The sequence below is a fragment of the Pseudomonas sp. TUM25319 genome, from assembly GCF_056388475.1.
The window spans coordinates 1,348,179-1,462,212 of sequence record NZ_CM150751.1 but is presented as its reverse complement, the minus strand read 5'-3'; the positions used below and the strand labels follow the sequence as shown (position 1 = coordinate 1,462,212).

The 114,034-nt window shown below is 63.4% G+C and carries 111 protein-coding genes (2 of these 111 only partly in view); 45 read left to right on the top strand and 66 right to left on the bottom strand.

The genetic code is table 11. The annotated features are described in order from the left end of the window. From AC05QJ_RS06750 to rlmF, 4 genes are all read left to right on the top strand, one after another. Nucleotides 1–127: the end of a DNA polymerase III subunit chi gene (locus AC05QJ_RS06750; protein WP_476746181.1), read on the top strand. Its footprint begins 302 nt before the window's first position; only the last 127 of its 429 coding nucleotides appear in the window; its start codon lies beyond the left edge, outside the window; the stop codon is at nt 125–127. 5 nt (nt 128–132) lie between these two features. Continuing rightward, nucleotides 133–504, top strand: a complete 372-nt coding sequence (locus AC05QJ_RS06745; protein WP_476746180.1) for a DNA polymerase III subunit chi — start codon at nt 133–135, stop codon at nt 502–504. 136 nt (nt 505–640) lie between these two features. Then, nucleotides 641–3,487, top strand: coding sequence for a valine--tRNA ligase (locus tag AC05QJ_RS06740; protein WP_476746179.1), 2,847 nt, complete (start codon nt 641–643; stop codon nt 3,485–3,487). A gap of 86 nt (nt 3,488–3,573) precedes the next feature. Then, a complete protein-coding gene (gene rlmF, locus AC05QJ_RS06735) occupies nt 3,574–4,539 on the top strand; it encodes a 23S rRNA (adenine(1618)-N(6))-methyltransferase RlmF (protein ID WP_476746178.1) in 966 nt (321 codons plus the stop codon). Nucleotides 4,540–4,691: 152 nt separating this feature from the next. Here the strand turns inward: rlmF and AC05QJ_RS06730 are convergent, their stop codons facing one another. Further along, nucleotides 4,692–4,973, bottom strand: coding sequence for an HU family DNA-binding protein (locus AC05QJ_RS06730; protein ID WP_009398256.1), 282 nt, complete (start codon nt 4,971–4,973; stop codon nt 4,692–4,694). A 410-nt stretch (nt 4,974–5,383) separates the two neighbouring features. Between AC05QJ_RS06730 and yejK the strand changes: the two genes are divergently transcribed. After that, a complete protein-coding gene (gene yejK / locus AC05QJ_RS06725; RefSeq protein WP_476746177.1) occupies nt 5,384–6,391 on the top strand; it encodes a nucleoid-associated protein YejK in 1,008 nt (335 codons plus the stop codon). Between the two features lie 137 nt (nt 6,392–6,528). Then, nucleotides 6,529–7,752, top strand: coding sequence for a DUF2599 domain-containing protein (locus tag AC05QJ_RS06720; RefSeq protein WP_476746176.1), 1,224 nt, complete (start codon nt 6,529–6,531; stop codon nt 7,750–7,752). Here AC05QJ_RS06720 and AC05QJ_RS06715 read toward each other — a convergent pair. Continuing rightward, nucleotides 7,745–8,035, bottom strand: coding sequence for a GIY-YIG nuclease family protein (locus tag AC05QJ_RS06715; protein ID WP_476746175.1), 291 nt, complete (start codon nt 8,033–8,035; stop codon nt 7,745–7,747). The genes AC05QJ_RS06720 and AC05QJ_RS06715 overlap by 8 nt on opposite strands. A gap of 188 nt (nt 8,036–8,223) precedes the next feature. On the opposite strand from AC05QJ_RS06715, the gene AC05QJ_RS06710 reads away from it, so the two are divergent. Beyond that, nucleotides 8,224–9,423: a DUF2599 domain-containing protein gene (locus AC05QJ_RS06710; protein WP_476746174.1), complete on the top strand. Its 1,200-nt coding sequence runs from the start codon at nt 8,224–8,226 to the stop codon at nt 9,421–9,423. Here AC05QJ_RS06710 and AC05QJ_RS06705 read toward each other — a convergent pair. The 13 genes from AC05QJ_RS06705 to AC05QJ_RS06645 form a co-directional block, all read right to left on the bottom strand. Then, nucleotides 9,420–9,887, bottom strand: a complete 468-nt coding sequence (locus tag AC05QJ_RS06705; RefSeq protein ID WP_476746173.1) for a nuclear transport factor 2 family protein — start codon at nt 9,885–9,887, stop codon at nt 9,420–9,422. The two genes, AC05QJ_RS06710 and AC05QJ_RS06705, sit on opposite strands and share 4 nt — an antisense overlap. A gap of 94 nt (nt 9,888–9,981) precedes the next feature. Further along, nucleotides 9,982–11,259 carry a CynX/NimT family MFS transporter gene (locus tag AC05QJ_RS06700; RefSeq protein WP_476746172.1) on the bottom strand — a complete coding sequence of 426 codons (1,278 nt, stop codon included), beginning with the start codon at nt 11,257–11,259 and terminating at the stop codon, nt 9,982–9,984. A gap of 15 nt (nt 11,260–11,274) precedes the next feature. Then, entirely contained in the window at nt 11,275–11,925 is a 651-nt protein-coding gene (locus AC05QJ_RS06695; protein ID WP_476746171.1) for a FadR/GntR family transcriptional regulator, read from the bottom strand. A 181-nt stretch (nt 11,926–12,106) separates the two neighbouring features. Next, a complete protein-coding gene (gene hisC, locus AC05QJ_RS06690; protein WP_476746170.1) occupies nt 12,107–13,153 on the bottom strand; it encodes a histidinol-phosphate transaminase in 1,047 nt (348 codons plus the stop codon). A 2-nt stretch (nt 13,154–13,155) separates the two neighbouring features. Further along, entirely contained in the window at nt 13,156–14,481 is a 1,326-nt protein-coding gene (gene hisD, locus AC05QJ_RS06685) for a histidinol dehydrogenase (RefSeq protein WP_476746169.1), read from the bottom strand. Between the two features lie 126 nt (nt 14,482–14,607). Continuing rightward, nucleotides 14,608–15,243: an ATP phosphoribosyltransferase gene (gene hisG / locus AC05QJ_RS06680; protein WP_009398242.1), complete on the bottom strand. Its 636-nt coding sequence runs from the start codon at nt 15,241–15,243 to the stop codon at nt 14,608–14,610. Between the two features lie 115 nt (nt 15,244–15,358). Further along, nucleotides 15,359–16,624, bottom strand: coding sequence for a UDP-N-acetylglucosamine 1-carboxyvinyltransferase (gene murA / locus AC05QJ_RS06675; RefSeq protein WP_274117753.1), 1,266 nt, complete (start codon nt 16,622–16,624; stop codon nt 15,359–15,361). A gap of 23 nt (nt 16,625–16,647) precedes the next feature. Continuing rightward, the gene (locus tag AC05QJ_RS06670; protein WP_010223373.1) at nt 16,648–16,887 is read right to left on the bottom strand and encodes a BolA family protein; all 240 of its coding nucleotides are present in this window, start codon (nt 16,885–16,887) and stop codon (nt 16,648–16,650) included. Between the two features lie 116 nt (nt 16,888–17,003). Continuing rightward, nucleotides 17,004–17,309 carry an STAS domain-containing protein gene (locus AC05QJ_RS06665; protein WP_476746168.1) on the bottom strand — a complete coding sequence of 102 codons (306 nt, stop codon included), beginning with the start codon at nt 17,307–17,309 and terminating at the stop codon, nt 17,004–17,006. Next, nucleotides 17,306–17,971, bottom strand: coding sequence for an MlaC/ttg2D family ABC transporter substrate-binding protein (locus AC05QJ_RS06660; protein WP_476746167.1), 666 nt, complete (start codon nt 17,969–17,971; stop codon nt 17,306–17,308). Before AC05QJ_RS06660 ends, AC05QJ_RS06665 begins: the two co-directional genes overlap by 4 nt. 9 nt (nt 17,972–17,980) lie before the next feature. After that, on the bottom strand, nt 17,981–18,448 hold the full coding sequence (gene mlaD, locus AC05QJ_RS06655) for an outer membrane lipid asymmetry maintenance protein MlaD (protein ID WP_476746166.1): 468 nt from the start codon (nt 18,446–18,448) through the stop codon (nt 17,981–17,983). Then, a complete protein-coding gene (gene mlaE / locus AC05QJ_RS06650; RefSeq protein WP_476746165.1) occupies nt 18,448–19,245 on the bottom strand; it encodes a lipid asymmetry maintenance ABC transporter permease subunit MlaE in 798 nt (265 codons plus the stop codon). Before mlaE ends, mlaD begins: the two co-directional genes overlap by 1 nt. Beyond that, entirely contained in the window at nt 19,246–20,055 is an 810-nt protein-coding gene (locus AC05QJ_RS06645; protein WP_476746164.1) for an ATP-binding cassette domain-containing protein, read from the bottom strand. Between the two features lie 291 nt (nt 20,056–20,346). On the opposite strand from AC05QJ_RS06645, the gene AC05QJ_RS06640 reads away from it, so the two are divergent. The 10 genes from AC05QJ_RS06640 to AC05QJ_RS06595 all read left to right on the top strand — a co-directional run bounded on the left by AC05QJ_RS06640 (nt 20,347) and on the right by AC05QJ_RS06595 (nt 27,350). Further along, entirely contained in the window at nt 20,347–21,321 is a 975-nt protein-coding gene (locus AC05QJ_RS06640) for a KpsF/GutQ family sugar-phosphate isomerase (protein ID WP_476746163.1), read from the top strand. After that, the gene (locus AC05QJ_RS06635) at nt 21,321–21,842 is read left to right on the top strand and encodes a KdsC family phosphatase (RefSeq protein ID WP_476746162.1); all 522 of its coding nucleotides are present in this window, start codon (nt 21,321–21,323) and stop codon (nt 21,840–21,842) included. Before AC05QJ_RS06640 ends, AC05QJ_RS06635 begins: the two co-directional genes overlap by 1 nt. An 8-nt stretch (nt 21,843–21,850) precedes the next feature. Beyond that, the gene (gene lptC, locus AC05QJ_RS06630) at nt 21,851–22,423 is read left to right on the top strand and encodes an LPS export ABC transporter periplasmic protein LptC (protein ID WP_476746161.1); all 573 of its coding nucleotides are present in this window, start codon (nt 21,851–21,853) and stop codon (nt 22,421–22,423) included. Then, nucleotides 22,410–22,934 carry a lipopolysaccharide transport periplasmic protein LptA gene (lptA, locus tag AC05QJ_RS06625; protein WP_476746160.1) on the top strand — a complete coding sequence of 175 codons (525 nt, stop codon included), beginning with the start codon at nt 22,410–22,412 and terminating at the stop codon, nt 22,932–22,934. The genes lptC and lptA overlap by 14 nt, the downstream gene beginning before the upstream one ends. Further along, entirely contained in the window at nt 22,935–23,660 is a 726-nt protein-coding gene (gene lptB / locus AC05QJ_RS06620) for an LPS export ABC transporter ATP-binding protein (protein WP_095159609.1), read from the top strand. A 177-nt stretch (nt 23,661–23,837) separates the two neighbouring features. After that, the gene (locus AC05QJ_RS06615) at nt 23,838–25,334 is read left to right on the top strand and encodes an RNA polymerase factor sigma-54 (RefSeq protein WP_476746159.1); all 1,497 of its coding nucleotides are present in this window, start codon (nt 23,838–23,840) and stop codon (nt 25,332–25,334) included. An 81-nt stretch (nt 25,335–25,415) separates the two neighbouring features. Continuing rightward, nucleotides 25,416–25,724 carry a ribosome hibernation-promoting factor, HPF/YfiA family gene (gene hpf / locus AC05QJ_RS06610; protein ID WP_476746158.1) on the top strand — a complete coding sequence of 103 codons (309 nt, stop codon included), beginning with the start codon at nt 25,416–25,418 and terminating at the stop codon, nt 25,722–25,724. Between the two features lie 12 nt (nt 25,725–25,736). Continuing rightward, the gene (gene ptsN / locus AC05QJ_RS06605) at nt 25,737–26,201 is read left to right on the top strand and encodes a PTS IIA-like nitrogen regulatory protein PtsN (protein ID WP_476746157.1); all 465 of its coding nucleotides are present in this window, start codon (nt 25,737–25,739) and stop codon (nt 26,199–26,201) included. Nucleotides 26,202–26,203: 2 nt separating this feature from the next. After that, a complete protein-coding gene (gene rapZ / locus AC05QJ_RS06600) occupies nt 26,204–27,058 on the top strand; it encodes an RNase adapter RapZ (RefSeq protein ID WP_476746156.1) in 855 nt (284 codons plus the stop codon). A gap of 19 nt (nt 27,059–27,077) precedes the next feature. Continuing rightward, nucleotides 27,078–27,350: an HPr family phosphocarrier protein gene (locus AC05QJ_RS06595; protein ID WP_476746155.1), complete on the top strand. Its 273-nt coding sequence runs from the start codon at nt 27,078–27,080 to the stop codon at nt 27,348–27,350. A 44-nt stretch (nt 27,351–27,394) separates the two neighbouring features. Here AC05QJ_RS06595 and AC05QJ_RS06590 read toward each other — a convergent pair whose 3' ends face one another. The 6 genes from AC05QJ_RS06590 to pmbA form a co-directional block, all read right to left on the bottom strand. After that, nucleotides 27,395–28,288 (bottom strand): ZIP family metal transporter, encoded by an 894-nt coding sequence (locus tag AC05QJ_RS06590; RefSeq protein WP_476746154.1) that lies wholly within the window; start codon nt 28,286–28,288, stop codon nt 27,395–27,397. Between the two features lie 11 nt (nt 28,289–28,299). Beyond that, nucleotides 28,300–28,911, bottom strand: coding sequence for a superoxide dismutase (locus tag AC05QJ_RS06585; RefSeq protein ID WP_476746153.1), 612 nt, complete (start codon nt 28,909–28,911; stop codon nt 28,300–28,302). Continuing rightward, nucleotides 28,912–29,373, bottom strand: coding sequence for a hypothetical protein (locus AC05QJ_RS06580; protein ID WP_476746152.1), 462 nt, complete (start codon nt 29,371–29,373; stop codon nt 28,912–28,914). A 27-nt stretch (nt 29,374–29,400) separates the two neighbouring features. Continuing rightward, nucleotides 29,401–30,777 (bottom strand): class II fumarate hydratase, encoded by a 1,377-nt coding sequence (locus AC05QJ_RS06575; protein ID WP_476746151.1) that lies wholly within the window; start codon nt 30,775–30,777, stop codon nt 29,401–29,403. Then, on the bottom strand, nt 30,770–31,171 hold the full coding sequence (locus AC05QJ_RS06570; RefSeq protein ID WP_476746150.1) for a FagA protein: 402 nt from the start codon (nt 31,169–31,171) through the stop codon (nt 30,770–30,772). The genes AC05QJ_RS06575 and AC05QJ_RS06570 overlap by 8 nt, the downstream gene beginning before the upstream one ends. A 122-nt stretch (nt 31,172–31,293) precedes the next feature. Then, complete coding sequence (pmbA, locus tag AC05QJ_RS06565) at nt 31,294–32,640, bottom strand: metalloprotease PmbA (protein ID WP_476746149.1); 1,347 nt, start codon at nt 32,638–32,640, stop codon at nt 31,294–31,296. A 111-nt stretch (nt 32,641–32,751) separates the two neighbouring features. Between pmbA and yjgA the strand changes: the two genes are divergently transcribed. Then, nucleotides 32,752–33,273 (top strand): ribosome biogenesis factor YjgA, encoded by a 522-nt coding sequence (yjgA, locus tag AC05QJ_RS06560; RefSeq protein WP_476746148.1) that lies wholly within the window; start codon nt 32,752–32,754, stop codon nt 33,271–33,273. Between the two features lie 42 nt (nt 33,274–33,315). On the opposite strand, the gene tldD is transcribed toward yjgA, so the two are convergent. From tldD to mreB, 8 genes are all read right to left on the bottom strand, one after another. After that, on the bottom strand, nt 33,316–34,755 hold the full coding sequence (gene tldD / locus AC05QJ_RS06555) for a metalloprotease TldD (protein ID WP_476746147.1): 1,440 nt from the start codon (nt 34,753–34,755) through the stop codon (nt 33,316–33,318). Between the two features lie 2 nt (nt 34,756–34,757). Next, a complete protein-coding gene (locus tag AC05QJ_RS06550; protein WP_476746146.1) occupies nt 34,758–35,609 on the bottom strand; it encodes a carbon-nitrogen hydrolase family protein in 852 nt (283 codons plus the stop codon). A 9-nt stretch (nt 35,610–35,618) separates the two neighbouring features. Continuing rightward, complete coding sequence (locus tag AC05QJ_RS06545; RefSeq protein ID WP_476746145.1) at nt 35,619–39,431, bottom strand: YhdP family protein; 3,813 nt, start codon at nt 39,429–39,431, stop codon at nt 35,619–35,621. Nucleotides 39,432–39,519: 88 nt separating this feature from the next. Then, nucleotides 39,520–40,977 (bottom strand): ribonuclease G, encoded by a 1,458-nt coding sequence (gene rng, locus AC05QJ_RS06540; RefSeq protein WP_476746144.1) that lies wholly within the window; start codon nt 40,975–40,977, stop codon nt 39,520–39,522. Nucleotides 40,978–41,060: 83 nt separating this feature from the next. After that, nucleotides 41,061–41,669 carry a Maf family protein gene (locus tag AC05QJ_RS06535; protein ID WP_476746143.1) on the bottom strand — a complete coding sequence of 203 codons (609 nt, stop codon included), beginning with the start codon at nt 41,667–41,669 and terminating at the stop codon, nt 41,061–41,063. A gap of 37 nt (nt 41,670–41,706) precedes the next feature. Then, entirely contained in the window at nt 41,707–42,195 is a 489-nt protein-coding gene (mreD, locus tag AC05QJ_RS06530) for a rod shape-determining protein MreD (protein ID WP_476746142.1), read from the bottom strand. After that, a complete protein-coding gene (mreC, locus tag AC05QJ_RS06525; protein ID WP_476746141.1) occupies nt 42,195–43,208 on the bottom strand; it encodes a rod shape-determining protein MreC in 1,014 nt (337 codons plus the stop codon). Before mreC ends, mreD begins: the two co-directional genes overlap by 1 nt. Nucleotides 43,209–43,391: 183 nt before the next feature. Next, a complete protein-coding gene (mreB, locus tag AC05QJ_RS06520) occupies nt 43,392–44,429 on the bottom strand; it encodes a rod shape-determining protein MreB (protein ID WP_008371426.1) in 1,038 nt (345 codons plus the stop codon). Between the two features lie 196 nt (nt 44,430–44,625). Here mreB and gatC point away from each other — a divergent pair, with 196 nt between their 5' ends. The 6 genes from gatC to AC05QJ_RS06490 all read left to right on the top strand — a co-directional run bounded on the left by gatC (nt 44,626) and on the right by AC05QJ_RS06490 (nt 49,807). After that, nucleotides 44,626–44,913, top strand: coding sequence for an Asp-tRNA(Asn)/Glu-tRNA(Gln) amidotransferase subunit GatC (gatC, locus tag AC05QJ_RS06515; protein WP_476746140.1), 288 nt, complete (start codon nt 44,626–44,628; stop codon nt 44,911–44,913). 16 nt (nt 44,914–44,929) lie between these two features. Continuing rightward, complete coding sequence (gatA, locus tag AC05QJ_RS06510; RefSeq protein WP_476746139.1) at nt 44,930–46,381, top strand: Asp-tRNA(Asn)/Glu-tRNA(Gln) amidotransferase subunit GatA; 1,452 nt, start codon at nt 44,930–44,932, stop codon at nt 46,379–46,381. A gap of 11 nt (nt 46,382–46,392) precedes the next feature. Then, a complete protein-coding gene (gene gatB / locus AC05QJ_RS06505; RefSeq protein ID WP_476746138.1) occupies nt 46,393–47,838 on the top strand; it encodes an Asp-tRNA(Asn)/Glu-tRNA(Gln) amidotransferase subunit GatB in 1,446 nt (481 codons plus the stop codon). A 98-nt stretch (nt 47,839–47,936) separates the two neighbouring features. After that, entirely contained in the window at nt 47,937–48,308 is a 372-nt protein-coding gene (locus tag AC05QJ_RS06500) for a septal ring lytic transglycosylase RlpA family protein (protein WP_476746137.1), read from the top strand. Nucleotides 48,309–48,372: 64 nt separating this feature from the next. After that, nucleotides 48,373–49,416: a calcium/sodium antiporter gene (locus AC05QJ_RS06495; RefSeq protein ID WP_476747881.1), complete on the top strand. Its 1,044-nt coding sequence runs from the start codon at nt 48,373–48,375 to the stop codon at nt 49,414–49,416. A gap of 10 nt (nt 49,417–49,426) precedes the next feature. Further along, nucleotides 49,427–49,807, top strand: a complete 381-nt coding sequence (locus AC05QJ_RS06490; RefSeq protein ID WP_428581022.1) for a carboxymuconolactone decarboxylase family protein — start codon at nt 49,427–49,429, stop codon at nt 49,805–49,807. A 24-nt stretch (nt 49,808–49,831) separates the two neighbouring features. On the opposite strand, the gene AC05QJ_RS06485 is transcribed toward AC05QJ_RS06490, so the two are convergent. The 4 genes from AC05QJ_RS06485 to AC05QJ_RS06470 all read right to left on the bottom strand — a co-directional run bounded on the left by AC05QJ_RS06485 (nt 49,832) and on the right by AC05QJ_RS06470 (nt 54,212). Beyond that, the gene (locus AC05QJ_RS06485) at nt 49,832–51,193 is read right to left on the bottom strand and encodes an amino acid permease (RefSeq protein ID WP_476746136.1); all 1,362 of its coding nucleotides are present in this window, start codon (nt 51,191–51,193) and stop codon (nt 49,832–49,834) included. Between the two features lie 50 nt (nt 51,194–51,243). Then, nucleotides 51,244–52,185: an AEC family transporter gene (locus tag AC05QJ_RS06480; RefSeq protein WP_476746135.1), complete on the bottom strand. Its 942-nt coding sequence runs from the start codon at nt 52,183–52,185 to the stop codon at nt 51,244–51,246. Nucleotides 52,186–52,395: 210 nt separating this feature from the next. After that, on the bottom strand, nt 52,396–52,956 hold the full coding sequence (locus AC05QJ_RS06475; protein ID WP_476746134.1) for a response regulator transcription factor: 561 nt from the start codon (nt 52,954–52,956) through the stop codon (nt 52,396–52,398). Continuing rightward, nucleotides 52,956–54,212, bottom strand: coding sequence for an ATP-binding protein (locus AC05QJ_RS06470; protein WP_476746133.1), 1,257 nt, complete (start codon nt 54,210–54,212; stop codon nt 52,956–52,958). The genes AC05QJ_RS06475 and AC05QJ_RS06470 overlap by 1 nt, the downstream gene beginning before the upstream one ends. 199 nt (nt 54,213–54,411) lie before the next feature. On the opposite strand from AC05QJ_RS06470, the gene AC05QJ_RS06465 reads away from it, so the two are divergent. From AC05QJ_RS06465 to AC05QJ_RS06425, 9 genes are all read left to right on the top strand, one after another. Beyond that, nucleotides 54,412–55,122, top strand: a complete 711-nt coding sequence (locus AC05QJ_RS06465; RefSeq protein WP_476746132.1) for an SIMPL domain-containing protein — start codon at nt 54,412–54,414, stop codon at nt 55,120–55,122. Nucleotides 55,123–55,424: 302 nt separating this feature from the next. Beyond that, the gene (locus AC05QJ_RS06460) at nt 55,425–57,050 is read left to right on the top strand and encodes an ABC transporter substrate-binding protein (RefSeq protein ID WP_476746131.1); all 1,626 of its coding nucleotides are present in this window, start codon (nt 55,425–55,427) and stop codon (nt 57,048–57,050) included. A gap of 240 nt (nt 57,051–57,290) precedes the next feature. Next, nucleotides 57,291–58,889, top strand: coding sequence for an ABC transporter substrate-binding protein (locus tag AC05QJ_RS06455; RefSeq protein ID WP_476746130.1), 1,599 nt, complete (start codon nt 57,291–57,293; stop codon nt 58,887–58,889). Between the two features lie 101 nt (nt 58,890–58,990). Beyond that, nucleotides 58,991–60,367 carry an OprD family porin gene (locus AC05QJ_RS06450; protein WP_476746129.1) on the top strand — a complete coding sequence of 459 codons (1,377 nt, stop codon included), beginning with the start codon at nt 58,991–58,993 and terminating at the stop codon, nt 60,365–60,367. A gap of 67 nt (nt 60,368–60,434) precedes the next feature. Continuing rightward, a complete protein-coding gene (locus tag AC05QJ_RS06445) occupies nt 60,435–62,030 on the top strand; it encodes an ABC transporter substrate-binding protein (protein ID WP_476746128.1) in 1,596 nt (531 codons plus the stop codon). A 78-nt stretch (nt 62,031–62,108) separates the two neighbouring features. Beyond that, a complete protein-coding gene (locus AC05QJ_RS06440) occupies nt 62,109–63,119 on the top strand; it encodes an ABC transporter permease subunit (RefSeq protein ID WP_476746127.1) in 1,011 nt (336 codons plus the stop codon). 10 nt (nt 63,120–63,129) lie between these two features. Next, nucleotides 63,130–64,047, top strand: coding sequence for an ABC transporter permease subunit (locus tag AC05QJ_RS06435; RefSeq protein WP_476746126.1), 918 nt, complete (start codon nt 63,130–63,132; stop codon nt 64,045–64,047). 10 nt (nt 64,048–64,057) lie between these two features. Then, nucleotides 64,058–65,026 (top strand): ABC transporter ATP-binding protein, encoded by a 969-nt coding sequence (locus AC05QJ_RS06430; protein ID WP_476746125.1) that lies wholly within the window; start codon nt 64,058–64,060, stop codon nt 65,024–65,026. Continuing rightward, entirely contained in the window at nt 65,026–65,997 is a 972-nt protein-coding gene (locus tag AC05QJ_RS06425; RefSeq protein WP_476746124.1) for a peptide ABC transporter ATP-binding protein, read from the top strand. Before AC05QJ_RS06430 ends, AC05QJ_RS06425 begins: the two co-directional genes overlap by 1 nt. 885 nt (nt 65,998–66,882) lie before the next feature. On the opposite strand, the gene AC05QJ_RS06420 is transcribed toward AC05QJ_RS06425, so the two are convergent. Next, on the bottom strand, nt 66,883–67,767 hold the full coding sequence (locus tag AC05QJ_RS06420) for a hypothetical protein (protein ID WP_476746123.1): 885 nt from the start codon (nt 67,765–67,767) through the stop codon (nt 66,883–66,885). A 224-nt stretch (nt 67,768–67,991) separates the two neighbouring features. On the opposite strand from AC05QJ_RS06420, the gene AC05QJ_RS06415 reads away from it, so the two are divergent. The 4 genes from AC05QJ_RS06415 (at nt 67,992) to AC05QJ_RS06400 (ending at nt 71,793) form a co-directional block, all read left to right on the top strand. Beyond that, complete coding sequence (locus AC05QJ_RS06415; RefSeq protein ID WP_476746122.1) at nt 67,992–68,801, top strand: helix-turn-helix domain-containing protein; 810 nt, start codon at nt 67,992–67,994, stop codon at nt 68,799–68,801. Nucleotides 68,802–68,864: 63 nt separating this feature from the next. Continuing rightward, complete coding sequence (locus AC05QJ_RS06410) at nt 68,865–70,271, top strand: NAD(P)/FAD-dependent oxidoreductase (RefSeq protein ID WP_476746121.1); 1,407 nt, start codon at nt 68,865–68,867, stop codon at nt 70,269–70,271. 41 nt (nt 70,272–70,312) lie between these two features. Continuing rightward, a complete protein-coding gene (locus AC05QJ_RS06405; RefSeq protein ID WP_476746120.1) occupies nt 70,313–70,654 on the top strand; it encodes a cupin domain-containing protein in 342 nt (113 codons plus the stop codon). Nucleotides 70,655–70,713: 59 nt separating this feature from the next. Then, on the top strand, nt 70,714–71,793 hold the full coding sequence (locus AC05QJ_RS06400) for a polyamine ABC transporter substrate-binding protein (protein WP_476746119.1): 1,080 nt from the start codon (nt 70,714–70,716) through the stop codon (nt 71,791–71,793). 85 nt (nt 71,794–71,878) lie between these two features. Here AC05QJ_RS06400 and AC05QJ_RS06395 read toward each other — a convergent pair whose 3' ends face one another. Next, nucleotides 71,879–73,462 (bottom strand): peptide chain release factor 3, encoded by a 1,584-nt coding sequence (locus AC05QJ_RS06395; RefSeq protein ID WP_476746118.1) that lies wholly within the window; start codon nt 73,460–73,462, stop codon nt 71,879–71,881. A gap of 543 nt (nt 73,463–74,005) precedes the next feature. Here AC05QJ_RS06395 and AC05QJ_RS06390 point away from each other — a divergent pair. From AC05QJ_RS06390 to AC05QJ_RS06375, 4 genes are read left to right on the top strand one after another with little or no spacing between them, the layout of a single operon-like run. After that, nucleotides 74,006–74,719 carry an ABC transporter permease gene (locus AC05QJ_RS06390; protein WP_476746117.1) on the top strand — a complete coding sequence of 238 codons (714 nt, stop codon included), beginning with the start codon at nt 74,006–74,008 and terminating at the stop codon, nt 74,717–74,719. A 13-nt stretch (nt 74,720–74,732) separates the two neighbouring features. Then, nucleotides 74,733–75,641, top strand: coding sequence for a glycine betaine ABC transporter substrate-binding protein (locus tag AC05QJ_RS06385; protein WP_476746116.1), 909 nt, complete (start codon nt 74,733–74,735; stop codon nt 75,639–75,641). Next, nucleotides 75,638–76,291, top strand: coding sequence for an ABC transporter permease (locus AC05QJ_RS06380; RefSeq protein WP_476746115.1), 654 nt, complete (start codon nt 75,638–75,640; stop codon nt 76,289–76,291). The genes AC05QJ_RS06385 and AC05QJ_RS06380 overlap by 4 nt, the downstream gene beginning before the upstream one ends. Continuing rightward, nucleotides 76,288–77,442: an osmoprotectant ABC transporter ATP-binding protein OsmV gene (locus AC05QJ_RS06375; RefSeq protein ID WP_476746114.1), complete on the top strand. Its 1,155-nt coding sequence runs from the start codon at nt 76,288–76,290 to the stop codon at nt 77,440–77,442. Before AC05QJ_RS06380 ends, AC05QJ_RS06375 begins: the two co-directional genes overlap by 4 nt. Before the next feature lie 87 nt (nt 77,443–77,529). Here AC05QJ_RS06375 and AC05QJ_RS06370 read toward each other — a convergent pair whose 3' ends face one another. The 3 genes from AC05QJ_RS06370 to AC05QJ_RS06360 form a co-directional block, all read right to left on the bottom strand. Further along, complete coding sequence (locus AC05QJ_RS06370) at nt 77,530–79,971, bottom strand: TonB-dependent siderophore receptor (RefSeq protein WP_476746113.1); 2,442 nt, start codon at nt 79,969–79,971, stop codon at nt 77,530–77,532. Nucleotides 79,972–80,081: 110 nt separating this feature from the next. Next, nucleotides 80,082–81,053: a FecR family protein gene (locus AC05QJ_RS06365; protein ID WP_476746112.1), complete on the bottom strand. Its 972-nt coding sequence runs from the start codon at nt 81,051–81,053 to the stop codon at nt 80,082–80,084. Nucleotides 81,054–81,070: 17 nt separating this feature from the next. Next, a complete protein-coding gene (locus tag AC05QJ_RS06360; RefSeq protein ID WP_476746111.1) occupies nt 81,071–81,559 on the bottom strand; it encodes a sigma-70 family RNA polymerase sigma factor in 489 nt (162 codons plus the stop codon). Between the two features lie 660 nt (nt 81,560–82,219). On the opposite strand from AC05QJ_RS06360, the gene AC05QJ_RS06355 reads away from it, so the two are divergent. Further along, entirely contained in the window at nt 82,220–83,383 is a 1,164-nt protein-coding gene (locus AC05QJ_RS06355; RefSeq protein ID WP_476746110.1) for a type III PLP-dependent enzyme, read from the top strand. Between the two features lie 123 nt (nt 83,384–83,506). Here AC05QJ_RS06355 and AC05QJ_RS06350 read toward each other — a convergent pair whose 3' ends face one another. Both AC05QJ_RS06350 and AC05QJ_RS06345 read right to left on the bottom strand, forming a co-directional pair. Further along, on the bottom strand, nt 83,507–84,256 hold the full coding sequence (locus AC05QJ_RS06350) for a tetratricopeptide repeat protein (RefSeq protein WP_476746109.1): 750 nt from the start codon (nt 84,254–84,256) through the stop codon (nt 83,507–83,509). Between the two features lie 3 nt (nt 84,257–84,259). Then, a complete protein-coding gene (locus AC05QJ_RS06345; protein WP_476746108.1) occupies nt 84,260–84,940 on the bottom strand; it encodes a Fe2+-dependent dioxygenase in 681 nt (226 codons plus the stop codon). Between the two features lie 209 nt (nt 84,941–85,149). Between AC05QJ_RS06345 and AC05QJ_RS06340 the strand changes: the two genes are divergently transcribed. Beyond that, nucleotides 85,150–87,501, top strand: coding sequence for a TonB-dependent receptor (locus AC05QJ_RS06340; protein ID WP_476746107.1), 2,352 nt, complete (start codon nt 85,150–85,152; stop codon nt 87,499–87,501). A 104-nt stretch (nt 87,502–87,605) separates the two neighbouring features. Then, nucleotides 87,606–90,176: a PepSY domain-containing protein gene (locus AC05QJ_RS06335; protein WP_476746106.1), complete on the top strand. Its 2,571-nt coding sequence runs from the start codon at nt 87,606–87,608 to the stop codon at nt 90,174–90,176. A 100-nt stretch (nt 90,177–90,276) separates the two neighbouring features. On the opposite strand, the gene AC05QJ_RS06330 is transcribed toward AC05QJ_RS06335, so the two are convergent. The 21 genes from AC05QJ_RS06330 to trmJ all read right to left on the bottom strand — a co-directional run bounded on the left by AC05QJ_RS06330 (nt 90,277) and on the right by trmJ (nt 108,901). After that, complete coding sequence (locus AC05QJ_RS06330) at nt 90,277–91,068, bottom strand: amidohydrolase (RefSeq protein ID WP_476746105.1); 792 nt, start codon at nt 91,066–91,068, stop codon at nt 90,277–90,279. After that, nucleotides 91,056–92,204 carry a pyridoxal phosphate-dependent aminotransferase gene (locus tag AC05QJ_RS06325; protein ID WP_476746104.1) on the bottom strand — a complete coding sequence of 383 codons (1,149 nt, stop codon included), beginning with the start codon at nt 92,202–92,204 and terminating at the stop codon, nt 91,056–91,058. Before AC05QJ_RS06325 ends, AC05QJ_RS06330 begins: the two co-directional genes overlap by 13 nt. A gap of 162 nt (nt 92,205–92,366) precedes the next feature. Continuing rightward, on the bottom strand, nt 92,367–93,833 hold the full coding sequence (der, locus tag AC05QJ_RS06320; RefSeq protein WP_476746103.1) for a ribosome biogenesis GTPase Der: 1,467 nt from the start codon (nt 93,831–93,833) through the stop codon (nt 92,367–92,369). A 119-nt stretch (nt 93,834–93,952) separates the two neighbouring features. After that, a complete protein-coding gene (gene bamB, locus AC05QJ_RS06315) occupies nt 93,953–95,095 on the bottom strand; it encodes an outer membrane protein assembly factor BamB (RefSeq protein WP_476746102.1) in 1,143 nt (380 codons plus the stop codon). Between the two features lies 1 nt (nt 95,096). Then, nucleotides 95,097–95,738 (bottom strand): YfgM family protein, encoded by a 642-nt coding sequence (locus AC05QJ_RS06310; RefSeq protein ID WP_476746101.1) that lies wholly within the window; start codon nt 95,736–95,738, stop codon nt 95,097–95,099. A 39-nt stretch (nt 95,739–95,777) separates the two neighbouring features. After that, nucleotides 95,778–97,067: a histidine--tRNA ligase gene (gene hisS, locus AC05QJ_RS06305; protein ID WP_476746100.1), complete on the bottom strand. Its 1,290-nt coding sequence runs from the start codon at nt 97,065–97,067 to the stop codon at nt 95,778–95,780. Between the two features lie 28 nt (nt 97,068–97,095). Then, nucleotides 97,096–98,205 carry a flavodoxin-dependent (E)-4-hydroxy-3-methylbut-2-enyl-diphosphate synthase gene (gene ispG, locus AC05QJ_RS06300; protein ID WP_476746099.1) on the bottom strand — a complete coding sequence of 370 codons (1,110 nt, stop codon included), beginning with the start codon at nt 98,203–98,205 and terminating at the stop codon, nt 97,096–97,098. 3 nt (nt 98,206–98,208) lie between these two features. After that, nucleotides 98,209–99,189 carry a RodZ domain-containing protein gene (locus tag AC05QJ_RS06295; RefSeq protein WP_476746098.1) on the bottom strand — a complete coding sequence of 327 codons (981 nt, stop codon included), beginning with the start codon at nt 99,187–99,189 and terminating at the stop codon, nt 98,209–98,211. Continuing rightward, a complete protein-coding gene (pilW, locus tag AC05QJ_RS06290) occupies nt 99,189–99,950 on the bottom strand; it encodes a type IV pilus biogenesis/stability protein PilW (RefSeq protein WP_476746097.1) in 762 nt (253 codons plus the stop codon). The genes AC05QJ_RS06295 and pilW overlap by 1 nt, the downstream gene beginning before the upstream one ends. A gap of 13 nt (nt 99,951–99,963) precedes the next feature. Continuing rightward, a complete protein-coding gene (gene rlmN / locus AC05QJ_RS06285) occupies nt 99,964–101,106 on the bottom strand; it encodes a dual-specificity RNA methyltransferase RlmN (protein WP_476746096.1) in 1,143 nt (380 codons plus the stop codon). 28 nt (nt 101,107–101,134) lie between these two features. Next, complete coding sequence (ndk, locus tag AC05QJ_RS06280) at nt 101,135–101,560, bottom strand: nucleoside-diphosphate kinase (protein WP_476746095.1); 426 nt, start codon at nt 101,558–101,560, stop codon at nt 101,135–101,137. A 91-nt stretch (nt 101,561–101,651) separates the two neighbouring features. Continuing rightward, nucleotides 101,652–101,852, bottom strand: a complete 201-nt coding sequence (gene iscX, locus AC05QJ_RS06275; RefSeq protein WP_330074928.1) for a Fe-S cluster assembly protein IscX — start codon at nt 101,850–101,852, stop codon at nt 101,652–101,654. 13 nt (nt 101,853–101,865) lie between these two features. Next, on the bottom strand, nt 101,866–102,207 hold the full coding sequence (gene fdx / locus AC05QJ_RS06270) for an ISC system 2Fe-2S type ferredoxin (RefSeq protein ID WP_476746094.1): 342 nt from the start codon (nt 102,205–102,207) through the stop codon (nt 101,866–101,868). Continuing rightward, nucleotides 102,207–104,072 carry a Fe-S protein assembly chaperone HscA gene (gene hscA, locus AC05QJ_RS06265; protein WP_476746093.1) on the bottom strand — a complete coding sequence of 622 codons (1,866 nt, stop codon included), beginning with the start codon at nt 104,070–104,072 and terminating at the stop codon, nt 102,207–102,209. Before hscA ends, fdx begins: the two co-directional genes overlap by 1 nt. A gap of 42 nt (nt 104,073–104,114) precedes the next feature. Next, on the bottom strand, nt 104,115–104,636 hold the full coding sequence (hscB, locus tag AC05QJ_RS06260) for a co-chaperone HscB (RefSeq protein WP_476746092.1): 522 nt from the start codon (nt 104,634–104,636) through the stop codon (nt 104,115–104,117). Between the two features lie 8 nt (nt 104,637–104,644). Then, nucleotides 104,645–104,968, bottom strand: coding sequence for an iron-sulfur cluster assembly protein IscA (gene iscA, locus AC05QJ_RS06255; RefSeq protein WP_316919268.1), 324 nt, complete (start codon nt 104,966–104,968; stop codon nt 104,645–104,647). Between the two features lie 29 nt (nt 104,969–104,997). Continuing rightward, complete coding sequence (gene iscU, locus AC05QJ_RS06250; protein ID WP_003248539.1) at nt 104,998–105,384, bottom strand: Fe-S cluster assembly scaffold IscU; 387 nt, start codon at nt 105,382–105,384, stop codon at nt 104,998–105,000. 46 nt (nt 105,385–105,430) lie between these two features. After that, nucleotides 105,431–106,645, bottom strand: a complete 1,215-nt coding sequence (locus AC05QJ_RS06245) for an IscS subfamily cysteine desulfurase (RefSeq protein WP_476746091.1) — start codon at nt 106,643–106,645, stop codon at nt 105,431–105,433. A 43-nt stretch (nt 106,646–106,688) separates the two neighbouring features. Further along, nucleotides 106,689–107,180, bottom strand: a complete 492-nt coding sequence (iscR, locus tag AC05QJ_RS06240) for a Fe-S cluster assembly transcriptional regulator IscR (protein ID WP_476746090.1) — start codon at nt 107,178–107,180, stop codon at nt 106,689–106,691. 165 nt (nt 107,181–107,345) lie between these two features. Beyond that, on the bottom strand, nt 107,346–108,128 hold the full coding sequence (cysE, locus tag AC05QJ_RS06235) for a serine O-acetyltransferase (protein ID WP_476746089.1): 783 nt from the start codon (nt 108,126–108,128) through the stop codon (nt 107,346–107,348). Beyond that, nucleotides 108,128–108,901 (bottom strand): tRNA (cytosine(32)/uridine(32)-2'-O)-methyltransferase TrmJ, encoded by a 774-nt coding sequence (gene trmJ / locus AC05QJ_RS06230; RefSeq protein ID WP_476746088.1) that lies wholly within the window; start codon nt 108,899–108,901, stop codon nt 108,128–108,130. The genes cysE and trmJ overlap by 1 nt, the downstream gene beginning before the upstream one ends. Before the next feature lie 145 nt (nt 108,902–109,046). Between trmJ and suhB the strand changes: the two genes are divergently transcribed. After that, nucleotides 109,047–109,862: a type III secretion system regulator SuhB gene (gene suhB / locus AC05QJ_RS06225; protein WP_075806547.1), complete on the top strand. Its 816-nt coding sequence runs from the start codon at nt 109,047–109,049 to the stop codon at nt 109,860–109,862. Nucleotides 109,863–109,935: 73 nt separating this feature from the next. Here suhB and AC05QJ_RS06220 read toward each other — a convergent pair whose 3' ends face one another. The 5 genes from AC05QJ_RS06220 to tgt form a co-directional block, all read right to left on the bottom strand. Further along, nucleotides 109,936–110,484: a glycine zipper 2TM domain-containing protein gene (locus AC05QJ_RS06220; RefSeq protein WP_476746087.1), complete on the bottom strand. Its 549-nt coding sequence runs from the start codon at nt 110,482–110,484 to the stop codon at nt 109,936–109,938. A 119-nt stretch (nt 110,485–110,603) separates the two neighbouring features. Next, nucleotides 110,604–111,515, bottom strand: coding sequence for a protein translocase subunit SecF (gene secF, locus AC05QJ_RS06215; protein ID WP_476746086.1), 912 nt, complete (start codon nt 111,513–111,515; stop codon nt 110,604–110,606). A gap of 9 nt (nt 111,516–111,524) precedes the next feature. Then, entirely contained in the window at nt 111,525–113,390 is a 1,866-nt protein-coding gene (secD, locus tag AC05QJ_RS06210) for a protein translocase subunit SecD (protein WP_476746085.1), read from the bottom strand. 61 nt (nt 113,391–113,451) lie between these two features. Beyond that, complete coding sequence (gene yajC / locus AC05QJ_RS06205; RefSeq protein ID WP_476746084.1) at nt 113,452–113,793, bottom strand: preprotein translocase subunit YajC; 342 nt, start codon at nt 113,791–113,793, stop codon at nt 113,452–113,454. Between the two features lie 48 nt (nt 113,794–113,841). Then, nucleotides 113,842–114,034, bottom strand: partial view of a tRNA guanosine(34) transglycosylase Tgt gene (tgt, locus tag AC05QJ_RS06200; protein WP_178392087.1) — the 3' portion only. It continues 923 nt past the right edge of the window; 193 of the gene's 1,116 nt are visible here — the last part of the coding sequence; the start codon falls outside the window, past its right edge — the gene reads right to left on this strand; it ends in the stop codon at nt 113,842–113,844.

The following is a 114,034-nucleotide window of genomic DNA, read 5'->3' as shown; positions in this document are numbered from 1 at the left end:
GCGCTTTGCCCGCATCGCCGAGATCGTGGTCGAAGACCCGGCCATCCGCCAGGCGACCCGAGAGAGTTTCCGCTTCTACCGCGAACAGGGCTATGCTCTGCAAGACCACCGCTTACAGCGATTCTGACGACGATGGACAAACGCCCGCCCCTGCCTCAATCCGCCCACCTGCTGGACGATCTGGAGTCGATCCGGAAACTGCTGGGCGACGACACCCTGCAGCCGCCGTTGCTGACCGAGACCGTGGAAGAACAGATCCCGCTGTTGCTGGAGCCTGCCGAGCCCCTGGCCCCGACCGCCGCCGCCGCCGCCGCCGCCGCGAGCGAGCCCGATCCGCAGGCCCGCCGCCAGGACACCTTGCTGCACCTGGATGCCGAACTGCGCGCCGCCGCCCAGTTGATCATGCAGGACGTGATCGACGATTTCGCCCCGCATATCGAAAACGAAATCAAGCGCCGCCTCGACGCCCGCCTCGAACGCCTGCTCAACCAGCTTCCGTCCTGATCCCTTCGTCATCGCGGACAGGTACTACGCCTGTCCGTCGCCCCGCGCCTGCTGCTTGCAGCTTGTCGCTTGAAGCCTGCAGCTTCGTTATACTTCCCGGCTTTCCCGAATAAATGCCATAGGGTCCCCCCGCGCAATGGATAAGACCTACCAGCCGCACGCTATCGAAACCTCCTGGTACAACACCTGGGAGTCCGAGAATTACTTCGCCCCGCAAGGCGCCGGCGAGTCGTACACCATCATGATCCCGCCGCCGAACGTCACCGGCAGCCTGCACATGGGCCACGGCTTCAACAACGCGATCATGGATGCGCTGATCCGTTTCCGCCGCATGCAAGGCCGCAATACCCTGTGGCAGCCGGGCACCGACCACGCTGGTATCGCCACCCAGATGCTGGTGGAGCGCCAGCTTGAAGCCAAGGGCCAGAACCGCCATGACCTGGGCCGCGAGAAGTTCCTCGACAAGGTCTGGGAATGGAAGGAGCAGTCCGGCGGCAATATCAGCCGGCAGATCCGCCGCCTGGGCTCGTCCGTGGACTGGAGCCGCGAGCGTTTCACCATGGACGATGGCCTGTCCGAAGCGGTCAAGGAAGCGTTCGTACGCCTGCATGAAGACGGCCTGATCTACCGTGGCAAGCGCCTAGTCAACTGGGACACCAAGCTGCACACCGCGATTTCCGACCTCGAAGTGGAAAACCACGACGAAAAAGGCCACCTGTGGAACCTGCGCTACCCACTGGCCGACGGTGCGAAAACCGCCGAAGGCAATGACTACCTGATCGTCGCCACCACCCGTCCGGAAACCATGCTCGGCGACGCCGCCGTCGCGGTGAACCCGAACGACGAACGCTACCAGGCCCTGATCGGCAAGTTCGTCGAGCTGCCGCTGATCGGCCGCCGTATCCCGATCATCGCCGACGACTATTGCGATCCCGAGTTCGGCACCGGTTGCGTGAAGATCACCCCGGCCCACGACTTCAACGACTATGAAGTCGGCAAGCGTCACAACCTGCCGCTGCTCAACATCTTCGACAAGAACGCCATCGTTCTGCCGGCCGCCCAGGTGTTCAACCTCGACGGCAGCGTCAACGAATCCATCGACGCCAGCCTGCCCGCCCAGTATGCCGGCCTTGACCGTTTCGTCGCGCGCAAGCAGATCGTCGCCGACTTCGATGCCCTGGGCCTGCTGGTCAGCGTCGACGACCACGCCCTGAAAGTGCCGAAGGGCGACCGCTCCGGCACCGTCATCGAGCCGTGGCTGACCGACCAGTGGTACGTGTCCACCAAGCCGCTGGCCGAACCTGCGATCGCTGCCGTCGAAGACGGTCGCATCCAGTTCGTGCCCAAGCAGTACGAGAACATGTACTTCTCCTGGATGCGCGATATCCAGGACTGGTGCATCAGCCGCCAACTGTGGTGGGGCCATCGCATTCCGGCCTGGTACGACGAGTCCGGCAAGGTCTACGTCGGCCGCAGCGAGGAAGAAGTCCGGGCGAAAAACAACCTGGGTGCCGACGTCGTCCTGAACCAGGACAACGACGTGCTCGACACCTGGTTCAGCTCCGGGCTGTGGACCTTCTCCACCCTGGGCTGGCCACAGCAGACCGAATTCCTCAAGACCTTCCACTCCACCGACGTGCTGGTCACTGGCTTCGACATCATCTTCTTCTGGGTCGCCCGGATGATCATGCTGACCATGCACCTGGTGAAGAACGAGGACGGCACGCCGCAGGTTCCGTTCAAGACGGTCTACGTCCACGGCCTGGTGCGCGATGGCCAGGGCCAGAAGATGTCCAAGTCCAAGGGCAACGTTCTCGACCCGCTGGATATCGTCGACGGCATTACCCTGGATGCGCTGCTGGAAAAACGTACCAGCGGCATGATGCAACCCAAGCTCGCCGAGAAGATCGCCAAGCAGACCAAGGCCGAGTTCCCGGAAGGCATCGCCAGCTACGGCACCGATGCCCTGCGCTTCACCTTCTGCTCGCTGGCGTCCACCGGTCGCGACATCAAGTTCGACATGGGCCGCGTCGAGGGCTACCGCAACTTCTGCAACAAGATCTGGAACGCCGCCCGCTACGTGCTGGACAAGGGCGAGGACTGCGGCCAGAACGGCGAAGCCTACGAACTGTCGCTGGCGGATCGCTGGATCATCTCGCAACTGCAACGCACCGAAGCCGAAGTCACCCGCCAACTGGAACAGTTCCGCTTCGACCTGGCCGCCCAGGCGCTCTACGAGTTCATCTGGAACCAGTACTGCGACTGGTACCTGGAGCTCTCCAAGCCCGTACTGTGGGACGAAAACGCCCCGGTCGAACGCGCCCGCGGTACCCGTCGCACCCTGGTGCGGGTACTGGAAGTGGCACTGCGCCTCGCGCATCCGTTCATGCCGTTCATCACCGAGGAAATCTGGCAGCGCCTGGCGCCGCTGGCCGGTATCGACGGCAAGACCATCATGCTGCAGCCATGGCCTGAAGCGAACGAAAGCCGCATCGATGCTGCCGCCGAAAGCGACATCGAATGGGTCAAGGAGCTGATGCTGGGTGTGCGCAACATCCGTGGCGAAATGAACATCGGCCCGGGCAAGCCGCTGCAACTGTTCCTCAAGAACGCCAGCGCCGACGACCAGCGCCGCCTGAGCGAAAACGAAGCGCTGCTGAAGAAGCTGGCGAAGATCGAATCGTTCACCGTGCTCGCCGAACAGGACGAAGCGCCGCTCAGCGCCACCGCGCTGGTCGGCGACCTGCAAGTGCTGGTACCGATGGCCGGCCTGATCGACAAGGACGCCGAGCTGGCGCGCCTGAACAAGGAAATCCAGCGCCTGCAAGGTGAAGTCCAGCGCGTGGGTGGCAAGCTGTCCAACGCCGCCTTCGTCGACAAGGCACCGCCTGCCGTGATCGACAAGGAACGCGCCAAGCTGGCCGAGGCCGAGCAAGCCCTGGCCAACTTCACCGAGCAGCACGCGCGGATTGCCGCCCTGTAATCTGAGCGCAACGCGGCCCCTGTGGCAGCTGGCATGCCAGCTCCCACAGGTCCGCGCCAGAGCCCTGCTCCTGTATTGCAAAGACCATGACCAAACCCGAAAAACCCACCCTGCACCCGCGCAACCGTCACCAGGGCCGCTACGACTTCCCCGCGCTGATCAAGGCGCACCCTGACCTCGCCCGTTTCACCATCACCAACCCCCATGGCAAGCCGAGCATCGACTTCGCCAATCCGGAGGCTGTGCGGGTGTTCAACCGGGCGCTGCTCAAGGCCCAGTACGGCATCCAGTTCTGGGATATCCCTGCCGACTATCTGTGCCCGCCGATTCCGGGACGTGCCGATTACCTGCACGCCCTGGCTGATCTGCTGGCCGAGGACAACGCCGGCGAGATTCCCCGTGGCGCACAGATCCAGGCACTCGACATCGGCGTCGGCGCCAACTGCATCTACCCGCTGCTGGGTAACGCGGACTATCGCTGGCGCTTCACTGGCTCGGACATCGACCCGCTGGCCCTGGCCTCGGCCAAGGCCATCGTCCAGGCCAATGGCCTGGGCAAGTTCATCAGCCTGCGCCAGCAAGGTAACCACAAGCACATCCTGACCGGCCTGCTGGCCGCCGAGGAGCGCTTCGACCTGACCCTGTGCAACCCGCCCTTCCACAGCTCCCGCGAGGAAGCCACCCGCGGCAGCCAGCGCAAATGGCGGGCCCTGGGCAAGGCCGATCCCAAGCGCAAGCTGCCGGTGCTGAACTTCGGCGGGCAGAACAACGAGCTGTGGTGCGAAGGCGGCGAGATCCGTTTCGTGACCCAACTGGTCAACGAGAGCAAGGCGCTGGGCCAGCAGGTACTGTGGTTCAGCAGCCTGGTATCGAAGGCGTCCAACCTGCCGGGGATCGAAGCGGCCTTGAAGAAAGCCGGCGCGATGGAGCAACGGGTCATGGAGATGGGGCAGGGGCAGAAACAGAGCCGCCTGGTGGCCTGGACGTTCCAGGATGCCAACGCCCGTCAGCTGTGGCGCCAACAACGCTGGATTCCCAGCCACAAGCCTTAAGCTGCAAGCTGCAAGCTGCAAGCTGCAAGCTGCAAGCTGCAAGTAAAGGTGCACCGCGTCGCTTTTACTTGCAGCTTGCCGCTTGAAACTTGAAGCTCAAAAAAAACCGCATCAGGCTCGCGCCGGATGCGGTTTTTTCGTGCTGTTTACAATTACTTGTTTACAGCGTCGGTCAGCACTTTGGCTGGCACGAATTTGACGACTTTCTTGGCAGCGATTTCGATGGCAGCGCCAGTCGAAGGGTTGCGGCCGGTACGGGCAGGACGCTCGGTGATTTTCAGCTTGCCAATGCCTGGCAGGGTGATTTCGCTGCCGTTTTCCAGTTGATCAGCAACGATCTGGCCCAGTTGCTCCAGAGCGTTACGCGCGGTGGTTTTCGGCGCGTCGATAGCTTCAGCGATATCGGCGATCAGTTGGTCTTTGGTCAGTGCCATGGTGGTGTTCCTTCCCTAATCAAATTCAGTGAGTTTGCAGAAGTGCCGCGTCAGCCATCAGGGCCGGCCCCGCGATAGGACGGCGGGCCGGGTACATCCATTTGCCAATCGCGTATGTAGATACACAAAAATGCGTTTGGTTCGACGGGACGCCAGCGGTCTGCCAGCAATGCGCCTTAAGGGGGGCGCAAGACCGGGCAAAACTACCACAGGAATAGATAAATATCCGCCTCGTCCAAGCCAAATGTTCAGGTTTTTCGGGGGTTTACACAAAATATCGCAAAAAACGGAACAAAAACCGAACCTGCCACCCCCGCCCTGCCCTCCAGAAGTCGTGATCGGCCCCGGCTGGGTTACACTTGGCAACTTTGCCGAGCCCCGCGCCGCGCCTTCACTAAGCCGAGAATTCCATGCCGATCCGTCATTGCATCGTCCACCTGATCGACAAGAAACCCGATGGCAGTCCCGCCGTACTGCATGCCCGCGATTCCGAACTGGCCGAATCGACTGCGATCGAAAACCTGCTGGCTGACCTCAACGATAGCTACAACGCCAAGCAAGGCAAGGCATGGGGATTCTTCCATGCCGAATCCGGCGCCCACCCGTTCAGTGGCTGGCTGAAGGAATACCTGGACAGCGAAAAGACCTTCACCGAATTCAGCCGCGTCGCGGTGGAACATCTGCAGAAGCTGATGGAGGAGTCCAACCTCTCTGTGGGTGGCCATGTTCTGTTCGCGCACTACCAGCAAGGCATGACCGACTATCTGGCCATCGCCCTGCTGCACCACAGCGAAGGCGTGGCGGTGAATGCCGAACTGGACGTCACCCCTTCCCGCCACCTTGACCTGAGCCAGTTGCACCTCGCCGCACGGGTCAACCTCTCCGAATGGCGCAACAACCAGAACTCGAAGCAGTACATCTCGTTCATCAAGGGCAAGAACGGCAAGAAGGTCTCGGACTACTTCCGCGACTTCATCGGCTGCCAGGAAGGCGTGGACGGGCCTGGCGAGACCCGCACCCTGCTCAAGGCCTTCAGCGACTTCGTCGAAAGCGAAGACCTGCCCGAAGAAGCCGCCCGGGAGAAAACCCAGACACTGGTGGAGTACGCCACCAGCCAGACCAAGGCAGGCGAGCCGGTAACCCTGGAAGAGCTGTCGAGCCTGATCGACGAAGACCGGCCAAAAGCGTTCTACGACCACATTCGCAACAAGGACTACGGCCTGTCGCCGGAAATCCCCGCCGACAAGCGCACCCTGAACCAGTTCCGCCGCTTCACCGGCCGTGCCGAAGGCCTGTCGATCAGCTTCGAAGCCCACCTGCTGGGCTCCAGGATCGAGTACGACGAAGAGGCCGGCACCCTGATCATCAAGGGCCTGCCAACGCAGTTGACCGACCAGTTGAAGCGGCGCAAGGACTGAACCCGGCGCCCCCCGCACTGGACCTCTGGTCCGAACTGATATTTTTGTCAGTAGCAACGGTTTTTCCTGGCTGCCTATGCTCGGCTCGTCGCGGCATCCCCCTTCGAGCCCTTGCCCCGCGGCCAGGAACGACCGACATGAAACCAGTCCACGAATGGGTGGCCCGCACCCTGGCGACCATTGGCATCCTTGCCATGAACCCGGCTCATGCCGAGCTGGGCGATGACGTCGTCGCCAAGCTGAACCGCCTCTACAACGACACCCGCCCGTCCTGCGGGCACGATCCCGCCTATGCGTGCAGTGGCATTGTCATGAGGGCGCTCAATCCTCACCTGGAGTTCGGCCCCTGGAGCATCAGCCCCAATGCCAGGAACAGCGGCGGGCTGTCGGCCTCCTACCTGCGCAAGGACGTCAAGTTCAGGACGCTGGCGTGGGACCTGCAGAGCGGCATCATTCTCGACTCCATCGCCGACAACCCGCCCGCCCATGCCGACTACACCGTGCTCTGTTCATTCCCGATCGATGCCGGCAGCGACAACCGCAAGCAGAACGGCTGTGGGGACTCAGTCTCCACGAGCGACCATATCGAGAAGTTGTGCCACGAACAGAAGGTCACGACCGCCGAACAATGGATGGCGGACTACAAGAAACAAGGTCGGTCCAACAGCAAGCAGTGTGGCTTCGACGTCAGCCCCGCGCGCAAGGCACTGGCCGCCCCGGCCTTCTACGAAAGCCTCAGGGCCGAGCATCTGCTTGCCCGGGAGACCTACGGCACCAGCAACGAACTGCGCCTGCAACTGTGGGACGAAAAACCGCCACTGAGCCCTTCCATCCTCGCCGCCTTCCGGATCAGTGACAGTGGCCTGTACGGGGCCAGGCTCTATCAGTTGCAGTACTGGTACCACACCCACCAACTGCTGCCGGTGGTGTCCATCCAGATGCCGCAGACATTGAATGACGACGCCAAGTTTTCCTATCGCCCAAGCGATCAGGTGATTTACCCAACCACGGAAAAGAATGGCTGCCCCGCTTACATCCAGAGCGCCACCTGGATCGAGCGTTACGACCTGGGTTTCAGAAAAAACCTCTGGGCACTCTCGGTGGTCCCCACCCCGTGCGGCAGAGCGACAGGGCCCGGGCAGACCAACAATTTCTTCAACGAGTTGGTGACGTTCTATTGGAACCACGAGCAGTGGAAAGGCAACAAGGACAACCCTGACAACAACATTGCCAGTATGCGGCGACAACTGGTGTGCCATTTCCAGATCGCTCGCACGAAACCGGAGTGGAACCTGGAACCCTCGCGGCCTTACGTTTCGAATGAGGAGTCGGTCAAACAGGGCTGCAACAACGTCAACTGACCTCGGGTGCAAAGGAGGCGACCAAGGCCTCTTTTGCACTTTTCTTCAGGCCCTTGATCAGCCGCTCGTGACGCAATGCCTGGGACTTGTCCGGCCAGGCCTCCACGTACACCAGCGCCACGGCCGGGCTGGTCTTGAAATAGCGGGCACCTCGCCCGCTCTGGTGGGCGATGAACCGCCGCTCGGGGTTGTCGCTGATGCCGCAGTACAGCGAGCCGTTGGCCGCACGTACGAGATAGACGTACCAGGACTTGTCGGGAGTTGCGTTCGCTTGCTCGGTCACGACGTTCGGATCTGCAGTGGAAAGCCGTCAGCTTAATCCTCAAGTCGCTGATGGGAAACGGCCAGGGCAAGCCCATCGGACGCAACCGTCTGTCCGAACTGATATTTCTGTCAGTAGCCCTGAAGACACATCCGCCCTACGTTCTGCCGGACTCAGGCACACGTCGCTCGCACGGGAGGAAACCGACCATGGGCATTCTCGAATCAGCTCGCCGCTGCCTGCCCCTGCTTGCCCTGGCATGGGCAAGCGCCGGCCACGCCGCCCCTCAGGATGTGATCAAGGTACTGCAGGAGCGTTACGACAACACCGTCCGCTACTGCAACAACTCCCCGTCCCAACCCGCCTTTCTCTGTTCAGGGCTGATTCTGCGTGCCTTGAATCCTTCGCCGGCCTATCTGTTCTACGAGCCAAGCCCTGCCAGCAAAGCCAGTGGCGGCATCTCCGTGTCCTACCTGCGGCGCGACGCCAACTTTCCCAGGCTGGCGTATGAGCTGAACAGCGGCGTCATTCTCGACAACGTACTGCTCAATCCGAAAGAGCATAACGACCCTCATTACCTGTGCTTTTTCGTGATCGACGGCGCCAGCGAGCATCGAAGCACCCAAGGGTGCGGCGACTCGGCCTTGACGGCCGATGCCCACGAAGGCTGGTGCCTGGACACAGGCGTGTTCACCGCCGAGGCCTGGACCAATGACTATCGGCGCAAAGGCAGCGACCACTCCAGGCAGTGTGCCTTTGATGTCCGCAACCAACGCAATGAGGCCGCGGGACCGGCGTTCCATGCCGGCCTCCAGGCGATGGCCAGCATCACCGAAACCTACAATCGCCAGAACGAATTGCGCCTTGCGACCTGGCCGATAGATCCACCCCGCTCGCCCTCGTTGCTGGCGGCGTTCTACACCGAGCCGGCCGGCCTCTCCGGGGCCAGGTTGTATCAACAGCAATGGCGACAGGCGACCGGCGAAGACCTGCCGATCATTTATCTACGCCTGCCCCAGTCGCCCGGCGCTGTGGCGCAATTCACTTACCAGGACAGTGATCAGGCCGTCCCGGCGGCGGCTACACGGGCGTCGTGCCCGCCGTTCATCCAGAGTGCCACCTGGGTCAACCGCTCGGGAATCTGGAGCCTGGAGGTGACGCCCACGGCGTGTGGTCGCCAGATCGGCGAAAGCCAGACCGAAGCCTTCTTCCAGGAACTGCAGGCGCGCCATGCCCAGGACAGTCAATGGCAAGCGGCACCCGGCCCGTCGACGAATGCCACGCCGAGCATGCGCCGGCAACTGGTGTGCCACCTGCAACTGCATCGCAACGCACCGGTCTGGACCCTGGAGCCGGCGCGGGTGAATGCCGATAACGCCACGGCACTCAGCCGCAACTGCGATTTCTAGCCGCGCTGGAACCCGCGCAGCCCGTTGAGCGCCTGCTGCCGCACCTTGTCACGCAGAAACGGCGTCCAGCCCAGCAACAGGCCCGCCGTGCCCAGCGCCTGACGGGACCAGCGCCAGAAATCGAAGACGTCGTGGTGCTGGCAGATCCTGCCATCCTTGATCACGAAGGTGGCGCGGATATCGTTGACCACCACGCGCCCGGTCTGGGTGAACAGGTAGGTCGCCACCCAGTGCGCCGAGCCGCCGCGCTCGTCGGCGCGGACACTGTCGAAGGTCAGGGAGAAATCCTTGGCCCGACGGGTGAGCATTCGCCACATGTCGCCGGCGTCCTTGCCGCGCAAGGTGCCGAAGGCCGGGTCGCTGAACACGACGTCGTCGCTGTAGCAGGCCACCATGGCCTCGGCGTCGAGACGCTGGAACGCCTCGTAGAAACGGGTGATCAGGGCGCTGTTGGCATCGCTCATGGGCTCGGTTCCATCATGGAAAGGTTGCCCGGCACGATAATCCGCCGCTGGCGCGGGGGCCAGCCGTATTTATCCGGCGAATGTCCCGCGCACCTCAGATCTTTTCGCTGACGGAACCGACGTACTGTGTCCGCCCGGCCTTGAGGCCGAAGAACACGGCCCCTGCGCCCAGCACCGCGAAGATCCAGCCCACGGCATTCCAGCCACCGGACAGGTCGTGTACCAGCCCCACGGCGAACGGGCCGAGGGACGCCAGGGTGTATCCCACGCCCTGGGCCATGCTCGACAGGCTGGCGGCGACATGGGAATCCCGCGAACGCAGGACGATGAGGGTCAGCGCCAGGGCGAAGGTGCCGCCTTGGCCGATACCCAGCACCGCCGCCCAGCCCCACAACCCGCCCAGCGGCGCATACAGGCAGCCGAACAGTCCGGCGAGGGTCAGCGCCATGACGACCAGGATCGCCAGGCGCTGGTCCTGGCCACGGGTTGCCAGCATTGGTGCCGTCAGGGCGCTGACCAGTTGCACGATGACCGAGCCGGAGAGCACCAGACCGGCTTCGGTCGGACTCAGTCCCCGACCGATGAGGATCGATGGCAGCCAGCCGAAGACGATATAGGCGAGGGACGACTGCAGCCCCATGTACAACGTCACTTGCCACGCCAGCGGGTCACGCCAGAGGCCGCGAACGCGGAACGCGACGCGATGCGCGCCATGCCCCTGCCGTGCCTGCGGCAGCCAGAACAGCGCCGCCACGATGGCCGGCACCAGCCAGAAGCCGAGGCCCAGCGCCCAGTTGTCACCGAAGACGTGGCTCAGCGGCACCGTCGCCCCGGCTGCCAGCGCGGCGCCAAGGCACAGCGCCATGGTGTAGACGCCCATCAGGCTGCCGGCGTGGGCGGGGAAATCACGCTTGACGATACCCGGCAGCAAGACGCCGATCACGCCGATACTGGCCCCCGCGATGAGGCTGCCGGCGAACAGGCCGAAGGTGCCCGAGGCGCTGCGCAGGGCAATGCCGCCGGCCAGACACAGCAGAATCCCCAGGATCACCCGCTCGCTGCCGAAACGTCGGGCCAGCAACGGCGCCAAGGGGGCGAACAGGCCCAGGCAAAGCACCGGCAGCGTGGTCAGCAAACCCGCCTGGGAACCACTCAGGCCGAGGCTGCGCGACACATCGCCGAGCAGCGGCGCCATGCTCGACAGCGCCGGACGCAGGTTCAATGCCACCAGCACCAGGCCAAGCAGCAGCAACCAGGGCCGCGGCAGCCGTGCGGGCGGCTGAAGCTCGGCGTCATCGGCCTCGGCATCGATCAACAGTTCATCAAGCACCGGTCCGCGGGGAGCAGGCTTGGGGGAATGGTCTTGGCCCATGGCAGTCTCGAAAATTCAGGGTTCATTGATCAGCGTCCGGCTGAGGGCCTTGGCCCGCTCCGGATCTTGTCGTTCGACGGCGTCGAGGATCGCAATGTGCAGATCGAATACCGCCTGGTTGCGAGGCGTGTGGCTCATGCTTTGTTCAAGCTTCATGGCCACCACGTTGGAGAAATAGCGGTACAGCTCGCTCAATGCGGGGTTGTGCGCGGCATCCACCAGGCGCTGGTGAAAGACCAGGTCGCAGCGGATGTAGTCGCCCAGCTCACCGTGGAAATGGCTGCCGCTGTCGTGCAGCGCCTCGCGCAGACCGATGAGGTCCTGCTCGGTGCGGCGCTGGGCCGCCAGGCCGATGGCCTCGGCCTCCAGCAGATGCCGCGCTTCCCGGGCATGTTCCAGGCCGCAGCTGGACAGCGCCTGCACCGCCGACAGCGGGTCTGACGCCGTCTTGAGGTAGCTGCCATCACCCTGGCGCACTTCCACCAGGCCACTGAAGGCCAGCACGCGCATGGCTTCACGCACGGTGTTGCGGCTGATGCCGAGATCAGCAGCCAGTTCCGGCTCGGTGGGCAGGCGCTGGCCGACAGCCCAGGCACCGCTGGTGATGCGTTGGCGAAGTTGATCGACGGCCTGTTCGACCAGGGAGCGCTTGATGAGTTGAGTCATGGGAACGGCTTACATCCAATCATCGGATGAATTCAGGAGCGACAAGCGTAGCGGTTTGTGTCAGAGAAATGCAAATGGAGGGAAATCGGGGGTGCTGACTCCGGCCTCATCGCTGCGGTTCGGCGCCCCGACAAGACAGCTCCCACAGTGGAAGCTGTCTTGCCAGCGATGCAGTGCCAGATCAGTTCAAGGCGTCGAGCAACGCCTGGTTCTGCTCTTCGGTACCGACAGTGATGCGCAGGAACTGGTTGATCCGCGGCAGCTTGAAGTGGCGCACGATCACGCCCTGCTCCCGCAGCTTGCCAGCCAGTTCAGCGGCATCCTGTTGCGGATGCCGGGCGAAGATGAAGTTGGCCGCCGATGGCAGCACCTCGAAACCACGAGCGGTCAACTCGGCCACCAGTTTCTCGCGGCTGGCGATGACCTTGTTGCAGGTCTCCTCGAAGTACGCCCGGTCGTCGAACGCCGCCGCTGCACCGACAATGGCGATGCGGTCCAGCGGGTAGGAGTTGAAGCTGTTCTTGATCCGCTCCAGCGCCTCGATCAGGTCCGGATGACCGACCGCCAGGCCCACCCGCAGCCCGGCCAGCGAGCGCGACTTGGACAGGGTCTGGGTTACCAGCAGGTTCGGGTAGCGGTCTACCAGGCTGATGGCGGTTTCACCGCCGAAGTCGATGTAGGCCTCGTCCACCACCACCACCGATTCGGTATTGGCCTCGAGCAGTTGCTCGACGGCCTCCAGCGCCAGCAGGCAACCGGTCGGGGCGTTGGGGTTGGGGAAGATGATCCCGGCGTTCGGCTTGCGGTAGTCCTCGACCCGGATCTGGAACTGTTCGTCCAGCGCTACCGGTTCGAATGGAATGCCGTACAGGCCGCAGTAGACCGGATAGAAGCTGTAGCTGATGTCCGGGAACAGCAGCGGCGCGTCGTGCTGGAACAGGCCGTGGAAGATGTGCGCCAGCACTTCGTCCGAACCGTTGCCAAGGAATACCTGGTTGGGCTGCACGTCGTAGTAACGGGCAACGGCCTGCTTGAGCAGGTCGCCGTTCGGGTCCGGGTACAGGCGCAGGTTGTCGTTCAACTCGCCGCGCATGGCTTCCAGCGCCTTGGGCGACGGGCCGTAGGGGTTCTCGTTGGTGTTGAGCTTGACCAGCTTGGTCAGCTTCGGCTGCTCGCCCGGCACGTAAGGCACCAGGTCCTTGACGAAGGGGCTCCAGAATTTACTCATGTTCAGTTGCCCTCTTGGTCGGCAAGGATGCGGTATTCGGCACTGCGCGCGTGGGCGCTGAGGGACTCGCCGCGGGCCAGGACCGATGCGGTCTTGCCCAGCTCGGAAGCGCCCTGTTCGGAGCAGAAGATGATCGACGAACGCTTCTGGAAGTCATACACCCCCAGTGGCGACGAGAAACGCGCGGTGCCGGAGGTCGGCAGCACGTGGTTCGGGCCTGCACAGTAGTCACCCAGGGCTTCGCTGGTGTGGCGGCCCATGAAGATCGCGCCGGCGTGGCGGATCTGCGGCAGCCAGGCTTGCGGGTCGGCGACCGACAGCTCCAGGTGCTCCGGCGCGATGCGGTTGGCCACTTCCATCGCCTGTTGCATGTCACGCACATGAATCAGCGCGCCACGGTTGTCGATCGAGGTCCGGATGATCCCGGCGCGGTCCATGGTCGGCAGCAGCTTGTCGATGCTGGCGGCAACACGGTCGAGGAAGTCGGCATCCGGGCTGACCAGGATCGACTGGGCGTCCTCGTCGTGCTCGGCCTGGGAGAACAAGTCCATGGCGATCCAGTCAGGATCGGTCTGGCCATCGCAGACCACGAGGATTTCCGACGGACCGGCGATCATGTCGATACCGACCTGGCCGAACACATGGCGCTTGGCAGTGGCGACGTAGATGTTGCCCGGACCGACCACCTTGTCGACCTGCGGCACGCTCTCGGTACCGTAGGCCAGGGCCGCGACAGCCTGGGCGCCACCGATGGTGAATACCCGGTCGACACCGGCGATGCAGGCTGCTGCCAGCACCAGTTCATTGACCTCGCCACGCGGGGTTGGCACGACCATGACCACTTCGCTGACACCCGCGACCTTGGCCGGAATGGCGTTCATCAGCACCGACGACGGGTACGACGCCTTGCCGCCCGGCACATAGAGGCCCGCGCGGTCCAGCGGCGTGACTTTCTGGCCCAGGACAGTGCCGTCGGCTTCGGTGTAGCTCCAGGAGTCCTGCTTCTGCCGCTCGTGGTACAGACGCACGCGCTCGGCAGCCTTTTCCAGGGCCTGGCGCTGCTCGGGCGTGATACGGGTCAGTGCCAGTTCCAGGCGGTCACGGCCGAGGATCAGGTCGTCGATAGTCTTGGCGTCGACACCGTCGAAGCGCTGGGTGAACTCCACCAGCGCCGCGTCACCGCGCTCGCGCACGGCCTTGATGATGTCGAGGACTCGCTGGTTGACCGCGTCGTCGGACACGCTTTCCCAGCTCAGCAGATGATCCAGATGTCGGGCGAAATCCGGGTCAGCGGCATTGAGTCGGCGAATTGCAGTGGACGTGGTCATAGCTAAGGCCTCGGTAATTGGCGAATGCTCAGGGCGCCCTAAAGCTACCAGTCCATCCGCGCGGGCACCCGAGATAATTGGCTATGACGCGGATAGACGGGCGCGACAGATAGTCGCGCGCAGAGGTCAGCCGCGGTGTCGCGATTCCACGGCCTGACGCAGGGTGTCGATCAGGCTCTGGATGCGGGCATGCTGCATCTTCATGGAGGCTTTGTTGACCACCAGGCGGGAGCTGATGGTCGCGATGAGTTCCTGGGGTTCCAGGCCGTTGGCACGCAGGGTGTTGCCGGTGTCGACGACGTCGATGATCTTGTCGGCGAGGTTGACCAGCGGTGCCAGCTCCATCGAGCCGTAGAGCTTGATGATGTCGACCTGGCGGCCCTGTTCGGCGTAATAGCGCTTGGCGACGTTGACGAACTTGGTCGCCACCCGCAGACGGCCCTTGGGCTCTGGCGCACCGATGGCACCGGCGGTCATCAGCTTGCAGCGGGCGATGTTCAGGTCCAGCGGCTCGTACATGCCCTGGCCGCCGTATTCCATCAGTACGTCCTTGCCGGCAACACCCAGATCGGCGGCACCATGCTCGACATAGGTCGGCACGTCGGTGGCCCGCACGATCAGCAGGCGCACGTCGTCCTGGGTCGTGGGGATGATCAGTTTGCGGCTTTTGTCCGGATTCTCGGTCGGAACGATGCCCGCTTCCGCCAGCAGCGGCAGGGTATCGTCGAGAATGCGGCCCTTGGACAGCGCGATGGTCAACATGGGAAACGTCGGTCCTTATGCGGCTCAAAGCCGCCGGGTGCTTGCAGGCACGCGGCGGCGTTCAATTCAATTCATGGCGCGTCCCTGCGCCGCTCGGCTACTTTTAGCCCGAACCTCAGCCCGGTACGCGACGGATCTTCGCGCCCAGCATCTGCAGTTTTTCCTCGATGCACTCGTAGCCACGGTCGATGTGGTAGATGCGGTCGATCAGGGTATCGCCTTCGGCAACCAGCGCCGACAGCACCAGGCTGGCGGATGCACGCAGGTCAGTCGCCATCACGGGGGCGCCCTTGAGGGTCTTGGTCCCGGTGACGATGGCCGTATTGCCTTCGACCTGGATCTGCGCGCCCATGCGATGCATCTCGTAGACGTGCATGAAGCGGTTTTCGAAGATCGTCTCGATCACTGCACCCGTGCCTTCGGCAATGGCGTTGAGGGAGATGAACTGCGCCTGCATGTCGGTCGGGAAGGCCGGGTACGGAGCGGTACGCAGGTTGACGGCCTTCGGCCGCTTGCCGTGCATGTCCAGCTCGATCCAGTCTTCACCGGTGGTGACTTCGGCGCCGGCTTCCTTGAGCTTTTCGAGAACGGCTTCAAGGATGGTCGGATCGGTGTCCTTGACCTTGACGCGACCACCGGTGACGGCGGCGGCGACCAGGTAGGTACCGGTCTCGATACGGTCAGGCATGACGCGGTAGGTGGCCGAACCCAGGCGCTCGACGCCATCGATGGTGATGGTGTCGGTACCGGCGCCCTGGATCTTGGCACCCATGGCGATCAGGAAGTTGGCGAGGTCGACGACTTCCGGCTCGCGCGCGGCGTTCTGCAGCACGCTGCGGCCCTTGGCCAGGGCCGCGGCCATCATGATGTTCTCGGTACCGGTCACGCTGACGGTGTCGAAGAAGAAATGCGCGCCGCGCAGGCCGCCTTCAGGCGCCTTGGCCTTGATGTAGCCGCCTTCGACCTCGATCTTCGCGCCCATGGCTTCCAGACCGCGGATGTGCAGGTCAACCGGACGCGAGCCGATGGCGCAACCGCCTGGCAGGGCCACTTCGGCCTCGCCGAAACGCGCGACCATCGGGCCCAGTACCAGGATCGAGGCGCGCATGGTTTTCACCAGCTCATAAGGCGCGACCAGGGTCTTGATGGTACGGGGATCGATTTCCACCGAGAGCTTCTCGTCGATCACAGGCTCGATGCCCATGCGCCCGAACAGCTCGATCATGGTGGTGATGTCGTGCAGGTGCGGCAGGTTGCCAACGGTAACCGGGCCGTCGCACAGCAGGGTGGCCGAAAGGATCGGCAGGGCCGCGTTCTTGGCACCGGAAATGCGGATTTCGCCATCGAGGCGAACGCCGCCGGTAATAATCAGTTTGTCCATTTAAAGTCTCGCGCCACGTTGGCTCAGGTGCGCTCAGCCCAGGCTGCGCTGCTGAAAAATTTCATGGTTACCGCGTGAATGCTGCCATCGGTGATCCACGGATTAAGATGAGCATAGATCTGCTGCTGACGCTTGACCGGGCTCAGTGCCGCCAACTCGTCGCTGATCACGTTCAACTGGAAGTTGCAGCCTTCGCCTTCAACTTCGACCCGGGTTCCCGGCAACTTTTCTTCAAGGAAGTTCTTAACTTCTACGGCCTGCATGCTCAACCTCAATCGGCGCCCTGTGCGCGCGGGTCGGCCATCATACAAAAAAGCCCCTCGCCTGCGAACCCCGTAAGCGAGGACTCTGACAGAGGGGCCATCATGGATTCACGCTTTCACGACAACGTCAGGATCTCATCCAGCCCGTAGACCTCGGCAATCTCGCGCATGCCATGGGGCATGCCGCGTACCGCGAAGCCTTTGCCGCCTGCCTTGGCGTCACGCATGAAGGCAAGCAGCAAGGACAAGCCGACACTGCTGGATTGCTCGACCGCCGTGCAGTCGAGCACCAGTTCGCCCGCCTTGCTCGATGCGATCAGCGCCGCGCCCTGCTTGCGCAGAGCCGGGCCTGAACGATAGTCGAGGACACCGGCCAGGCTGAGAACGCCCGGCTCGGCCAGTTGGACGCTGCCGGTACTCATTGCGCCGGCTTCTTGGCCGCTTCACCGGCGGCGTCCTGGGTGGCTTCCTTGGCCTTGGCGACTTCACCGGCCCAGTTGTCGATGGTCTTGTCGAGGTCGTTGTTGTTGCGCGCCATGGCATCGGCGAACTGGTCGCGGAACAGCTTGCCGATGTTGATGCCGTTGACGATGACGTTACGCACCTTCCACTGGCCGTCGATCTTTTCCAGGGTGTAGGACACCGGATAGACCGCGCCGTTGGTGCCGGTGACCTTCATGCCGACGCTGGTGCGATCGCCATCCTCGGCCTTGGCCGGATCGACGGTAATGCCCTGGTTGTTGTATTCCAGCAGGGCATTGCCATAGAACTGCATCAGGCTGCGCTTGAAGTTTTCCTGGAAGCGCTGCATCTGCTCCGGCGTCGCCTTACGCGAATATTTCACGGTCATGATGCTTTTCGAGATGCCGTCGGCATCCACGACAGGCCCGAGAATAGCGTTCAGCGCGTCGTAGAACTGGCCAGGATTGGCCTTGTACTGCTCTTTGTTCGCTTTCAGGTCGTCCAACAGCTGAGTGGTGGTGCCCTGAATCACGTCATGGGCCGATTGGCCCGGTGCCGCCATCGCCAGCATCGGCAAAGCCGCCAGCAGCACGAGGAAGCCACGTCGCAGGATGGAAATCATGGAAACTCCTTATTTAGCTTCTTTGCCTACGGTATTGAGCAAAAACTTGCCAATCAGATCTTCCAGAACCAGCGCTGACTGGGTGTCGTGAATCACGCCGCCGTCCTTGAGCACCGAATCCTCCCCGCCCACGCTGATGCCGATGTACTTCTCGCCGAGCAAGCCGGCGGTCAGGATCGATGCCGTGGAGTCGACAGGCAGGTTGTCCACGCTCTTGTCCAGTTGCAGGGTCACCCGACCCGTGTAGGTATCGCGGTCCAGATCGATGGCAGTGACCTTGCCGATGGTCACACCGGCCATGGTCACTTTTGCTCTGACCGTCAAACCGGCGATATTGTCGAAATTCGCATAAAGTTTATAGGTATCGCTGCTGGGGCTGGCGGACAGGCCGCTGACGCGAAGGGCCAGCAGGAGCAGCGCCAGGATCCCGGCCAGAAGGAACAGGCCGACACCGATTTCCAGGGTGCGGTTTTGCATCAGAAATCTCCAAACATCAAGGCGGTCAGAATAAAGTCCAGGCCCAGGACTGCCAGGGAGGCGTAGACCACGGTCCGGGTGGTGGCTCGACTGATCCCTTCTGAGGTGGGCTCGCAGTCATAGCCTTGGAATACGGCAATCCATGTGACGACAAAGGCAAATACGACGCTCTTGATCACACCGTTGAGCACGTCATCGGTGAAGGACACGCTGTTCTGCATGTTCGACCAGAACGAGCCCTCATAGACGCCCAGCCAGTCCACCGCGACCCACGACCCGCCCCAGATGCCGACGACACTGAAGATCATCGCCAGCAGCGGCAGGGAAATGAAGCCGGCCCACAGGCGGGGCGCAACAATGTACTTGAGCGGGTCGACACCGATCATTTCCAGGCTGGAAAGCTGCTCGGTGGACTTCATGTTGCCGATTTCGGCGGTGAGCGCCGAGCCGGCCCGCCCTGCGAACAGGAGCGCGGTGACCACCGGCCCCAGCTCGCGCAACAGGGTCAGGGCGACCATCTGCCCCACGGCCTGCTCCGATCCGTACTTGGTCAGGATACTGAAGCCCTGCAGCGCCAGGACCATGCCGATGAAGACGCCGGACACCACGATGATCGCCAGCGACAGCACACCCACCGAATACAACTGGCGAACCAGCAACTGGAACCCGCCGCCGATGCCGCCGCGCCCAACCAGCGCATGCAGCAGGAACAGGCAGGAACGCCCCATCACCGCGACCACGTCGATGGCCGAACGGCCGAAACGGCGGATACGTTCGAGTAAGGATTTTCTGCGCATCTAACGCTTCCCCAGCAGATCGGCGCGATAGTCAGGCGCAGGAAAATGGAAAGGCACCGGCCCGTCGGGGTCGCCTTTCATGAATTGACGGATGCGAGGGTTGTCCGAGCTCATCAGCTCCTGGGGCGTGCCCTGGCCGAGGACCTGGCCATCGCCCACGACATAAATGTAGTCGGCGATGCTGGCCGTCTCCGCCAGATCGTGGGAGACCACGATGCTGGTGATGCCCAGGGCATCATTGAGCAGGCGGATCAACCGGACCAGAACGCCCATGGCGATCGGGTCCTGACCGACGAACGGCTCGTCGTACATGAGGATCTGCGGATCCAGCGCGATGGCCCGGGCCAGCGCCACACGGCGCTTCATGCCGCCGGACAGCTCGTCCGGCATCAGCTCGATGGCGCCACGCAGGCCGACGGCCTGGAGCTTCATCAGGACGATGTCGCGGATCATTTCCTCGGACAGCTTGGTGTGCACGCGCAGCGGAAAGGCGACGTTCTCGAACACGTCGAGGTCGGTGAACAGCGCGCCGCTCTGGAACAGCACGCCCATCTGCTTGCGGGCATCGAACAGGTCGCTGCGCGACAGCGTCGGCAGATTCTGCCCTGCCACCCAGACTTCGCCGCTGGCGGGCCGCAGTTGCGCGCCCATCAGACGCAACAGCGTGGTCTTGCCGCATCCGGAAGGCCCCATGATGCCGGTGACCTTGCCTTTGGGAATGCGTATGTCGACATTATTGAAGATGCTGCGCGAACCGCGTTTGAAGGTGACGCCCTTCAACTCGACCGCGTAGGCGTTATCAACGCTCATCTAGACTCCTTGCGATGCAGCCTTGTCACTCAGACGCACGCCCCCTTCATGGAGGCACGCTCGCGCTGAGCGGGCCGAACTGGTGGCGAACTATAGCACCGCAGGCAAGCCCTTCCCAAGGCCATCACGCAGCCTGTTCAGGCCCTGTACAGGACACTGCCGGACACCCGGGAAGGGAACCGGCAGCGGGAAAAACCCTCAAACGGACGCACGCCGGGTAATCCGCAGGTGAGGCTTTCGCGCATTACCGCTATAATCCCGGCCTTTTCATCAGGCACTCCGATTTTCGACATGAGCCAATCCACCGACCTGATCCAATCCGCACAGCGCACCATCCGCTACGAAATCGAAGCGGTAGAGGGCCTGCTGGCCCACATCGATGCCGATTTCGTCAAAGCCTGCGAACTGATCCTGGAAAGCAAGGGCCGCGTTGTCGTGGTGGGTATGGGCAAGTCCGGGCACATCGGCAACAAGATCGCTGCCACCCTGGCCAGCACCGGCACCCCGGCGTTCTTCGTTCACCCCGCCGAGGCCAGCCATGGCGACATGGGCATGATCACCCGGGATGACGTGATCCTGGCACTGTCCAACTCCGGCTCCACCGCCGAAATCGTCACCCTGCTGCCATTGATCAAGCGCCTGGGCATCAAGCTCATCAGCCTGACCGGCAACCCCGACTCGCCCCTCGCCAAGGCCGCCGAGATCAACCTCGACGCCCGTGTTGCCCAGGAAGCCTGCCCGCTCAACCTGGCACCGACCTCCTCGACCACCGCGGCGCTGGCCCTGGGTGACGCCCTGGCCATTGCCCTGCTCGAAGCCCGCGGTTTCACCGCGGAAGACTTCGCCTTCTCGCACCCCGGCGGCGCCCTGGGCCGCCGCCTGCTGCTCAAGGTCGAGAACGTGATGCACGCCGGCAACGAATTGCCACAAGTTCAGCGCGGCACCCTGCTCAAGGACGCCCTGCTGGAAATGTCGCGCAAGGGCCTGGGCATGACCGTGGTCACCGAGGCCGATGGCCGGCTGGCCGGGATCTTCACCGACGGCGACCTGCGCCGCAGCCTCGACCGCAACATCGACGTTCACAAGACGCTGATCGAAGAAGTGATGACTGTCCACGGCAAGACCGCCCGTCCCGACATGCTCGCGGCCGAGGCCTTGAAAATCATGGAAGACCACAAGATCAACGCCCTGGTGGTGGTGGACAAGGCCGACCTGCCGGTCGGGGCCCTGAACATGCACGACCTGCTGCGCGCCGGAGTACTGTGATGAATACCCTGTTGCAACGTGGCAAGGCCATCAAGCTGGCCGTTTTCGACGTGGATGGCGTGCTCACCGACGGGCGGCTGTACTTCCTCGAGGACGGCAGCGAATTCAAGACGTTCAACACCCTCGACGGCCAGGGCATCAAGATGCTCATGCATTCGGGCGTGACCACTGCGATCATCAGCGGACGCAAGACCCCGGTGGTGGAACGCCGCGCGAAGAACCTCGGCATCCCGCACCTTTACCAGGGACGCGAAGACAAACTGGTGGTTCTGGACGAGCTTCTCGGCCAGCTCGGCCTAAGCTACGAAGAAGTCGCCTACCTGGGTGACGACCTGCCCGATCTGCCGGTGATCCGCCGGGTCGGCCTGGGCATGGCGGTCGCCAATGCCGCGCCATTCGTACGCCAGCACGCCCACGGCGTGACCCAGGCCCGCGGCGGCGAAGGCGCGGCCCGCGAGTTCTGCGAGCTGATCCTGCAGGCCCAGGGCAACCTGGAAGCTGCAAACGCCCATTACCTGTAGAGCACGACATGTTCAGCAAGAAGATTCGCAATATCGCGCTGCTCAGCGTGATCGCCGCACTGCTCGTCGCGATTGGCTACTGGAACGTTACGCCGGAGCGCTTCCTCGACCAGCCGGTAGCGCAGGTCGACGAAAGTGCCATCGACTACTATGCAATCAACGCCCACAGTGTGCAGTTCCTGCCCGACGGCAAACTGCAGTACGAAATGACCGCGGACAAGGTCGAGCATCTCAAGGCGAGCGAGGTCACTGTGCTGACCAAGCCCGACCTGCAGATGTACCGCGGAACCACCTACCCGTGGCATGTGCAGAGCGAGCGCGGCGAGGTCAATCCGGATGGCACCGAGGTCGAACTGATCGACTCGGTCCGGGTTGCCCGCACCGACGAAAAAGACCGCACCACCATCATTACCTCGAGTCGCATGACGGTATTCCCGCAGAAGCAATATGCGCAAACCGAGCAAGACGTTAGAATCGACGGCGCCGGTGGCGTGACTACGGGCAAGGGAATGAAAGCGTATTTGAAAGACGGCAGGATGGACCTGCTGTCCAACGTAAGAGGACAGTATGAGGCTCGTTAAAACCCTCCCCTTTTTGCTCAGCCTGAGCGCGGCACTGGGAAGCGCGAGCGCCTGGGCCTTGCCTAACGATCGCGATCAGCCGATCCGCATCCAGGCAGACAACGCCCAACTGGACGACAAGAAAGGCATCGCCACCTATACCGGCGATGTGATCATCACCCAGGGTTCGATGAAGATCACCGGCAATACCGTGACGCTGACACGCGCCGCCAACGGCGACATCGACGTGGTGACCTCTGTCGGTACCCGGGCCTACTTCGAACAGCAGCAGAGTACCGACAAGCCGGACAAGATGCAGGGCTGGGCCAAGCAGATCCAGTACCAGGCCCAGAGGGACACCATTGTCCTCACCGATGACGCCAAAGTGGTGAATGAAGGCAACACCACCGAAGGCGAGAAGATCGTCTACAACACCAAGACCCAGGTCGCCACCGCCGGTCGCTCACCGGGTGTCACGACACCACGTCAGCGCATCGACATGGTGATCCAGCCGAAGAAGAAGGCCGAGTAAATGGCAACCCTCAAAGCCCAGCACCTGGCCAAGAGCTACAAGAGCCGACAAGTCGTCCGCGACGTCAGCCTGTCGATCGACAGCGGCCAGATCGTTGGCCTGCTCGGCCCGAACGGTGCCGGCAAGACCACCTGTTTCTACATGATCGTCGGCCTGGTGCAGGCCGACCAGGGTCGGGTACTGATCGACGACCTGGATGTCAGCCACCAGCCCATGCATGGCCGCGCACGCGCCGGCATCGGCTACCTGCCGCAGGAAGCCTCGATCTTCCGCAAGCTGTCGGTGGCCGACAACATCATGGCGATTCTGGAAACCCGCAAGGAACTGGACCGAGAGGGGCGGCGCAAGGAGCTGGAAAGCCTGCTGCAGGAATTCCACATCAGCCACATCCGCGACAACCTCGGCATGAGCCTTTCCGGCGGCGAACGTCGCCGGGTCGAGATTGCCCGGGCGCTGGCGACGGCACCCAAGTTCATCCTGCTCGACGAACCCTTTGCCGGTGTCGACCCGATCTCGGTCGGCGACATCAAGCAGATCATTCACCACCTCAAGGCCAAGGGCATCGGTGTACTGATCACCGACCACAACGTCCGCGAGACCCTGGATATCTGCGAAACCGCTTACATTGTCAACGATGGCCAACTGATCGCCGAGGGCGATTCGGAAACCATCCTGGCCAACCAACTGGTGAAAGAGGTTTACCTCGGCCACGAGTTCCGCCTCTAGGTTCGAGGCACCGGACTGATGGAGCGCTGGCTTTAAGCCATTATTCACGGCTTATTTCTTACAGCGCTCTAGGCAAACGCTGCAATTTCAGGCATATATCTTGCTTAAAATTGGCGCCCGGCGCCCGTGTAGTAGATGGCGCATGCGCGCCGGCGAATAAGGTGTAAAGCCCCAGCCATGAAACCATCGCTCGTCCTAAGAATGGGCCAGCAACTGACGATGACCCCGCAGTTGCAACAGGCCATCCGTCTGCTCCAGCTTTCCACGCTGGACCTGCAGCAGGAAATCCAGGAAGCCCTGGAGTCCAACCCGATGCTCGAACGCCAGGAAGAAGGCGACGACTTCGACAACAGCGACCCCATGGCCGACAACGTCGAGTCCAAGCCGGTCGCCGAGTCGCAGGAGAGCAGCTTCGAGCAGTCCGTCGCCACCCCGGCGGACAACCTCGAGGAAGGCGAATGGAGCGAGCGCATCCCCAATGAGCTGCCGGTCGATACCGCCTGGGAAGATATCTACCAGACCAGCGCCAGCAGCCTGCCCAGCAACGACGATGACGAGTGGGACTTCACCACCCGCACCTCGGCGGGCGAGAGCCTGCAGAGCCACCTGCTGTGGCAGTTGAACCTGGCACCGATGTCGGACACCGATCGCCTGATCGCCGTGACCCTGATCGATTGCATCAACAGCCAGGGCTATCTCGACGAAACCCTGGAAGAAATCTGCGAATCCTTCGACCCTGAGCTCGACATCGAGCTGGATGAGGTCGAAGCGGTCCTGCACCGCATCCAGCAGTTCGAACCTGCCGGCATCGGCGCACGCAACCTGAGCGAATGCCTGCTGCTGCAATTGCGCCAGCTTCCTGCCAGCACCCCGTGGATGGCCGAGGCCCAGCGCCTGGTCAATGACTACATCGACCTGCTGGGCAGCCGCGACTACAGCCAGTTGATGCGCCGCATGAAGCTCAAGGAAGACGAACTGCGCCAGGTCATCGAGCTGGTCCAGAGCCTCAACCCGCGTCCCGGCTCGCAGATCGAATCCAGCGAACCCGAATACGTGGTTCCCGACGTGATCGTGCGCAAGGACAACGAACGCTGGCTGGTAGAGCTCAACCAGGAGGCCGTTCCGCGGCTGCGGGTCAATCCGCAGTATGCCGGCTTCGTCCGCCGTGCCGACACCAGCGCCGACAACACCTTCATGCGCAATCAGTTGCAGGAAGCGCGCTGGTTCATCAAGAGCCTGCAGAGCCGCAACGAAACACTGATGAAGGTGGCGACCCAGATCGTCGAACACCAGCGCGGCTTCCTGGATCATGGCGACGAGGCCATGAAGCCGCTGGTCCTGCACGATATCGCCGAGGCGGTGGGCATGCACGAATCGACCATTTCACGGGTCACCACCCAGAAATACATGCACACGCCCCGCGGAATCTACGAGCTGAAGTACTTTTTCTCCAGCCACGTCAGCACCTCCGAGGGCGGCGAATGCTCGTCCACTGCGATCCGCGCGATCATCAAGAAACTGGTTGCTGCGGAAAATCAGAAAAAGCCATTGAGTGACAGCAAGATCGCTGGTTTACTGGAGGCACAAGGCATCCAGGTAGCACGTCGCACCGTCGCCAAGTACCGCGAGTCCCTCGGCATCGCACCGTCGAGTGAGCGCAAGCGATTGATGTGACCTTCCCTGAGGTGTGCCATCGCAATTCAGTGGCAGGCGCAACACCTGCCTCTTTATGCACGGCAATAAAGGAGAAGCAGTATGCAAGTCAACATCAGTGGACAACATGTAGAAGTCACTCCTCCACTGCGCGACTACGTCGAGCAGAAGCTGAAGCGCCTTGAGGGTCATTTTGACAAGATCACCAACGTGACGGTCATCATGAAGGTCGAGAAACTCCAGCAGAAAGTGGAGGCGACCCTGCAGATTCCCGGTGGTGAGGTGGTTGCAAACGCCGAACACCAAGACATGTATGCCGCCATCGACGCCTTGGCCGACAAGCTCGACCGTCAATTGAAAAAACACAAGGAAAAACAGCAAAGCCTGCTGCAAGGCGCAGCCGCCCGCTGATACCCCTCATCCATGATCCGACTTGAATCCATCCTGACCCCCGGCCGTTCCCTCGTGAACGTGCCGGGAGGCAGTAAAAAGCGCGCACTCGAACAGATCGCCAACCTGATCGGGAAAGAAGTTCCCGAACTGGAAACCCAGGATGTTTTCGAAAGCCTGATCGCTCGCGAAAAACTGGGCTCCACAGGCTTCGGCAATGGCATTGCCATTCCCCACTGCCGCCTGAAAGGCTGCTCCAATCCGGTCAGCGCACTGCTGCACCTGGAAGCCCCCATCGATTTCGACGCCATCGACGGCGCCCCGGTTGACCTGCTGTTCGTGCTGCTGGTCCCGGAAGCGGCCACCGATGCCCACCTGGAATTGTTGCGCCAGATTGCCAGCATGCTCGACCGCAAGGATGTACGCGATCGGCTACGCGCCGCAGGTAGCAACGAAGCCTTGTACCAGGTCGTCCTGGACGTACAGAACGAGCCCTGAGCATGCGCCTGATCATCGTCAGTGGCCGTTCCGGCTCCGGCAAGAGCACCGCCCTGGATGTGCTGGAAGACAATGGCTTCTACTGCATCGACAACCTGCCTGCAGGGTTGCTGCCGCAACTGGCGGAAAGTGCACTGATCAACACGGAGCTGCTGCAGCCGCGGGTCGCTGTATCGATCGACGCGCGCAACCTGCCCAGCCACCTGAGCCGCTTTCCGGAACTGCTCGACGAAGCCCGCGCCCGGCACATCCAGTGCGACGTACTGTATCTGGACGCTGACGAAGACACGCTGCTCAAGCGTTTTTCCGAAACCCGGCGACGTCACCCGCTGACCAACCAGGACCGCTCTCTCGCCGAGGCCATTCGCGTCGAAAGCGAACTGCTGAGCCCGATCGCCGACCTTGCGGACCTGAAGATCGACACCACCAGCCTGAACCTCTATCAGTTGCGGGATTCGATCAAGCTGCGGCTGCTCAACCAGCCGGAGCCAGGCACAGCCTTCCTGGTGGAGTCCTTTGGCTTCAAGCGGGGCATGCCGGTCGATGCCGACGTGGTGTTCGATGTGCGGTGCCTGCCCAATCCCTACTGGAAGCCGGAACTGCGCGAACATTCCGGCCTCGATCAACCTGTGATCGACTACCTGGCGGCTCAACCGGATGTCGAAGAAATGTTCCAGGACATTTCCTCCTACCTGCTCAAGTGGCTGCCGCGCTTCGCTGCCAGCAACAGAGCCTATGTCACCATCGCCATTGGCTGCACTGGCGGTCATCATCGCTCCGTGTACCTGACCGAACGCCTGGGCCAGTTGCTGCAACCCATTTTGAAGAACGTCCAGGTTCGCCACCGCGACCTCTAGTCCACAGGATCACTCCGCGATGCCCGCTATCGAAATCGAGATCATCAACAAGCTGGGGCTGCATGCCCGGGCGGCGGCCAAGTTCGTTGGCGTGGCAGGCAAGTTTCCTTGCACGGTCAGGGTCGGCAGGACACCCCAGAGTCAGGTGGACGGCAAGAGCATCATGGCGGTGATGATGCTGGCCGCCGGCAAAGGCACCACGGTGCACCTGTCCACCGAAGGCGAACAGGACCAGGAAGCCCTGGACGCACTGAAGGCCCTGATCAACAACTTCTTCGACGAAGGCGAGTGATACCCGCCCATTGATAAGCCCGCCATTCGGCGGGCTTTTTGCTTTCAGGACAGCGCGGTATCCATAACCATCATCAGGCAGAAGCCGACGCACAGGCCAAGACTGGCCAGTCGATGGTGGCCATTGGCTCTGGACTCGGGAATGATCTCCTGAGTCACCACCAGCAACATGGCACCGGCTGCAAAAGCCAGCCCAAGCGGCAGCGCCATTTCGGCAAACCGTACCAGCCAGGCACACAGCACGGCGGCCGCCGGTTCCACCAGACCCGATGCCGCACCGATCAGAAACGCCTTGAAGCGCTCCATCCCGGCGCCTGCCAGCACCAGTGCAATCACCAGCCCTTCAGGCACATCCTGCAGCGCAATACCCATCGCCAGACTGTCGGCATCCGGCATCCCGCCACCGGCAGAAACACCTATGGCCATGCCTTCCGGAATGTTGTGGGCAATGATCGCGATCACGAACACCCAGATCCGCGCCGGCACCACCGGCTGAGTCCCGGAAGCGACGAGCGCCTCGGGCGAGGCCCCGGCAAGCTGGCGATCGACCAGATACAGGCAGAAAGCGCCGCAGAGCAGGCCCAGGCTGATCAGGCCGCCCGCGCCCCACTTGCCGAAGCCCACTGCCTGGGCCGCATCCAGCCCCGGAATGATCAGCGAGAACGCCGTCGCCGCCAGCATCACACCGGCGCCGAAGCCCAGAAGGGTATCGGCCAGTGCCACCGGCATGTTGCGGATCACCAGGACCGGCACGGCACCCAGGGCCGTGCCCAACGCGCATAACGCACCACCCTCCAGTGCCCGCAGCATGCGGGGCTCCAGATCCAGCCAGGCGATCCCCTGCGCCACCAGCAAGGCCGTACCGATCAAGAGCAGCAAGGTCCCCAGCGCCAGGCGGAACAAGCGCACACTGCTGATGGACAACACATCCGAACGCATCCGGCAGTCACTCACGCCAGCGCGGCAACGTAACGCCGCTCTACTTCGGCCCAATCGACCACGTTGTAGAAGGCGTTGATGTATTCCGGACGGCGGTTCTGATACAGCAGGTAGTAAGCGTGTTCCCAGACGTCCAGCCCCAGGATCGGCGTGTTGCCGTTCATCAGCGGGCTGTCCTGGTTACCACTGCTCTCTACCACAACCTTCTTCTCGGGGGTGACGCTCAACCAGGCCCAGCCGCTACCGAAGCGCGTCAGAGCAGCCTTGGTGAAGGCGTCCTTGAACGCCTCGAAACCACCCAACTGTTCGTCGATCGCCTTGGCAACCGAACCTTGTGGTACGCCACCGCCCGTCGGCGACATGACGGTCCAGAACAGCGTGTGGTTGGCGTGACCGCCGCCCTGGTTGATCACCGCCGCCTGCAGGCTCTGCGGCAGTTGCTTGACCGCAGCGACCAGCTTCTCCACCGGCCATTCAGCCCACTCGGTACCCTCGAGGGCAGCGTTGAGGTTGTTGATGTAGGTCTGGTGGTGCTTGGTGTGGTGAATCTGCATGGTCTGGGTATCGATGTGCGGCTCCAGCGCATCGTAGGCGTACGGCAATGCAGGCAAGGTATGTGGCATTTAGTGGATTCCTTGTTGGAAGGCTCGGGAGATCACGGGGTCCTGGCCAGCCAGCACGCCGGGTTGCGGCTCCTGTCGGTAGAGCAGGCGTTCGGTGCGCGGATACTGGCCGTATTCACTGATGAAATTGAGAAGCTCGGTGTAGGTCTTGCCGCTCTGGCGCAGGGCAGCGTCACGCAGCGCCTGCGACAGACGCATGTCCTGACTGGCTCGCAGCAGCCGCTGGTGGATCGCGCAGAGGTACTCGGCGCTTTCCTGCGGCTGCTTCAGGCGCAGATGAAGGTCCGCCAGGTTGTGATGGGAAATCACACAGGCGGCGACCGCTTCGTCGGCGTCATGCCAGCGTTCGAAGAGCACCTGGGCCAACGCCAGGGCCTGCAAGTAAAGCTCGCGGGCATCGACCAGATCACCCTGGTTGAACAGGCGGTTGGCGATTTCGGTGGTGCGTTTCCAATGCTGCATGGCAAACCTCCAAAGCGGTGTGCGGCGTCAGATGCCGCCGGCGGTGAGCTTCTCCGGATCCAGCAGGACTTCCAGCTGGGTACGTGACAGCTCGGTGTGCTCCAGCGCGACGTCGATGATCGGACGCCCTTGCTTGTAAGCGGTCTTGGCGATTTCGGCGGCTTTCTGATAACCGATGATCGGGTTCAGCGCGGTCACCAGAATCGGGTTGCGTGCCAGGGCTTCCTTGAGCTTCGGCTCGTTGACCTTGAAGCTGGCGATGGCCTTGTCGGCCAGCAAGCGGCTGGCGTTGGCCATCAGCTCGATGCTGTCGAGCAGGTTCGAAGCGATCACCGGCAGCATCACGTTCAGCTCGAAGTTGCCGGACTGGCCAGCGATGGCGATGGTGGCGTCGTTGCCGATGACCTGAGCGGCGACCATGGCGGTGGCTTCCGGAATGACCGGATTGACCTTGCCCGGCATGATCGAGGAGCCCGGCTGCAAGCCTTCCAGCTCGATCTCGCCAAGGCCGGCCAGCGGGCCGGAGTTCATCCAGCGCAGGTCGTTGGCGATCTTCATCAGGGCCACGGCGGTCGCCTTGAGCTGACCGGACACGGCAACGGCAGTGTCCTGGGAGCCGATCAGGGCGAACAGGTTTTCCCCTGGCACGAACTCGACCTGGGTCAGGCCGCTCAACTGCCTGGCAAACAAGCCGGAGAACTGTGGATGCGCGTTGATCCCGGTGCCGACGGCAGTTCCACCCTGGGCCAGCGATTGCAGGCTGGGCAGGCTGTCGCGCAGGTGACCGATGCTGGCCTTGATCTGCTGCGCCCAGCCACCGAGCACCTGGCTCATACGCACCGGCATGGCATCCATCAGGTGGGTACGGCCGGTCTTGACGAACGGATGCACCTGCTCGGCCTTGGCCTCGATCACCTTGACCAGATGCTCCAGCGCCGGCAGCAGTTGCTCGTGCAGGGCCAGCGCGGCACTGACATGGATGGTGGTAGGGATGATGTCGTTGCTGCTCTGGCCGCAGTTGACGTGATCGTTGGGGTTGACCGTGTCGCCCAGCACGCGACTGGCGAGGGTCGCGATCACTTCGTTGGCGTTCATGTTGGAGCTGGTGCCGGAGCCGGTCTGGAACACATCCACCGGGAAGTGCTGCATGAAATCGCCGGCCAGCAGTTGTTCCACGGCCGCGACGATGGCCTCGCCCTGAGCCGCGGTCACTTGTTCGAGCTCAACGTTGGCCTTGGCCGCAGCAGCCTTGGCCAGCAGCAGTGCCCGAATGAACTGGGTCGGCATGCGTTGCTGGCTGATCGGGAAGTTGTTGACCGCGCGCTGGGTCTGAGCGCCGTACAGGGCCTCGGCTGGCACCTGCAGTTCGCCCATGCTGTCACGCTCGATACGGGTATTACTCATCATCAAGTCCTTGCATCAGTTCAGCGGAAGAAATCGAAGGCAACAGCGTGCAATTCGCCAGTTGCAGTGCCAGCGGCTGCCAGCGCTGTCCCTGCTCGCCGCCATCGAGCTTGCGCAGTTGCAGCAAGGGGCGCCACGCCTGGTCCAGGCACAGGCAGCGCCAATGCCACGGCAACATGCGGTCGCAGGCGGTATCGAGCAGAAGACGGAAAGAAGTCAGGGCAACGGTCCACGCCGAGGTATCGGTGCAACAGACCAGATAGCGCCCTTCAGCGAGGTAGTGCTCGATCAGGCGCGGCTCGTCGGGCTCGAGTGCGCAGCGAATGCGCCGGCTCAGCCAGCGCCAGTTTTCCAGGTAGGGCAGTTCGTGGAGGACTGGTTTCATGAACATCATCACACCAAGATAATGATATTCATTATTAATTGATAAATAGAATCAGTTCAAGCTCGTTTCAGCGGAAACAAAAAAGCCCGGCACAAGGCCGGGCTTTCAGGTCGATCCGGAAAACTGGAAAATCAGCTGCCCGCGACGGTCATCCGCTCGATCAGTACCGAGCCTGTGTGGATGTTGCTGCGGGTTTCTAGATCGCTACCGATCGCTACAATCTGCTGGAACATGTCTTTCATATTGCCGGCAATCGTCACTTCCTGAACGGCAAACTGGATCTCGCCGTTTTCCACCCAGTACCCTGCCGCCCCCCGGGAATAATCGCCCGTAACCATGTTCAGGCCATGGCCCATCAGTTCGGTGACCAGCAATCCGCGGCCCATGCGACGAATCAAGGCAGCCTGGTCTTCCACCCCGTGGGTGACGAACAGGTTGTGCACGCCGCCAGCGTTGGCCGTACTCGGCAGGCCCAGCTTGCGACCGGAATAGGTACCCAGCACATAGGAAATCAGATGCCCGTTTTCGACGAACGGTTTTGCGTAGGTCGCCAGACCATCACCGTCGAACGCAGCACTGCCCAGCGCCCGCGGCAGGTGCGGACGCTCGTCGAGTGTCAGCCAGGCCGGGAACAGGCGCTGGCCAATGGTGCCTTCCAGGAAGGACGACTTGCGGTAGAGGTTGCCGCCGGAGATAGCCGACAGGAAGCTGCCAAACAGGCCGCCGGCCAGCTCCGCGGAGAACAGCACCGGCACTTCGCAGGTGGGCACCGGACGCGCACCCAGGCGGCTGGCGGCACGCTGGGCAGCGCGCTGGCCGATACTGCGCGGATCCGCCAGCAGCTCACCCTGGCGATTGACGTCGTACCAGTAGTCGCGCTGCATCTGCCCGTCGCCCTCGGCGATCATCACGCAGCTAAGGCTGTGCCGGGTCGACGCATAGCCGCCGATAAAGCCGTTGCTGTTGCCGTAGACACGGCAACCCTGGTGCGTATTGAGGGTCGTACCGTCGGCATTCTTGATTCGCGCGTCGGCCTCGAAAGCCGCCGCCTCGCAGGCCAGGGCCTTCTCGATGGCCTGTTCAGGCGTGATCTCCCAGGCATGATAGAGATCGAAGTCTGGCAGCTCGCGGGCCATCAGCGCCGGATCAGCGAGCCCTGCGCAATCATCTTCGGAGGTGTGCCTGGCGATCGCCAGAGCAGCGGCGACGGTCTCGCGGATCGCCTCGCTACCGCTGGCCGAGGTGCTGGCCGAGCCCTTGCGCTGACCCACGTAGAGGGTGATGCCAAAACCCTGGTCACGGTTGAACTCGACCGTTTCCACTTCGCGCTGGCGCACCGAGGTGGACAACCCCTGCTCCAGCGATACCGCCACTTCGCAGGCCGTGGCGCCCTGGCGCTTCGCTTCGGCGATGATCTGCTCGACCTGCTCCTGCAAGGCCGGCAGGGCTTGCGGACCTACGCTCTGGACTGCACTCATGGTTCTCTCCACTCAAATTCTACGTTCAGCCGGGACCGTCGATGCGCGACCGGGCCGGACAAGCGGGCCCCGACTGGTTATCATGGCGGCGATTCTCAGCGGACTGCCCCCATGGTTGATTCTTACGACGACGCCTTCAATGGCGAAAAAAGCAAAACCCAGGTCAAGCGCGAGCTTCAGGCCCTGGTCGATATGGGCGAGCGCCTCACGCTGCTCAAGCCCGACACCCTGGCCAAGCTGCCTCTGACCGACGAGCTGCGCAAAGCGCTCGAAGAACACAAGAAGCACACGGCCAACGAAGCCAAGCGGCGTCACCGGTCGTTCATCGGCAAGCTGATGCGCGATCAGGACCTCGACGCGATCAATGCCCTGCTCGAACAACTCGACGCCTCTACCCGCCAGTACAACGAGCGTTTCCACAACCTGGAACGCTGGCGCGACCGCCTGATCGAAGGCTCCGACGAGGTCCTGGAGAAATTCGTCCAGGAATACCCGGAAGCCGATCGTCAGCAACTGCGCTCGCTGATCCGTCAGGCCCAGCACGAGCAGAAGACCAACAAGCCGCCAAGCGCCGCACGCAAGATCTTCAAGTACATCCGCGAACTCGACGAAGTCCAGCGCGGCCTGCGCTGATCTCCGCCGCCGGACGGGCACCCTGCCCGTCCGGCTTCATCCTCATGCGCCCGTGCCACCCACGGTGATCGCATCGATCTTCAGGGTCGGCTGGCCGACGCCGACCGGCACCGACTGACCGTCCTTGCCACAGGTACCCACGCCACTGTCCAGCGACAGGTCGGTGCCGACCATCGACACCCGACTCATCGCCTCGGGGCCATTGCCGATAAGGGTTGCGCCCTTGACCGGGGCAGTGATCTTGCCGTCTTCGATCAGATAGGCCTCGCTGGTGGAGAACACGAACTTGCCGCTGGTGATATCCACCTGGCCGCCACCGAGGTTGGCGCAGTACAGGCCACGCTTGACCGACGCAATGATCTCCGCCGGGTCGCTTTCGCCGGCACGCATGTAGGTGTTGGTCATGCGCGGCATCGGCAGATGCGCATAGGATTCGCGACGGCCGTTGCCGGTCACGGCCATGCCCATCAGGCGAGCGTTGAGCTTGTCCTGCATGTAGCCGACCAGCTTGCCGTTCTCGATCAGGGTGGTGCATTCGGTCGGCGTGCCTTCGTCATCGACGCTCAGCGAGCCGCGACGCCCTTCCAGCGTACCGTCGTCGACGATGGTGCACAGGCTCGAGGCAACGCTTTCGCCGATTCGTCCGCTGTAGGCCGAACTGCCCTTGCGGTTGAAGTCCCCTTCCAGGCCGTGACCGACAGCCTCGTGCAACAGCACCCCGGACCAACCGGAACCCAGCACTACCGGCAGGGTTCCCGCCGGCGCCGGCACCGCTTCGAGGTTCACCAGCGCCTGGCGCAAGGCCTCGCGAGCGAAGCCCATGACCCGCTCTTCAGTGAAATAACGGTAATCGGTTCGTCCGCCGCCGCCGTGGCCACCACGCTCGCGGCGTCCGTTCTGCTCGACGATGACGCTGACGTTGAAGCGCACCAGCGGGCGGATGTCTGCGGCAAGGCTGCCATCGGCGGCGGCGATCAGGATGCGTTCCCAGACCCCGGCCATGCTCACCGTGACCTGCTGGATACGCGGGTCGAGGGCGCGAGTGGCGGCATCGACGCGCTTGAGCAGGTCGACCTTCTCCGCCCGGCTCATGACCTCCAGCGGGTTATCCGGGGCATACAGCGCGGTAATGCCCTGGCTCTTGAAGGCCTGGACCGTACCGTTCTGGCCAGCACGGGAAATCGAGCGGGCGGCGCGGGCGGCGGAGGTCAGCGCCTCCAGGTTGATGGCGTTGCTGTAGGCGAAGCCGGTCTTTTCGCCCGACTGGGCACGCACCCCGACACCCTGGTCAAGGTTGAAGCTGCCTTCCTTGACGATGCCGTCTTCCAGCGCCCAGGACTCCGAAATCTGGCCCTGGAAGTACAGGTCGGCGGCGTCGATGCCCGGCCCCGCCAGCTCGCCCAGCACGCTCTGCAGGCTGTCGAGGGTCAGGTCGCCGGGGGTCAGCAGCTGCTCGCTGACTCGTGTTAACAACTCGCTCATAGTCACTCCGAGGTGTGCGCAGGCCGCAATGCGTCCTGCGAGAAAAAGCGCCGGTGCGAGGCCACCGGCATCCGCGCCCTGATGGACGCTTGTTCAGCGCTGTCGCGCGTGGCCAGCAATACGGCTTCGCCGCTGGCCTGTTCGGCGAGGATGCGTCCCCAGGGATCGACGATCGCCGCCTGCCCGTGGGTTTCACGCGGCCCGGGGTGGGTTCCGCCCTGAGCTGCGGCCAGCACATAACACTGGGTTTCGATGGCGCGGGCGCGGATCAACACCTCCCAGTGGGCCGCCCCCGTAACCGCGGTGAACGCCGCCGGTGCCGTGATCAATTCCGCTCCAGCCTGGCGCAACGCGCTGTAGAGCTCAGGAAAACGCAGGTCATAACAGACCGTCAGTCCCAGCTTGCCCACCGGCGTATCAGCCACCACCACGTTGGCGCCGTGGGCGTAGTCGTCCGACTCGCGATAGCGGCCACGGTTGTCGGCCACGTCGACATCGAACAGATGAAGCTTGTCGTAGCGGGCAGCCAGCTCGCCGTGCTCGTCCACCAGCAGGGAGCAGGCATGGGCTTTGGCCTCGGGCTGGTCGACGGGCGGTAGCGGCAGCGTGCCCGCCACGATCCATAACCTGAGGTCGCGTGCGGTCTGTTTCAACCATGGCAGGATCGGTCCCTCGCCCCGCGCTTCGGCCAGGCCGATCGCTGCGCTGTCGCGTCGGCCCATCGCGGCGAAGTTCTCCGGCAACACCGCCAGCCGCGCTCCGCCGCTCGCCGCCTGCTCGAGCAAGGCGTGGGCCCGCTGCAGGTTGGCGGCGATATCGTCCTGGCTGACCATCTGAATGACCGCGAAGCTCATGTCGGTGCCTTAGTTGGATTTTTCGAAGGGTTTGACGAAGGTCATTTTAGGCTCTTTCACCGGACCCTCGACGCGATAGTGCACACTGGCGTAGCGAGCCACGCGATCGCCCAGCAGCCGGTCCACCAGGAACAGGGCCCCGCCGACTGCCGGCGCGCCGACGATCAGCGCCGCCAGCGGCAGGTTGTTGGTGACCGGCAGGGTCACCATCAGGTTGGCGTCGACCCGATCACGCACCATGTCCAGGGTGCCATCCAGTTCGAAATTGCTCGACGGACCGGTGACAGCGATCGGCTCGCGGGTGACGTACACCCCCTCGCTGGCCACCAGCAGGCCCTTCACCCGGTCGTAGCTGAGGCCTTTGCCGAACAGATCGGTGAAATCCAGGCGCAGGCGGCGGCCGATGGAATTGAAGTTGAGCAGGCCGAATACCCGCAGGGCCTGGGCGCCGGCATCGACTTCGACGAACTGGCCGTTGTGCAGCACCGCGTCCATGTTGCCGGAGAAGCGTTTGAGGCTGACCCAGGCCGGCGAACCCTGCCAGCGTCCATCGACGTCCATGCGGAAATCCCGGCTGGTCACGGTGGGTGCAAAGCCCCACGCCTTGAGTACATCCGCCAGGTTCTTGCCTTCCAGGCGCCCCTTGTACCAACTGCCACTGGCGCCCGGGACGCCTTCCCAGCCAGCGCTGCCATCTACCAGCAGACCTTTGAGATTGAGGTCGAGATCGTTGAACGCCGTGCCTTTGGCGGTAGGGCGCACCTTGAACGCCAGGCTGCCCAGCAGATCGTCTCCCCGGAACAGCTTGTCGATGCTCAGGTCCACCGCCGGGATCTTGCGTGGGTCTACCGAGGCCAGCGGGTCGGGCGAATCCGGCGAAGCCTCCTCGGCGGGGTCGGCGGCGGGCAAATGCAGCGTCTGGATGTTCACGGCGATGGGTGCTGCCTTGGCATCGGGGATGCGGGCATTGCCGATGACTTCCTGACTGTCCAGGCGCAAGGCCCAGTTGTCAGCGTTGCGATCAAGCCGTACTACGGCCTGGTTGAGGTCGAGACTGTAGGCCTTGAGCTTGCCGATGCTGAGGTCTGCCCCACGGAGGAATTGCCGGGCGCTGCCACTGGGGTCATCGCCAGCAAGGCTGCCGACCTGCTTCTGCCACGGCTCGATGTCGAGCTCGGCCACCTTGCCTCGCACCCGCAACCCTTGGCCGGGAGGCAATTGCGGCGTACCACCACCGAGCAGCAGTTCGCCACGCCCCTGGTCCAGCTTGCCGGCAGGCGCCGCATAGGCCATGGCCGCCAGATCGGCATACGCGGCATCGAAACGCCGCTCGCTGCCTTGCAGGGTCATGCGGAACTGACTGTCACGGGTGTCATTGGCGGCCTTGCCGAACGGGGCCGGAAGATCGACCGCCAGCCCCTTGAGGTTCGAATCGACGCTGAGCAGATTGTCGCGACTGCCCAGCGACACCTGCAGCTGATACGGGATCTCGCCGGAGACCGGCAAAGCCTGGTTGAATTTAAGCCAGTCCGTCAGGGACTTCAGGGCGATCTGCCCTTTGGCGGCGATGCGCGTCTGCAACTGACCGGGCTTGCCCTCGGCGAAAATCTCCGCCGTGATCGGTTTGTCGAAGGCCCTGGCGGTGATATTCCTGCCGCTCAGGCCTTTGTCCAGGTCGAAACGGAAATCGCCCTTGAGCTGGCTCAGCTCCAGCGCAGGCTCGGCAAGCTTGAGCCGAGACTGGTCGGCACTGAAATCCACCACCACCTTGGGCGCCACATCGTGGGCCAGCGGGATGTCGAGCTTCACCGAGCCTTTCAGAGCGCCCTCGCCTTCCCAGCCGGCGAAGGTGGCACCCGTGCCGATCGGAGCATCCTGGAGAATCTTCAGGCCGTCACCCAGCCCTCCCTCGAAGTCACCGTCCAGATACAGGTGGCTGTGCTCGCCCTCGTCGACATGGGGGATATCTACCATCACGTTGCTGACCCGGGTATCGAGCAACTGCCCGGTACTGGCCTTGACCCGCACACCGTGATCGTCGATGAACACCTCGCCGTCCACCTGGCTGACCTGGGGCCAGCCCGGCTGGAAGTCCAGCGCCGCGTCGTGAACCTTGAAGAACAGGCTGATGCTGCGGGCATGGGCCGGCGCACCGTGGTTGAGCGAGCCCTGGTACTGGAAGTAACCCTCGTCCACCGCGCCCTTGAGGATCGCCGTGCGCAGCCAGTGATCCACTGACGGGCTGAGCACTTCTGGCAGGTATTTGGGCGTGTAGCGCCCATCGCCATCGACCAGGCCTACCCGCAGGTCCATGTAGTCTTCGGCACCTTCGGCGAACAGCAGACGGATCAGGAAGTCGCCGGCAATCTTGCCCTCCTCGCCCAGTACCTTGAGGTACGGCGCGACGAGGGTGAATCCCTCCTTGTCGAGCGTCCAGGTAAGGCGTGCGTTGGCCTTCAGGTAATACCAGGGTTCGGCGAAGATCGGCACCAGATGCAGCATGAACTTGTCGGTATCCAGTCGTAGCTCGCCATGCCCCAGGTCACCGCTGATACTGCCGCTGACATTCCCCGCCGCCGGTGCGCCGTGGTAGCCATCGAAGCCGACCCGGTCGAGATTGGCAGCGAAACCGAACATCCGGGCGCCTTCGACCTGCGGCCGGACTTCCAGGCGAACGTTGCGCAGGCCACCGGTGACCTTCAAGCCATCGACCACTGCCATCCCCTGCGCCGGCAGCGGGCCGAGTGCCTGGATATACGGGGTCAAGGGTGTCAGGTCGAGACGGTCGGCCTGGATCTCCCACAACTCGCCGTCCTGTTCAGAGGTGCCTCGGGCAATCTGCAGATGGGACTCCCAGCGTGTTTCGCCGAGGTTCATGGCCAGGGAGTCGACGGTGATCTTCAGGTCTTCGTCGTTGCGCCGCACCCAGGCGCTGAGGGCCAGATTATCGATAGTGGCGGGCTGGCGCTCGCCATAGGCGCCTCGCAGCCGTGGCGCGTTAAGGCGTAGCGTGGCACTTTGCACCCGCCCCTTGCCCCAGCCAACCCAGAGCTCACCCCCTGCGCGCAACTCCGACAGTTGCCATTGACCCAGCAAACGGGCGGGCAGCCATTTCGCCCAATCGCTCTGGGGCAGGCTGGCATAGGCATCGACTTCACCGTCGCGCCATTGCGTCGGGCGGATCCGGCTTTTCAGGCTGAGGGCCATGGGCTGGCCGTCGGGCAGGGTCAGCCGGGCGTCCAGACGCTGACGCACACTGCCGGTCTTCAGGCTCAGGCCGACATAGGTCAGCGTCATCGGATCATGATCGAAGGGCTCCAGCGTCACCTGGCTGTCGAGCACCGAGACTTTCGACACCACCTGCATGCGCCGCAGCAACTGCTCGACATCCAGCGGCTGGTCATCCTGGACCGGCAGGCCCTTGAGCGACCATTGACCTTGCTCGTCTTCGTGCAGGTTGAGCTGCAGCCCACCCAGTTCGACGCTGGCCAGACGCAGCTCGCGGCGGGTGAGGCTGGCCCAGAGATCGGGCACCACCTTGACCGCGTCGAGGCGCAACGCCGCGGTGCCCTCTCCCAACTGCACATCGCGCACGACCAGGATCGGTGCGAGACCACTCCAGCGTCCCTCCAGCGCGCCGATGTGCACCGGCATGCCCAGGCTGGCCTCGGCCTTGTCCTGGACTTCATCACGGTATTCGGCAACCAGCGGTGTCAATTCGCGGCCGAGGCTGACATACAGTGCAACCAGTACCGCCAGCAGTGCGCCGGCGCTCAACCCCCAGCGGGTCAAAGCAGCCAGAACGCGGATCAGACGCTCCATCGCAGTGGCCCCCCGAGTCGTCCCATAACTATGGCCCGACGTGCAGCGTTTGCCAGCGCGAAAGAAACAGCCATGACATCAAAGCCAATCAGAGCAGCACCACATCGTATTGTTCCTGGGAATACATGGACTCCACCTGGAAGCGAATGGTTCGCCCGATAAAGGCTTCGAGTTCGGCGACGTTCCCCGATTCTTCGTCCAGCAGGCGGTCCACCACCTTTTGATTGGCCAGCACTCTATAGCCTTCTGCCTGGTAAGCGCGCGCCTCACGGAGAATTTCGCGGAAAATCTCGTAGCAGACTGTTTCCGGGGTCTTCAGCTTGCCCCGGCCCTGGCAACAGATGCACGGCTCGCACAGCACCTGCTCGAGGCTTTCGCGGGTGCGCTTGCGCGTCATCTGTACCAGGCCCAGCTCGGTCAAACCGATGATGTTGGTTTTCGCGTGGTCGCGCTCAAGCTGCTTTTCGAGCGTCCTCAGGACCTGACGCTGGTGCTCTTCATCTTCCATGTCGATGAAGTCGATGATGATGATCCCACCGATATTGCGCAGGCGCAGTTGCCGGGCAATGGCGGTGGCCGCTTCGAGGTTGGTCTTGAAAATGGTCTCTTCAAGGTTGCGATGGCCGACGAACGCACCGGTGTTGACGTCGATGGTGGTCATCGCCTCGGCCGGATCCACCACCAGATAACCGCCGGACTTGAGCGGTACCTTGCGCTCCAGCGCACGCTGGATTTCATCCTCGACGCCGTACAGGTCGAAGATCGGCCGCTCACCAGGATAATGTTCGAGGCGATCGGCGATTTCCGGCATCAGTTCGGCGACGAACTGCGTGGTTTTCTGGAAGGTTTCCCGGGAGTCGATACGGATTTTCTCGATCTTCGGGTTGACCAGGTCACGCAGGGTACGCAAGGCCAGGCCCAGGTCTTCGTAGATTTCGGTCGGCGCCCCCACGGTCTTGATCTGCGCGCCGATCTGGTCCCAGAGGCGGCGCAGGTAGCGGATGTCCATGAGAATTTCGTCAGCCCCGGCGCCTTCCGCCGCGGTGCGCAGAATGAAGCCGCCGGAGTCCTGGATGTTCTCCTGGGCGACGCAGTCGCTGACCACCTGCTTCAGGCGCTCGCGCTCGGCTTCGTCTTCGATCTTCAGGGAAATGCCGACATGCTTGGTACGCGGCATGTACACCAGATAACGGGACGGGATCGACAATTGGGTGGTCAGGCGAGCGCCCTTGGAGCCGATAGGGTCCTTGGTGACCTGCACCACCAGGCTCTGCCCCTCGTGCACCAGTGCGCTGATGCTTTCGACGGTGGTGCCTTCGCGCAGGGAGATTTCCGAGGCATGGATAAAGGCTGCACGCTCCAGGCCGATATCGACGAATGCGGCCTGCATGCCCGGCAACACGCGCACGACCTTGCCCTTGTAGATATTGCCGACGATGCCGCGACGCTGGGTCCGCTCGACGTGGACTTCCTGGAGGACGCCGTTTTCCACCACCGCCACGCGGGATTCCATCGGTGTGATGTTGATCAGAATCTCTTCACTCATGGCAGGCTCTCGTCAAAAGTCTTTGCGGTAATGATGGATTGCCCGGCGATCGGTGGCGAGCAATGAACGGCGTCAGTACATCCTCATTCTGCTGCTGGCAGCCCCTGCCAGCAGGCAATGCCGAAACCGGCGAGCAACTCGGCGGTTTCGGCGACCGGCAGGCCGACCACGCCGGAGTAGCTTCCTTGCAGCCCCTGGACGAACACCGCACCGAGCCCCTGGATGGCGTAGGCGCCAGCCTTGTCGCAGGGCTCGCCACTGGCCCAGTAAGCCTTGGCGCGCTGTTCGCTGATGGTATTGAAGGACACCCGGCTGATGATGCACAGGCTTTCGGTGCGCTGACCATCGGTGATCGCGACGGCCGTCAGCACTTCATGCTCACGGCCGGACAATGCCGCCAGCATGGCCAGGGCGTCGTCGCGATCGACCGGTTTGCCGAGAATCCGGCCATCGAGCACCACGGCAGTGTCGGCCCCCAGTACCGCCAGGGGTTCGGCGGCACCGCTGGCGGCGAGCAGCGCCAGGCCAGCAGCCGCCTTGCCGCGCGCCAGGCGCTCGACATAGGCACCGGCCTGTTCATTGGGCAGCGGGGTTTCGTCGATCGAGGCACTGACGACAGTGAAGGGAATGCCGATCTGGGTCAGCAACTCACGGCGCCGAGGCGAACCGGAGGCCAGGTACAGCGGGGTCATTCGACTTCTCCCTGTCAGCGTCGGAATGCGGGGTGTATCAGTAGATGCTCAGGCGGCTGCGCAGGCCGCGCAGACCGAAGCTGATCCAGGGCCAGAGCAAGGCACTGGTCACCGCCGGCCAGATCAGCGCCAGGGTCGGCTGGCGGTTGCCGGTCAAGGCGCTGAGCCAGAGCTGCACCAGTTGCGCAACACCGAAGACCACCAGGATCGTCAGGCTTTGCTGCCACATGGGGAACATGCGCAAGCGCTGTTGCAGGCTGAGCACCAGGAAGGTGATCAGGGTCAGCACCAGAGCGTTCTGGCCCAGCAAGGTGCCATACAGCACATCCTCGGCCAGGCCCAGCAGAAACGCCGTGGTCATGCCGATCCGGTGCGGCAGGTTCAGCGTCCAGAAAGACAGCAGCAGCGCCAGCCAGAGCGGGCGGAAGATGTCCATGAACGGCGGCATCGGCCAGACGCTGAGGAGCAGGCCGATCAGGAAGGTCAGCCAGACCACCCAGCCATTCTTGCCATGGGTAGTGACCATCAGTGTCTCTCCCGGGACGGGGTCGTGGGCGTGCCCTGGGCAGCGGGCGCGGTAGCCGGGGCGGTCGCAGGGGCAGTCGTCGGCGCATGGGGGGCCGCCGGCGTAGCGCTGGCCGGGGCGGCAGGCGTTGCCGGCGCAGAATGAGCGGGATCGGCGGCGGGAGCCGGGTGACCGAGAGCATCTTGCACCTGGGCCTGGGCGGCATCGTTGGCGCGCTCTTCCGGGGTCCGGCTGTCGCTGAACACCAGCAGCAGGTAACGGCTGCGGTTCAGCGCAGCCGTGGGCACGGCGCGGACAATGGCGAACGGCTGACCGGAATCGTGGATCACTTCCTTGACCGTCGCTACCGGGTAGCCCGCGGGGAAACGCTGGCCCAGGCCGGAACTGACCAGCAGGTCGCCTTCCTTGATGTCGGCGGTATCGGCGACATGACGCAGCTCCAGGCGCTCCGGGTTACCCGTGCCGCTGGCAATGGCACGCAGGCCGTTACGGTTGACCTGTACCGGAATGCTGTGGGTGGTGTCGGTCAGCAACAACACCCGCGAGGTGTACGGCATCAGCTCGACCACCTGCCCCATCAGACCACGGGCATCGAGCACCGGCTGGCCAAGGACCACACCATCACGCTCACCCTTGTTGATCAGGATGCGGTGGGTAAATGGATTCGGGTCCATGCCGATCAGTTCGGCGACCTCGACCTTCTCGTTGACCAGTGCCGACGAGTTGAGCAACTCGCGCAGGCGGACGTTCTGTTCGGTCAGGGCGGCCAGTTTCTGCAGGCGGCCTTGCAGCAGCAGGGCTTCGGTCTTGAGCTTTTCGTTTTCGGCGATCAGCTCGGTGCGGCTGCCGAACTGGCTCGCGACGCCCTGCCACAAACGCAGCGGGAAATCGGTGATGGTGTAGGACTGCATCAGTACCAGGGACATCTGGCTGCGCACGGGTTTGAGCACGGTAAAGCGGGCATCGACCACCATCAGGGCGATCGACAGCACGACCAGCACGAGCAGGCGCACGCCCAGCGACGGGCCCTTGGCGAAAAGCGGTTTAATAGGCCGCTCCTCGTTGACGACGGTTCAGGAGGTCATTCATAAGGCAACGCACCGGCCTGGCTTGCGGATGGAAGTAGAGACGTCCAGACGGACAGCCCGGTCTACAGGCTAGCCGTAAACCGGGCGACAAGGTTGCGATCCGGCGAATCACTCGCTGGAGAGCAGGTCCATGGTGTGTTTGTCCATCATTTCCAGGGCGCGGCCGCCACCACGGGCGACGCAGGTCAGCGGGTCTTCGGCGACGATCACCGGCAGGCCGGTTTCCTGGGCCAGCAGCTTGTCCAGGTCGCGCAGCAGCGCGCCGCCGCCGGTCAGCACCAGGCCACGCTCGGCGATGTCGGACGCCAGTTCCGGAGGCGATTGCTCCAGGGCGCTCTTGACCGCCTGGACGATGGTCGCCAGGGATTCCTGCAGCGCTTCGAGCACTTCGTTGGAGTTGAGCGTAAAGGCACGGGGTACGCCTTCGGCCAGGTTGCGACCGCGGACGTCGACTTCGCGCACTTCGCCGCCCGGGTAAGCGGTACCGATTTCCTGCTTGATACGCTCGGCGGTGGATTCGCCGATCAGGCTGCCGTAGTTGCGGCGCACGTAGGTAACGATGGCTTCGTCGAAGCGGTCGCCGCCGACACGGACGGACTCGGCATAGACCACACCGTTCAGGGAGATCAACGCGATTTCGGTGGTACCGCCACCGATATCGACGACCATCGAGCCACGGGCCTCTTCAACCGGCAGGCCGGCACCGATGGCTGCGGCCATGGGCTCTTCGATCAGGAATACTTCGCGGGCACCGGCACCGAGGGCCGATTCGCGGATGGCACGGCGCTCGACCTGGGTCGATTTGCACGGCACGCAGATCAGCACGCGCGGGCTGGGCTGCAGGAAGCTGTTTTCGTGAACCTTGTTGATGAAGTACTGCAGCATCTTTTCGCAAACGCTGAAATCGGCGATCACGCCGTCCTTCATCGGACGAATGGCAGCGATGTTGCCGGGGGTACGACCCAGCATGCGCTTGGCTTCGGTACCGACGGCGACGACACTTTTCTGGTTGCCGTGGGTACGGATGGCCACAACCGAGGGCTCATTCAGGACGATACCGCGCTCACGCACGTAAATAAGGGTGTTGGCAGTGCCCAGGTCGATGGAAAGATCGCTGGAAAACATGCCACGCAGTTTCTTGAACATGGGAAAGGGACCCTGGCAACGCGTGGGTAAAAAAGTGCGGCAAACTCTAACAATGACGGGGATTTTGGGCAAGGCGCCAATATGTTAAATTGGCGGTTTTTCCGAGCAGGCCAGCACATGATCGGCCCTTATGACCGCGTGTGCGCCAGCATGTTCCTCAGCGGACCACTTCCGTTTTTTTCCCCAGGAGATTCCCATGGCGCTTGAACGCTGCGATGTGGAAAAGATCGCTCACCTGGCCCGTCTGGGCCTGAACGAAGCCGATCTGCCACGCACCACCGATGCCCTGAATAGCATTCTGGGACTGGTCGACCAGATGCAAGCCGTCGACACCTCCGGCATCGAGCCTCTGGCCCACCCTCTGGAAGCCAGCCAGCGCCTTCGTGCCGACGTTGTAACAGAAAGCAACCAACGGGACAGCTACCAGGCCATCGCACCGGCGACGGACAGCGGCCTGTACCTGGTTCCGAAAGTCATCGAGTAAGGGAATAGAGCCTGCCATGCATCAACTCACCCTGGCCGAGATCGCTCGCGGACTCGCCGACAAATCCTTTTCCTCCGAAGAGCTGACCCGCGCGCTGCTGGCCCGCATCCACCAGCTCGATCCGCAGCTCAACAGCTTCATCAGCGTCACCGACGACCTGGCCATCGCCCAGGCCCGTGCGGCCGACGCCCGTCGCGCCGCCGGCGAGAGCGGTGCCCTGCTCGGTGCGCCGATTGCCCACAAGGACCTGTTCTGCACCGAGGGCGTGCGCACCAGTTGCGGCTCGAAGATGCTCGACTCGTTCAAGGCCCCCTACGACGCCACCGTGGTCAGCAAGCTGGCCGAAGCCGGCGCCGTGACCCTGGGCAAGACCAACATGGACGAATTCGCCATGGGGTCGGCCAACGAATCCAGTCACTACGGCGCGGTGAAGAACCCGTGGAACCTGGAGCACGTACCGGGCGGTTCGTCCGGTGGTTCGGCCGCTGCCGTCGCCGCACGCCTGCTGCCGGCCGCCACCGGCACCGACACCGGCGGCTCGATCCGCCAGCCCGCCGCGCTGACCAGCCTCACCGGCCTGAAGCCGACTTATGGTCGCGTTTCGCGCTGGGGCATGATCGCCTACGCGTCGAGCCTCGACCAGGGCGGCCCGATGGCCCGCACCGCCGAGGACTGCGCCCTGCTGCTGCAAGCCATGGCCGGTTTCGACCCGAAGGACTCCACCAGCATCGACGAACCAGTCCCTGACTACAGCGCCGGCCTGAACGGCTCGCTGCAGGGCTTGCGCATCGGTCTGCCGAAGGAATACTTCGGCGCCGGTCTCGATCCGCGCATCGCCGAGCTGGTCCAGGCCAGCGTCAAGGAGCTGGAAAAGCTCGGCGCGGTGATCAAGGAAATCAGCCTGCCGAACATGCAGCACGCGATCCCGGCGTACTACGTGATCGCACCGGCCGAAGCCTCGTCCAACCTGTCCCGCTTCGACGGCGTGCGCTTCGGCTACCGCTGCGATAACCCGAAAGACCTCACCGACCTGTATAAACGCTCCCGCGGCGAAGGTTTCGGCAGCGAAGTACAGCGCCGGATCATGGTCGGCACCTACGCCCTGTCGGCCGGTTACTACGATGCCTACTACCTGAAGGCCCAGAAGATCCGCCGCCTGATCAAGAACGACTTCATGGCCGCCTTCGAAGGCGTCGACGTGATCCTGGGCCCGACCACGCCGAACCTGGCCTGGAAGATCGGCGCCAAGAACGCCGACCCGGTCGCCGCCTACCTGGAAGACGTCTACACCATCACCGCCAACCTGGCGGGCCTGCCAGGCCTGTCGATGCCGGCTGGTTTCGTCGACGGCCTGCCGGTCGGCGTGCAGCTGCTGGCTCCGTATTTCCAGGAAGGCCGCCTGCTCAACGTCGCGCACCAGTATCAGCAAGTGACTGACTGGCACACCCGCGCACCTAACGGCTTCTGAGGGACAGACACATGCAATGGGAAGTTGTGATCGGGCTGGAGATTCATACCCAGCTCGCCACCCAGTCGAAGATTTTCTCCGGCAGCGCCACCACCTTCGGCTCCGAGCCGAATACCCAGGCCAGCCTGATCGACCTGGGCATGCCCGGCGTGCTGCCGGTGCTGAACCAGGAAGCGGTGCGCATGGCCTGCATGTTCGGCCTGGCGATCGATGCCGAGATCGGCCAGCACAATGTGTTCGCGCGCAAGAACTACTTCTACCCTGACCTGCCCAAGGGCTATCAGATCAGCCAGATGGAGCTGCCGATCGTCGGCAAGGGCCACCTGGACATCGCTCTGGAAGACGGCACCATCAAGCGCATCGGCATCACCCGTGCGCACCTGGAAGAAGACGCCGGCAAGAGCCTGCACGAAGACTTCAGCGGCTCCACCGGCATCGACCTGAACCGCGCCGGCACGCCGCTGCTGGAAATCGTCTCCGAGCCGGAAATGCGCAGCGCCAAGGAAGCCGTGGCCTACGTCAAGGCAATCCACGCGCTGGTGCGCTACCTGGGTATCTGCGACGGCAACATGGCCGAAGGCTCGCTGCGCTGCGACTGCAACGTGTCGATCCGGCCGAAAGGCCAGACCGAGTTCGGCACCCGCTGCGAGATCAAGAACGTCAACTCGTTCCGCTTCATCGAGCGTGCGATCAACAGCGAAGTCCAGCGCCAGATCGAGCTGATCGAGGACGGCGGCAAGGTCATCCAGGAAACCCGCCTGTATGACCCGAACAAGGACGAGACCCGCTCCATGCGCAGCAAGGAGGAAGCCAACGACTACCGCTACTTCCCCGATCCGGACCTGCTGCCGGTGGTGATCGAGTCGGCCTACCTGGAAGATCTGCGCGCCACGCTGCCGGAACTGCCGCCACAGAAGGTCGAGCGCTTCCAGAGCCAGTATGGCCTGTCGGCCTACGACGCCAACGTGTTGGCCTCCAGCCGCGAGCAGGCGGATTACTTCGAGAAGGTCGCAGCCATCGGCGGCGACGCCAAGCTGGCGGCCAACTGGGTCATGGTGGAACTGGGCAGCCTGCTGAACAAGCTGGGTGTCGAGATCGACCAGGCGCCGGTCAGCGCCGAGCAACTGGGCGGCATGCTGCTGCGCATTCGCGACAACACCATCAGCGGCAAGATCGCCAAGACCGTGTTCGAAGCGATGGCCGCCGGTGAAGGCGATGCCGACCAGATCATCGAGAGCCGTGGCCTGAAGCAGGTCACCGATACCGGTGCGATCGAGAAGGTCCTGGATGAAATGCTGGCGGCCAACGCCGAGCAGGTCGAGCAGTACCGCGCAGCGGACGAAGCCAAGCGCGGCAAGATGTTCGGCTTCTTCGTCGGCCAGGCAATGAAGGCATCGAAGGGCAAGGCGAACCCGCAACAGGTGAACCAATTGCTCAAGAGCAAGCTCGAAGGCTAAACCGCGTTGCCTTCAATTGCTGGCAAGCCAGCTTCCACAGGTAAACCCTGTGGGCGCTGGTTTGCCAGCGATCAGCCCTCAAGGAGCATCAGACCTAAATGTGGCGTCCCCTGAGCGCCTTGGCGCTGTTCACCCTCCTTGCCGGCTGCGCCAGTCACGACGTCGACCCGCGCGGCTACGACGAAACCGGCACTGCATCCTTCTATGGCGCCCGCCATCACGGTAAACGCACTGCCAGCGGCGAACCGTTCAACCAACATGGCCTGACCGCCGCCCATCGCAGCCTGCCATTCGGCACGCGGGTGAAAGTCACCAACCTGAAAAACGACCGTTCCGTCGTCGTCCGCATCAACGACCGCGGCCCGCATACCCGTGGGCGCCTGATCGACCTGTCCCGTGCTGCCGCTCAGCAACTGGACATGATCCGTAGCGGAACGGCGCGAGTCCGGGTACAAAGCCTGAGCGACTGATCCTGTTTTCTGGAGCACGACCATTTTCGACCTGGCCGCCTTACCCACCTTCAGCCTGCTGCAACTGGTCAGCGGCCTGATCCTTCTGATTCTCGGTGCCGAACTCCTGGTTCGCTCAGCGCTGCGCGTCGCCGCCAGCCTGCATGTCCGGCCGCTGATCATCGGCCTGAGCCTGGTGGCCTTCGGCAGCAGCGCCCCGCAACTCACCGTCAGCCTCCAGGCCGCCTACACAGGCGCCCCGGACGTGGCCGTGGGTAGCGTGATCGGCAGCAACATCTTCAACATTCTGGTCACACTCGGCCTGGCGGCACTGATCATTCCGCTGCGGGTTTCGCGGCAACTGGTGCGCCTGGATATCCCGCTGATGATCGGCGCCAGCCTGCTGGTCTACCTGCTGGCACTCAATGAAGTGCTCGGCGCCTGGGAAGGCATCCTGCTGCTGCTCGGGCTGGTGGCCTACCTGGCGATCCTGTGGCGTCAGTCACGGCATCACGCCCGCATCCACCCGGCACCTGGGCATCAGCCAGACAACCGCCTCGGCTTCTGGCTCGGCACCCTGCTGCTGATGGCCCTCGGCCTCGGTCTGCTGAGCCTGGCCGGGCACCTGCTGCTGGAAGCGGCGGTGGAAGTGGCCGTGGACCTCGGCCTGTCGGAACGCATCATCGGCCTGACCGTGGTGGCGGTGTGCACTTCGCTGCCGGAACTGGCCACCTCGCTGATCGCCGCCGTGCGTGGCGAGCGGGAGATGGCCGTGGGCAACGTCATCGGCAGCAACCTGTTCAACCTGCTGGCCGTGCTCGGACTGACCGCAGTGCTGGCCCCGGAGCCACTGTCCATCTCGCCCAACGCCCTGGATTTCGACCTCCCGGTAATGCTCGGTGTCGCCGCCCTGACCCTGCCGGTGTTCTATTCCGGCCACCGGGTCACCCGCGCCGAGGGCCTGGTGTTTCTCTGCCTCTATCTGGCCTACGGCCTGCACGTGGTGGCCTTCACCACCGGCATGCCGCTGGCCAACCGCCTGGAGCAACTGATGTTGTTCTATATCCTGCCAGCCCTGGGGGCCGTACTGCTGTTCACGACCCTGCGCGCCTGGCGCCGCCAACACTAAGGAAAAAAAGATGGGCGATACGAAGAAGACTGGCGAACAGGTTCGGCGCCAGGTCATGGGCGATGTATTCGTCGACCGCGCGCTGGGCAATGCCACCGAGTTCACCGCGCCGTTGCAGGAATTCGTCAACGAACACGCCTGGGGCAGCGTCTGGAGCCGCGAGGGCCTGCCGCTCAAGACCCGCAGCCTGATCACCCTGGCCGCCCTGACCGCACTCAAGTGCCCACAGGAACTCAAGGGCCATGTGCGCGGCGCCCTGAACAATGGCTGTACGGTGGAAGAGATTCGTGAAGCCCTGCTGCATTGCGCAGTCTATGCGGGCGTGCCGGCGGCGATCGATGCTTTCCGCGCGGCCCAGGAAGTGATCGACGCCTGGCAACAGCAAGGCTGAACGATCACCCCCGGAACGGGGCCGTCAGGCGTTCGCCTTGCGGCCCTTGGTCACTTTGTAGACCGCCCACAGCACCAGCAGCCAGACCGGAATCAGCTCGACGGAAATGCGGTTGTTTTCGCTCATCCACATCACCACCAGGATGAAGCCCAGGAACGCCAGGCACAGGTAGTTGGTCAGCGGATAGCCCAGGCTCTTGTAGAAGGTGGTCTGCCCCGCAGCCGCCTTGGTCTTGCGGAATTTCAGGTGGGTGATGCTGATGATCCCCCAGTTGATCACCAGCGACGACACCACCAGCGACATCAGCAGGCCGAAGGCCTCGCGCGGCATGAAGTAGTTGATGCCCACGCACAGACCGGTGGCCAGTGCCGAAACGCCCAGCGCCACCAGCGGCACGCCCTTGGCGTTGACCTTCAGCAGCTCCCTCGGCGCATCGCCCTGGGTCGCCAGGCCGAACAGCATGCGGCTGTTGCAATACACACAACTGTTGTAGACAGACAGCGCGGCGGTGAGCACCACCAGGTTCAGCACGCTGGCGACCACGTTGCTGTCCAGGTCATGGAAGATCATCACGAACGGGCTGCCGCCGGAGACAACTTTCGCCCACGGGTACAACGCCAGCAGCACCGCCAGGGCGCCGATATAGAACAGCAGGATGCGGTAGATCACCTGGTTGGTGGCACGCGGGATGCTGTAGCGCGGATTGTCGGCTTCGGCCGCGGTGATGCCCACCAGCTCCAGGCCGCCGAAGGAGAACATGATCACCGCCATGGCCATCATCAGGCCGGTGACGCCGTTGGGGAAGAAGCCGCCGTGCTGCCACAGGTTGGCGACGCTGGCGTCAGGCCCGCCGTTGCCGCTGAACAGCAGGTAGCCACCAAAGCCGATCATGCCGAGGATGGCCGCGACCTTGATCAGCGCGAACCAGAACTCCATCTCGCCGTAGACCTTCACCTGGCTGACGTTCATCAGGTTGATGATGACGAAGAAGACCGCCGCCGTGGCCCAGGTCGGGAACTCAGGCCACCAGTACTGGACATAGATGCCCACGGCGGTCAGTTCGGCCATGCCCACCAGGACGTACAGCACCCAGTAGTTCCAGCCCGACATGAAGCCGGCGAAGGGTCCCCAGTAGCTGTGGGCAAAGTGGCTGAAGGTGCCGGAAACCGGCTCCTCGACCACCATCTCGCCCAGTTGCCGCATGATGAAGAACGCGATGATGCCGGCGATGGCGTAGCCCAGCAGCACCGACGGGCCGGCCATCTGGATGGTCTCGGCGATGCCCAGGAACAGGCCCGTACCGATGGCCCCGCCCAGGGCGATCAGCTGGATATGACGGTTTTTCAGCCCGCGGTGCAAGCGCTCGGGCGTGATCTGGTCTTGCATTGAGTGTCCTCAGACGTAGGAGGCAGTGTTGTTGTAAGTGCGCACAGAATCTAGATCCAGCCTCCCCACTGCAAGAGGAAGATTCCGATGTTGGTTGTCAATGCCGCTGCCAGCGTGGTGATGACGATGATCGACGCCGCCAGCTCGTGGTTGCCGTTGGCCGCGCGGGCCATCACATAACTGGCCGCCGCCGTGGGGCTGCCGATGTACAGGAACAGGATGCCCAGTTCCGCCCCGCGAAAGCCGCAAAGCCAGCCGCCGAAGGTGAACACCAGCGGCAGCCAGACCATCTTCACCAGGCTGGAACTGACCGCCATCCGGCCACTGGCCCGCAGCGATGCCAGCGACAGCGTGCCACCGATGCAGATCAGCGCCAGCGGCAGGGTCATCTGCGCCACGTAGTCGGCCGAGGTCAGCAGCCAGTTGGGCAAGCCCACCTTGGCGTAGGCCATCGGCGTCGCCGCCAGCACGCTGATGATCAACGGGTTGCGCAGGATGCTCTTGAGTATGCTCCACGGGTCGGACTTGACCGTGGGGCTGTACACCGCCAGCACCACCGACGACAGCGAGTTGTAGAGCAGGATCACCAGCCCGGCGAGAATCGCGCCGAGAGAGATACCGTAGTCGCCATACATGCTGGCCGCCAGCGCCAGCCCCACCACCCCGTTGTTGCCGCGAAACGCGCCCTGGGTGTAGATGCCGCGATCTTCCCGGGGACAACGCCAGATGGCAATCAGCCAGGCCAAGGCGAAACTGCCGAACGTGGCGGCGATGAAGTACAGCAGCAGGCCCGGCTTGACCGCAGCGTCGAGGTCGGCGTGGTAGATGCCGAGGAACAGCAGCGCCGGCATGCAGACGTTGAACACCAGGGACGACGCAGTCTGGATGAAATTGTCGTTGATCGCATTGATGCGGCGCAGGAACACGCCCATGAACAGCATCGCGAACACCGGCGCGGTGATGTTCAGCGTCTGGATGAATAAGGCGAGCATGCGGGGAGTGTTCCGTGGCCTGTCGTTAGGCGGCTAATGATACGCCAGTGCAAGGCTCAGGGATGGGGGTTTGTGGATGAAATACCGGAGATTCGGCGATCTTCAGGGCCCTATCGCTGGCAAGGCCAGCTCCCACAGGTTGGGCGGGGCACGCTATCCCTGTGGGAGCTGGCCTTGCCAGCGATAGGGCCCTGAAGGGCAATCAAGAACTCAGCGCCGAACCGGCCGCTTCTGCAATTTGCGCTGCAAGGTCCGCCGGTGCATGCCCAGGGCCCGGGCGGTAGCGGAGATATTGCCCTCGTGCTCGGTCAGCACGCGCTGGATGTGCTCCCACTGCAGGCGATCCACCGACATCGGGTTTTCCGGCACCAGGCTGTCCAGGTCGGCATGTTCGGAGGCCAGGGCCGCCAGCACGTCGTCGGCGTCCGCCGGCTTGCACAGGTAGTTGCAGGCCCCGCGCTTGATGGCTTCGACGGCGGTGGCAATGCTGGAATAACCGGTCAGGATCACCACCTTCATGTCCGGGTCCAGCTCCAGCAGCTTGGGCAACAGCACCAGGCCCGAGTCGCCTTCCATCTTCAGGTCCAGCGTGGCGTAGTCGGGCACGTCCTCCTGAGCCAGCTTCAGGCCCTCTTCGGCGGAACTGGCGGTGCTGACGCGGAAACCGCGGCGGCTCATGGCACGGGCCATCACCCGGGTAAAGGTCGCGTCGTCGTCGACCAGCAGCAGGTGCGGCAGTTCTTCACCTTCAACCTGGATTTCATCACTCATCACACGTCTCCTCGCGCGTCACGGGGCAAGCGCAGCTCGGTCAGCGTGCCGCCCTCTTCGTGACTATAGAGTTTTACCGAGCCACCAGCACGGGTCACGCTGGCCTTGCTCAGGAACAGGCCAAGGCCGAAGCCCTTGCCCTTGGTGGTAAAGAAAGGTTTGCCGATCTGCTCGGCAATGGCCACCGGCACCCCGGGACCATGGTCGCGGATGCTGATGACGATATCGGAAGCGTCCCAGTCCAGGTGCACTTCCAGCCCATCGGGACAGGCATCGGCGGCGTTGTTCAACAGGTTCAGCAGCGCCTGGGTGAGGTCTGGCGGCGGTGCAAGGTGCGGCACCAGGCCCTGGCCCAGACGCTGGAAGCGGTAGCTGGCCTCGGGGCGCATCAGGTGCCAGCGGTTCAGCGATTCATCGAGCCAGAAGGTCACGGGCTGCTGTTCCACCACCATGCGGCGATTGGCCTCGGCGGCGCGCACCAGTTGCTGCAAGGTGTACTTGCACTGCTTGACCTGCTCCTGCAGGGTTTCCAGATCCTCCTGCAGCAACGGGTCGGTGTGGTCCTGGCGCATTTCATTGAGCAGCACGCTCATGGTCGCCAGCGGCGTCCCCAGTTCGTGTGCAGCGCCAGCCGCCTGGGTGGCGACGGCGAGCAGTTGCTGGTCACGCAAGCCCTCCTCGCGGCGCTGGGCTTGGAAGGCTTCCTGGCGCCGCAGCTCTTCGGCCATCTTCGCAGCGAAGAAGGTGATCACTGCCGCAGCCAGGGCAAAGCTCAGCCACATGCCGTAGATCTGCACCTTCTCCCGCGCCATGGGCAGGGCATCCAGCGGATAGAACTGCACCAGCAGCAGGGTGTAGGCCACCAGGGCGATGCCGGACAGGATCAGCGAATAGATCCACGGCAAGGTCACCGCAGCGATCGCCAGCGGTACCAGGTAATAAGACACGAAGGGGTTGGTCGAACCGCCAGTGAAATACAGCAAGGCACTGTGGATCAGCAGGTCGCAGGCCAGTTGTACCGCATATTCGAGTTCGGTGACCGGGAGCGAGGCGCGCAGGCGCAGGGCGGTGACCAGGCACAGCACCATGGAAAAGCCGAGGGTGACACTCAGGGCCAGCCACGGCAGCGGCAGCAGATCGGTCCAGTAGGCGACGCCGACCGAGCCGGCCTGGGCAGCCAGTACCAGCGTGCGGATAAACGTCAGGCGCCACAGGTTCTGGCGGGTAGCGGACGGCATGTGTACGGGGGCGAGCATGAGCTCTCCTGATGAGTGCTCCAGGTGAATCGTCGCGAGTATACCCAAGCGGCGCCCAGGACTGGAGCGATGCGGCAACTCGCCACACCACGGTAAATGAATGATGGCTATCTGGAACCTTGGTGCTACTTTCAAGGTCAGACAGGGTCTGCGTGGCACAGGATCGTATTGGCCGCGCCCATTTTTCAAGGAGTTCTCCATGTATACCCCACGCCGTGGCGCCAACGCCCTGCTGGTTGCCAGCCTGCTGGCAAGCTTCCCCGTTCTGGCGGACGAGCCGCGCTACAACCAGGTGTCGTTGCGCGCCGAAGCCAGCAAGGAAGTGGCCCGTGACCTGATGGTCGTGACCCTGTACAGCGAAGCGCAGAACACCGACCCGGCCAAGCTTGCCGCCGAAATCACCACCACGCTGAACAAGGCCCTGGAAAAGGCCCGTCAGGTCAAAGAGGTGAAAATCAGCCAGGGCAGCCGCAACGCCTATCCGATCTACGATGACAAAGGCCAGAAAATCACCGGCTGGCGCGAACGTGCCGAGCTGCGCCTGGAAAGCAGCGACTTCCCTGCCCTGTCCAACCTGACCGGTGAACTGCTGCAAAGCCTGAAAATGGGCGGCATGGACTTCGCCATCGCCCCCGCGACCCGCAAGAGCAGCGAAGATGCGCTGATCAAGGACGCGGTCGAAGCCTTCAAGGCCCGCGCCCAGATCGCCACCGAAGCACTGGGCGGCAAGGGCTACAAAGTGGTCAGCCTGAACCTCAACAGCAGCGGCTATCCACAACCGTACCTGCGCGCCCCAATGATGATGAAAGCCAGCATGGACGCCGAGGCAGCGCCATCGCCGCAGGTCGAGGCGGGCACCACCCAGGTCAGCGTCAATGCTGACGGCACCATTGAAGTGCAGATGCCCTGATCGACCTGCCGGGCCTCATCGCCGGCAAGCCGGCTCCCCCAGCGTTCTCGACGCGCCACCTTGTGGGAGCTGGCTTGCCAGCGATGGGGGTCTCAGAGTTTCACGATATTTCGTGAAAACCCTCCAGCGCAAACGTTCAACTCGCACAAAGTTGCACGAATGCGACATTCCTGTACGCCCGTCCCGCTTTTTCTCCCGCCAGCTATCCTCATTCGTTGCACCGGGTACAGCACCTGCATAAGTATCCGCAGGTCGGCTCACGAGGCCGCCCTCACTCCAAAAATGACAACAATGAGGCCACCATGCTGAAAACCGCAGTCATTCCGTTCCTGGTTGGCGCAGGTCTGCTCGCCACCACCCCCGCCGCCCAGGCCGCAAGCAACCTGGTCTACTGCTCCGAAGGCAGTCCCGCCGGTTTCGATCCCGCCCAGTACACCACCGGCACCGATTTCGACGCCTCGTCCGAAACCCTGTTCAACCGTCTCGCCCAGTTCGAGCGCGGTGGCACCAAGGTCATTCCGGGCCTCGCCACCCATTGGGACGTGTCCGAGGACGCCCTGACCTACACCTTCCACCTGCGCGAAGGGGTCAAGTTCCATACCACCGACTACTTCAAGCCCACCCGCGACTTCAACGCCGACGACGTGCTGTTCACCTTCAACCGCATGCTCGACAAGGACATGCCGTTCCGCAAGGCGTACCCCACCGAGTTCCCCTACTTCACCGATATGGGCATGGACGCGAACATCAAGAAGGTGGAAAAGGTCGATGACCACACCGTCAGGTTCACCCTCGCCGAGGTGGACGCCGCGTTCATCCAGAACATCGCCATGAGCTTCGCCTCGATCCAGTCCGCCGAATATGCCGACCAGTTGCTCAAGCAGGGCAAGGCCGCGGACCTCAACCAGAAGCCCATCGGCACCGGCCCGTTCGTGTTCAGCAAGTACCAGAAGGACGCGCAGATCCGCTTCAAGGGCAACAAGCAATACTGGAGCCCCGACGAGGTGAAGATCGACAACCTGATCTTCGCCATTACCACCGATGCGTCAGTACGCATGCAGAAGCTGAAGAAGAACGAGTGCCAGGTCACGCTGTTCCCGCGCCCTGCCGACCTCGAGGCGCTGAAGGCCGATCCCAACCTGCAGATGCCGTCCCAGGCCGGTTTCAACCTGGGCTACATCGCCTACAACGTGATGGACAAGATCAAGGGCAGCAACGAGCCCAATCCGATGGCCCAGCTCAAGGTCCGCCAGGCGCTGGACATGGCGGTGAACAAGCAGCAGATCATCGACTCGGTGTATCAAGGTGCAGGCCAACTGGCGGTCAATGCCATGCCGCCCACCCAGTGGTCCTACGACGACTCCATCAAGGGCACCGAATACAACGTCGAGAAAGCCAGGGCCCTGCTCAAGGAGGCCGGCATCAAGGACGGCACGGAGATCACCCTCTGGGCCATGCCGGTGCAACGCCCGTACAACCCCAACGCCAAGCTGATGGCCGAGATGATCCAGTCCGACTGGGCCAAGATCGGCATCAAGGCGAGAATTGTCAGCTATGAATGGGGCGAATACATCAAACGCTCCAAGGACGGCGAGAACGGCGCCATGCTGATTGGCTGGAGCGGCGACAACGGTGACCCGGACAACTGGCTCGGCACCCTCTACGGCTGCGACGCGGTGAACGGCAACAACTTCTCCCACTGGTGCAACGCCGACTACGACAAGCTGGTCAAGGAAGCCAAGCGCATCCCCGACCAGGCCAAACGCACCGAGCTGTACAAACAGGCCCAGCACATCCTCAAGGAACAGGTGCCGATCACACCGATCGCCCACTCCACGGTGTACCAACCGATGCGCAAGAGCGTCGAGGACTTCAAGATCAGTCCGTTTGCCCTGAACGACTTCTATGGCGTCAGCGTGAAGCCCTGAAGGCAGCGGTGAAGGGCCCGCGTTGCAGGCCCTTCACCGGGCAGGCAATTCGTGCATCTCCGCCAGCCTGTTGAAATTTCCACAAAACGGTCAGAAACCTCCTATCCAACTTTGCCCCTTGTGTAACTCGTCGGCAGCCTTCTCCGGACTTACCGTGGGAAGGGTGTCGCGGTGCATGGACGAGGGACCGTCATGTGCCGCGGAAAAATCCGATCACAACGACATGACAAGGGACTTTCCATGCGCGTCACTTCTCTCTGCGCCGCCCTGATCGGGGCCGGCCTGCTGCTTCATTCCCCCTTCGGCACCGCCAAAAGCAACACCCTGGTGTTCTGCTCCGAAGGCAGCCCGTCCGGCTTCGACACCGCGCAATACCAGAGCGGCACCGACAACGATGTCGCCGAGCCGCTGTACAACCGCCTGGTGGAATTCGAACGGGGTGCCACAGGCGTACTACCCGCGCTGGCCACCGACTGGACCGTCTCTGACGACGGCCTGACCTACACCTTCAACCTGCGCTCCGGCGTGAAATTCCACAGCAATGCCGGCTTCACCCCAAGCCGCGAGTTCAACGCCGACGACGTGCTGTTCACCTTCAACCGCATGCTCGACCCGACCCACCCGTTCCGCCTCGCCTACGGTACCGAGTTCCCCTACTTCAGCGCCCTGGGGCTGGACAAGACCATCGCCAGCGTCGAAAAGACCGGGCCAATGACCGTCGTCTTCACCCTCAACAGCGTCGATGCCGCGTTCATCCAGAACCTGGCCATGAGCTTCGCGTCCATCCTCTCCGCCGAATATGCCGAACTGCTGCTCAGCCGCGGCACGCCCTCGGACATCAGCCACAAGCCGATCGGCACCGGCCCCTTCGTGCTGCAGCGCTACCAGAAGGACTCGCAGATCCGCTACCGCGGCAACCCGGACTACTGGGCGCCGCAACAGGTCAAGCTCGACAACCTGATCTTCTCGATCAACACCGACCCGTCGGTGCGTATCCAGAAGCTGCGCAAGGACGAATGCCAGGTCACCGTTCACCCGCGCCCCGCCGACCTGGAAGCCCTGCGCCGCGACCCGAACATCAACCTGATCGAGAAGCCCGCCTACAACCTTGGCTACATCGCCTACAACACCCGCAACAAGCCCTTCGACCAACTTGAAGTGCGCCAGGCCCTGGACATGGCGGTGAACAAGGAAGCGATCATCCGCACCGTGTTCCAGGGTGCCGGGCAGAAGGCCGTCAACGCCATGCCACCCACCCAGTGGTCCTATGACGACAGCATCACCGACACACCCTATGACCTGGAGAAAGCCCGGCAGATGCTGCGCGATGCCGGCGTCGAGGAAGGCACCGAAATCACCCTGTGGGCTATGCCCGTGCAGCGGCCGTACAACCCCGATGCCAAGCTGATGGCGCAGATGCTCCAGGACGACTGGGGCAAGCTGGGCCTCAAGGTGAACATCGTCAGCTACGAGTGGGGCGAATACCTCAAGCGGGCCAAGAACGGCGAGCACGACACCATCCTGATCGGCTGGACCGGCGACAACGGCGACCCCGACAACTGGCTCGGCACGCTGTACAGCTGCGACGCCATCGGCAGCCACAACCACTCCATGTGGTGCGACCCCGACTACGACGCGCTGGTGAAGAAAGCCAAGGGCACCAGTGACCGCGAGGCCCGTTCGGAACTGTACCGCCAGGCGCAGCAGTACCTGAGGCAACAGATGCCGATCACGCCGATCGCCCACTCCACCGTGGCCCAGCCGATCAGCAACCGGGTGACCAACTACCTGGTCAGCCCCTTCGGCCGCACCAGCTTCCTGGATGTAGGTATCGAGTGAAACCGCAGCGTGACGGCGTACCCCGCCGCAATCACGTCAGCGACCGTCGGGCCCACGACGCCCGCCGGTCCATCTGCCATAACAAGAAAGGATGCATTGCCTTGAAAACCACCACGTCCGTTATCGCTCTTTCCCTTCTCGGCTTCGCAGGCATAGCCGAGGCCCGCTCCGACAGCCACGACTACCTGCCGCTGACCCTGCGGGAAAACAACGCCCAGGCCGAAGCCAGCGGCTTCATCGAGGGCCAGAGCCTGTCCGGCTCGACCCGCAACTGGTACTCCCGCGAACGCGCCACCAAGGGTCCGCTCTATCGCTACTACAAAAGCGACGGTACCCGCCAAGCCACCCACAGCCGTGACAACTGGGTCCAGGGCACCATCCTCGACTACAGCTCCGGCTTCACCCAGGGCCCGGTGGGCCTGGGCCTGCAGGTGGCCGGCTACAACGCCATCGCCCTGGAACAGGGCCGTGCTGCCGTAGCCGGGCCGAACAACCGGACCCTGACCCACAGCGACGGCGAGGTCATCGGCCAGTGGAGCAAGCTCGGCCTGGCCAACATCAAGGCGCGGGTTTCCAACACCACCCTGACCGCCGGCCGCCAGTCCATCGACACGCCGGTGTTCGCCTTCATCGGCAACCGCGCCTTGCCGTCGAGTTTCGACGGTATCAGCCTGCACAGCGCCGAGCTCGACAACCTGACCTTCGACCTGGGCAGCTTCGACCGCGTCTCCACCCGCACCGAGCAGGGCAAAAGCCGGTTTACCACCGAGTACTCGGCCGCCGGCGTCACCGCCGACCGGGTCACCCTGGCCGGCTTCAACTACCAGCCACTGCGCAGCCTGACCACCAGCCTGTACTTCGCCAACGTCGAAGACATCTGGAACCAGTACTACTTCGGTGCGTCCCACGACCTGGGCGACAGCTCGGTGCTGGGCCTGACCACCGGCCTCAACTACTACGGCACCCGCGACACCGGCAGCAGCCGTCAGGGTCCGATCGACAACGACACCTTCAGCCTGTCGTTCGCCCTTACCCACCAGGCCCACACCTTCACCGTCGCTTACCAGGAGGTCGCCGGCAACGAGTACTTCGACTACGTGCACGACACCAACGCGATCTTTCTCGCCAACTCGCTGTTCTCCGACTTCAACGGCCCCAACGAGAAGTCCCTGCAGTTCGCCTACGTGCTGAACATGGCCGGCTACGGCCTGCCGGGGCTGCGACTGAACGTCTACACCGCCCGTGGCTGGGGCATCGACGGGACTCACTATCGCGGCAACGGCTACGATGTACGCAACCTCGATGGCGAACACCATCAGGAATGGGGCATCGGCGCCGGCTACACGGTGCAGGACGGCGCGCTGAAGAACACGGCCATCCGCGCCACCTACAGCGCCCACCGGGCCAGCCGGGCACAGATCGACGGCAACGTCGACGAGCTGCGGATCGTGACCACCATTCCGTTCAACATCCTCTGACCCGCCCTGCGCCCGGCACATCGCTGCCGGGCGCAGACCAGAACCGAAACCGACACCGGGAGCCTGCATGAATCGATACCCCCGCAACGCGCTGCTGGCCGCCATCCTGCTGACGACATCGGCGGGCCTTGCCGCCAGGCCGCTGGTGGTCTGTACCGAAGCCAGCCCGGAAGGCTTCGACATGGCGCAGTACACCACCGCCGTCACGGCCGATGCCGCCGCCGAAACCCTGTTCAACCGCCTGGTGGATTTCAAGCCCGGCACCACCGACATCCAGCCTGCCCTGGCCGAGCGCTGGGAGATCAGCGACGACGGCCTGACCTACACCTTCCACCTGCGCCAGGGCGTGAAGTTCCACACCACACCCTGGTTCACCCCGACCCGCGACCTGAACGCCGACGACGTGCTGTGGAGCTTCCAGCGCCAGCTCGACCCGAAACACCCCTGGCACGACAAGAGCAGCGTCGGCTTCCCCTACTTCGAAAGCATGGGCTTTCGCGAGTTGCTGAAAAGCGTCGAGAAAACCGACCCGCACACCGTGGTCTTCACCCTCACCCGCCCGGAAGCGCCGTTCCTGCGTGACCTGGCCATGGCCTTCACCTCGATCTACTCCGCCGAATACGCCGACAAGCTGCTGGCCGCCGGTACAACCGCCGAGCTCAACAGCAAGCCCGTCGGCACCGGGCCCTTTGTCTTCCAGCGCTACAACAAGGACGCGCAGATCCGCTACAAGGCCCACCCGGACTACTTCCGCGGCGCACCGCCCAGCGAGACGCTGGTATTCGCCATCGCCAGCGACAACAACGTGCGCCTGCAGAAGCTGCGCGCCAACGAATGCCAGGTTGCGCTCTATCCCAAGCCCGACGACGTCCCGTCGATCAAGGCCGACCCAATGCTCAAGGTCGCCGAAATGGAAGCGCTGGTCACCGGCTACATCGCCTTCAACACCCAGCACCGCTACCTCAGCGACGTGCGGGTACGCCAGGCGATCGACATGGCGTTCGACCGCCAGACCCACATCGACCAGTTGTTCGGCAGGGGCAACGCGCTGCTGGCGGTCAACCCCTATCCACCGACGGTCATGGGCTACAACCGCGACAATCGCAATCCGCCCCGCGACCTCGACAAGGCCCGTGCCCTGCTCAGGGAAGCCGGCGTTCCGGAAGGCACCGAGCTGACCCTGTTCACGCGCAATGGCGGCGGACCGACCAACCCCAACCCGCGACTGAGCGCAGAAATGCTCCAGTCCGACCTGGCGAAGATCGGCATCAAATTGAACATTCGCGTCATGGAATGGGCCGAAATGCTGCGCCGGGCCAAGAACGGCGAGCACGACCTGGTGTCCACCGGATGGGCCGGCGACAACGGCGATCCCGACAATTTCCTGACCCCGCTGCTCAGTTGCGAAGCGGCCCGTAATGGCGAGAACTATGCTCGGTGGTGCAACAAAACGTTTCAGGCGCTGATCACCGAGGCCCGCCAGGTGATCGATCCGCAACAGCGCGAAGCGCTCTATAACCGCGCGCTGGCCGTGTACGATGCGGACCGGCCGTGGATAACCATGGCCCATCCGAAGATGTTCACGGCCATGCGTCGGAACGTCGAGGGCTACACCATCAGCCCTCTGACCAACAACAACTTCGCTACCACCCTGGTGAAGTAGAACAATAACGCCCGCCAAACGCCCCACCAGAGCGCAAGCGGGCAGCCTGCCTGACCGGCTGACGAGGACCACCAGAAGATGTTGAGTTTCATAGCCCGGCGTCTGGGATTGCTGATCCCGACCTTTTTCGGCATTACCTTGCTGACCTTCGCACTCATACGGCTGATACCGGGGGACCCGGTGGAAGTCATGATGGGTGAACGCCGGGTCGACCCCGAAATGCACGCCCAGGCCATGGAGCGGCTGGGGCTGAACAAGCCGCTGCCGGAGCAGTACCTGGACTATGTCGGCAAGCTGGCCCAGGGCGACCTCGGCGAGTCGCTGCGCACCCGGGAAAGCGTCTGGAGCGAATTCCTCGCCCTGTTCCCCGCTACCCTCGAACTGGCCCTGGCCGCACTGTTGTTCGCCGGCGTCATCGGCATACTGGCCGGAGTCATCGCCGCGCTCAAGCGAGGCTCGCTGTTCGACCACGGGGTGATGGGGCTGTCGCTGACCGGCTACTCCATGCCGATCTTCTGGTGGGGCCTGATCCTCATCATGTTCTTCTCGGTGAACCTGGGCTGGACGCCGGTTTCCGGGCGCATCGACCTGCTCTACGACATCGAGCCGAAAACCGGCTTCATGCTCATCGACACCCTGTTCAGCGAGGACGAAGGCGCGTTCAAGGATGCCCTGATGCACCTGATCCTTCCCGCCATCGTGCTGGGCACCATCCCGCTGGCGGTAATCGCCCGGATGACCCGCTCCTCGATGCTCGAAGTGCTGCGCGAAGACTACATCCGCACCGCCCGGGCCAAGGGCCTGTCGCCGGCGCGGGTAGTGTTCGTCCACGGCCTGCGCAACGCGCTGATTCCGGTGCTGACGGTGTTCGGCCTGCAGGTCGGCACCCTGCTGGCCGGCGCGGTACTGACAGAAACCATCTTCTCCTGGCCGGGCATCGGCAAATGGCTGATCGAAGCCATCGGCGCCCGTGACTACCCCGTGGTCCAGAACGGCATCCTGCTGATCGCCTGCCTGGTCATCCTGGTGAACTTCGTCGTGGACATCCTCTACGGCCTGGTCAACCCACGCATCCGTCACCAGCGCTGAGGGCACCGACATGAATACCCCTGCTCCCACTCCTGCTCCGGTGATCGACCAGAGCCTGCTCTACCCCTCGCCGTACAAGGAATTCTGGCACCACTTCTCGCGCAACAAGGGCGCCGTCGCGGGCCTGCTGTTCATGTGCCTGATCGTCTTCTGCGCGCTGTTCGCGCCCTGGGTCGCGCCGCACAACCCCAGCGAGCAGTACCGCGACTTCCTGCTGACCCCGCCGGTATGGCTCGAAGGTGGCAACTGGCAGTTCATCCTCGGCACCGACGAACTGGGCCGCGACCTGCTCTCGCGGCTGATCCAGGGCTCGCGGCTGTCACTGCTGATCGGCCTGTCGTCCGTGGTGATCTCGCTGATCCCCGGCATCGTCCTCGGCTTGCTGGCAGGCTTCTTCCCCAAGGCCCTCGGCGCCTCGATCATGCGCCTGATGGACGTGATGCTGGCGCTGCCCTCGCTGCTGCTGGCGGTGGCGATCGTCGCCATCCTCGGCCCTGGCCTGGTCAACACGGTGATCGCCATCGCCATCGTCTCGCTGCCATCCTACGTGCGCCTGACCCGCGCCGCCGTGATGGGCGAACTCAACCGCGACTACGTCACTGCTGCACGCCTGGCCGGCGCCAGCCTGCCGCGCCTGATGTTCATCACCGTGCTGCCCAACTGCATGGCGCCGCTGATCGTCCAGGCCACCCTGAGTTTCTCCTCGGCCATCCTCGACGCCGCCGCCCTGGGCTTCCTCGGCCTCGGCGTCCAGCCGCCCACTCCCGAGTGGGGCACCATGCTGGCCTCGGCCCGCGACTACATCGAACGGGCCTGGTGGGTGGTGAGCCTGCCCGGGCTGACCATTTTGCTCAGCGTGCTGGCAATCAACCTGATGGGCGACGGACTGCGCGATGCGCTGGACCCGAAACTCAAGAATGCCGCCTGAGGAGAAGCCCATGTCACTTCTGCAAATCCGCAATCTCAACGTGCGCTTCGGTGATGCCAGCGCGGTACCGGTGGTCGACGGTCTCGACCTGTCGCTGGACACCGGCGAAGTCCTGGCCATCGTCGGCGAGTCCGGCTCGGGCAAATCGGTGACCATGATGGCGCTGATGGGCCTGATCGACGCGCCCGGGCGCATCAGCGCCGACGCCCTGGTGTTCGACGGCCACGACATGCTGAAACTCAGCGGCCGGCAACGGCGCAAGGTCGTGGGCAAGGACATGGCCATGGTCTTCCAGGACCCCATGACCGCCCTCAACCCCAGTTACACCGTAGGCTTCCAGATCGAGGAAGTGCTGCGCCAGCACCTCGGCCTGCGTGGCAAGGCGGCGCGCCAGCGTGCATTGGAGCTCTTGAAGAAAGTCGAGATCCCGGCCCCGGAAAGCCGCCTCGACGCCTATCCCCACCAACTGTCCGGCGGCATGAGCCAGCGGGTGGCGATTGCCATGGCGATTGCCGGCGAGCCCAAGCTGCTGATCGCCGACGAGCCGACCACCGCCCTCGACGTGACCATCCAGGCACAGATCATGGAACTGCTGCTGAACCTGCAGAAAGAGCGGGACATGGCGCTGATCCTCATCACCCACGACCTCGCCGTGGTCGCCGAAACCGCCCGCCGCGTGTGCGTGATGTATGCCGGGCAAGCCGTGGAAGTCGGCCAGGTGCCGGAACTCTTCGAAGTGCCCGCCCACCCCTACAGCGAAGCGCTGCTCAAGGCCATTCCCGAGCACAGCCTGGGCGCCGAACGCCTGGCAACCCTGCCCGGCATCGTTCCCGGTCGCTACGACCGGCCAAGCGGCTGCCTGCTGTCGCCGCGCTGCCCTTATGTGCGTGACAACTGCCGCCAGCAACGCCCTGGCCTCGATCCCCAGGCCCATAGCCTGGCCCGCTGTTTCTACCCGCTGAACCAGGAGGTGGCGTGATGAGCGAAGTCGTCCTGACTGCCCGTGACCTCACCCGTCACTATGAAGTCTCCCGCAGCCTGTTCAAGGGCAGCGCCGTGGTACGCGCCCTGAACGGCGTGTCGTTCGAATTGCAGGCCGGCAAGACCCTGGCCGTGGTTGGCGAATCCGGCTGCGGCAAATCTACCCTGGCCCGCGCCCTGACCCTGATCGAAGAGCCGTCGTCCGGCTCGTTGCAGATCGCCGGACAGGAAGTCGCCGGCGCCAGCAGGCACGAACGCAAGCAACTGCGCCGCGACGTGCAGATGGTGTTCCAGAGCCCCTACGCCTCGCTCAACCCGCGGCAGAAGATCGGCGACCAACTGGCCGAACCGTTGCTGATCAACACCTCGCTCTCCAGAACCGAACGCCGCGAGCGCGTGCAGGCGATGATGCAGCAGGTGGGCCTGCGTCCCGAGCATTACCAGCGTTATCCGCACATGTTCTCCGGCGGCCAGCGCCAGCGCATCGCCCTGGCCCGGGCGATGATGCTGCAACCGAAAGTACTGGTGGCGGACGAACCGACCTCGGCCCTGGACGTGTCGATCCAGGCCCAGGTGCTGAACCTGTTCATGGACCTGCAGAAGGAGTTCAACACCGCCTACGTGTTCATCTCCCACAACCTGGCGGTGGTGCGCCACGTGGCCGACCAGGTGCTGGTGATGTACCTCGGGCGGCCGGCGGAAATGGGGCCCAAGCAGGATATCTTCGCCAAACCCCTGCACCCGTATACCCAGGCACTGCTGTCGGCGACGCCGGCGATCCATCCGGATCCGTTGAAACCCAAGATCCGTATCGCCGGTGAGTTGCCCAACCCGCTCAATCCGCCGGATGGCTGCGCCTTCCACAAACGCTGTCCCCATGCGACCAAGCGGTGCGCCGAGGAAGTGCCGGCGTTCCGCCAAGTGGGGACGCGGCAGGTGGCGTGTCATTACGCGGAGCAGTTTCTTTAGGTCGGGTAGTGCTTCTCGGACGGGGTGTGGCGATGGCGATTTAGGTGCTGGATTTGCGTTATTATCCAGCATTTTTGGCGACGTTGCCGGCCCGTTCCGCCCTTACGGCGGCTTACTTTTGTCTTGTCAAAAGTAAGCAAAACCGCCCGCTCCCACATCCGGCCCTACGCTTCGCTACGGGTCCCCTCCCTCCGGCACCTTCCGGGGCCAGCGCGGCCTACGATTTGCTTCGCAAATCTTCATCTCGCGTCTTCGGCTATCGCCGAAGGGTGCTTACGCACCCGGCCCCTACAGGCACCTCCACTCGGCCGGCTGAAGTCGCAATTGGCGGCGTCTGGACTGACGCGTATGAAGAGCAAAAGCCAGAGCAAAAGCTCTGGCTCTTTGGGACGCCTATCAAAATCAGATCTGAATTTCGAAGATCCGTCCGCGAGAGCGCCGCCCGTAACTTGCGACTTCAGAAGGCCGAGTGGAGGTGTTCGGAAGGGGCGGGGGCGCAGCCCCCTTCGGCGTAGCCGAAGAGCGCGAGTCTTAGATTTGCGCAGCAAATCGTGGCCGCGCGGCCCCTGGAGGACACCGGAGCGAGGGGACCCGGAGCGAAGCGTAGGGCCGTATGTGGGAGCCAGCGGTTTTGGTTCCTTTTTCCAAGAAAAAAGGGACCCGCCGTAAAGGCGGAACGGGCCGGCAGCGTCGCCAAATAGAACGGATAAACCCGCAAAACCAGCACCACCAACACGAAGAAACGAAAAGCCGATCGCCGGCGGACCGGCGATCGAAGCTACCCAATCAATGCATGAACAGCGCAATCAGAATGATCACCGGAATCGGTACACCCAACATCCACAGCAGTAATGAACGCATGGTCGTTCTCCTTCTTGTCGTCGATTAACGAATCGGTGCCGCCGGATTACGGACCACGGTCCGATCCACATACCCCTCAGCCTCCAACCAGCGCACCTGATCCCGCTGGCGACCACCGAACAGCGCGGCAAAGCTGGCGAAGAACGCACCGCACAGCAGCGCGACGAAGGTCCACAGCGCCGTCCACGCTGCGGCCTTGGCCGCCGTATCAGCCGCCTGCTTGGCCTCGACCTTGGCCTGCTGCACCTGGCCGAACACCTGATCCACCCGCGCCGCCGCTTCGGGCTGGGTCAGGCGGGTACGTTGCGCCACCAGTTGCGTCAGGTAGGCGTGGTCTTCCGGCGTCAGGGCGCGGTCGTCGGCGACGCTGCGGGCAAGGATCCGCGCAGCAACGCCATTGGCCGCGTCTTCGGTTACCGGAGCAGGGCCCTCGCCACGGAACAGGCCGTCGACGAAATAGCCCATCGAGGCATCACTGTTGGCCGCTGCAGCAGCACCGGCCTGGGCACCCGCCCCCGCCAGACCACCGACCGTACCGACCACCAGCATCGCCGCGAACAGCGTGGCCACGGCCCAGGCCAGGAAGCCATGGGCGGTATCGCGGAAGTACACCTCGTCACCGTGCAAATTGGCCCACTTCACCCGCAGCCGGCCGGCGATGTAACCGCCCAGACCGGAGGCGAGGATCTGGGTCAACAGCAACCAGATGATGGTGGAAATCCCCAGGGCCTTGGCGCTGGCACCTTCGTTGGCCCAAGGCGATGTCGCCGCGAAGCCGAGGCCGGCGCCGAGCACCACCAGAATCAACGACAAGGCTGCCGCCGCAGCCGCGCCAGCGAAGATAGCGGCCCAGGACACGCCTGAGCGATTGGGGACATCAAGGGTTGATGTGTATTCATTGGTGATCATTTCGCGCCTCTCCGGTGAGCGATGGGGTCCTTTCGCACTGAATAAGTGCAGCGGCCATGCCAAATGTTTCAAACAGTGACAGCCAATGAAACCGGGGGTTTGCGGGCGCGGCGCCTTCCTCAGACCGTGCAAAATGCCAGATGGGCGCCGTTTCGGTGGGCGTTATGCATGGCCTGGTTCCGCCTGGCTTGCCAGCGATCAAGCCCTGGAGGCACTATCGGGCAATGACTCCCCAGCCCCTCTCCGATGGCCCGGCCCAGACTCCGATCACCGCAGACACCGTGCTGCGCTATCACCTGTGCTGGAAACACCGCGACCTCGACGGCGTGATGGCGCTGTACCACCCAGACGTGCAGTACCACGACTTCTTCCAGAACCGTGTGCTCAGCCATGCCGACCTGCGCGACTACGTGGGTGCGTGCCTGCCCCATGAAGCCGGCGAAGACATCGTTCACAGCGACCGCATCCGCGTCGATGGCTGCACCGCCTTCATCCAGTACCAGGTCACGGTGCAAGGCGGCGACGGCCTGGTGGCCTTTCAGTCCAGCGAAGCGATCACAGTCAAGGACGGGCTGATCTGGCGGGTCAACGAATACGCCACCCTCGTACGCCAGAACGCCACGGGCAGCCGCCATCAAGGACCACGCCCGGCCACCAGCCGTCTCGGCCTGTCGCCCCGCCAGCTGAGTACCATGGCCCAGGACCTGGAGCACTACTTCCAGCGCCAGCGCCCGTACCTCGATCCGGAACTGGACCTGCAGCAGGTCGCCAACGAGAGCGGCTACAGCCGAAACCAGATTTCCTACCTGCTCAACCAGGTGCTCGGCCAGAGCTTCTACCGCTACGTCAACCAGGCCCGCCTGCAACACCTGCTGACCGGGCTGGACGGCGCCAGCAGCACGACACCCATCGACGAGCTGGCCTTCGGTGCCGGCTTCAATTCGCTGTCGGCGTTCTACAAGTGCTTCCGCGAGCACACCGGCCTGTCGCCCAAGGCTTACGTGAAACAGATTTCCCTGCGTGCACGCACGTAAGACAGCACGCCCCACGCGCCACTAGGATCGGCTCCACACCCTAACGACGTGGAGCGCAACCCAATGCAACCCTGGCGCACGATCAGCCTCTGGATGGACCAGCTCGACGAGCCGCTGTGCGCTCGTCCGGCTCTGCGCCAGGACCTCGACCTCGACGTCTGCATCATCGGCGCCGGCTACACCGGCCTGTGGACGGCGTACTACCTCAAGCAGCAGGCACCGCAGCTGAACATCGCCCTCATCGAGGCCAATATCGCCGGCTACGGTGCCTCGGGGCGCAACGGCGGCTGGCTGATGGGCAACATGCTCGGCGACGACCGCCTGCTCGCCACGCTCTCACCGCAGCAGCGCCGCGACAGCATCGACCTGCTCCATGGCATCCCCGACGAAGTCCAGGCCGTGCTGCACAAGGAAGGCATCGACTGCGACTACCGCAAAGGCGGTGTGCTCTATTGCGCGGCCCGTTATCCGGAACAGGAAAAGAGCCTGCGCGCCTGGCTCGACGACCTCTACCGTCAGGGCATGACCGAGGACGACTACCGCTGGCTGCGCCCCGAAACGCTGGAAGGCCAGTTGCGGGTAAGCAATGCCTACGGCGCCATCTTCAGCCCGCACACCGCGACCATCCAGCCGGCGAAGCTGGTACGTGGACTGGCCCGGGCTGTGGAACGACTCGGCGTGCCGATCTACGAAAACACCCCGGCGCTGGACTGGAACCCCGGCCAGGTCCGCACACCCATGGCGACGATCCGCAGTCACTGGGTCGTGCCTGCCGTGGAGGGCTACGCCGCCAGCCTGCCGCCGCTGGGCAAGCACCAGTTGCCGGTGCAGAGCCTGCTGGTGGCCACCGAACCGCTGCCGGACTCGGTCTGGGAACAGATCGGCCTGAGAGACGGCCAGGCGTTCAGCGAAAGCAGCCGGCAGGTCACCTACGGCCAGCGTACCCGTGACAACCGCCTGATGTTCGGTGCCCGCGGCGGCTATCGCTTCGGCGGCCGGTTGCGGGAAGACTTCAGCCTGAATGCCGACGAGATCGAACTGCGCCGCTACCTGTTCGGCGAGCTGTTCCCGCAACTGAAGAACGTGCGCATCACCCACTCCTGGGGCGGCAACCTCGGCATGGCCCGGCGCTTCCACCCGCACATGCTCTGCGACCGCCAGCGCGGCATTGCCCTGGCCGGCGGTTACGGCGGCGAAGGCGTGGGCGCCACCAACCTCGGTGGACGCACCCTGGCCGCGCTGATCCTCGGCCAGCACAACCACCTGACCGCCCAGCCGTGGGTTCACGACAACCGCCCGCTGTCGAGCCTCGCCAGCTGGCCGCCGGAGCCGTGCCGCTGGCTTGGCTACAACGCCATCATCCAGAGCTTCGTGCTCGAAGACCGGACCCTCGCCAGCCCCGCTAGCCCACCCTGGCGTCGGCGGATGGCCAGCGGTCTCGCCGATTTCATGCAGCGCTTCATGAACTGAAGCGCTGCCAACAGAAGTCCCCCAACGAGGAACCCGTGGTCATGAGCATTACCCAGTTCAAACACACCGACAGCGTTGTCCTGGAGCACTCCGCTCCGGTCGCGGTCCCCCTCGGAGAGCCCGTCGCGGTGGCATCCACCACCAGCGTCGAGCGCGACGACGGGGTCGAGACCGGCATCTGGGAATGCACACCCGGACGCTGGCGCCGGCAGATCGTGCAACAGGAGTTCTGCCACTTCATCAAGGGCCGCTGCACCTTCACCCCCGACGGTGGCGAGCCCCTGCACATAGAAGCCGGAGACGCCCTGATGCTACCGGCCAACAGCACCGGCATCTGGGATATCCAGGAGACCGTGCGCAAGAGCTACGTACTGATTTTCTGATTTCCGATCCGCTGATCGCCTGCCTTCGATAACAACAGACAAAGCAAGGTAAACCCGACATGCGTACGTTCCTGATTGCTCCCCTGATGCTGGCCGCCAGCGTGGCCAGCGCCGCCGATTCGGTGAAGATCTACAACTGGTCCAGCTACATCGCCCCGGACACCCTGAAGAACTTCCAGCAGGCCAGCGGCATCGTGCCCACCTACGACGTGTTCGACAGCAACGAAACCCTCGACGGCAAGCTGATGACGGGCAACTCCGGCTATGACGTGGTGTTCCCGTCCAACCACTTCATGGCGCGGCAGATCCAGGGCAAGGCCCTCAAGCGCCTGGACAAGAGCCAGTTGCCCAACTGGAAGAACCTCAACCCGGTGCTGCTCAAGGCGCTGGAAGTGAACGACCCGGGCAACCAGTACGGCTTCCCGTACCTGTGGGGCAGCACCGGCATCGGCTACAACATCGACAAGGTCAAGGCAGTGCTCGGCGACAATGCGCCAGTGGACTCCTGGGACCTGATCTTCAAGCCCGAGTACATCAGCAAACTGAAAAGCTGCGGCGTCGCGGTGCTCGACAACGGCCCCGAGTTGCTGCCGATCGCCCTGCACTACCTGGGCCTGCCGCACCACAGCCAGAACCCGGCGGACTACGACAAGGCCAAGGATCTGCTGATGAAGGTGCGGCCGTATATCAGCTACTTCCACTCGTCCAAGTACACCGGCGACCTGGCCAACGGCGACGTGTGCGTGGTGGTGGGCTTCTCGGGGGATGTGTTGCAGGCGAAAAACCGGGCACTGGAAGCAAAGAACGGGATCAATGTTGGCTACTCGATTCCCAAGGAAGGCGCGCCGATGTGGTTCGACATGGTCGCCATGCCCGCTGATGCCCCGGACGAGAAAGCCGGCTATGCGTACATGAACTACCTGCTGCAGCCTGGGGTGATGGCCAACATCAGCAACCATGTGCAGTACGCCAACGGCAACCTCGCGGCGGACGCCATCGTCGACCCGCAGCTCAAGGCCAACAACATGATTTATCCGAGCGAAGACGTGATGGGCAAGCTGTATGCCCTGGAGGCGATGCCGGCGAAGATCGACCGGATCAGGACGCGGATCTGGACCAGCGTGAAGGCGGGCAACTGAGGGGCAGTTGCAAGCTATAAGCTGCAAGCTTCAAGAAAAAGCGGGCCAGTGCGCGGCCGCTTCTTCTTGCAGCTTGCAGCTGCTGTCAGTGGTGCTCGCGGGTGGCGCGGAATTTCACTTCCGGCCAGCGCTCTTCCATCAGCGACAGGTTGACCCGGGTCGGCGCCAGGTAGGTCAGGTGACCACCACCGTCCACCGCCAGGTTTTCCATGGCCTTGACCTTGAAGTCTTCGAGCTTCTTCTTGTCGTCACAGGTGATCCAGCGTGCGGACCAGACGGTGATCGGCTCGTAGGCACACTCGACCTTGTATTCCTCTTTCAGGCGGCTGGCCACCACATCGAACTGCAGCACACCGACAGCGCCGAGGATGATGTCGTTGCTGCGCTCCGGGAAGAACACCTGGGTCGCACCCTCTTCGGCCAGCTGCTGCAGGCCCTGACGCAGTTGCTTGGACTTCAGCGGGTCTTTCAGACGCACGCGGCGGAACAGCTCCGGGGCAAAGTGCGGGATACCGGTGAAGCCCAGGCTCTCGCCTTCGCTGAAGGTGTCGCCGATCTGGATGGTGCCGTGGTTGTGCAGACCGATGATGTCGCCGGCATACGCCTCTTCCAGTTGCTCACGCTCGGAGGAGAAGAAGGTCAGCGCATCGCCGATGCGCAGGTCCTTGCCGGTGCGCACGTGGCGCATCTTCATGCCTTTTTCGTACTTGCCCGAGCAGATACGCATGAAGGCGATGCGGTCGCGGTGTTTCGGGTCCATGTTCGCCTGGATCTTGAACACGAAACCGCTGAACTTCTCTTCCACCGGCTCCACGGTGCGCTCGTGGGCGACCCGGGCCAGCGGGCGTGGCGCCCAGTCGACGACCGCGTCGAGCACATGATCGACACCGAAGTTGCCAAGCGCGGTACCGAAGAACACCGGGGTCAGCTGGCCGTTGATGAACTCGTCCTGGTCAAATTCGTGGCAGGCACCCTGCACCAGTTCCAGTTGTTCGAGGAAACGCTCGTACTCGTCACCCAGGTGGGCGCGGGCTTCGTCGGAGTCGAGCTTCTCGATGATCTTCACCTCGGTACGCTCGTGGCCGTGGCCCGGGGTGTAGACGATGATGTAGTCACCGGCCAGGTGATAGACGCCCTTGAAGTCCTTGTAGCAACCGATCGGCCAGGTGATCGGCGCGGCCTTGATCTTCAGGACCGCCTCGATCTCGTCGAGCAGTTCGATCGGGTCACGGATATCGCGGTCGAGTTTGTTGATGAAGCTGACGATCGGCGTATCGCGCAGGCGGCAGACATCCATCAGGGCGATGGTCCGCGGCTCGACGCCCTTACCGCCGTCGAGCACCATCAGCGCCGAGTCCACGGCGGTCAGGGTACGGTAGGTGTCTTCGGAGAAGTCTTCGTGACCGGGGGTGTCGAGCAGGTTGATCATGTGCTCGCGGTAGGGGAACTGCATCACCGACGTGGTGATCGAGATACCCCGCTGCTTCTCCATTTCCATCCAGTCGGAAGTGGCATGGCGGTCGGACTTGCGCGACTTCACCGTACCGGCGACGGCAATGGCCTTGCCCATCAGCAGGAGCTTCTCGGTGATGGTGGTCTTACCGGCGTCGGGGTGGGAAATAATGGCGAAAGTGCGGCGCTTCGCGACTTCGGCGGCCTGGTTGGTCATGGGAAATCGCCTGACTGGGGATTGAAAAAAGGGCGGTATCATACCTGAAGGCTGATTGAATTTCGATCTCTGACTCAGACCTTGTGGGAGCGGGCTTGGCGGATTCCCCCGCGCACCTCCTCCTTGGTCAGTTCCCGCAGGCAGAGATCATTCATCACCTGCTCAAGTGTTTTATCCATGATTTTTTCCCACACCAATTACCAGAAGTGCCAAAAGCCTGATCTTCACGACTAACGGCCCAACAGCAGGTAATTCAACGCCTCCCAGCCAGAATTACGCTCGTTTCTCGTGCGTAATTTCCTACACCCCAGGGATTAACGCTGGCCAAATGCCGCATCAGATGGGAACCTTTAAAGCGATGGAGGCGTCCATTCCCCTGCAATGACCGTTGGTCGGGGTGGGTTTCACCGGCAACACGAGCCTGACGGGGCTTCGCTCATGGCGCGCATTTTCGCCGCCACTTTTCGCGTACAGATTGCCCGTCGCCTGGAATGGCGACAGCACGGGCCGCTGTGCGCCGACGATAAAAAAAGGAGTCCGCCTATGGCTGTACGCTATGGCAAGGGGCTGATGGGATGGGCCGCCGCGCTCGTCATCCTGGCCCTGCTGGTCCACTGGATCGGCACTGATACGATCGTGCGCTACCGCGCCGATCTCTGGTTCTACCTGCAGGCACACCTGACGCTGGTGCTGCTGTCGATGGTGGCGGCGCTTGCCGTGGGTATCCCGGCCGGCATTGCCCTGAGTCGACCGCACCGGGTCGACCGCGCCGAACGCTTCATGCAGGTCTTCAACATTGGCAACACCGTTCCGCCCCTCGCCGTCCTCGCCATCGCCCTGAGTATCCTCGGCATCGGCGCCGGCCCCGCGATCCTCGCGCTGTTCCTCGCCTCGTTGCTGCCCATCGTGCGCAACACTTACGAAGGCCTGAAAAACGTCCCCGCCTCGCTCAAGGAAGCCGCTACCGGCATCGGCATGACGCCGCGCCAGACACTGTTCAAGGTCGAGCTGCCCAATGCCGTGCCGATCATCGTCGGCGGCGTGCGGGTGGCACTGGCGATCAACGTCGGCACCGCACCGCTGTCGTTCCTTATCGGCGCCAACAGCCTGGGCAGCCTGATCTTCCCCGGCATCGCCCTGAACAATCAGCCGCAACTGCTGCTGGGTGCAGCGTGTACCGCGGCCCTGGCCTTGTTGCTCGACGCGCTGGTCAGCCAGTGCAGCCGCCGCTGGCTGGAACGCGGCCTGACTCACTGACCGAGGGACCCCAATGAAAAGAATCGCCTTGTTCCTGGGCGCGGCCCTGCTGTTCGCAGGATTTGCCCAGGCCGCCGAAAAACCGCTGATCCGCATTGGCGCGCGGGTCTTCACCGAGCAGACCGTACTCGCCGAAATCACCGCCCGCTACCTGCGCCAGAACGGCTTCGAGGTGCGCATCACCGGCGGCCTTGGCAGCAACCTGGCGCGCAGTGCCCAGGAAAGCGGCCAGCTGGACATGGTCTGGGAATACACCGGCGTCTCGCTGGTGTCCTACAACCATATCGAGGAGCGCATGCCGAGTGCCGAAGCCACCTACGCCCGGGTCAAGGAACTGGACGCGCAGAAAGGCCTGGTCTGGCTCGCCCCGTCGCGCTTCAGCAACACCTACGCCCTGGCATTGCCGCGCAAGGTCGCCGAGCAGTATCCGCAGGTCAACAGCATCAGCCAGTTGAACCAGGTGCTGCGCGACGAACCGAAGCAGACCCACGTCCTGGCCCTCGACACCGAGTTCGCCAACCGTCCGGACGGCCTCGCGGGCCTCACCGAGACCTACGACCTGCAGTTCACCCGCAAGGACATCCGCCAGATGGACGCCGGCCTGGTCTACACCGCGCTGCGCAACGGCCAGGTGTTCACCGGGCTTGTGTACACCACCGACGGCCGGCTGAGCGCCTTCGACCTCAAGCTGCTGGAAGACGACCGCCACTACTTCCCCGACTACACCGCCGCGCCAGTGGTGCGCAAAGCGGTGCTCGACGCCCACCCGCAACTGGCCACGCTGCTCAAGCCGCTGGCCGAGCAACTGGACGACGAAACCATGCGCCAGCTCAACGCCAAGGTGGATGTCGAGCACCAGAGCCCGGGCAAGGTCGCTGACGACTTCCTGCGCCAGCATCCCCTGCAAGGAGACGCCCCATGAACCTGCTGGATACCTTCGCCCACCTGGACTGGGCGCAAGTGCTGCAACTGACCGGGCAGCACATCACTCTGGTGGGGATCGCCGTCACCCTGGCGATCGTCGTCGGCGTGCCGCTGGGCATCCTGATGACCCGCTTCCCCGCCCTCGCCGGCCCCTTGCAGGCCAGCGCCACAGTGCTGCTGACGGTGCCGTCGATCGCCCTGTTCGGCCTGCTGCTGCCGTTCTACTCGAAGTTCGGCCAGGGCCTGGGGCCACTGCCGGCGATCACCGCCGTGTTCCTTTATTCCCTGTTGCCGATCATGCGCAACACCTACCTGGCCCTGACCAACGTCGAGCCGGGCATCCGTGAAGCTGCCCGCGGCATCGGCATGACCTTCGGCCAGCGCCTGCGCATGGTCGAGCTGCCCATCGCCGTGCCGGTGATCCTCGCCGGCGTGCGCACCGCCGTGGTGATGAACATCGGCGTCATGACCATCGCCGCCACTATCGGCGCCGGTGGCCTGGGCGTACTTATCCTGACCTCCATCAGCCGCAGCGACATGTCGATGCTGCTGGTCGGCGCCGTGCTGGTGAGCCTCCTGGCCATCGCCGCCGACCTGCTGCTGCAAGCCCTGCAACGTTCGCTGACTCCAGAAGGACTGCTCAAATGATCGAACTCCAGAACCTTTCCAAGACCTTCCACAGCAACGGCAAAGAAGTGAAGGCGGTCGACTCGGTCAGCCTGACCGTCAACGAAGGCGAGATCTGCGTCTTCCTCGGCCCCTCCGGTTGCGGCAAGAGCACCACGCTGAAAATGATCAACCGCCTGATCGCCCCCACGTCGGGCAAGGTGCTGATCAACGGTGAAGACACCACCGGCCTCGACGAAGTGACCCTGCGCCGGCGCATCGGCTACGTGATCCAGCAGATCGGCCTGTTCCCCAACATGACCATCGAGGAAAACATCACCGTGGTCCCGCGCCTGCTGGGCTGGGACAAGCAGAAATGCCACGACCGCGCCCGCGAGCTGATGAGCATGATCCGCCTGGAGCCCAAGCAGTACCTGCAGCGCTATCCACGGGAACTGTCCGGTGGCCAGCAACAGCGTATCGGCGTGATCCGCGCCCTGGCCGCCGAGGCGCCACTGCTGTTGATGGACGAGCCGTTCGGCGCGGTCGACCCGATCAACCGCGAAATGATCCAGAACGAATTCTTCGAGATGCAGCGGGCGCTGAACAAGACCGTGATCATGGTCAGCCACGACATCGACGAGGCCATCAAACTGGGCGACAAGATCGCCATCTTCCGCGCCGGCAAGCTGATCCAGCTCGATCATCCCGACACCCTGCTGGCGCATCCGGCGGATGAGTTCGTCAGTAACTTCGTCGGCCAGGACAGCACCCTCAAGCGCCTGCTGCTGGTGCGCGCCGAAGATGCGGCCGACAACGCGCCGTCGGCCAGCCCCGACATGGCGGTGGCCGATGCGCTGGAACTGATGGACGAGCATGACCGCAAGTACGTGGTAGTGACCGATGGCGAGAACCGCGCCCTGGGTTACGTGCGCCGGCGCGACCTGCACCGCCAGCAAGGCACCTGCGCCGACTTCCTGCGGCCGTTCAATGCCACTGCGGCCCATGACGAACACCTGCGGATCCTGCTGTCGCGGATGTACGAGTTCAACCGGGCGTGGCTGCCGGTGCTGGATGCCAACCAGGTGTTCCTGGGCGAAGTGACTCAGGAATCCATTGCGGCGTACCTGAGTTCGGGGCGTTCGCGGGGTGGCAAGACCAGCATCGTGTCTCCTGCCGAAGCTGCTGTTTAAAAACTGATGGCCTTATCGCCGGCAAGCGGAGCTGGCCGGGCGGCGCTCCGCTTGCCAGCGATGAGGCCCTAAAGAACACCCGAGAGATCAGAACCCTACACTGGCCTGCACATAGAACGTCCGCGGCTCACCCAGGTAGATCCCTGAGTTGTTGTCGCTGGACCGGGTGTAGTACTGCTGGTCGAAGATATTCTTCACCCCCGCCGCCAGTTTCAGGTTCGACAGTTCCTTGCCGAACTCGTACCCGCCACGGGCGCTCCAGGTCACGTAGCCCGGAATGTCGCCGTACTGGCCATCGGCACTCGGCTCGGTGATGTAGTTGCCGTTGAAGCTGCCGTTGGCGTTCATACCGGTGCCCGGTGCGCGCTGCTTCGATTGGGCGAAGGCGTCCAGGTTCCAGGTCCAGCGGTTGACCTGGTAACGCAGCCCAGCATTGACCACCTGACGCGAGTAGAACGGCAGGTCGCGGCCCTTGAAGCCCGGGATCTCACCTTCATAGGTGGCACGGGTATAGGTAAAGCCGGCATTGGCGCTCAGGCCGTCCAGGCGCGGGTCGAGGCCGGCCAGATCGTAGTGCACCGAGGCCTCGATGCCCTGGTGCTTGGTCGCGCCGAGGTTGGTCCAGCCAATGTCGTTGCTGATGTATTGCAGCTCGTCATCGAAGTCGATGTAGAACGCCGTCAGTTCGCCGCCCCAGGTACCGTTGTCGTAGCGGGTACCGATCTCGTAGGTCTTGGCCTTTTCCGCTTCCAGGCCGTTGGCGGTCTGGTCGCCGGTGCCGCCCTGGCCGAGCTGGAAATACTGCAGGCTGCCGAACGAGGTCTGGTAGTTGGCAAACAGCTTCCAGGCGTCGGACACGTGGTACATCACACTCAGGGCCGGCAACGGTTCGTTGCTGGTCACGCTGCGGCTCTTGGCCTGGACCGGCACCCCGTTGAGGCCGGGCACGGCGCGCTCCTTCCAGTCTGTGTTGATGTGCTCGAAGCGCACGCCCGGGGTGATGGTCCAGTTGCCGACATCGATTTTGTCGTCGATGTAGTAGGCGCTCGCCTCGGTGCCACCGGTGCGGTCCTGGTAGATGTGGCCATCGGACGTCGGCGTGACGGTGGGCACGTTGTTGACCAGCGCCAGGCGGCTGGCCTGCTCGTGCATCGCCTCTTTCAGGTAGCGGTAACCGACGCTGACCTCCTGGGTCGCGGGGCCGGTGAAGAAGATCCGCGACACCCGCGGCTCGATGGCGAAGGTGTGGTAGCTGCGCGGATAGGCACTGAGGGTCTTCTGGTCGCGGGCGGCGATGGTGCTGCCGCGGAAGCTGTCGGTGTAGTAGGTCTGCACTTCGAACTGGGTGACATCGTCGATCTGCCGCAGGTACTTGAGCGACACGTCCTTGCGCCGGCCGCTGAAGTTGTCGTAATCGCGGTCGGACTGGTACGGGTCGGCATCGAACTGGGCCTGGGTCAGGCCGCCGGGCATGTCGGCCTTGCCGTCGTAGTAATGGAAGTTCAGCGACAACTCGTCCTGATCGGTCAGGGCCCAGTGCGTCTTGAGCAGTACATCGTCGATATCGTTGCCGTTGTTGCTGCTGCGGTAGCCGTGGCCATTGACCCCGGAATACAGCAGCGCGGCGCCGAGGCCATTGTCAGCGGTGCCGCCGACGAACGCCGACTCGATATGTTTCCAGCCGCCATGGCGGGAAGTTTCCAGGGTAGTACCGACTTCGCCGGTGGCTTTTTCCGGAATGGCCCGGGTGACGAAGTTGATCACCCCGCCGACGTTCTGCGGCCCATAACGCACCGAGCCGGCGCCGCGCACCACGTCGATGCTGTCGAGGTTGCCGGAGGAGATCGGCGCCATCGACAGTTGCGGCTGACCGTAGGGCGCGAACGCCGCCGGGATGCCGTCGATCAGCACCGTGGAGCGCGGCGACAGGCGCGAGGTCAGGCCGCGCACGCCGACGTTGAGCGACAGGTCGCTGCCACCGGTGCCGTTGGAATCCTGCACCTGAACGCCGGGGATGCCCTTGAGCACGTCGCGCACACTCATCGCGCCTTGCTCGATCATGGCTTCACGGCGCACCACGGTGCGCGCACCGGCATGGTTGTGGACCACGGTTTCCTGGGCGTCACCCAGCCAGTCACCGACCATATTGATGTCGGTAGACGCCAGCTCCACCGTGCCGCTGGCCGCCTGCTGATCGGCGGCGTGCAATACCACGGTGCCCTCGGAGATCTCGTAGGTCAGCCCGCTGCCCTGCAACAGCGCTTGCAGCGCCTGCTCCGGCGACAGATTGCCGGACACCGCCGGCGCCTGCTTGCCCGCCACCAGCGCCGGGGTGAAGAACAATTGCAGCGAGGTCTGCTGGCCCAGTTGGCTCAGGGCGCTGGCCAACGGCTGGGCCTGGATCTGAATGCTGGTGGGCGTCGAGTCGGCGTAACTGTTGCCGATGCCGGCGCTGACAGCCAGCACCAGGGCCAGTGGCAGCCAGCGCGAGCGGCCGGCGGAACGTGGGGAACGCTTGTTGTTGTTCACGTCTTCGAGAAGTCCTGAGAGCGGATCGGGATCAACTGCCGTTTGCAAATCGAAATGCTTGGCAGTTGCAAGTCGGCCAGGAAGACGAACAACTCGGAAAAAACCTGAATCTATTTTGAAATTATTTCGTGGGAGCCATCGGCATGGGCCACCACCGTGACTGGCAGGATGCTCGGCAACGCCCGTAGCAGAGCGTTCGTGTCATCGACGCGGAAGGTGCTGCTCAAGCGCAGGCCGGCGGCTTTCGGTGCCACCTTCAGCGGTTGCTCGCGGTAGCGCGAAACCTCTTCGGCCACCTGCGCCAGCGTTGCATCGTTGAATACCAGCTTGCCCGAGCGCCACGCGGTGAGCGCCGCGGCATCCACCTTATAAGGTGCGGCCACCGCACCTGCGGCATCGATATGGGAGCCGAGGCCGGCGCTGAGCAGTGCCTTCGCCTCGCCATGACCCTGGACCCGCACCGAGCCCTGCTCCACCGCCACGCGGGTCTGCGCAGGATCCCGGCGAACGTCGAAACGGGTGCCGGTCACGGTGACCGTGCCGTTGCCGGCATCGACCACGAAGGGCCGGTCGCTGTCGTGTGCCACGCTGAACATCACCTCGCCCTGCTCCAGGCGAATATCCCGCTGCCCGGCGCTGAAGCGCACTTCGAGACGGGTACGGCCGTTGATGTCCAGGTGCGAGCCGTCCGGCAACTCCACCTGCCGGCGTTCGCCGAGGCCGGTCTGCAGTTGCTGGTGGTAATCGAGCCCGTGTCGCTGCCAGCCGAACCAGCCCAGCCCGACCGCCACAGCCAGCACGCTGGCGGCCACGGCCAGGCCCACGAAGCGGCGGCGCGGCAGCACGGTGACGGGATCTTCGGCGCACAGGGCCTGGAGACGGGCGCGGGGCAACAGGTCACTGGCTCGCCACAACTGGCCGAGCAGTTCGTATTCATCACGGTGCAGCGGATCCTGCGCCAGCCAGGCGTCGAACGCGGCCTGCTGCGCGGGGGAAAGCGGGCCGTCCTGAACGCGGGCGAACCATTCGGCCGCCTGCTCGCGGGCGGCCTCGTGCGGGCCGGGACTGCTGCCCTGATTCATGAATACATTCGCCTGACTCATTTCGTCGACACATCCAGGTGCTCGCGCAGGTGGCGAAGCGTGCGGATCATATACTTTTCGACCATGTTCCTGGTCAATCCCATGCGCTCGGCGATCTCGGCCTGGGTCAAGCCCTCGAGCTTCTGCCAGATGAACACCTTGCGGCAGTTCAGCGGCAGCTCCGCCAGCGCCCGCTCGACGCTGTCGGCCAGTTGCAGCGCATTCAGGTAGGCCTCCGGGTCCTCGGTCGACGGTGGCGCCAGGTCCATGGCCTGCTGTTCGAGCGACTGGCGGCGGTCTTCGCGACGGTATCCATCGACTGCAATATTGCGCGCTGCCTGGTGCAGATAGGCCCGTGGCTGCTCCACGGCGCCCTGCTCGCTTTCCAGCACCCGCACAAAGGCATCGTGCGCCAGATCCTCGGCCTGATGGCGACTGCGCAACTTGCGCGTCCAGGTGCCGACGAGTTCGTGGTAGTGGTCGAGAAAGCCTTTGTGTCGAGACACGGTGTGGAGGTCATCGTCAGGCAGAGGGAAGGTGCGCGAATAGTAATGTTTCTTATTAAGCCCGGCAAATGCTCCTTTGGCCTACCCGACCAAGCGCTTTTCGTCGTCTCGGGCAAAAAAAATTCATCGAAATCCGCGTTTCAGCGGGTGGCCATAAATATGAACAGTCAGGCCCGCGAAAAAGCCTTCGCAAAGATCACGACAAACGGTCTTGTCTGCATTTGAGATTAATTTAGCGACGATTTCTGCCGTTCGCACCGCCAGATCACGAAGTTACCGAGAAGTCAGCAAATCGCCACCTGTTCCACTATTTTTTACGCAAGGACGATCCAGAGGAACATCTGGCTGTCACCTGAGTCGGTTATGAAGGAACACAGTGGTTTGCAGGCGGCAGAGCAGTACGAAAACGCGACATTTTTTGTTGATCTTGAACCCCTCAAGTCCTAAAGTTCGCGCCGAACGTCCATGCTGGAAACGATCCATCCGGCTCAAGTACTGACGACGAGACAGCAAGGTCACCCGCAGCAGCTTTCAATCGCGCGGATGACCTTTTTGCTTTCGGCGACATGCCTTGGGAAGTAGGCGAACCAAAGTGGGGATACGGAGGGCGTTCAGTTTGCAGCCACTTATTTTTTCAGTTTGCCCATGGAGTCCCCAAGCATGTCGATCCAGGTCGAAGACTACTTCGCGCGTGAAACCTTCCAGAAAATGAAGGCGTTCGCCGACAAGCAAGAAACCCCGTTCGTGCTCATCGACACCCAGATGATCAGCCAGGCCTACGACGACCTGCGCGCGGGCTTCGAATTCGCCAAGGTCTACTACGCGGTCAAGGCCAACCCGGCGGTCGAGATCATCGACCTGCTCAAGGAAAAAGGCTCGAGCTTCGACATCGCCTCGATCTACGAGCTGGACAAAGTGCTGGGCCGCGGCGTCAGCGCCGACCGCATCAGCTACGGCAACACCATCAAGAAATCCAAGGACATCCGCTACTTCTACGAGAAGGGCGTGCGTCTGTATGCCACCGACTCCGAAGCCGACCTGCGCAACATCGCCAAGGCCGCGCCGGGCTCGAAAGTCTACGTGCGCATCCTCACCGAAGGCTCCACCACCGCTGACTGGCCGCTGTCGCGCAAATTCGGCTGCCAGACCGACATGGCCATGGACCTGCTGATCCTGGCCCGAGACCTGGGCCTGGTGCCTTACGGCGTGTCGTTCCACGTCGGCTCGCAGCAGCGCGACATCAGCGTCTGGGACGCGGCCATCGCCAAGGTCAAGGTGATCTTCGAGCGCCTGAAAGAAGAAGACGGCATCGAGCTGAAACTGATCAACATGGGCGGTGGCTTCCCGGCCAACTACATCACCCGTACCAACAGCCTGGAAACCTATGCCGAGGAAATCATCCGTTTCCTCAAGGAAGACTTCGGCGACGACCTGCCGGAAATCATCCTGGAGCCGGGCCGTTCGCTGATCGCCAACTCCGGCATCCTGGTCAGTGAAGTGGTGCTGGTGGCGCGCAAGTCCCGTACCGCCGTCGAGCGTTGGGTCTACACCGACGTGGGCAAGTTCTCCGGCCTGATCGAAACCATGGACGAGTCCATCAAGTTCCCGATCTGGACCGAGAAGAAAGGCGAGATGGAAGAAGTGGTCATCGCCGGCCCGACCTGCGACAGCGCCGACATCATGTACGAGCACTACAAGTACGGCCTGCCGCTGAACCTGGCCATCGGTGACCGCCTGTACTGGCTGTCCACCGGTGCCTACACCACCAGCTACAGCGCGGTGGAGTTCAACGGTTTCCCGCCGCTGAAGGCCTTCTACCTGTAAATGCACAAGGGGGCTGAGTGATCAGCTCCCTTTTGAGTTGCAAGCTTCAAGCTGCAAGCCACAAGAAAGAGCGGTCCGTGTCGTTGCCGCTTTGGCTTGAAGCTTGCGGCTTACAACTGATCGTCACAACAGTTCGGCCAGACGCTCCTTGTAAGCTCCCGCCAGCGCCCGGATCTCCGGATGCACCGCCTGCTCCAGCGCAGGCCCGGCCACCCGCAGGAAATTGGCATTGCCACCTTCCAGCGCCACCTGCAGCCACTTCAACGCGCCGTCCAGATCGCCCTGCGCCGCGAGTACCGCCGCGTGGCTGAACTGTCCGCGGAAATCCCCGCCCTCGGCCGAGCGCCGGTACCAGTCCTGCGCAGCCGCCAGGTTGGCCTGGCAATGCAGGCCCTCTTCCAGATAACGCCCAAGCAGATTCATCGATTTGGCATGACCCATCTGCGCCGCCCGACGGTAGCAGGCCAACGCCAGCTGATGGTCCTGGACAACACCACGGCCAGTGGCCAGCAGGTTGGCCAGGTTGTAGATGCCCCAGTCCAGCCCGCCATTGGCCGCTTGCCGGTAATGCCGCGCCGCCTGGGCTTCATCCACTTCGCCACCCCAGCCATGCTCCAGGCAACGGCCGAGCATGTTGTGCGCCATCAGGCTGCCCTGCTGCGCGGCAATGCCGAACCAGCGCCGGGCCAACGGCGGATCGCGCTCGATACCCCGTCCGTCCAGGAGGATCTGCCCAAGCAACGCCTGGGCCTCGACCACGCCCTGCCCCGCCGCCATCAACAGGGCCTGAGCCGCCTTGGCCGGGCTCTGCTCGAGCATCTGGCCGAACTCGTCGGTGCCCACCTTTTCTTCACGACGCAACTGAAAGGCCACGGCTCAGACCTCGACCCAGCGGCGCAGCAGGTTGTGGTAGGTGCCGGTGAGTTGCAGCAGTGACGGATGATCCGGCACGTCGGCAGTCAGTTGCTGAATGGCGTTGTCCATCTCGAACAGCAACGCCCGCTGGCTGTCTTCACGCACCAGGCTCTGGGTCCAGAAGAACGCCGCATAACGCGCCCCGCGGGTAACCGGGTTGACCCGGTGCAGGCTGGTGCCGGGGTACAGCACCATGTCGCCGGCCGCCAGCTTGACCCGCTGCAGGCCGTAGGTGTCCTGGATCTCCAGTTCGCCACCGTCGTAATCCTCAGGGTCGCTGAAGAACAGCGTGGAGGACAGGTCGGTACGCACCCGCTCGACACTGCCCTTGGGCTGACGCACGGCGTTGTCGATGTGGAAACCGAAGCTGCCACCCTCGCGATAGCAGTTGATCAGCGGCGGGAACACCTTGTGCGGCAGTGCCGCCGACATGAAGCGCGGGTTGTTCCACAGGCGCTCGATCATCGCGGCGCCGATTTCCTTGGCCAGCGGGTGCGCTTCGGGCAACTGCAGGTTGTGCTTGGCCTTGGCCGACTGATAGCCGGCCGTGATCTTGCCGTCGGCCCAATCGGTGCTCTCCAGTGCCTCGCGGATGCGCAGCACTTCCTCACGGGTAAACAGGCCGGGAACGTGTAAAAGCATGGCGATGGGCACCTGAGCGGAAAAAGTTGCCAATGGTATTGATTCTTATCTATCCGCCACAAGCCTCATCCGAGGGGCGGACATTGATCCCCGGCAAAATTCCGTGAAAAAGGTGTAAAGAATGTAAGTGCCAACGATTCTCAATTGTCTTGACATGTCTCCTTACACTAACCTCCGCCGCCTCGAAACCTTGGGAGGGGGTCCACCTGATGTCGCGTCAATTCGTACCAACCGCTGTCAGCTCACCGCGCTTGCTCGCATCCGCCATCGGCGTCGCCATCACCGCAACGTCGGCCGCCCACGTGACGTACGCCGACGAACCGGCACCGGCTCGCAAGGAGGGTGCGATTTCCCTCGATGCCACCAGCATCAACGCCGAGGCCAACCAGGCCAGCACCGACTACAAGGTGGAAAAAGCCTCTTCGCAGAAGTACACCGCGCCGCTGGTGGACACCCCACGTTCCATCACCGTGATTCCGCAGCAGGTCCTCAAGGACACCAACGCCCTGACCCTGCAAGACGCCCTGCGCACTGTCCCCGGCATCACCTTCGGCGCCGGTGAAGGCGGCAACCCGCAAGGCGACCGTCCGTTCATCCGCGGCTTCGACTCGCAGTCCGACACTTACATCGATGGCGTACGCGACACCGGCGCCCAGAGCCGCGAAATCTTCGCGATCGAATCGATCGAAGTCAGCAAAGGCCCGAACTCTGCCATTGGCGGTCGTGGCGCTGCAGGCGGCAGCATCAACCTCGTGAGCAAGAAAGCGCACCTGGGCAACTCCTTCGACGGCGGCTTCACCTGGGGCTCCGACCAGACCCAGCGCTACACCCTCGACGGCAACTACCAGTTCAGCGACACCGTTGCCGGCCGCCTGAACCTGATGAGCCACGAAAGCAATGTTGCCGGTCGCGACAAGGTCAACTACGACCGCTGGGGCATCGCCCCGTCCCTGGCCTTCGGCCTGGGCACCGACACCCGCGTCAACCTCGACTGGTACCACCTCGAAAGCGACGACCTGCCGGACTCCGGCGTACCGTACTCGATCCCGGCCGCCGGTAGCACCGCGCGCACCTCGGCACACCCGAGCAAGCCGATCGACGGTGGCGACAGCAGCAACTTCTACGGCCTGACCAACCGCGACTTCCGCAAGGCGCGCACGGACATCGCCACCATTGCCGTCGAGCACGACCTGACCGACGCGCTGACCATCAAGAACACCCTGCGCCACGGCAACTCGATGCAGGACTACATCCTCACCCAGCCGGACGACAGCCAGCGCAACGTCAACAACGGCAGTGTCTGGCGCCGGGCCAACACCCGTGTGGGCAACACCGCCACCACCACCAACCAGACCGATCTGTTCGGCGACTTCTACATCGCCGGCTTCAAGAACAGCTTCTCCACCGGTATCGAACTGAGCCGTGAAGAGAGCAAGCGTTCGACCTACAACGTCAACACCGATACCACGCCACTGACGCCGATCACCTCGACCACGCCGTCCAGCACCAACTGCACCGTGGGCACCATCGCCTCCAGCGGCTACAACTGCACCTCGCTGAGCAACCCGAACCCGGACGATCCGTGGAACGGTGCGATCTCGCGCAACTACGCCGGCACCACCACCAAGAGCAAGACCCGTGCGATCTATGTGTTCGACACCCTGGAGCTGAGCCCGCAGTGGCTGGTCAACATGGGTCTGCGCTACGACCACTTCGAGACCGAGTACCGCACCTACACTGCCAACGGTGCCACCAGCGTCAGCGCCAAAGGCGTGCGCGCCGAAGGCGAGGACACCAGCGAATTCGTCACCGGCCAACTGGGCCTGGTGTGGAAACCGGCCGACAACGGCAGCATCTACGTCTCCTACGCCACCTCGGCCACCCCACCGGGTGCCATGCTCGGCGAAGGCACCGAGAACAACCCGCTGGGTGGTACCACCGACCGTTCGGGCAACCTGCTGTCCAGCGACCTGGAGCCGGAAGAAACCACCAACTACGAAATCGGCACCAAGTGGGACCTGCTGGACAACCGCCTGTCCCTGACCGGCGCGATCTTCCGCACCGAGAAGGACAACGCCCGCGTTCAGGTCGATGCCACCACCTACGAGAACGTCGGTACCACCCGCGTCGACGGTATCGAGCTGGGTGCCAGCGGCAAGATCACCGACAAGTGGCAGGTCTTCGCCGGCTACACCTACATGGAAGGCCGCCAGATCGACGGTGGCGCGATGGGCAAGGCCAACGACGGCAATCAACTGCCTAACCTGCCGAACAACGCAGCCAGCCTGTGGACCACCTACCAGGTCACGCCGAAGCTGACCATCGGCGGCGGCGCCTTCTACACCGACGAGGTCTACGGCAGCGTGGCCAACACCACCATGGTCGACAGCTGGGTTCGCTACGACGCCATGGCCGCCTACAAGCTGACCAAGAACGTCGACCTGCAACTGAACGTGCAGAACCTGACCAACGAGGTCTACTACGACAAGGCCTACAGCACTCACTTTGCCAACCAGGCTGCGGGCCGTACCGCCCTGCTGAGCACCAGCGTCCACTTCTGAGGTCGCTGATTGCATCGCCCCGTTCATTTCGGTGAACGGGGTTTTTGTGTATCAAGGCATAATGCGCGACTAATTCGCATTCCCAGCAATATCAGGTGGTCGATGTGGTGAAAAAGACGTTGTTCCAACTGCACTGGTTCTTCGGCATCACGGCCGGACTGGTGCTTGCGCTGATGGGGATTACCGGCGCGGCCTACTCGTTCCAGGACGAGATCCTGCGGGCGATAAACCCCGAGGTGCTGACCGTAAAGCCCCGCGAAGGCGGCATGCTGCCGCCTGCCGAACTGGTTCGCCGGGTCGAGGCCACCGAGGGCAAGAAAGTCGCCCTGCTGTGGGTACAGACGCACAACGATGGCGCCACACGGGTGTTCTTCACCCCGCCACCGGGCGAACGACGCGGGCAGATGCGCTACGTCGACCCCTACACCGGTGAGTTCCAGGGCGATGTGGTCGGCCAGGACTTCTTCAACCTGATGCTCAACCTGCACCGTTTCCTCACCATCGGCGACACCGGCCGGCAGATCACCGGCGCCTGTACGCTGATCCTGGTGTTCTTCTGCCTGTCCGGCCTCTACCTGCGCTGGCCGCGCCAGGCGCTGAACTGGCGTGTCTGGCTGACGCTGGACTGGGCCAAGAAAGGCCGCGCCTTCAACTGGGACCTGCACGCCGTATTCGGCACCTGGTGCCTGCTGTTCTATCTTCTGTTCGCCCTGACCGGGCTGTTCTGGTCCTACGAGTGGTACCGCGAAGGCCTGAACAAGCTGCTGGCCGACAAGCCCGCGGCCGGCCAGGAACACAAGCGCGGCGAGGGTCGTGGAGAAGGCCGCGGCGGTCGTGGTGGCCCACCACAGGCCGACCCGAACGCACCACCGCTGGTGGTGGACTACGACGCCGTCTGGGCCAGCCTGCAGAAAGCCGCAGGGCCGGGCCTCGCCGCCTACAGCCAGCGCTTGCCGCCGGCAGGCGGACAGCCGGTGATGATCTCCTACCTGCTGGACGACGCCGCTCACGAGCGCGCCTTCAACAACCTCAATGTCGATCCGGTCAGCGGTCAGGTCCGCAGCCACGAGGTGTACAACGACAAGTCGTTCAAGGCGCAATTGCTCACCAGCGTCTACGCCCTGCACGTCGGCAGCTACTTCGGCCTCACCGGGCGCATCCTGGCGATGATCGCCAGCCTGACCATGCCGCTGTTCTTCGTCACCGGCTGGTTGCTTTACCTCGACCGGCGCCGCAAGAAACGCCAGGTCCGTGCCGCCCGCACTGGCCTGACCCAGGGTGCCGACTCACGCAACGGCTGGCTGGTGGGCTTCGCCAGCCAGAGCGGCTTCGCCGAGCAACTGGCCTGGCAGACCGCCGGACAACTGCAGGCCGCCGGCCTGCCGGTGCGGGTCCAGCCGTTGGCCAACCTGAGCGAGGACGACCTGCGTCAGGCGCAGCGTGCGCTGTTCGTGGTCAGCACCTTCGGCGACGGTGAAGCCCCGGACAGTGCCCGCGGTTTCGAACGCAAGGTACTCGGCCAGCCCTGGTCACTCGACGGCCTGGACTACGCCTTGCTTGCCCTCGGTGATCGTCAGTACGCCCACTTCTGCGGTTTCGCCCGACGCCTGCATGCCTGGCTGGGCGAGCGCGGTGCCCATGCCCGCTTTGCCCCGATTGAAGTGGACAGCGCCGACCTTCTGGCCCTGCAACGCTGGCAGCAGCAACTGGCCGAACTCAGCGGCAGCAGCGCCACCGCGACCTGGCAGGCGCCGCAATACGCGCTGTGGAGCCTGACTCGCCGCGAACTGCTCAATCCGGGTAGCCAGGGCCAGCCAGTGTTTCTGCTGGGCCTGACGCCGCCCTCACCGGAACGCTGGGAGGCCGGCGACCTGATCGAGATCCTGCCGCGCCTGGCACCGGCGAACGTGGAGCGTTTCCTGGCCGGTCTGGGCCTGGACGCGGGCAGTGAAGTGCTGGTCGATGGCCTGCGCGAGCCACTGGGGGTCGCCCTCGCCAGCCGACAGTTGCCGGTCAGCCGAGAGCACCTGGTGGGTCTGCATGCCCAGGCGCTGGTGGATGCGTTGATTCCGATCGACGCCCGCGAATACTCCATCGCCTCCATTGCCAGCGATGGCGTGCTGGAACTGATCGTGCGCCAGGAGCGCCACCCGGACGGCAGCCTGGGCCTGGGTTCCGGCTGGCTGACCGAGCACATGGCGGTGGGCGACAGCGTCAGCTTGCGTCTGCGCCGCAATAGCGGTTTCCACCTGCCGGGCGCGCCGGCGCCGATGATCCTCATCGGCAACGGCACCGGCCTGGCCGGTCTGCGCAGCCTGCTCAAGGCGCGAATCGCCAGCGGCGAGCAACGCAACTGGCTGCTGTTCGGCGAGCGCAATCAAGCCCACGACTTCCTCTGCCGGGACGAACTGCAAGGCTGGCTGGACAGCGGCGACCTGGCCCGGCTGGACCTGGCGTTCTCGCGGGACCAGGCGGAAAAGATCTATGTGCAGGATCTGTTGCTGCAACGCGGCGACGAACTGAAGCGCTGGCTGGATGACGGCGCGGCCATCTATATCTGCGGCAGCCTGCAAGGCATGGCGGGGGGTGTGGATGCAGCGCTGAACGGCTTGCTCGGTGAAGCTGCGGTGGAAGAGCTGATCGAGCTGGGGCGGTATCGCCGGGACGTCTACTGAGCCCTTCAGGGCCTCATCGCTGGCAAGCCAGCTCCCACAAGTTTCGCGGTCTACGCAAACTTGTGGGAGCCGGCTTGCCGGCGATGAGGCCCTCAAGTGTTCAATGCAATTCGAAGGTATCGGCATCCAGGTTGGCCGGGAACCGTGTCCGGTAGGCCGCCAGGTCCGCCGCGCTCAACACTGCGGTAAACACGCCATCCGCCTCGCCGGCGCTCAGCAGGCTCTCGCCCTGGAAATCCAGAACCTGGCTGTCGCCGGTATAGGCAAAGCCCTTGCCGTCGGTGCCCACCCGGTTCACCGCCGCCACATAACACAGGTTCTCGATGCCCCGCGCCGGCAACAAGCGGTTCCAGTGCTGACGCCGCGCTGCGGGCCAGTTGGCGGTGTACAGCAGCAGGTCGGTGTCCTGGGCGTCGCGGCTCCACACCGGGAAGCGCAGGTCGTAGCAGATCAGCGGACGCACCCGCCAGCCTTTGAGCTCGAACTGCACCTGGCGCTCACCGGGGGTGTAGTGCTTGTGCTCGCCGGCCATGCGGAACAGATGGCGCTTGTCGTAATGCAGGATCTCGCCATCCGGCCGTGCCCACAGCAGGCGGTTGCGGTGGCTGCCATCGGCGGCCTGGATGATCACGCTGCCGGTCACCACTGCGCCAATGCGTGCCGCCTGGGCCTTGAGCCATTTATAGGTGGGGCCGTTCTCCGGTTCGGCCAGACGCTCCGACTCCATGGAGAAACCGGTGGTGAACATCTCCGGCAGAATCACCAGGTCGGCGCCTCTGGCCTGATCCAGCAGGGTTTCGAAATGCTCGTAGTTGCCCTGCCGATCCTGCCAGACCAGGCTGGTCTGGATCAGGGCGACGGTGAGGTTGGGCAGGCTGCTCAGATCGCGCATAGTTTTTCCGCTGCCTCGCGCAGCGTCTCCTCGCGTTTGGCGAAACACAGGCGCACCAGGCGCTGCTCGGGAATGGGCTGCTGGTAGAACACCGACACCGGGATGGTCGCCACGCCGTGTTCGCGGGTCAGCCACATCGACATTTCGACATCATTCAGGTCAGGACGGATCTGCGAATAATCCACCAGCTGGAAGTAGGTGCCCGCCGCCCGGCGCAAGCTGAAACGCGACGGCGCCAGCAGGTCGCAGAACAGGTCACGCTTGGCCTGGTAGAAAGCCGGCAGTTCGTCCACATGCTCAGGGTGCTCGGCCATGAAGTCGGCCAGCGCCCACTGCAGCGGCGTCACACCGCAGAAGTTGACGTACTGGTGGACCTTGCGCAGCTCGCCGCTCAGGGCCGGCGGCGCAACCACGTAGCCGGTCTTCCAGCCAGTGACGTGGTAGGTCTTGCCGAACGAGCTGACGACGAACGCACGCTGATACAGCGCTTCGTGGGCCAGCACGCTGGCGTGGCGCACGCCGTCGAACACAAGGTGCTCGTACACTTCGTCGCTGACCAGATAGATGTCACGCTCGGCGATCAGCGCCGCCAACTGGTCCAGGTCGGCCCGGCTGATCAGCGCGCCGCTGGGGTTGTGTGGCGAATTGATGATGACCATCCGCGTGCGCGGACTGAGGGCGTCGGCGAACCGCTGCCAGTCGATGGTGAAGTCCGTGGAGTCCAGTTGCACATGCACGCAGCGGCCACCGGCCAGTTCCACGGCGGGCTCGTAGCTGTCGTAGCTGGGGTCGAAGACAATGACTTCGTCACCGGCACGAATCACCGCATGGATCGCGCAGAAGATACCCTCGGTGGCCCCGGGAACGATGGTCACTTCGTGGTCGGCATCGACGTTGACGCCATAGTGACGGGCGATCTTGGCCGCCACCTGCTGGCGCAGGGCCGGCAAGCCGGTCATCGGCGAATACTGGTTGTGTCCGGCGCTGACATGCCGCCCGACCGCATCGAGCAGGGCCTGCGGGCCATTGAAGTCAGGAAAACCCTGGGACAGGTTCAACGCGCCGGTCTGCACGGCGAGCTGGGACATGGTGGTGAAGATGGTCGTGCCGACATTCGGCAACTTGCTGCTGATCATGGAGCCCTCTTTCCTGCGGACCCGCCCCCGGGAGGCGCGGACAGTCCCCGAGCATAGCGGATTGGATGGTCAGGAAAAAGGTTGAAACATAGTCCCGGCGCAGGGCGCTGACCCGGGTCAAAAAGCGGCGCGGCGCATGCCTGGGCATGCGCCGCGAGCGGCTTACTTGCGCTTGTCCTTGCGCTTCTTCTCGGCTTTCTTGTGGTGCGACATCAACCGGCGTTTCTTGTTGACCTGACGGTCGGTGAGGGTGTTCTTGTTGCCCTCGAACGGGTTGTCGCTGCCCTTGTACTCGATGCGGATCGGCGTACCGACCAGCTTGAGCACGCGGCGGTAGGTGTTTTCCAGGTAGCGCGAGTAGGAACGCGGCACCTTCTCCACCTGGTTGCCGTGGATCACGATGATCGGCGGGTTCGCACCACCGAGGTGGGCATAACGCAGCTTGATCCGGCGACCGTTGACCATCGGCGGCTGGTGCTCGCTGACGGCGTCTTCGAGGATCTGGGTCAGGCGGCTGGTCGGCCAGCGGGTGACCGCCGAGCGGAACGAGTTCTGCACCGACTGGTACAGGTTGCCGACGCCAGTGCCGTGCAGTGCGGAGATGAAGTGGATATCGGCGAAGTCGACGAAGAACAGCCGGCGCTCCAGCTCGGTCTTCACGTAGTCGCGCTCGCTCGGCTGCATGCCGTCCCACTTGTTCAGGGCGATGACGATGGCGCGACCGGCTTCGAGGGCGAAGCCCAGCAGGTTGAGGTCATGGTCAACCACGCCTTCGCGGGCATCCATGACGAAGATCACCACGTTGGCGTCCTTGATCGCCTGCAGGGTCTTCACCACCGAGAACTTTTCGACTTCCTCGTGGATCTTGCCGCGCTTGCGCACGCCGGCGGTGTCGATGAGGGTGTACTTCTCATCGTTGCGCTCGAACGGGATGTAGATACTGTCGCGGGTGGTGCCCGGCTCGTCGTAGACCACCACGCGCTCTTCGCCGAGCATGCGGTTGACCAGGGTCGACTTGCCGACGTTCGGGCGACCGATGATGGCGATCTTGATGCCATCCTTCTCGCTCGGCCCCGGGATACGGGTGGCTTCCTCGCCCTCGGCGACGTTTTCGTCCAGCGACTCTTCTTCGGCATCGCGGGGTACGTCACCCAGCACGATTTCCATCATCGCGTTGATACCGCGGCCCTGGGAGCCGGCCACCGGGATGGCGTTGCCCATGCCCATCGGGGCGAACTCGGCGCGAGCGGTATCAGGGTCGATGTTGTCGACCTTGTTCGCCACTAGGAACGACTGCTTGTTCCGCTTGCGCAGGTGCTCGGCAATCATCTGGTCGGCGGCGGTCAGGCCGGCACGGGCGTCCACCAGGAACAGCACATAGTCGGCTTCTTCGATGGCCATGAGCGATTGCTCGGCCATCTTCTCGTCCATGCCCGCCTCGTCACCGGTGATACCACCGGTATCGATGAGGATGTAGGTACGACCCTGCCAGCGGGCTTCGCCGTACTGGCGGTCGCGGGTCAGACCCGAGAGGTCGCCGACAATGGCGTCACGGGTCTTGGTCAGGCGGTTGAACATGGTGGATTTGCCGACGTTCGGCCGACCCACCAGGGCGATTACGGGAACCATGCGGCTCTCCATTTGCTTAATTTCAAAAAATACAAAGGCCGCTGCGGGGCAGCGGCCGAATGTGTCGGGCAACGTCTCTCGACGTCGCGGCCCGGGACCCGAAGGCCCCAAGCATAGACTTACTTGATGGTCAGCGCCTCGAGGGTACCGCTGTTGCCATACACGTAGATCATGTTGCCATCGACCAGCGGACGGGCGCGCAGGCCGTCGCTGTCGATGCGCTCGCGGCCGACGAAGCGACCGTCCACCTGGCTCAGCAAGTGCAGGTAACCTTCAAGGTCACCGACTGCCACGTAGCTGGAGAACACCTCGGGGGCCGACAGTTGACGGCGCGCCAGTTGGTCGTTGCTCCACAGCGCCGAGGACGAGCGCTCGTCGATACCCTCGACGGTGCCCGACGCTTCGCTCACGTAGACGTTGCCGAAGCCCTGGGCCACGCCGGTGTAGCTGGAGGCATCGCGCTGCCACAGCACACGGCCGGACTCCAGTTCCAGGCCGGCGACGCGGCCCTGGTAGGTGGCGACGTACAGCGTGCCGCCGGACAGCAGCAAGCCGCCATCGATGTCTACCACACGGTCCAGCTCCGAACGACCTTGCGGGATCGCCACGCGCTGTTCCCACACCGGCACGCCGTTGCTGGTATCCAGCGCCACGACCTTGCCGCTGGACAGGCCGGCGACCGCCAGGCGGTTGGTCACGATCGGCGCGCCAGTGCCGCGCAGGGTCAGGACCGCAGGGGTGCTTTCATAGATCCAGCGACGGTCGCCGGTGGCTGCGTCGAGACCGATCACGCGGTCGTCCTGGGTCTGCACCACCACCACGTCACCATTGGTGGCGGGCGGCGCCAGCACTTCGCTGGTCACGCGGGCAGTCCACTTCTGCTCGCCGGTGCTGGCATCCAGGGCGATCACCTCACCCTTGATGGTACCCAGCATGACCAGGCCGTAACCCACGCCGACAGCGCCGGAGATCGGTTTTTCCAGGTCCTTCTTCCAGATCACGTCGCCGTTCATACGGTCCAGCGACATGACCACACCGGTCACGTCGGAAGCGTAGATACGGTCGTTCTCGATCACCGGAACCAGCATGTTCCAGGTGTCGCCCTGACCGTCACCGATCGAACGGCTCCACTGCTTCTTGAGCACCACTTCTTCGGTGAACTTGGTCAGCTCGGCCGGAGGCAATTCCTTCTTGCTGTTGCTGCTGCAACCCACGGCCAGGATGGCCAGGCTCAGCACTGCTGCATGTTTCCAACCGATCACGTCACGCATCCCCTTTGGCCAGGTCGTCGAGCTTGAGTTGCAGGCCACCTACCGCGTCGTCGTCCGACAGCGCGGCCTTGGCCTTTTCGTATGCGGCATGTGCATCGGCGTTGCGGCCCAGTTGCACCAGCAGGTCGCCCTTGAGCTCTTCGCGGGTCGCGACGAACGCCTTGTCGGCATCGCCGTCCAGCAGCTTCAGGGCTTCGTCGGCCTTGTTCTGTGCAGCCAGGACGCGGGCCAGACGCTGACGGGCGATCTCGCCCAGGGTCGCATCGGCCGGTTTGTCGTAGACGCTCCTGAGCTCGGCAGCGGCGTCATCGAGCTTGCCGCTCTCGACCGCGACCTTGGCCACGAACAGGCTGGCGTACTGGGCGTAGGCCGAGCCGCCGAACTCGCTCTTGAGCTTGCCGGACAGTTCGGCAACCTTGGCCTTGTCGGGCTCGCCGCTTGGCGTCAGGGTCGTTTCCACCAGGGCCTGATAGAGGTTCGAGGCGCCTTGCGACTGGTTGTTCTGGTACTTGTGCCAGGCTTGCCAGCCGAACACCACCACCAGTGCCAGCAGACCGCCGGTTACCAGTGGCTTGCCGTTGCGCTCCCACCAGTCCTTGAATGCGGCCAGTTGTTCATCATCGGTACTCGACACCCCAAATACTCCTTTTCACCAATTCGGCTGATGGGCGCTTCACGCCTGCGCGAGGGAAGCTTCCAGGTGCTCTGCCAGAGCATCCCAGGCAATGTTTTGTTGTTCGCCCTGACCACGCAGGGGTTTGAAACCTACCACTTGTTGCGCCAGTTCGTCGTCCCCGAGGATAAGGGCGAACAGCGCCGCGCTCTTGTCGGCCTTCTTGAACTGGCTCTTGAAGCTGCCGCCACCGGCATTGACCTGCAGGCGCAGGTTCGGCAGACGGTCGCGCAGACGCTCGCTCAGTTGCAGGGCTGCCAGCTCGGACGGCTCGCCGAAGGCACAGAGGTAGACATCCACCTGACGGGCAATGGACTCAGGGACCAGCTCCAGGGTTTCCAGCAGCAGGATCAGACGCTCGATACCCATGGCGAAACCGACGCCCGGGGTCGGCTTGCCGCCCATCTGCTCGACCAGGCCGTCATAACGGCCGCCGGCGCAGACAGTGCCCTGTGCACCGAGCTTGTCGGTGACCCACTCGAACACGGTCTTGCTGTAGTAGTCGAGGCCACGCACCAGCTTGGTGTTGATCACGTAGGGAATGCCGGCGGCATCCAGGCGCGATTTCAGGCCCTCGAAGTGAATGCGCGACGCTTCGTCCAGGTAATCTTCCAGCTTCGGTGCACCCACCAGGGCGGCCTGGGTGGTGGCGTCCTTGCTGTCGAGGATGCGCAGCGGGTTGGTCTTCAGGCGGCGCTGGCTGTCTTCGTCCAGTTGATCGAGACGGCCGGAGAGGAACTCCACCAGGGCGTCGCGATAGCGGGCACGGGCTTCGCTGGTGCCCAGGCTGTTGAGTTCCAGCTTCACCGCGTCGCGCAGGCCCAGCAGGCCCCACAGGCGCCAGGTCAGGGCGATCAGCTCGGCGTCGATGTCCGGACCTTCGAGGTTGAAGACTTCGATACCGATCTGGTTGAACTGGCGGTAGCGGCCTTTCTGCGGACGTTCGTGACGGAACATCTGGCCGATGTACCAGAGCTTCTGCACCTCGCCGTTGCCACTGATGCCGTGCTCCAGCACTGCCCGCACGCAGGATGCAGTGCCTTCGGGGCGCAGGGTCAGGGAATCGCCGTTGCGGTCAGTGAAGGTGTACATCTCTTTTTCGACGATGTCGGTCACCTCACCGATGGAGCGCTTGAACAGCTCGGTGAACTCGACGATCGGCATGCGGATCTGGCGATAACCGTAGGTATCCAGCAGACCTGCAACGGTGCTCTCGAAGTAGCGCCACAGCGGCGTCTGCTCGGGCAGGATGTCGTTCATGCCACGGATGGCTTGCAGCGATTTGCTCACGGAAAATCCTTAACGAAATCTGTAGCGGTCAACCGCGGGCAATCAGTGCCGCGTCGGCCTCGACCTTTTCGGCCGCTTTCTGGCGGATCAGCTTTTCCAGCTCTTCCACCAGGTTGTCATTGGTCAGCTTCTGCGCCGGCTTGCCATCGATGTAGATCAGGTTCGGCGTGCCGCCGGTCAGCCCGACATGGGCTTCCTTGGCTTCACCGGGGCCATTGACCACGCACCCGATCACCGCAACGTCCATTGGCACCAGCAGGTCTTCCAGACGGCCTTCGAGCTCGTTCATGGTCTTGACCACATCGAAGTTCTGCCGCGAGCAGCTCGGGCAGGCGATGAAGTTGATGCCGCGGGAACGCAGGTGCAGCGACTTGAGGATGTCGTAGCCGACCTTCACTTCCTCGACCGGGTCGGCCGCAAGCGAAATGCGAATAGTATCGCCAATCCCGTCGGCAAGCAGCATACCGAGGCCGACCGCCGATTTCACCGTGCCCGAACGCAGGCCACCGGCTTCGGTGATGCCCAGGTGCAGCGGCTGGACGATCTGCTTGGCCAGCAGACGGTAGGCTTCGACGGCCATGAACACGTCGGAGGCCTTCACACTGACCTTGAAGTCCGGGAAGTTCAGGCGGTCGAGGTGCTCGACATGGCGCAACGCCGACTCCACCAGCGCGGCCGGGGTCGGTTCGCCGTATTTTTTCTGCAGGTCTTTTTCCAGGGAACCGGCGTTGACGCCGATGCGGATCGGAATGCCGCGGTCACGGGCCGCGTCCACCACGGCACGCACGCGGTCTTCGCGACCGATGTTGCCGGGGTTGATGCGCAGGCAGTCGACACCCAGTTCCGCCACACGCAGGGCAATGCGGTAGTCGAAGTGAATGTCGGCGACCAGCGGCACGCTGACCTGCTGCTTGATGCGACCGAAGGCTTCGGCGGCGTCCATGTCCGGTACCGAAACCCGGACGATGTCGACACCGGCATCGACCAGACGATTGATTTGCGCCACGGTGGCGGCAACGTCGTTGGTATCGGTGTTGGTCATGCTCTGTACGGCGATCGGTGCATCACCGCCCACCGGCACATTGCCAACCCAGATTTTCCGCGATTCGCGACGTTTGATCGGAGATTCGCCGTGCATGACTTATTGTCCCAACTTCAGGCGAGCGATCTCGCCACGGGTGGAGGAAGCGAGGTCGACGGCCTGACCGTTGTAGTTGACCTGTACGGCACGGGCATTGCCCAGATGCAGCGAGAGCGGCAACTTGCCGACCAGCTCGAACGCTTCGCCTTTGTGCTTGGTGGCCTGCACCTGCTTGCCGTTGCCATCGGTCACCGAGAACCAGCAGGTGCCCGAGAACTGCAGGTTCACCTTGCCGCTGCCGGCTGGCACTTCGACGGGGGCCGACGGCGCCGGGGCTGGCGCGGAGACCACCGGCTCGACCGCAGCCGGCGCCACCACAGGCGGAGCGACCGGGGCGGGTACAGTGGCCGGCGCAACGCTGGTGGCCTCGGCCGGTGCCGGTGTCGCAGGCTCGACAGGCGCTACCGCAGCCTGCTCCAGCGCCAGCGGTTCGCTTTCCGGCTGCTGGCCGGCACTCACGGCCTGGTCTTCCGGCTCGTCGATCTGATGAATCTGGGTGGTGCCGTCGGCGCTTTCGACCTCGACGTGCTCCAGTGCCATGTTGGCCAGCAGGTCCTTGCCCGGCAGGCTGCTCTGGTCTTTCCACCAGATGAAGCCGCCACCGACCACCACGACCAGCAGCAACAGGCTGACGATGCGCATGATGTTGTGGGACAGGCGCACCGGCTCCTCGATGCGCCCCAGGGCGTGAACGTCGCTGCCCTGGGCATGAGTGCCGGTGTAATGGTCGAAGGACTGCACCAGGGTAGCCTGGTCCATGTCCAGCAATTTGGCGTAGGCGCGAATGTAGCCGCGGGCAAAGGTGTGCCCTGGCAGCTTGTCGAAGGCGCCGGCTTCGAGGTTGTTCAGGGAACTCACGGTCAGGTTGAGCTTGCGGGCCACTTCGGCCTGGGACAAGTCACGGCTCTCGCGGGCCTGACGCAGGATTTCACCGGGATTTTCGCGAGTCGCTGGTGCTGCTTCGGGATGCGCCGCTTTCATCATTGCTCCGACAGGTATTGCTGATATTCCGGCGTACCGGGATAAAGTCGTTGTAATTGCAGGCCCAGTTCGGTGGCCTTGGTCCGCTCTTCGAAGACGGTTGCCAGGCGACTGCCCAGCAACAGGCTGCGGGCGCTCGGTTCACTGAGGCGGCTGTGCCGGTCGTAGAACTCGCGAGCTGGCACATAATGCCTGTCTTCGTAAGACATCTCAGCCATTTCCAGCAACGCGCGCGGCTGCTGACGGTTGAGACGTAAAGCCTTTTCCAGGTAGTCCCGCGCCTGGTCGCGTTCTCCCAGCCGGATGGCTGTCAGCCCGAGGTTCTCGAACACCCGGGACCGCTCAGGATACAGGGTATCGGCCGACGCTTGGCGAAACATCTGCTGCGCCCGGGCATATTGCCCCTGGGCGTAGAGAAAACTGCCGTAGTTGTTGCGGATGCGCGAGTCGTGGGGGCGAGCTTTCAGGGCCTTGAGAAAGTGAGACTCGGCCAGCGCCGGCTCGTCTTCCTGCTGGAACACCAGCGCCAGGGCCGCATTGGCTTCGGCGTCGCCGGCGCCCAGTGCCAGCGCCTGTTTCAGCGGAACCTTGGCCCGTTCGGTCAGGCCCTGCTGCAGATAACCCAGCCCCAGCTGAACGTAGGCCTGGCGGGCCTCGTCGCGCTCCCGACCACTGAGCTGCGTGCCCGAGCCGCCGGAACTGACGCAGCCGCACAGCAGCGTCGTCAGCAATACAAGCGGCAGCGCGGCGCGCAGGGTCATGGCGGTCCTCGTCTCAGTTGCCCGCCACGCCGCTGGAGTCGGCGTCGGCGTTCAATTGCCGCACGGCGATGTAGCGCTCACTGCGACGGGTACGGTCCATGACCTGGCCGACCAACTGCCCGCACGCCGCGTCGATGTCTTCGCCACGGGTGGTGCGCACGGTCACGTTGAAGCCGGCGTTGTGCAGGTAGTCCTGGAAACGGCGGATCGAGTTGTTGCTCGGGCGCTCGTAACCGGAGTGCGGGAACGGGTTGAACGGGATCAGGTTGACCTTGCACGGTACGTTCTTCAACAGCTCGGCCATCTCTTTGGCATGTTCGAGCTTGTCGTTGACGTCCTTGAGCAGGGTGTACTCGATGGTCAGTACACGCTTCTCGCCCAGTTCGGACATGTAGCGCATGCACGAATCGAGGACGACCTTGAGCGGGTACTTCTTGTTGATCGGCACCAGCTCGTTGCGCAGCGCATCGTTCGGCGCGTGCAGCGAAAGGGCCAGGGAAACGTCGATGTGCTTGGCCAGCTCATCGATCATCGGTACCACGCCGGAGGTGGACAGGGTCACCCGGCGCTTGGAGATGCCATAGCCGAGGTCGTCCATCATCAGGTGCATGGCGGCGACCACGTTGTCGAAGTTCAGCAGCGGCTCGCCCATGCCCATCATCACCACGTTGGTGATGGCACGGTCGATGGTGGCCGGTACGGAGCCGAACGACTTGTTGGCAATCCACACCTGACCGATCACTTCGGCGGCGGTGAGGTTGCTGTTGAATCCTTGCTTGCCGGTGGAGCAGAAACTGCAGTCCAGGGCGCAACCGGCCTGGGACGATACGCACAACGTACCGCGCTTGCCCTGGGGGATGTAGACGGTTTCGACGCAACTGCCGGAGGCCACTCGCACGACCCACTTGCGGGTACCGTCCGAGGAGATGTCTTCGCTGACCACTTCCGGGCCGCGAATTTCCGCGCAGGCCTTGAGCTTCTCGCGCAGCGCCTTGCCGACGTTGGTCATGGCGTCGAAATCATCGACGCCAAAGTGGTGAATCCATTTCATTACCTGACCGGCACGGAAGCGCTTCTCCCCTATCGAGTCGAAGAACTTTTCCATTTCCGGCTGGGTCAGCCCCAACAGGTTAGTTTTGCCAGTCGATGTCGTCATGGATTCACCCTCACTCGAAAGCCGTGGCTTAGCGAGTGGTTACCTCGGTAGCTGCGAAGAAGTAAGCGATTTCGCGAGCGGCAGCGGCTTCGGAGTCCGAACCGTGGACGGCGTTGGCGTCGATGGACTCGGCGAAGTCGGCACGGATGGTGCCTGGAGCAGCTTCTTTAGGGTTGGTAGCGCCCATCAGCTCGCGGTTGCGAACGATGGCGTTCTCGCCTTCCAGAACCTGGACAACCACTGGACCGGAAGTCATGAAGGCAACCAGGTCACCGAAGAAGCCGCGCTCTTTGTGCTCGGCGTAGAAGCCTTCGGCTTCGGCCTTGGACAGTTGCTTGATTTTCGAAGCGACGATTTTCAGGCCGGCTTCCTCGAAGCGAGTGGTGATCTTGCCGATGACGTTCTTGGCAACGGCGTCAGGCTTGATGATGGAGAAAGTACGTTGAACAGCCATGGTGTAACTCCAGAAACAGTAAGTGATGCGAAAAATTAAACCCGCGAATTATACGCGGGTTCCGGGGGATTGCCTAACCTGCCGAGTGCGCTCAGTCGGCTTCTTCGATCCAGGCGGCCTGGATGGCTTCCAGGACCTTCTCGCCACCGCGGGCCGGATCGTCGCTGAACTCTGGCAATGCCAGCACCCAGCGATGCAGATCGACGAAATTCACGTAGCGAGGATCGACTTCCGGCTTGCTTTCGGCAAGCTGGATAGCAATTTCAAGTACATCAACCCATTTCAGGCTCATGTCGACTCCAGGATCAGTGCGGCGCTTCGGCGGCGTGGTTGAGCGAGTACTTCGGAATCTCGATGGTCATGTCTTCGTCACCGACCTTCACCTGGCAGGCCAGGCGCGACTGGGCTTCGAGGCCCCAGGCCTTGTCGAGCATGTCTTCTTCCAGTTCGTCGGCCTCTTCCACCGAGTCGAAGCCCTTGCGCACGATGCAGTGGCAGGTGGTGCAGGCGCACACGCCGCCACAGGCGCTTTCGATCTCGATGTGGTGGTCATGGGCCAGTTCGAGAATGGAGGTCCCCGGCGCCGCCTCGACGGTCAGGCCATCCGGGCAGAACTTCTCGTGGGGCAGAAATGTAACCTGCGGCATCAGTTGTCCTCGATCTCATTCAGGTTGCGCCCGGCCAGTGCGGCTTTGACCGTCGAATCAAGGCGTCGGGCGGCAAAGGCATCGGTCACCTGCGACAGACGCTTGGTCTGCTGCTCGATGGCCGAGCCATCGGTGCCGGTCATCAAATCACGCAAGTCTTGCATCTGTTGCTCGATCGCCACGCGCTCTTCGGCGTCCAGCAGGCGATCGCCGTCGGCGTCCAGAGCGCCCTGCACCGCTTCGAGCAGACGCTCGGCATCGACCTGGTGCTCGCGCAACTGGCGCGCCGCCTTGTCGTTGCCGGCGTGCTCAAAGGAGTCCTTGAGCATCCGGGCGATTTCACCGTCGGTCAGGCCGTAGGACGGCTTGACCTGGATGCTCGACTCGACACCCGAGCCCAGCTCCCGCGCCGAAACGCTGAGCAGGCCGTCGGCATCGACCTGGAAGGTCACGCGGATCTTCGCGGCACCGGCGACCATCGCCGGAATGCCGCGCAGTTCGAAGCGCGCCAGGGAGCGGCAGTCGCTGATCAGTTCGCGCTCGCCCTGGAGCACATGAATCATCATGGCGCTCTGGCCATCCTTGTAGGTGGTGAACTCCTGGGCACGGGCGACGGGAATGGTGGTGTTGCGCGGAATCACCTTCTCCATCAGCCCGCCCATGGTTTCCAGCCCCAGGGACAGCGGAATCACGTCGAGCAGCAGCAGCTCGCCACCTTCGCGGCGGTTGCCGGCCAGGGTATCGGCCTGGATCGCGGCGCCAATGGCCACCACCTGGTCCGGGTCGATATCGGTCAGCGGCTGACGGCCAAACAGCTCGCCAACAGCGCTGCGCACGCGAGGTACACGGGTCGAGCCGCCGACCATGACCACCGCACTCACCTCTTCCAGCTCGACGCCGCTGTCGCGCACGGCGCGGCGGCAAGCCTTGAGGCTGCGAGCGATCATCGGTTCGATGAGGGCGTCAAAGGCGGCGCGGGTCAATTCGGCCTGCCAGTCGTCGTAGCTCACCTGCACCGACTCGGCGTCGGTCAGGGCTTCCTTGGCGGCGCAGGCGGTTTCCAGCAGGCGACGCTGGGCACCCGGGTCCAGATCGGACGACAGGCCAGCCGACTGCACGATCCAGCTGGCGATGGCGTGGTCGAAATCGTCACCACCCAGGGCCGTATCGCCACCGGTGGCCAGCACTTCGAAGACGCCGCCGGTCAGGCGCAGGATGGAAATGTCGAAGGTACCGCCGCCCAGGTCGTAGATCGCCACCACGCCTTCGGCGTTCTGGTCCAGACCGTAGGCCACGGCGGCTGCGGTCGGCTCGTTGAGCAGGCGCAGCACGTTCAGGCCGGCCAGGCGCGCGGCGTCCTTGGTGGCCTGGCGCTGGGCATCGTCGAAGTAGGCCGGGACGGTGATCACCGCACCCACCAGCTCACCGCCCAGCGTTGCTTCGGCCCGCTGGCGCAGCACCTTAAGGATGTCGGCCGACACTTCCACGGGGCTTTTCGGCCCCTGGACGGTCTCGATGAACGGCATGTGCGACTCGCCGCCGACAAAGCGGTACGGCAGTTGCTCGCCCAGTTGCTTGACGTCCGCCAGGCCACGCCCCATCAGGCGCTTGACCGAGAGAATGGTATTCAGCGGATCGGCGGAAGCGGCCTCGCGGGCAGCGTGGCCAACGTCGATGTGGTCGGCGTGGTAGCGCACCGCGGACGGCAGGATCACCCGGCCTTCGGCATCGGGCAACGGAGCGGAAAGACCACTGCGCAAGGCAGCGACCAGCGAATTGGTGGTGCCAAGGTCAATACCCACGGCCAGGCGGCGCTGGTGGGGTTGCGGGCTCTGACCGGGTTCGGCGATCTGCAGTAGGGCCATGCTTATCTGAATACCAAAGGTGTCGCCAGCGGCGGCACCGGGTTAATCGTCGAGGCGCTCTTCCAGCTGGCGCACTTCGTAGGCGAGCTTGTCGAGGAACTGCATGCGGCGCATCAGGCGTTCAGCCTTGTCGCGCTGCGCAGCGTCGTTCCAGCAGGCGGCGAATTCCTCGTTGAGGGCTTCCTGGGCGACTTTCAGGCGACGCTTGAATGCGGCAACGCCATCGAGGTCGGCACTGTCCTGAAGGTCTTCGAGCTCTTCGCGCCATTGCATCTGCTGGAAGAGGAACTCGGGATCGTGGACGGTGACTTCCTGCGGCACTTCATGGCCGCCGAGCGCCAACAGGTAGCGCGCCCGACGGGGCGCGCTCTTGAGGGTCTGATAGGCTTCGTTGAGACCGGCGGAACGCTCCAGCGCCAGGCGCTGCTCGCGCTCGGAGGCATCGGCGAAACGGTCCGGATGGACGGCGCGGGCCAGCTCGCGGTAGCGGGCGGCCAGCTGCTCGAGATCCAGGCGGAAGTCCGGTTGCAGGTCAAACAGAGCGAAATGACAAGGAGTACCCACGCGCCGCCTCAGACGTTGAAGCTTTCGCCGCAGCCACACTCACCGCGCACGTTGGGGTTGTTGAACTTGAAGCCTTCGTTCAACCCTTCCTTGACGAAATCCAGCTCGGTGCCGTCGAGGTAGACCAGGCTTTTCGGATCGATGATCACTTTCATGCCATGGCTTTCGAAGACCTGGTCTTCATCGTTCGGCTCGTCGACGAACTCCAGCACGTAGGCCAGACCGGAGCAGCCGGTGGTGCGGACGCCCAGGCGAATGCCGTCACCCTTGCCGCGTCCTTCGAGGGAGCGCCGCACATGGTTGGCGGCGGCTTCTGTCATGCTGATAGCCATCGAGACTCCTTAACCTGCTGAAGGTGGTTTCAGATCAGACCTTTCTTCTGCTTGTAGTCGCGAACGGCCGCCTTGATGGCGTCTTCGGCGAGTACCGAGCAGTGGATCTTGACCGGCGGCAGGGCCAGTTCTTCGGCCAGCTGGGTGTTCTTGATGGTTTCGGCTTCGTCCAGGGTCTTGCCCTTCATCCACTCGGTAGCGAGGGAGCTGGAAGCGATGGCCGAACCGCAGCCGTAGGTCTTGAACTTGGCGTCTTCGATGACGCCCTGCTCGTTGACCTTGATCTGCAGACGCATCACGTCGCCACACGCCGGGGCGCCGACCATGCCGGTGCCGACATCCGGGTCTTCGGCATTCATCTTGCCGACGTTACGCGGGTTTTCGTAGTGGTCGATGACCTTTTCACTGTATGCCATGGTGCAATTCCTTCCTCATCAGAGAGCCGCTCTTGCCGGCGACTACTTAGTGCGCAGCCCACTCGATCTTGGAGATGTCGACGCCGTCTTTGTACATATCCCACAGCGGCGACAGTTCGCGCAGCTTGGTAACGGCCTCGCAGACTTTCTGCGCGGCGTAGTCGATTTCTTCTTCGGTGGTGAAACGGCCGAAGGTGAAACGGATCGAGCTGTGCGCCAGTTCGTCGTTGCGGCCCAGGGCGCGCAGGACGTAGGACGGCTCGAGGGATGCCGAAGTGCACGCGGAGCCTGAAGAAACGGCCAGGTCCTTGAGCGCCATGATCAGCGACTCGCCTTCGACGTAGTTGAAGCTCAGGTTCAGGTTGTGCGGGATACGTGCGGTCAGGCTGCCGTTGACGTACAGCTCTTCCAGGCCTTCGACCTGCTTGAAGAAGCGGTCGCTCAGGGCCTTGATGCGCACGTTCTCGCTGGCCATCAGTTCCTTGGCAACGGCGAAGGCTTCGCCCATGCCGACGATCTGGTGGGTCGCCAGGGTGCCCGAACGCATGCCGCGCTCATGACCACCGCCGTGCATGGCGGCCTCCAGGCGAACGCGAGGCTTGCGGCTGACGTACAGCGCGCCAATGCCTTTCGGGCCGTAGGTCTTGTGGGCGGAGAAGGACATCAGGTCGACCTTCAGCTTCTGCAGGTCGATCTCGACCTTGCCGGTCGACTGGGCGGCATCGACGTGGAACAGCACGCCGCGGGAGCGGGTCAGCTCACCGATGGCAGCGATGTCGTTGATGGTGCCGATTTCGTTGTTCACGTGCATGACCGACACCAGGATGGTGTCGTCGCGCAGCGCCGCTTCAACCAGGGCCGGGGTGATCAGGCCGTCTGCGCCGGGCTCGAGGTAGGTGACCTCGAAGCCTTCGCGCTCCAGTTGACGCGTGCTGTCCAGGACCGCCTTGTGCTCGATCTTGGAGGTGATGATGTGCTTGCCCTTGGAGCCGTAGAAGTGCGCGACACCTTTGAGCGCCAGGTTGTCGGACTCGGTCGCGCCGCTGGTCCAGACGATTTCACGCGGATCGGCGTTGACCAGGTCGGCGACCTGGCGGCGGGCGTTCTCGACCGCTTCCTCGGCTTTCCAGCCGAAAACGTGGGAGCGCGACGCCGGGTTACCGAAGTTTCCGTCGACCAGCAGGCATTCGCTCATCTTCTGGGCGACACGTGGGTCGACCGGAGTGGTCGCGGAGTAATCGAGGTAGATCGGCAACTTCATTGAATATCTCCTATCAGGCAGGCGCGTCGCTCGTTCGATACGGTCATTCGACGGCGGACGTTTCGATCTTGTCCAGATGCGGGGCACGGCCGGCAATACGGCGCAGGTCCTGGCGCTGGGCGACTTCCTGGACCTCACGGCGGGTCACGAGGTCGGCCAGGCTGATTCCACTGAGGAATTCATGGATCTGTGCACTGAGGTCGCACCACAGGTGGTGAGTCAGGCAGGTGTCGCCGGCATGGCAATCACCCAGCCCCTGGCAACGGGTGGCATCGACCGATTCATTGACCGCATCGATAACCTGGGCCACCTGGATGCTTTCCATGACTCGCGACAGCTGGTAGCCACCGCCTGGGCCGCGCACGCTGGAAACCAGGTTGCTGCGGCGCAGCTTGGCGAACAGCTGCTCCAGATAAGAGAGGGAAATGCCTTGGCGCTCAGAGATGTCGGCCAGGGAGACCGGCCCGTTTTGCGCGTGCAGTGCCAGGTCGAGCATGGCAGTCACGGCATATCGGCCTTTAGTAGTCAGTCGCATGGCTATTTGATACCACGGGAGTTACAGGATGTGTGCGAGTATGCGATTCCCGAGCATTTAAGTCAACTATAAGACCTAGCGCTTTAGTCGGGATTGAGCCTGAACGGCGGCGGCGATAATAGCAAAGTCGGGGCGTGAGCACACGCCCCTTCTACCAATGGAGGGTCAATGCGTCGCAGCGTCGCTGCGCACCTCGCCCTTGACGCAGGCGAAGTCTTCGTCGTGCAGGGCTGGCAGTTCCTTGGCGCAGTAGTCGCTGCCGAGTTTGGTCAGGGCGCCGCACATGTCTTCGAGGCGCCCGTCCACCGCCTGCAGGTGATCGAGCAACTGACCAATGGCACGGGCCACCGGGTCGGGCATGTCTTCACTGACGCCGTAGGCATCGAAGCCGATCTTCTCGGCCATGGCCTTGCGCCGGGCCTCCTGCTCGACATCGGTCTTGACGATGATCCGCCCCGGAATGCCCACGGCCGTGGCACCGGCCGGCACCGCCTTGGTAACCACCGCATTGGAACCGATCTTGGCGCCGGCGCCGACGGTGAACGGACCGAGCACCTTGGCCCCGGCACCGACCACCACGCCATTTTCCAGGGTCGGATGGCGCTTGCCCTTGTTCCAGCTGGTGCCACCCAGAGTCACGCCCTGGTACAAAGTGACATCGTCACCGATTTCGGCGGTCTCGCCGATCACGATGCCCATGCCATGGTCGATGAAGAAGCGCCGCCCTACCTTGGCACCGGGATGGATCTCAATGCCGGTCATCCAGCGACCGAAGTTCGACACCAGGCGAGCCAGCCACTTCCAGTCCTTCTTCCACAGACAATGCGCCGCGCGGTGCAGCCAGATCGCGTGCATGCCCGGATAGCAGGTCAGCACCTCAAAGGCATTGCGTGCCGCCGGGTCTCGGTGGAAAACGCTTTGGATATCTTCACGCAGACGCTCGAACATTATTGATCCTTCCGCTTGTGCGCATCGCCCCGGGCCGCTTTCTGGGTTTCGGTGAGGATGCCGCGCAAAATACTCATTTCCGAACGATTCACCGCACTGCGCCCGAACAGGCGACGCAGACGCGGCATCAGGTGCTTGGGCTTGGCCGGATCGAGGAAACCGATCGCCACCAGGGTGCTTTCCAGGTGCCCGTAGAACAGCTCCATTTCATCCATGGTGGCCAGCGCTTCGGTGGGCGCCGCGCTCGCCTCGTCCTTGTCCTGCTGCACCGCCTGGCCATCGGTCGCCAGCCAGGCCATGCGGGTTTCGTACGCCAGCACCTGCACTGCCGCCGCCAGGTTCAGCGAGCTGAAGTCCGGGTTGGACGGGATATGCACGTGGTAGTGACATCGCTGCAGCTCGTCGTTGGTCAGGCCGGCATGTTCACGGCCAAACACCAGCGCAACCTGCTCGCCCTGCCCGGCGCGCTTCACCGCTTCGCTGCCGCATTCGCGGGGGTCGAGCATCGGCCAGGGCAGGCTGCGACTGCGGGCACTGGTACCGACCACCAGGGTGCAGCCCACCAGGGCCTCTTCGAGGGTGGCGACCACTTGCGCGCCTGCCAGCACATCATCAGCGCCGGAGGCACGGGCACTGGCCTCGGGGGACGGGAAATCCGCCGGGTCGACCAGCACCAGGCGCGACAGGCCCATGTTCTTCATGGCACGCGCAGCGCCGCCGATATTGCCGGGGTGGCTGGTGCAGACCAGAACGACACGAATATTTTCCAGCACGTCAGGCGCTCTCAGACACGAAAAAGAGGGGAGCAAATCTTACAGAACCGACCAACGATATGCCACGTAAGCAAATGTTACCCTTCTGCACCGGAAAAGTTCTGCTAGAATGTGCGGCTTTCTTTAACACTCAGGTGAAACGTCCATGCAGCCCATGCTGAATATCGCGCTGCGCGCCGCCCGCAGCGCCAGCGAACTGATTTTCCGCTCAATCGAACGCCTGGATACCATCAAGGTTGATGAGAAGGACGCCAAGGACTACGTGTCCGAAGTCGATCGCGCCGCCGAGAAAGTCATCATCGACGCGCTGCGCAAGGCCTACCCGAACCACGCCATCCAGGGCGAAGAGACCGGTCTGCATGCCGGTAGCGGTGAAGGCGAAGACTACCTGTGGATCATCGACCCACTGGATGGCACCACCAACTTCCTGCGTGGCGTTCCTCACTTCGCCGTCAGCATCGCCTGCAAATACCGCGGCCGCCTCGAGCACGCCGTCGTACTGGACCCTGTTCGCCAGGAAGAATTCACCGCCAGCCGTGGCCGTGGCGCCCAACTGAACGGCCGCCGCCTGCGCGTCAGCTCGCGCACCAGCCTGGAAGGCGCACTGCTGGGCACCGGCTTCCCGTTCCGCGACAACCAGATGGAATACCTGGATAACTACCTGGGCATGTTCCGCGCCCTGGTCGGCCAGACCGCCGGCATCCGCCGCGCCGGCTCCGCCAGCCTGGACCTCGCCTACGTGGCTGCCGGCCGTTTCGATGCCTTCTGGGAATCGGGCCTGTCCGAGTGGGACATGGCGGCAGGCGCCCTGCTGATCCAGGAAGCAGGCGGCCTGGTGAGCGACTTCACCGGCGGTCACGACTTCCTCGAGAAAGGCCATGTGGTTGCCGGCAACATCAAGTGCTTCAAAGCGGTGCTGACCGCTATCCAGCCGCACCTGCCGCCATCCGTTAAGCGTTAACGGTTCTGCGAGCAATAAAAAAGCACCTGTTGAAGGTGCTTTTTTTTGCGCTGGATTTCAGGGCCTCAATGAATCACTGAGCCGGCTGCGCCTGCCCCAGAACCAGATTGCCCTGCTTGTCGAGCGGGATCTGCTGGCCCGGATCGCGGTCCATCCGCACCTGACCGACCTTGTCGCCGACCGAGTACTTCACGTCATACCCGATCACCTTCTCGCTCACGTCATTGACCGTGTTGCAGCGGGTCTGCGTGGTCGTGTAGGTGTCGTTGTTCTGCATGTTTTCCTGAACCTTGTTACCGGCATAACCGCCGCCCACCGCACCGGCGACCGTGGCGATCTTCTTGCCGGTACCGCCACCGATCTGGTTGCCAAGCAGGCCACCGGCCACTGCACCGAGCACGGTACCGGCGATCTGGTGCTGGTCCTGGACCGGCTTCTGACGAGTCACCGTCACATCCTTGCAGACTTCCCGTGGCGTCTTCACAGTCTGCTTGACCGGCTGAACACCCAGCACCTGGGCGTATTGCGGCCCATCGTTGACCAGGCTGTAGGTCGCGACAGCACCTCCGGCAGTCACACCGACAGCACCCAGTACCGCACCCACCAGCATCGACTTGTTCACGTGAACCTCCTGATTTACCTGCGGGATTTACCCGCGCTTCTCCCAGCCTTGGAGCAAAAAAAAGGGCGTGAGTTCAAAACTCACGCCCTCCTTTTCCGCCTGAGGCGTAGGAAAAAGCCTTATGGACGGTCGTCCACACCGTCGGTCTTGGCCGGCGGAATCAGGTCTTCGCTGCTCAGGTTCAGCCAGATCAGCACCACGTTGGCGATGTAGATCGACGAGTAGGTACCCGCCAGTACACCCACCAGCAGCGCCACCGAGAAGCCGTACAGGTTGTCGCCGCCGAAGAACAGCAGCGCGGCGATGGCCAGCAAGGTCGATACCGAGGTCGCCACGGTACGCAACAAGGTCTGGGTGGTGGAGATGTTGATGTTCTCGATCAGCGACGCCTTGCGCAGTACACGGAAGTTCTCGCGAACCCGGTCGAATACCACGATGGTGTCGTTGAGCGAGTAGCCGATGATCGCCAGGACCGCCGCCAGCACCGTCAGGTCGAAGGTGATCTGGAAGAACGACAGGATACCCATGGTCACGACCACGTCGTGGATCAGCGAGACGATGGCACCGACCGCGAACTTCCACTGGAAGCGGAACGCCAGGTAAATCAGGATGCCGCCGAGGGCCAGGAGCATGCCGAGGCCGCCCTGGTCGCGCAGCTCCTCACCCACCTGCGGTCCGACGAACTCGACGCGCTTGACGGTCGCCGGGTTGTCGCCGCCGACCTTCTGCAGCGCTTCGGCCACACGGTTGCCCAGCAGCGGGTCGTCGCCCGGCATACGCACCAGCAGGTCGGTGGTCGCGCCGAAGCTCTGTACCACGGCCTCATGGAAGCCGGACTTGACCAGTTCCTCACGGACCTGACCCAGGTCGGCCGGACGCTCGTAGGTCAGCTCGATGAGCGTACCGCCGGTGAAGTCCAGACCGAAGTTCAGGCCTTTGTGGAACCAGCTGAACAGGGCCAGCACGGTAAGGAGCATGGTGACGGCGAACGCAACATTGCGCACGCCCATGAAGTTGATCGTACGTAGCATGGCAGCCCCTTAAATCCACAGCTTCTTGAAGTCACGGCCGCCGTAGATCGCGTTGACGATCGCCCGGGTAACCAGGATGGCAGTGAACATCGAAGTAACGATACCCAGCGACATGGTGACCGCGAAGCCCTTCACCGGGCCGGTGCCCATGGCGAAGAGGATGCCGCCGACCAGCAGGGTCGTCAGGTTGGCGTCGAGAATCGCCGCGTAGGCACGGTCGAAACCTTCGTGGATAGCGCGCTGCACCGACATGCCGTTGGCGATTTCCTCGCGGATCCGCGAGAAGATCAGCACGTTGGCGTCGACCGCCATACCCATGGTCAGCACGATACCGGCGATACCCGGCAGGGTCAGGGTCGCGCCCAGCAGCGACATCAGCGCCAGCAGCAGGACCATGTTGCCCGCCAGGGCCACGGTAGCGATCAGGCCGAAGAAGCGGTAGATGGCCATGATGAACAGCGAGACGAACAGCATGCCCCACAGGGAAGCGTCGATACCCTTGGTGATGTTGTCGGCACCCAGGCTCGGGCCGATGGTGCGCTCTTCAGCGAAGTACATCGGCGCGGCCAGACCACCGGCACGCAGCAGCAGGGCCAGTTCGGACGATTCGCCCTGGCCGTTCAGGCCGGTGATGCGGAACTGGCTGCCCAGCGGCGACTGGATGGTCGCCAGGCTGATGATCTTCTTCTCTTCCTTGAAGGTCTGGATCGCGACGTCTTTCTCGACACCATCGACCACCTGCTTCTCGTAGCGGGTCATCGGACGCTGCTCGATGAAGATCACCGCCATGCTGCGACCGACGTTGCTGCGGGTGGCGCGGCTCATCAGCTCGCCGCCGTGGCCGTCGAGACGGATGTTCACCTGCGGACGGCCTTGCTCGTCGTAGCTGGCCTGGGCGTCGGTGACCTGGTCACCGGTGATGATCAGGCCGCGCTCGACCGCAGCGGAACGACCGCCTTCACGGAACTCGAACACCTCGGTGGTGGCTTTCGACGCACCAGGCTCGGCGCCCAGGCGGAACTCCAGGTTGGCGGTCTTGCCGAGGATACGCTTGGCTTCGGCGGTGTCCTGCACGCCCGGCAGCTCGACCACGATGCGGTTGGCGCCCTGGCGCTGAACCAGCGGCTCGGCAACGCCCAGCTCGTTGACCCGGTTACGCACCGTCGTCAGGTTCTGCTTGATGGAGTATTCACGGATTTCGGTGATCTTCGCTTGCGTGATCGCCAGGCGCAGCACGGACAGCCCGTTACGCTCGCTGGTAGTCAGCTCGAAATCGTTGAAATTCTTGCGGATCAGGCTACGGGCCTGTTCGCGGGAAGCATCGTCGGAGAAGCCCAACTGGATGCCGTTGTCCTGTTGCGGCAGGCTGCGGTAACGCACACGCTCCTTGCGCAGCAGGCTCTTCACCTCGCCTTCGTAGACCTTCAGGCGGGCTTGCATGGCCTTGTCCATGTCCACTTCGAGCAGGAAGTGCACACCACCGGAAAGGTCCAGGCCCAGCTTCATCGGATGAGCACCGATGCTGCGCAGCCATTGTGGCGTGGTCGGGGCCAGGTTCAGCGCCACCACGTAGTCATCGCCCAGTGCCTTGCGCACAACGTCCTTGGCGGGAAGCTGGTCTTCCTGCTTGGCCAGGCGCAGCAGCGCAGCCTTGCCTGTCTCACCCAGGGTTGCGGCCTTTACCGCGATCCCGGCGTCGGCCAGTGCCTTGCTGACACGGTCGAGGTCCGCCTGATTGACCTGCAGCGCAGTGCTCGCGCCGCTGACCTGGATGGCCGGATCGTCAGGGTAGAGGTTGGGAGCGGAATAAATAAAACCGATCGCCAGTACCACCAGGATCAGTGCGTATTTCCATAGAGGAGTTTTGTTCAGCATCACGCCGCCCGTTCAAGACGCGGGGCGCCTTGCGCGCCCCGTCGATTGTTAAAAACTTTGCTTAGATCGCTTTCAGCGTGCCCTTCGGCAGAGTGGCTGCTACAGCGCCTTTCTGGAACTTCAGTTCGACGGTGTCGGACACTTCCAGAACGATGAAGTCATCGCTGACTTTGACGATCTTGCCGGCGATACCGCCGTTGGTGACAACTTCGTCACCCTTTTGCAGGTTGCTCAGCAGGTTTTTCTGTTCTTTGGCACGTTTGGCCTGTGGGCGCCAGATCATCAGGTAGAAGATGACCAGGAAACCGACCAGGAAGATCCACTCGAAACCGGTACCAGCCGGGCCGGCAGCAGCGGCAGGGGCTGCGGCGTCCGCGTAAGCGGCAGGAATCAGAAAGCTCATTGGGTGCTCCAAGTTGCGAAAAGTGTTGTTGTCAAAAGTGACGGAACATCAATCCAAGGGCGGCACGGGAAGCCCGCGCTTGGCGTAAAAGGCGTCGACAAAGGCGGCCAATGTACCTTGTTGAATAGCCTCGCGCAAACCAGCCATAAGGCGCTGGTAATGACGCAAGTTGTGGATCGTATTCAACATGGCGCCGAGCATTTCGCCGCATTTATCCAGGTGATGCAGATAAGCGCGGGAG

Bases quoted from the DNA above. Each gene is read 5' to 3' on its own strand.
- AC05QJ_RS06365 (WP_476746112.1), bottom strand. From the start codon at position 81,053: ATGAATCAGGGCAGCAGTCCCGGCCCGCACGAGGCCGCCCGCGAGCAG.
- AC05QJ_RS06570 (WP_476746150.1), bottom strand. From the start codon at position 31,171: ATGATGTTCATGAAACCAGTCCTCCACGAACTGCCCTACCTGGAAAAC.
- AC05QJ_RS06665 (WP_476746168.1), bottom strand. From the start codon at position 17,309: ATGAGTACCGGCAGCGTCCAACTGGCCGAGCCGGGCGTTCTCAGCCTG.
- yejK (WP_476746177.1), top strand. From the start codon at position 5,384: ATGCCGATCCGTCATTGCATCGTCCACCTGATCGACAAGAAACCCGAT.
- AC05QJ_RS06640 (WP_476746163.1), top strand. From the start codon at position 20,347: ATGAGCCAATCCACCGACCTGATCCAATCCGCACAGCGCACCATCCGC.
- AC05QJ_RS06410 (WP_476746121.1), top strand. From the start codon at position 68,865: ATGCAACCCTGGCGCACGATCAGCCTCTGGATGGACCAGCTCGACGAG.
- AC05QJ_RS06355 (WP_476746110.1), top strand. From the start codon at position 82,220: ATGTCGATCCAGGTCGAAGACTACTTCGCGCGTGAAACCTTCCAGAAA.
- hisD (WP_476746169.1), bottom strand. From the start codon at position 14,481: ATGACCACGTCCACTGCAATTCGCCGACTCAATGCCGCTGACCCGGAT.
- AC05QJ_RS06440 (WP_476746127.1), top strand. From the start codon at position 62,109: ATGTTGAGTTTCATAGCCCGGCGTCTGGGATTGCTGATCCCGACCTTT.
- AC05QJ_RS06470 (WP_476746133.1), bottom strand. From the start codon at position 54,212: ATGCTCGCCCCCGTACACATGCCGTCCGCTACCCGCCAGAACCTGTGG.
- secD (WP_476746085.1), bottom strand. From the start codon at position 113,390: ATGCTGAACAAAACTCCTCTATGGAAATACGCACTGATCCTGGTGGTA.
- hscA (WP_476746093.1), bottom strand. From the start codon at position 104,072: ATGGCCCTACTGCAGATCGCCGAACCCGGTCAGAGCCCGCAACCCCAC.
- AC05QJ_RS06325 (WP_476746104.1), bottom strand. From the start codon at position 92,204: ATGATCAGCAGCAAGTTGCCGAATGTCGGCACGACCATCTTCACCACC.
- ispG (WP_476746099.1), bottom strand. From the start codon at position 98,205: ATGCACGGCGAATCTCCGATCAAACGTCGCGAATCGCGGAAAATCTGG.
- tldD (WP_476746147.1), bottom strand. From the start codon at position 34,755: ATGAGCGAGTTGTTAACACGAGTCAGCGAGCAGCTGCTGACCCCCGGC.
- AC05QJ_RS06445 (WP_476746128.1), top strand. From the start codon at position 60,435: ATGAATCGATACCCCCGCAACGCGCTGCTGGCCGCCATCCTGCTGACG.
- AC05QJ_RS06415 (WP_476746122.1), top strand. From the start codon at position 67,992: ATGACTCCCCAGCCCCTCTCCGATGGCCCGGCCCAGACTCCGATCACC.
- mreD (WP_476746142.1), bottom strand. From the start codon at position 42,195: ATGGTCACTACCCATGGCAAGAATGGCTGGGTGGTCTGGCTGACCTTC.
- AC05QJ_RS06385 (WP_476746116.1), top strand. From the start codon at position 74,733: ATGAAAAGAATCGCCTTGTTCCTGGGCGCGGCCCTGCTGTTCGCAGGA.
- pmbA (WP_476746149.1), bottom strand. From the start codon at position 32,640: ATGAGTGCAGTCCAGAGCGTAGGTCCGCAAGCCCTGCCGGCCTTGCAG.
- AC05QJ_RS06380 (WP_476746115.1), top strand. From the start codon at position 75,638: ATGAACCTGCTGGATACCTTCGCCCACCTGGACTGGGCGCAAGTGCTG.
- AC05QJ_RS06475 (WP_476746134.1), bottom strand. From the start codon at position 52,956: ATGAGTGATGAAATCCAGGTTGAAGGTGAAGAACTGCCGCACCTGCTG.
- AC05QJ_RS06330 (WP_476746105.1), bottom strand. From the start codon at position 91,068: ATGCGCGATCTGAGCAGCCTGCCCAACCTCACCGTCGCCCTGATCCAG.
- rlmN (WP_476746096.1), bottom strand. From the start codon at position 101,106: ATGACGACATCGACTGGCAAAACTAACCTGTTGGGGCTGACCCAGCCG.
- AC05QJ_RS06345 (WP_476746108.1), bottom strand. From the start codon at position 84,940: ATGCTTTTACACGTTCCCGGCCTGTTTACCCGTGAGGAAGTGCTGCGC.
- lptB (WP_095159609.1), top strand. From the start codon at position 22,935: ATGGCAACCCTCAAAGCCCAGCACCTGGCCAAGAGCTACAAGAGCCGA.
- der (WP_476746103.1), bottom strand. From the start codon at position 93,833: ATGGTTCCCGTAATCGCCCTGGTGGGTCGGCCGAACGTCGGCAAATCC.
- gatC (WP_476746140.1), top strand. From the start codon at position 44,626: ATGGCGCTTGAACGCTGCGATGTGGAAAAGATCGCTCACCTGGCCCGT.
- mlaE (WP_476746165.1), bottom strand. From the start codon at position 19,245: ATGCGCAGAAAATCCTTACTCGAACGTATCCGCCGTTTCGGCCGTTCG.
- AC05QJ_RS06420 (WP_476746123.1), bottom strand. From the start codon at position 67,767: ATGATCACCAATGAATACACATCAACCCTTGATGTCCCCAATCGCTCA.
- iscU (WP_003248539.1), bottom strand. From the start codon at position 105,384: ATGGCATACAGTGAAAAGGTCATCGACCACTACGAAAACCCGCGTAAC.
- rlmF (WP_476746178.1), top strand. From the start codon at position 3,574: ATGACCAAACCCGAAAAACCCACCCTGCACCCGCGCAACCGTCACCAG.
- lptC (WP_476746161.1), top strand. From the start codon at position 21,851: ATGTTCAGCAAGAAGATTCGCAATATCGCGCTGCTCAGCGTGATCGCC.
- secF (WP_476746086.1), bottom strand. From the start codon at position 111,515: ATGCTACGTACGATCAACTTCATGGGCGTGCGCAATGTTGCGTTCGCC.
- AC05QJ_RS06660 (WP_476746167.1), bottom strand. From the start codon at position 17,971: ATGATTTCCATCCTGCGACGTGGCTTCCTCGTGCTGCTGGCGGCTTTG.
- AC05QJ_RS06425 (WP_476746124.1), top strand. From the start codon at position 65,026: ATGAGCGAAGTCGTCCTGACTGCCCGTGACCTCACCCGTCACTATGAA.
- AC05QJ_RS06545 (WP_476746145.1), bottom strand. From the start codon at position 39,431: ATGGAGCGTCTGATCCGCGTTCTGGCTGCTTTGACCCGCTGGGGGTTG.
- AC05QJ_RS06245 (WP_476746091.1), bottom strand. From the start codon at position 106,645: ATGAAGTTGCCGATCTACCTCGATTACTCCGCGACCACTCCGGTCGAC.
- AC05QJ_RS06400 (WP_476746119.1), top strand. From the start codon at position 70,714: ATGCGTACGTTCCTGATTGCTCCCCTGATGCTGGCCGCCAGCGTGGCC.
- AC05QJ_RS06745 (WP_476746180.1), top strand. From the start codon at position 133: ATGGACAAACGCCCGCCCCTGCCTCAATCCGCCCACCTGCTGGACGAT.
- mlaD (WP_476746166.1), bottom strand. From the start codon at position 18,448: ATGCAAAACCGCACCCTGGAAATCGGTGTCGGCCTGTTCCTTCTGGCC.
- iscA (WP_316919268.1), bottom strand. From the start codon at position 104,968: ATGGCTATCAGCATGACAGAAGCCGCCGCCAACCATGTGCGGCGCTCC.
- AC05QJ_RS06550 (WP_476746146.1), bottom strand. From the start codon at position 35,609: ATGAGCTTCGCGGTCATTCAGATGGTCAGCCAGGACGATATCGCCGCC.
- rapZ (WP_476746156.1), top strand. From the start codon at position 26,204: ATGCGCCTGATCATCGTCAGTGGCCGTTCCGGCTCCGGCAAGAGCACC.
- AC05QJ_RS06710 (WP_476746174.1), top strand. From the start codon at position 8,224: ATGGGCATTCTCGAATCAGCTCGCCGCTGCCTGCCCCTGCTTGCCCTG.
- lptA (WP_476746160.1), top strand. From the start codon at position 22,410: ATGAGGCTCGTTAAAACCCTCCCCTTTTTGCTCAGCCTGAGCGCGGCA.
- hisG (WP_009398242.1), bottom strand. From the start codon at position 15,243: ATGTTGACCATCGCGCTGTCCAAGGGCCGCATTCTCGACGATACCCTG.
- AC05QJ_RS06585 (WP_476746153.1), bottom strand. From the start codon at position 28,911: ATGCCACATACCTTGCCTGCATTGCCGTACGCCTACGATGCGCTGGAG.
- AC05QJ_RS06480 (WP_476746135.1), bottom strand. From the start codon at position 52,185: ATGCTCGCCTTATTCATCCAGACGCTGAACATCACCGCGCCGGTGTTC.
- AC05QJ_RS06575 (WP_476746151.1), bottom strand. From the start codon at position 30,777: ATGAGTAATACCCGTATCGAGCGTGACAGCATGGGCGAACTGCAGGTG.
- gatA (WP_476746139.1), top strand. From the start codon at position 44,930: ATGCATCAACTCACCCTGGCCGAGATCGCTCGCGGACTCGCCGACAAA.
- AC05QJ_RS06740 (WP_476746179.1), top strand. From the start codon at position 641: ATGGATAAGACCTACCAGCCGCACGCTATCGAAACCTCCTGGTACAAC.
- ptsN (WP_476746157.1), top strand. From the start codon at position 25,737: ATGATCCGACTTGAATCCATCCTGACCCCCGGCCGTTCCCTCGTGAAC.
- AC05QJ_RS06700 (WP_476746172.1), bottom strand. From the start codon at position 11,259: ATGGGCCAAGACCATTCCCCCAAGCCTGCTCCCCGCGGACCGGTGCTT.
- murA (WP_274117753.1), bottom strand. From the start codon at position 16,624: ATGGACAAACTGATTATTACCGGCGGCGTTCGCCTCGATGGCGAAATC.
- suhB (WP_075806547.1), top strand. From the start codon at position 109,047: ATGCAGCCCATGCTGAATATCGCGCTGCGCGCCGCCCGCAGCGCCAGC.
- AC05QJ_RS06580 (WP_476746152.1), bottom strand. From the start codon at position 29,373: ATGCAGCATTGGAAACGCACCACCGAAATCGCCAACCGCCTGTTCAAC.
- AC05QJ_RS06485 (WP_476746136.1), bottom strand. From the start codon at position 51,193: ATGCAAGACCAGATCACGCCCGAGCGCTTGCACCGCGGGCTGAAAAAC.
- yjgA (WP_476746148.1), top strand. From the start codon at position 32,752: ATGGTTGATTCTTACGACGACGCCTTCAATGGCGAAAAAAGCAAAACC.
- AC05QJ_RS06490 (WP_428581022.1), top strand. From the start codon at position 49,427: ATGGGCGATACGAAGAAGACTGGCGAACAGGTTCGGCGCCAGGTCATG.
- gatB (WP_476746138.1), top strand. From the start codon at position 46,393: ATGCAATGGGAAGTTGTGATCGGGCTGGAGATTCATACCCAGCTCGCC.
- iscR (WP_476746090.1), bottom strand. From the start codon at position 107,180: ATGCGACTGACTACTAAAGGCCGATATGCCGTGACTGCCATGCTCGAC.
- fdx (WP_476746094.1), bottom strand. From the start codon at position 102,207: ATGCCGCAGGTTACATTTCTGCCCCACGAGAAGTTCTGCCCGGATGGC.
- AC05QJ_RS06405 (WP_476746120.1), top strand. From the start codon at position 70,313: ATGAGCATTACCCAGTTCAAACACACCGACAGCGTTGTCCTGGAGCAC.
- AC05QJ_RS06595 (WP_476746155.1), top strand. From the start codon at position 27,078: ATGCCCGCTATCGAAATCGAGATCATCAACAAGCTGGGGCTGCATGCC.
- iscX (WP_330074928.1), bottom strand. From the start codon at position 101,852: ATGAGCCTGAAATGGGTTGATGTACTTGAAATTGCTATCCAGCTTGCC.
- AC05QJ_RS06455 (WP_476746130.1), top strand. From the start codon at position 57,291: ATGCGCGTCACTTCTCTCTGCGCCGCCCTGATCGGGGCCGGCCTGCTG.
- AC05QJ_RS06670 (WP_010223373.1), bottom strand. From the start codon at position 16,887: ATGCAGGCCGTAGAAGTTAAGAACTTCCTTGAAGAAAAGTTGCCGGGA.
- mreB (WP_008371426.1), bottom strand. From the start codon at position 44,429: ATGTTCAAGAAACTGCGTGGCATGTTTTCCAGCGATCTTTCCATCGAC.
- AC05QJ_RS06340 (WP_476746107.1), top strand. From the start codon at position 85,150: ATGTCGCGTCAATTCGTACCAACCGCTGTCAGCTCACCGCGCTTGCTC.
- AC05QJ_RS06465 (WP_476746132.1), top strand. From the start codon at position 54,412: ATGTATACCCCACGCCGTGGCGCCAACGCCCTGCTGGTTGCCAGCCTG.
- AC05QJ_RS06395 (WP_476746118.1), bottom strand. From the start codon at position 73,462: ATGACCAACCAGGCCGCCGAAGTCGCGAAGCGCCGCACTTTCGCCATT.
- rng (WP_476746144.1), bottom strand. From the start codon at position 40,977: ATGAGTGAAGAGATTCTGATCAACATCACACCGATGGAATCCCGCGTG.
- AC05QJ_RS06635 (WP_476746162.1), top strand. From the start codon at position 21,321: ATGAATACCCTGTTGCAACGTGGCAAGGCCATCAAGCTGGCCGTTTTC.
- AC05QJ_RS06720 (WP_476746176.1), top strand. From the start codon at position 6,529: ATGAAACCAGTCCACGAATGGGTGGCCCGCACCCTGGCGACCATTGGC.
- AC05QJ_RS06730 (WP_009398256.1), bottom strand. From the start codon at position 4,973: ATGGCACTGACCAAAGACCAACTGATCGCCGATATCGCTGAAGCTATC.
- pilW (WP_476746097.1), bottom strand. From the start codon at position 99,950: ATGACCCTGCGCGCCGCGCTGCCGCTTGTATTGCTGACGACGCTGCTG.
- AC05QJ_RS06435 (WP_476746126.1), top strand. From the start codon at position 63,130: ATGAATACCCCTGCTCCCACTCCTGCTCCGGTGATCGACCAGAGCCTG.
- AC05QJ_RS06460 (WP_476746131.1), top strand. From the start codon at position 55,425: ATGCTGAAAACCGCAGTCATTCCGTTCCTGGTTGGCGCAGGTCTGCTC.
- AC05QJ_RS06645 (WP_476746164.1), bottom strand. From the start codon at position 20,055: ATGAGCGTTGATAACGCCTACGCGGTCGAGTTGAAGGGCGTCACCTTC.
- hpf (WP_476746158.1), top strand. From the start codon at position 25,416: ATGCAAGTCAACATCAGTGGACAACATGTAGAAGTCACTCCTCCACTG.
- AC05QJ_RS06590 (WP_476746154.1), bottom strand. From the start codon at position 28,288: ATGCGTTCGGATGTGTTGTCCATCAGCAGTGTGCGCTTGTTCCGCCTG.
- AC05QJ_RS06615 (WP_476746159.1), top strand. From the start codon at position 23,838: ATGAAACCATCGCTCGTCCTAAGAATGGGCCAGCAACTGACGATGACC.
- yajC (WP_476746084.1), bottom strand. From the start codon at position 113,793: ATGAGCTTTCTGATTCCTGCCGCTTACGCGGACGCCGCAGCCCCTGCC.
- AC05QJ_RS06295 (WP_476746098.1), bottom strand. From the start codon at position 99,189: ATGAAAGCGGCGCATCCCGAAGCAGCACCAGCGACTCGCGAAAATCCC.
- AC05QJ_RS06430 (WP_476746125.1), top strand. From the start codon at position 64,058: ATGTCACTTCTGCAAATCCGCAATCTCAACGTGCGCTTCGGTGATGCC.
- AC05QJ_RS06705 (WP_476746173.1), bottom strand. From the start codon at position 9,887: ATGAGCGATGCCAACAGCGCCCTGATCACCCGTTTCTACGAGGCGTTC.
- AC05QJ_RS06375 (WP_476746114.1), top strand. From the start codon at position 76,288: ATGATCGAACTCCAGAACCTTTCCAAGACCTTCCACAGCAACGGCAAA.
- AC05QJ_RS06535 (WP_476746143.1), bottom strand. From the start codon at position 41,669: ATGACCCCGCTGTACCTGGCCTCCGGTTCGCCTCGGCGCCGTGAGTTG.
- ndk (WP_476746095.1), bottom strand. From the start codon at position 101,560: ATGGCTGTTCAACGTACTTTCTCCATCATCAAGCCTGACGCCGTTGCC.
- AC05QJ_RS06390 (WP_476746117.1), top strand. From the start codon at position 74,006: ATGGCTGTACGCTATGGCAAGGGGCTGATGGGATGGGCCGCCGCGCTC.
- hisC (WP_476746170.1), bottom strand. From the start codon at position 13,153: ATGAGTAAATTCTGGAGCCCCTTCGTCAAGGACCTGGTGCCTTACGTG.
- cysE (WP_476746089.1), bottom strand. From the start codon at position 108,128: ATGTTCGAGCGTCTGCGTGAAGATATCCAAAGCGTTTTCCACCGAGAC.
- AC05QJ_RS06500 (WP_476746137.1), top strand. From the start codon at position 47,937: ATGTGGCGTCCCCTGAGCGCCTTGGCGCTGTTCACCCTCCTTGCCGGC.
- AC05QJ_RS06695 (WP_476746171.1), bottom strand. From the start codon at position 11,925: ATGACTCAACTCATCAAGCGCTCCCTGGTCGAACAGGCCGTCGATCAA.